Here is a 113,604-nt window from a genome sequence, read left to right on the forward strand (position 1 = left end):
TCGCGCCTGCGCGCCTGGACCGCCCGCGCCGCGGCGACCGCCGGGATTCTCGGCGGCGCCTGGCTGCTGGCCGCGGGTCCGGCCGAGGCCGCGCCGCAGCACGAACTGGTGCCCGCGGTGCAGGTCGAGGTGGCTGAACCCGACATCGCCCCGCTCTCGATCGAACGACCCGCGGCACCGAGCACCCCGGAACCGGTCCGCGTGGACCAGGCCTCGACCGCGGCCGAGCAGCTCGGCGTCGCCGACCTTGCCACCGACATCACGGCCGGGGTGCGCGAGGAGCTCGAACCCGTCACCGAATCCACCGAACCGCTACGCGCCGAACCGGAACCCGCTGAACCGGACGAGGTGCACCAGCTCGCAGCGGACCAGGACACCGGCACGACACCGGACACCGCACAGCCATCCGACGGCACCGCACTCCGCGACGCCGCCCCGGAGCCCGCCGCACCGGCACCGACCACCGCTCCGGACCGCACCGACTCCGAGCACGCCATGCCACCCGCTGCGGCGGATCCGGAGCCGCAGCCCACCCCGGCGCCCGCGCCGGTGGACCACGGCGGCACCGCACCGCACCAGGTCCCGCCGATCGCACCGCCCGTCGCGGTGACCGCGGCCGCGGCACCCGGTGGCTCGGGGCCCGGAGCGCGCTGGATGCACGCCGTGCTGCCGACCCGGCCGCAGCTGCCCGGCCCGGTGCGCGCCGTCGGCGGGCACGTCGAAACGGTCACTTCGCGCGGCATCGCGCTGATCGAACCGTCCACCTCCCCCGACTGAACCGGGCCGGCGGCACCCGGCTCCGGGGGCCGCCGCACCACCGAAGTCTCCGGTCCGGCCGACTGCGCCCGGCGGGACCGGTCGCGGGGCGCTTGCAGGCACGTGCACCAGGAACATTGACCCCTCCTGAGCTGCGTGCCGCGCCCCGGTCCCGGTGTCGCAGTGCCCCAGCGGCACCGGGACCGCACCCGAGATCGCCTTCCGGCACGACGAGGGGCCGTGCCGGAAGGCGATCCGGTCGCCCGTCCCGTGCGGCGCCTCAGCTGATCGGCTCGTCCAGGGGCCCGAGATCGGCGATCCCGTCGAACCGGCCCGCCGCCGCGGCCAGCCTGCGCACGACCTCGCGGTGCTGGTCGACCGGCAGCGCGTACGGGATCCGCAGGTAGCGCTCCAGGTGCCCGTGCACGGCGAACCGGGTGCCGGGCACCAGCCGCAGCCCGTGCTCCTCGGCGGCGATGGCGAACCTGCTGCTCACCGGCGCCCCCAGGTCGCACCAGAGGGACAATCCGCCGTCGGGGACCCGGAACCGCCAGCCGGGCAGCTGCTCGGCGAGCTCCGCGATCATCGAGTCGCGCATCCCGATCACCTCGTCCCGCCGTGCGCGCAGCGCAGGCCCCGGGTCGGCCAGCAGTTCGGCCAGCACCAGCTGTTCCAGCACCGGGCTGCCGAGGTCCATCGCCGCCCGTTCCAGCAGCAGCCGCTGCACCAGGTCCTCGGGCGCCCGCACCCAGCCGAGCCGCATCCCGCCCCAGAACGTCTTGCCCGCCGACCCGAGCGTGATCACCCGGCCCTCGCCGAACGCGGCCACCGGCGGCGGCGGGGTCCGCCCGGTCAGGTCCAGTTCCACCAGGGTCTCGTCGACGACGGCCGTGGTGCGGGTCCGGCGCAGCATCGCGACCAGCCGTTCCCGGTCCGCCGCGGTCATCTGGATGCCGGTGGGGTTCTGGAAGTCCGGGATCAAGTAGGCGAGCTTCGGGGTGGTCTGCTGCAGCGTGGCGGCCATCAGGTCCAGGTCCCAGCCCTGCCCGAGCATCGGCACCGCGACCGCTTCGGCACCGGCGCCGCGGATCGCCTGCAGCGGATTGGGGTAGGTGGGGTGCTCCACCAGCACCCGCTCGCCCGGGGAGACCAGGGTCCGCAGCACCAGCGCGAAGGCGTGCTGCGCGCCGTTGGTGACCAGCACCTGCCGCGGGTTGGTCGGCAGACCGCGGCGGGTGTGGTGCTCCGCGATGCGCTCGCGCAGTTCGGGCAGGCCGAGCGCCTGGTAGCCGTGGCCGCCGAGCTCCGCCGGGATGCGGCAGCGCGCGCGGTCCAGCGCGGCGGTGAACTCGGGTGGCGCGGGCAGCGTGGCCTGCGCCAGGTTGATCAGGTCGGGGGTGGTGGGCGGCCAGCCGCCGGGGTCGGTGTGCGCCCGGTCGCCGGGCAGCCGCACCCACGAGCCGGAGCCCTGCCTGCTGGCCGCGAACCCTTCGCCGCGCAGCAGGTCCAGCGCGCGCACCACGAGGGTGCGGCTGACGCCGAGGGCGTCGGCGAATTCGCGTTCCGCGGGCAGCCGGGTGCCGGGCGGCAACCTGCCGTCGAGCACGAGCTGCCGCACCGCCCGGTGCAGCCCTCCGGAGGTGGCGCGGCCGGAGTGCCAGGTGCCGAGCAGTTCCGCGATACCTCGGGCGCCGATCCGTCCTATCACGCGAGACATGAGTCCAATAGTTCCAGATTGGCTCTCGTGAACGAGACCAATACCGCCGTATCAACGAACCATGGCTTCAACCGCAACCAAAGTGGATCTCTCCCCGATGCCGGTCTCGGTGCGCCCGGCAGCCCGGCTGGCGCAGTTGTTCGGCGGCTTGGCGCTCTACGGCACGAGCATGGCGCTGATGGTGCGCGCCGAGATCGGCCTGTCGCCGTGGGACGTGCTGCACGACGGGCTGACCCGCCTGCTCGGCTGGAGCTTCGGGGAGATCACCGCGCTGACCAGCGTCGTGGTGCTGGCGCTGTGGATTCCGCTGCGGCAGCGACCGGGCATCGGGACGGTGGCGAACGTGGTGGTCATCGCGGTGTCGGTGGACCTCGTGCTGGGCCTGCTGCCGCCGGCGCACTGGTTGCCGGGGCAGGTGGCGCTGTTCGTGGCCGGGCTGGTGCTCAACGGGGTCGCGACCGCGGTGTACGTGGGCGCGCGGCTCGGACCGGGACCGCGCGACGGGCTGATGACCGGCCTGCACGCGCGGACCGGCTGGTCGGTGCGGCTGGTGCGGACCGGGATCGAGGTGGGCGTGCTGGTCGTCGGGTGGGCGCTCGGCGGGTCCGCGGGATTCGGGACGGTGCTGTACGCGGTGGCGATCGGGTGGATCACCCAGCTGTGCCTGCCGCTGGTGACGGTGCCCGGGCGTCGATGATGGGGGCATGGCGAACGTCGAGGTGGCCGAACGGCCGGGTGATCGGCTGACCCCGGGTTCCGGGGCGAGCGAGGACGTGGTGCTGGTGCTGCCGAACGCGGTGGCGGTGCTGGACGGCGCGACCTCGCTGCGCCCCGGCACCCGCTCCGGAGGCTGGTACGCGGAGCAGCTGGCCGGAGCGCTGGAGCCGCGGCTGGCGGATCCGAGCGCCGATCTGGCGGACCTCCTGGCCGGGTCGATCGCCGAGGTGGCGGCCCGCTTCGACCTGCGCCCCGGTGAGTCGCCGTCCAGCACGGCGGCCCTGCTGCGCTGGGACGAGGAGCAGGTGGAAGCCCTGGTGCTGGCCGACAGCCCGATCGTGCTGAACACCTCGGCCGGGGTTCGCGCGGTGACCGACGACAAGCTCGCCGCGCTGCGCGGCTGGAACCGGGGCGGCGGCTTCCGGGATCGGCTCCGGTCCGGCGGCGGGTTCGACGCCGGACACCGGGCGGCGCTGGGCTCGGCGATGGACCGGACGTCGCGCCTGCGCAACGTCGAAGGCGGCTTCTGGGTGGCGGAGGCCGTCCCGGAGGCCGCCGCGCACGCCACCCGAGCGCGCCTTCCCCGCCGAGAGGCGCGGGCGGCGCTGGTGATGACCGACGGCGTGTCCTGCGGCGTGCAGGACTACGGGATCTTCTCCGGTTGGTCCGCGCTGCTGGACGCGGTGGACCGCGGCGGTCCGGACGCCGTCCTCACCGAAGTGCGCGCCGCGGAGGAGGCCGATCCGCGGGGCGAGCGCTGGCCGCGCCCCAAGCGGCACGACGACCAGGCGTTGGCACTGGTCCGGTTCGCGGACGACACCCGCTCGGGTTGAATCCACCACGATCCGGCGAAAAAAGATCTCTGCACCTAGAGACAATCCGCATACCACCAAGTAACCTGGTGGTGTCCACCTGACCCCCAGGGGTGGACTTCACGCCCCCGCACTCCCGGTGACCCCCAGGCCGGTCGAGCGCGGGGGCGTCCTACGTTCGGGTGGAATTTGTTTTCCTGCGCAACGGAGTTCCGCTTCACTCGTTTGAGTGGGCAAGGGAACCTGCCGCCACCGTCGGCAGTCGTACCGGACGGCACGCAGCACGCAGTTGGGGAGGGATCGCCCGTGGACTTGCACACCCGGATCGAACTGTTCGGTGGCCCAGAAGACGGCCGGGAGATCACCCTGCCCGCGGGCGCGGCCGGCGGCCCGCTGTCCCCCATCCCCGTCCCCCGCGACGGCGAGGACCCGACCGCCGCGTACGTGAAGGACCACCAGCGGCCGCACGGGGTGTGGATCTACAAGTACACGCCGAGCCCGATCCGGCAGTTCCCGGTGCAGTGACCCGAGCGCGGTGACCCGGCCCCCTGCCCACCCCGCGAGCGGTGGCCACCGGGCCAGGGCCACCCAAGCCCGAAGTGATCCGAATCACTCCGAACAACCGGTCGCTTCCTGTCGCGTCTTCCGTATAGATCACGAAGCGAGCGACAATTTCGGAGGCAATCATGCGCAGCACCGCCATCGTGGGTTCCGTTCTCGCCGCGGGCCTTTCCCTCGTCGGAATCGCCGGCATCGCGGGGGTCGCGAATTCGGAGGCCACCACGAACTTCATGGGCGCCAAGTCCAGCTACCCCTCGGTCCCCGGCCCGCAGCCGATGGACGTGTCCCAGGGCGCCCTCCAAGCACCCGACGGCTCCTACTGGGACGTGTACTCCCGCGACGTGAGCGGCGGGCACGCCGGCGCCGAGGACGCGCACAACGTCATCGGCCGCTACCTCGACCTCGACCCGTCGCAGGTCACGGCACCCAACGGCTACGCCGAAGACGTCTTCGGCAACTACGACTGCTCGCTGGTCACCCAGCAAGGCACCCCGCGCACCGGCGTCAGCTGCGACGACGGCCAGCTCCCGGTCGTCGCCTTCCAGCAGGCCGGCTGACCGGCGACACCACCACGCCCGCGCAGCTCCACGAACGCACCACCGCCGATACGGCGATCGAATCCGCGCATCGCGCGACCATTCCACTCCAGCACGAATAACCCGATCGCCCCCGCACGCCCGGATGCGGCAGCAGCCAATTCGACAGCACCAGATTAAATCGGCAGCAATCCGGGACCACGCACCATTCCGCTGGCCACCCCGCGCACCCACGCGCGGGGTGGCCAGCGGCCTTCTCGCACCACCCTGATCTCACGGCCCTCGGCCCTCGGCCCTCGGCCCTCGGCCCTCGGCCCTCGGCCCTCGGCTCACAGCCCACGGCTCACAGCTCACAGCTCACAGCTCACAGCTCACAGCTCACAGCTCACAGACGAGCCTGTTGAACGTCCCCGGTCCGCAACCTGACCTACTACGCGCAAAGCCGACCTTCCACCGAACGGTCGTTGCACCGCATCATCGGCGTCGCCCCTGACCGCCCCACGCGCACCCGCACAGCGAGCCCCGTCGGGAATCCGGCGGGGCTCCTCCTGCGATGTCGCCACCTGGACCACCGCCTGCAGACGCGGCAACCCGCTCCGCTTCAGCTGACAGCTGCCGATCTTCCTGCGCGACCCTGCATTGCGCCGCCACACCATCTCAAGGTTCGGCATATTCATTTTGGCGTATTTCATCGACGAGGCCAGCCATTTCTCCGATCACCGCAGAGGACTCCTGGCACGAATTGAACGCTGCGACGCCTGCGCTTCGCCTGGAATGTGATTTCCTCTCGCGTTTCTCTGCGCGCCCCCAGGAGCTCGCCCGATGCCGAGACAGGATCACGAAGCCATTTCCGCCCCGGGCAAGACACGAGACAAACTCAACCTGATCGGCCTATCGGAACGAGATCCACGAGCCACCTGCAGCCTGACCAGCGCGAACGAAGCGACTCGAAAACGCACTCACGTTCACTCAAATGTATTAATTGAACGTGACGGTTCACAATAATTTTCACTCAACTGATCGCGAACCTCCCCCGATGGGGACCCGGGGGCTCGGATATGTTTGCCGGGAGTGACCAGCGCTCTGTACTGTTCTGCCGTCTGCTACAAAGAGCAGAACGTGCGGCTCAGCCTCCGGCTACCTCTCACCGCAGAACGGGGAACGGGAGTCTCGGCGGAGCTAAGAATCCGTCGCAGGTGAAGAGAAAGGAACGCTGTTGCCGCACTACCGCAAGAAGCGGCGCCTTCGGGCGTCGCGCGCGCAACGCGACCGGGAGGCAGAAGCACGACACCTTCTCGGTCAGCTGTTGCTGAACATCTGCCTGGGCGCCGTACGCCAAGCAGTAGCTGATCTCTGGCAGCGCTTGACGCACGGCGACGGTTGGCCCTGGTAAGGGTCACTCGGGATCGGCCCGGTTGCAGCCGGGCCGATCCCACCTTGCCACAGGCCAGCACTTCAGGGTCCAACCTCTGATACCAACGCCTGAACCTGAACGTCGATCAGGATGATCCTTTTCCCATCTTACGGCAAGTTCGTCCACTCTTCCGGCGTACTGGACCGCAGTCGTGCCGGGTCAATTCCCTCCCGGCCGACTGAACACGATGCTGAACCCCGCCGTTGTGAGAAAGGGACCATCACGGAGAAGCCGGGCTCGTCGAACATCGTCAGGAATCCTCGCCGTGCGACATCGCAGCGGTGGTGTCCTTTGTCCCCGCTGAACCCGTGACCTGGGCAGAAGTGTCGCCGCTATCATCGACCGGTGATCGACAACCTTGAGTCGTTCCAGGACGAGTTGGCCGCTAGCGGGTTTCCGCCGCTGGTCGACAAGGTCGCCGGGGACGGTTTCCGGGGCCGGATCGCCACCAGTTCCCTCGGGCCGCTGCGGCTGGTCGCCCTCGACACGCCCGAGAGTTCCTCCATCGGGCGGGAACGCGACGCCCTCGACGGTGAGAACCTGGCGGTCAAGGTGACGATTCGGGGTCGGACGCGAATCGAGCAAGGTCGGCACGGCGAGGCCGAACTCGGGCCGACCGACCTGGTACTGCTCGATCCCACCCGTGCGCTCCGGTTCGAGAGCACCGCCGCGGCGCACGTCACGCAGCGGCGGAACGAAGCTGATGACCGGCCGCTCCTTTCCCCGCGCGATGGGGCACGACTTCGCGGGAGTCGTCGAGGCGGTCGGTCGGCGCAGGCGTCACCCGCCTGAAGGCCGGCGACGCGGTACTCGGCCGGGCTCGGTCCCGGCAGGCGGGAGCGTTCGCCGAGATGGTGACGGCCCCGGAGAAGACGGTCGTCCTCAAACCGGTGCATCTCTCGTACGAGCAGGCGGCCGCCCTACTCTGCCTTGGCCGACCCGACCCCTCAGAACGAAACAAGCCCCACCGGTTCCGGTGGGGCTTGCTCATGCCAGCTCTTGAGCGTGGCCAGGGGCGGGGTCGAACCGCCGACCTTCCGCTTTTCAGGCGGACGCTCGTACCAACTGAGCTACCTGGCCATGGCGTCCGACTCTGCAGCCGTTCGCTCTGGCGACCCAGACGGGACTTGAACCCGCGACCTCCGCCGTGACAGGGCGGCGCGCTAACCAACTGCGCCACTGGGCCATGTTCTGTTGTTGCGTACCCCCAACGGGATTCGAACCCGCGCTACCGCCTTGAAAGGGCGGCGTCCTAGGCCGCTAGACGATGGGGGCTTGGCCGATTCGACACCGACCCGGCCTTACCTCCAACCGGCTTTTCCCTTTCGGGGCGCCCCGTTGGCAGTGATGAAAGCTTACGACACACGCTCAGCGGCCTTGCACAGGGGGGTCCCTTAAGCCGAATCGCGCGGCCCGGCGTCCGTCCGGGCGTCCGCGGCCGACCACCACCATAGCTTCCTGACCAGTATTTTTCACCCGAACGTTGGGGGACCGGCCGGACGCCCTCCGAGGGCATCGGGGGACCGGAACCGGCCGCCAGGGGTGCCGGGCGGGGCTTCGGGGCGGAAAACGGGTTCTTGTGACGGCGGTCTCAGATCGTGGGGCGGGGGGCCGCCGCCGGGACCGAGGGGTTGTCGCGGAGCCAGTCGGCCGTCGCGATGCCGCCGAGGACGACGCGCCAGATCTCGCCGGTCTGCTGGGCCGCGCCGATGCCGCGGCCGGTGCTGAGCACCCGGACGCCGACGAGCGTCGCGTACAGGACGCGGGTGGCGGCGGCCGGATCGATCTCGGGCCGCAGCAGGCCGTGCTCGGCGGAACGCCGCAGCAGGCCGGCGAGCAGCTGCTCCCAGCGGGCCGCGGTCTCCTGGTCGCGCATCGCCAGCTGCGCTCCCGCGCGGACCACCACGTCGCGCTCCAGGATGCGGACCACCTCGTCGACGAGTTCGACGGCGGTGGTCAGCGGATCCAGGCCGCGGCCCGTCCAGCGCTGCCAGATCTTCGACCAGACCTGCGCCTGGAAGCGGATCAGCGCGGACGCGACGGCGTCCTTCGACGGGAAGTGGAAGTAGAAGGCGCCCTTCGTGACACCGCTGCGCCGCAAGATCGCGCTGAGCGGGGTGGCGTCATAGCCGGCGCGGTCGAACTCCTCGGCAGCAGCGATGACGATGGCACGGCGGGTGACTTGCGCCCGACGCTGCTGGGGCATGGGACGGCTCCGGCGGCTGGGACGTCGACCATGTCTCAACGCTCACCAGATCCGGCGACACGGCCCACGAAAGGATGATCAACTACGCCACGCGAAGTTACCGCGCCACCCCCACGGGTGCCCATCCGCCGTTCCCGTGTCCCACTGGTGATCTTGCCGGAACCGACCGGTGACCTGGAGGGAACCCGAAAGAAACCGCACGGTATGTTTTGCGCGAGCCCCACGCCGGGCTCACGTCTTCCCGCGAGGTGAGCCACCGGGGGGTGCCCGACCTCGCGGGAAGACAACCCCGGCGCAGCCGTGCCCGATCCGCTCGCCACGACCCCGCGTTGATCCGCCGATCCGGCGTCGCCGACCCCGTGCCCAGCGACTTCCCCGTGTGCGGTGGCAGCACCCACCGCGCGCGATGATCCGGAACGAGCGGCTCGCCGCGACCTCGACCGCGCGATTCCGCCGAATCCGATCAGCGGGTCACCGGTGGCTCGCCCTCTTCGTCCGGGACGAGCCCGAGCATGTCCAGCAGGAGCCGGCAGTCCTCGGCGCCCTCGGAGCCGCGGGCCACCGCGACCCGCGCCCGGTGCACTTGTTCGTCGGTGATCCCGGCGGGCTCGCCGCTGCGCGGCGCGGGTACCACCGAGGTTGATCGGCCAACGGTTTCTTCCTGCTGCGACAGGAACTTCCGCACGTCCAACGACCCGTACATGACGCCTCCCCGGCTCGGGTTTCGGCCGCAGGTTATCCACAGCTTGTGCACAGTCGCAGCCCCCCACAGAGTGATTCAGGGGAGACGCTGAGTAATCACGGACCGTGGTTCTCTCCACTGGGGAGGGGCGGACCGTCCACGCCGAACCGCACGGTCGTCCACTGTGGAACGGACCGTGACCCGACCGCCGGGAACGGTCGGCAAGGCCCGTGGGTCCGGACGCCGGGACGACCGGGCGGGTCCGCGGGCACCGCGTCGGCGCGGTGGATCCGGGCGCTCCGGCTGCTCCGTCCGGATGTGTAGCCGGGGTAGTCGTGATCGCGGTGCACCGCTCACGCGATGCCGTCACCCGGCTGTGTCCGGGTGCCCGTCCACCGGGTGAAGCGAGCGGTCCGCGGGACGATCAGGTCGACGTCGAGTAGCTGACTTCGCGGCTGCTCCCTCCCGAAATCGGGGTCGCCGTGCCACAATCGTGAAGCTGACCCACCCCCGGTCAGCGACTGTGGAGATCCCCTCCGACCCCCGCGCTCCTCCCCCTGGCGTGGGGGTCCTCCGCTGCCCGGGTGCGACCGGCGATCGCCGACACGCCGCCGGCGAATCGGACACAGCCACTCCACGTTTCGCAACGGAACCGTTATCGTGTGCGCGTGGCTCTAGGACGAATGAAGACCGGACGCCGGCAGCAGGACGCGCGGGGCAAGTCCGCGAACCAGCAGCAGGCCAACGAACCGGATCACGAGCTCGACTCGTACCTCGCGGCCTTGGCCCCGAAGGAGGACCTCGAAACCACCGGTTCCGGCCGCGGTTTCGGCGGTGCCGAGGTCTACCAGCTGCGCCTGCCGCTGATGGCCAACGAGAAGCTCAAGGAGCTCGCCGCTCGCCAGGGCACCTCGCCCGGCGCGCTGGCGAGGGATTGGGTGATGCAGCACCTGTCGCAGTCGGAGGAACCGGCACCGGAACCGCCGCGGGCCGCGCCCCAGCAGGAGGCGACCCCGGCGTGGCCGCAGCAGGAGGCGGGTTACGAGCAGCAGGGTTACGAGCAGCAGGGCTACGGCCAGCAGGGCTACGGCCAGCAGCCCGAGTACGACCCGTACGCCTACGCCTACGGCGGCGAGACCGACACCGAGATCACCATCCCGCGCGGCGGCCGGCTGCGCTGACCCCGTCCCGGCCGCGGCCGGACCCCGACCCCCGACCACCCCGGAGCAGTCCCCGAACTCCGCCGGTGGAGGCGACCCCCGACCGCCTCCGCCGGCGGTTCCACGTCCGGACCGCGCTCACAGCCCCAGTTCGCGCGCGATGAGCATGCGCTGGACCTCGCTGGTGCCCTCGCCGATCTCCAGGATCTTCGCGTCCCGGTAGAAGCGGCCGACGGGCGTCTCGTTCATGAACCCGTAGCCGCCGAAGATCTGGGTGGCGTCCCGCGCGTTGTCCATCGCGGCGTCGGACGAGGTGAGCTTGGCCAGCGCCGCCTGCTTGCGGAACGGTTCGCCGCGCAGCATCCGGGACGCGGCGTCGTAGTAGGCGAGCCGGGCGTTGTTGGCCCGCAGCTCCATGTCCGCGATCTTGAACCGGATGGCCTGGTACTCGCCGATGCGGTGGCCGAACGCCTCCCGCTCGCCCGCGTACCGCAGGCATTCGTCGACGCAGCCCTGGGCGAGCCCGGTGCCGAGCGCGGCGATCGCGATGCGGCCTTCGCTGAGGATGGACAGGAACTGCGCGTACCCGCGCCCGCGCTCGCCGAGCAGGTTCGCGGCGGGCACCCGGCAGTCGTCGAAGGACAGCTCGTGGGTGTCGGAAGCGTTCCAGCCGACCTTCGAGTACTTCGGCGCGACGTGGAAGCCGGGGGTGCCGGACGGCACGATGATGGTGGAGATCTCCTTGCCGCCGTCGGGCTTGCTGCCGGTGACGGCGGTGGCGGTGACGAACCCGGTGATGTCGGTGCCGGAGTTGGTGATGAACGCCTTGGACCCGTTGAGCACCCACTGGTCGCCGTCGAGGACGGCGGTGGTGCGGGTGGCTCCGGCGTCGGAACCGCCGCCGGGTTCGGTGAGCCCGAACGCGCCGAGGACCTCGGCGGTGCACAGCTTCGGCAGCCAGGTGCGGCGCTGCTCGTCGTTCCCGAAGCGGGCGATGGGCATGGCGCCCAGCGACACCCCGGCTTCGAGGGTGATGGCCAGCGAGGAGTCGATCCTGGCGAGTTCTTCCAGCGCGAGGCACAGCGCGAAGTAGTCGCCGCCCATGCCGCCGTGCTCCTCGGCGATGGGCAGTCCGAACAGGCCCATCGCGCCCATGGTGCGCACCAGCGGGTACGGGAAGGCCTCGCGTTCGTAGTAGTCGCCGATGACGGGCGCGACCTCCTTGCGGGCGAAGGTCCGCACCGAGTCGCGCAGGGCTTCGTGCTCCTCGCCCAGGCGGTGGTCGATCATGTCAGCTCTCCTCGGGTCCGGAGGGTAGGGCGGCGAGCACGGCGAGCGGCTGGTCGAGCGCCACCGGCTGCCCGGGTCGGGCGGTGACCTCGGTGACGGTTCCGTCCAGCGGGGCGACGACGGTGTGCTCCATCTTCATCGCCTCCACCACGAACAATGTCTGTCCCTTGTGGACCTCCTGGCCCGCGGTGACCTCCGCGGCGAGCACCGTGCCCGGCATCGGGCTGGTGACGGCACCGCCGGAGCCGCCGCCACGTTCGGCGCGCTCGGCCAGCAGCCGGTGCTCGGTGACGGCCCAGGTGCGCCCGTCCGCGGCCAGCCAGGTGGTGTCGCCGTCGCGCGCCCAGCGGTACCGGCGGGTGCGCGACCGGTGGGTGACGGTGAGCAGGTCGCCGTGCAGGAACGCGCTCGCCCGGCTCGGTTCGCCGTCGACCAGCACTTCCGCGTCGGAGGCGCGGCCGCGCAACCGCACTTCGGCGTCCGCGAAGCGCCAAGTGCTCCACGCCGGTTCGCCGAGCCGCCAGCCACCGGGCACGTCCCACGGGTCGGCGGTGCGCGGGTCCGGTTCGGCGGCGGCGAGGTCGGCGAGCGCGGCGGCCACCGGCACCTCGGCAGGCACCGGGTCGGCGGTGAGCTCGGCCAGGTTCCGCTCGATGAGCCCGGTGTCGAGCTCCCCGGCGAGCACCTCGGGCCGCGCCAGCAGCGCCCGCAGGAACGCCACGTTGGTGATCACCCCGAGCACCGCGGTGTCGGCGAGCGCGGCGTCGAGCCTGCGCAGCGCGTCGGCGCGCGCCGGGCCCCAGGCGATCACCTTGGCGAGCATCGGGTCGTAGTCCGAGCCGACGACGGCGCCCGCGGCGATGCCCGAGTCGACCCGCACCCCGGCCGGTTCGTGCACGGCCAGCACCCGGCCACCGCTGGGCAGGAAGCCGCGCGCCGGGTCCTCCGCGTAGACGCGGGCCTCCACGGCGTGCCCGTCCATCCGCAGGTCCTGCTGGGCGAACGGCAGCGGTTCCCCGGCGGCGATCCGCACCTGCAACGCGACCAGGTCGAGGCCGCGGCGCTCGCCGACGGCGGTGACGAGTTCGGTGACGGGGTGCTCGACCTGGAGCCGGGTGTTCATCTCCATGAAGAAGAACTCGTCCGGCCGGTCGGCGGAGACGATGAACTCGACGGTGCCCGCACCGACGTAGCCGACGGAGCGCGCCACGGCGACGGCGGCCTGCCCGATCCGGTCCCGGGTGGGTTCGTCGAGCAGCGCCGACGGCGCCTCCTCGATGATCTTCTGGTGCCTGCGCTGCAGGCTGCACTCCCGCTCGCCGAGGTGCACGACGCCGCCGTGCGCGTCGGCGAGGACCTGCACCTCGATGTGCCGGGGCCGGGCGACGAACCGCTCCACGAACAGGGTGTCATCGCCGAACGCGGCGCCGGATTCGCGGCGGGCGGCGGCGATCTGCGCGGGCAGGTCGGCGGGGTCCTCGACGCGGCGCATGCCCTTGCCGCCGCCGCCCGCGGACGGTTTCAGCAGCACCGGGTAGCCGACGTCGCGGGCGGCGGCGATCAAGTCCTCGTCGGTCATGCCGGGTTCGCTGCGACCGGGGACCACGGGCACGCCGGCGGCGGTGACGGTGGCCTTGGCGCGGATCTTGTCGCCCATCGCCTCGATCGCGGCGGCGGGCGGGCCGATGAAGGTGAGCCCGGCTTCGGCGCAGGCGCGGGCGAACCCGGTGTTCTCGGACAGGAAGCCGTAGCCGGGGTGCACGGCCTGCGCGCCGGTGCGCAGCGCGGCTTCGACGACGCGCGGCACCGACAGGTAGCTCTCCGCGGCACTGCTCGGTCCGATGTGGACGGAGGTGTCGGCCTCGGCGACGTGCCGGGCGTCCCGGTCGGCGTCGCTGTGCACCGCGATCGACCGGATGCCCAGCTCGCGCAGGGTGCGGATCACCCGCACCGCGATCTCCCCCCGGTTGGCCACCAGCACCGCGTCGATCCGGGTACCGACCGCCTCGGCGGCCACCTCCGCGCCGACCTCGACCACCACCGCGCTCACCTCGTCCTCGTCGCCGCTGAGAAGCCGTTGGGAACCTGCTGGACTCCGCCGGGCTCCGTCGGGAATCCGCTGGAATCCGCTGGAATCCGTCACATCCGGAAGACGCCGTAGCCGACCGCTTCCAGCGGCGCGTTCGCCGCCGCCGACAGCGCCAGGCCCAGCACGGACCGGGTCTGCTTCGGGTCGATCACGCCGTCGTCCCACAACCGGGCCGTGGAGTAGTACGGGTGGCCCTGCGCCTCGTACTGGTCGCGGATCGGCTGCTTGAACTCGTCCTCGGCGTCGGCGGACCACTCCTCGCCGCGCGCGTCGAACTGGTCGCGGCGGACCGTGGCCAGCACCGAGGCGGCCTGCTCGCCGCCCATCACCGAGATCCGCGCGTTCGGCCACATCCACAGGAACCGCGGCGAGTACGCCCGCCCGCACATCGAGTAGTTGCCCGCGCCGAATGAGCCGCCGATGACCACGGTGAACTTGGGGACGCGCGCGCAGGCGACGGCGGTGACCATCTTGGCGCCGTGCTTGGCGATGCCGCTCGCCTCGTACTCCTGGCCGACCATGAACCCGGAGATGTTCTGCAGGAACACCAGCGGGATGGAGCGCTTGTCGCACAGCTCCACGAAGTGCGCGCCCTTGAGCGCGGATTCACCGAACAGGATGCCGTTGTTCGCGACGATCCCCACCGGATGCCCGTGCAACCGGGCGAAGCCGGTGACCAGCGTGGTGCCGTAGTCCCGCTTGAACTCCTGGAACCGGCTGCCGTCGACGATGCGGGCGATGACCTCGTGCACGTCGTAGGGGGTGCGGCTGTCGGTGGGCACGGCCGCGTAGAGGTCGTCCGGGGACACCAGCGGTTCCTCGACGGGCCGCACGTCCCAGGGCCGCGGTGCGCGCGGGCCGAGGGTGTCGACGATGGAGCGCACGATGCGCAACGCGTCCGCGTCGTCCTCGGCGAGGTGGTCGGTGACGCCGGAGGTGCGGGAGTGCAGGTCGCCGCCGCCGAGCTCCTCCGCGGTGACCTCGGCGCCGGTCGCGGCCTTCACCAGCGGCGGGCCGCCGAGGAAGATGGTGCCCTGCTCGCGCACGATCACCGCTTCGTCGCTCATCGCCGGGACGTAGGCGCCGCCCGCGGTGCAGGAGCCGAGCACGGCGGCGATCTGCGGGATGCCGCGGGCGGACATGGTGGCCTGGTTGTAGAAGATCCGGCCGAAGTGCTCGCGGTCCGGGAACACCTCGTCCTGCATGGGCAGGAACGCGCCGCCGGAGTCCACCAGGTACAGGCAGGGCAGCTCGTTGTGCAGCGCCACCTCCTGGGCGCGCAGGTGCTTCTTCACCGTCATCGGGTAGTAGGTGCCGCCCTTGACGGTGGCGTCGTTGGCGACGATCACGCATTCGCGGCCCGCGACGCGGCCGATGCCGGTGATGATCCCGGCGGACGGGGCGTCGCCGTCGTAGAGCTCGTGGGCGGCCAGCGGGGAGAGCTCCAGGAACGGGGAGCCGCGGTCGAGCAGCGCGTCCACCCGGTCCCTGGGCAGCAGCTTGCCGCGTTCGACGTGCCTGCGCCGCGACTTCTCCGGACCGCCGAGGCGGGCTTCGGCGAGGTGGGCGTCGAGGTCGGCGACGAGCGCGGCGTGCTCGGCGGCGAACCGCGCGGGGCGCTCGGCCGCGGGGTCGAGCGCGCTGGTCAGGACGGGGGCATCCACCGGCGTTCCTCCTGCTCCGGACTGCGTCGACCGCGAGTTAGTCATCGTTAACCAACGCCGATGTTAACGGCGGCTAACTTCGGCGTCTAGTATCTGCTCCGATGACCGGACCGGCCACCGAACGCCCGAACCGCCGCGCGCAGCTGCTCGACGCGGCGGCCGAGCTGTTCGCCCGCTACGGCTTCCACGGCGTCGGCATGGACGACATCGGACGCGCCGTCGGCATCTCCGGGCCCGCGCTGTACCGGCACTTCCGCGGCAAGGACGCGATGCTCGCCGAGATGCTCACCGGCATCAGCGACCGGCTGCTCGACGCCGGGCGCAGCCGCGCGAGCGCCACCGCCGACCCGCGGCTCGCGCTGGACGAGCTGGTGCGCAGGCACGTCGAGTTCGCGCTCACCAACCCCGCGCTGATCACCGTGCACCTGCGGGACCTGGACAGCCTCGCCGCCGAGGAGCGGAACCGGGTGCGCGAGGCGCAGCGCGGCTACGTCGAGGTGTGGGTGGACGTGCTGCGGCGGACCCGGCCGGAACTCGACCGGGCGACCGCACGGGCCTCGGTGCACGCGGTGCTCGGGCTGATCAACTCCACGCCGTACAGCACGCACCTGGGCACCGCCGCCATGGCGGAACTGCTGCACCGCATGGCCATCGCCGCCTTGAGCTGACCGTCTCCGCGTCATCCGTCCGGAGGACCGCACCGGATTGCAGGGCCTCCGACCAGCGCCAACACTGAACGCCGAGGTCGCGCCGGACGGGTTCCGGCCCGGGCCGCCCGGCCCGGCAGCGGCCCGCGGCGCCCCCGGAGGACACCCGCATGGCCACTTCGCCCGCACGGCCGGCACCGATCCCGGCGCGCCCTGTGGGCCCTCCGCGCACGCCCACCAGCTCGAAGTTCGCCGACTGGGCGCGGACCACCGACCCGAAGGCGATCGGCAAGCTGTACCTGGCGACCGCGTTCGCGTTCTTCCTGATCGGCGGCGCGATGGCGCTGCTCATCCGCGGCGAACTGGCCCAGCCCGGGCTGCAGTTCCTCTCCCAGGAGCAGTACAACCAGCTGTTCACCATGCACGGCACGATCATGCTGCTGCTGTTCGCGACCCCGATCGTGTTCGGCTTCTCCAACATCATCCTGCCGCTGCAGATCGGCGCGCCGGACGTGGCGTTCCCGCGGCTGAACGCGTTCTCCTACTGGTTGTTCCTGTTCGGCGGGCTGATGGTGCTCAGCGGGCTGCTGCTGCCGGGTGGCGCCGCCGACTTCGGGTGGACGGCGTACGCGCCGCTGTCCCGGTCCACCTACAGCGCGGGCCTCGGCGGGGACCTGTGGATCACGGGGCTGCTGGTCAGCGGGCTGGGCACCATCCTCGGCGGGGTCAACATGATCACCACGACGGTGTGCATGCGGGCGCCCGGCATGACGCTGTGGCGGATGCCGATCTTCACCTGGAACATCCTGGTGACCAGCCTGCTGATCCTGATGGCGTTCCCGGTGCTCACCGCCGCGCTGTTCGGGCTGCTGGCGGACCGGCACTTCGGGGCGCACGTGTTCGACCCGGCCACCGGCGGGGCCATCGCCTACCAGCACCTGTTCTGGTTCTTCGGGCATCCGGAGGTCTACATCGTGGCGCTGCCGTTCTTCGGCATCGTCACCGAGATCTTCCCGGTGTTCAGCCGGAAACCCCTGTTCGGCTACATCGGGCTGGTGCTCGCGACGCTGCTCATCGGCGGGCTGTCGGTGGTGGTGTGGGCGCACCACATGTTCGCGACCGGAGCGGTGCTGCTGCCGTTCTTCTCGTTCACCACGTTCCTGATCGCGGTGCCCACCGGGGTGAAGTTCTTCAACTGGATCGGGACGTTGTGGAAGGGGCAGCTGACCTTCGAGACGCCGATGCTGTTCTCGCTCGGGTTCCTGGCGACGTTCCTGCTCGGCGGGCTGACCGGGGTGCTGCTGGCGGCGCCGCCGCTGGACTTCCACGTGCACGACACGTACTTCGTGGTGGCGCACTTCCACTACGTGCTGTTCGGGACCATCGTGTTCGCGGTGTTCGGCGGGATGTACTTCTGGTTCCCGAAGATGACCGGGCGGATGATGGACGAGCGGCTCGGGAAGCTGCACTTCTGGCTGACGTTCATCGGCTTCCACACCACGTTCCTGGTGCAGCACTGGCTCGGCGGGGCCGGCATGCCGCGGCGCTACGCCGACTACCTGGCGACCGACGGGTTCACCGGGATGAACGTGGCCTCCACGGTGGGGTCGTTCATCCTGGGCGCCTCGATGCTGCCGTTCCTGTGGAACGTGTTCACCAGCTACCGGCACGGGACGGTGGCGAACGTGGACGACCCGTGGGGGCACGGCAACTCGCTGGAGTGGGCGACGTCCTGCCCACCGCCGCGGCACAACTTCACCGAGCTGCCGCGCATCCGCTCGCCCCGGCCCGCGTTCGAACTGCACTACCCGCACATGCTGGACCGGCTGGAAGCCGAGGCGTACGTCGGCGGGCCGCCGCCCAACCGGTCCATTGAGGACGACTGAGCTCGTTGGGCGGACTGCACAGCCGAGCCGCCGCACTCTGCTGACCTCGCACAAATCGTTTCAACCGCGTAACGCCACCACCGCGGGTGGCGATCTTCCCCGTGGCGCGTTCACGCTGAACCGAACGAGTGGAAACCGGCCCGCGCGGCAGTGGTCCGCTTCATAGTCCCGCCGGGAACACGGTCCCCGGGGCTTAGTGTTGAACGCGTCCGGGGAGCCGCCAGCGACAGCCGGTCTTCCTGAGAAAGAGCTCCGAACACCGACGACCGCCGAAAGCAGCGGGGACCCTCGACGTCCTCGGCAGGCGGGTTCGGGGCGCTGACCCGGTCCGGAACTTTCGATTCAGGAGACCTCCTTGCCCATTGCCCTGTTGGCCCTGGCCATCGCAGCTTTCGGCATTGGAACCACCGAGTTCGTGATGATGGGGCTGCTGCCCGAAGTGGCCTCCAACCTGCACGTGTCGCTGCCCGACGCCAGCGGCTACATCTCCCTGTACGCCCTGGGCGTCGTCGTCGGCGCGCCGCTGCTCACCGCGGGCGGCATGCGGGTGCGGCGCAAGACGATGCTGATCAGCATGATGGGCCTGTTCGTCGTCGGGAACCTGGCCTCCGCGTTCGCCCCCACCCACGGGACGCTGCTGGCCGCCCGGTTCATCGCGGGCCTGCCGCACGGCACCTTCTTCGGAGTCGGCGCCGTCGTCGCCGCCGGCCTCGTCGCGCGGGACAAGCGGGCCCAGGCCATCTCGATGATGTTCATCGGGCTCACCGTCGCCAACATCGTCGGCGTGCCGCTGGGCACCCTGCTCGGGCAGTCGCTCGGGTGGCGGTTCACCTTCGCCGTCGTCGCCGCCATCGGCGTCATCGCGCTGATCGCCGTCGCCCTGCTCGTCCCGCAGCAGCCGAAGCCGACCGACGTGAGCCTGCGCGGCGAGCTCGTCGCCTTCAAGCGGCCGCAGGTGTGGCTGGCGTTCGCCGTGGTCGTGTTCGGCTTCGCCGCCACGTTCTCCTTCTACAGCTACATCAAGCCGCTGCTCACCGACGTCACCGGCTTCAGCCCCACGATGGCGACGGCGCTGCTCGCGCTGTTCGGCGTGGGCATGACCGCGGGCACCATCATCGGCGGCCGGCTCGCGGACCGGGCGCCGATGAAGACGCTGTACGTCTTCCTGGCGCTGCTGGCGGTGACGCTGACGACGTTCCTGGTGACCTCGCACAGCATGGTGCTGACCGCGATCAACGTGTTCGCGGTCGGGCTGGCCGGGTTCGCCGCCATCCCGAGCATCCAGGCGCGCATCCTGGACAAGGCGAAGGAGGCCCCGGCGCTGGGGTCGGCGAGCATCCAGTCCACGTTCAACATCGCCAACTCGCTCGGCGCCTACCTCGGTGGCCTGGTCATCGCGGGCGGCTTCGGGCTCACCGCGCCCAGCTGGGTCGGGGCGATCCTGGCGCTGGTCGGGCTCGGCTTCGCGCTGCTGTCCGGCTGGCTGGACCGCAGCCCGCGCTCCGGCGAGGTCGTGGCCTCGCACCGCGCCGAGGTCGAGCAGGCCGCGGAGGTCCCGGCCCGCTGACGGCTCGACGACGAGGGCCGGTCACCCACGCGGTGGCCGGCCCTTCGCACGTCCGGGGCCGTTCCCGGTGCGGCGGGGGCAGGTGCGGCGGCTGTGCTGCGGCGGGGCGGAAAGCGCTGGTCGACGGATGGCTTCCCGCGGTGCCGCGTGCTGTGATGGAGGACGCCCTGGGCCGGGAATCCGCGACCGGATCAGCGGGTTGCACCGAGTGGGTGATCCGCTGGGTAGCGGGTCGCACCCGGCAACGTTCGACCCTTTCGGAGGAACGAGTAGATGACCCAGGTTCCGAACCTCACGCTCAACACCGGCGCGGAGATTCCGCAGCTCGGGTTCGGCGTCTTCCAGGTACCGCCGGACGAAGTGATCGAACCGGTGGCCACCGCGATCGAGGCCGGGTACCGCAGCATCGACACCGCGGCCGCCTACGGCAACGAGGAAGGCGTCGGCAAGGCCATCGCCGACTCGGGTGTGCGGCGCGAGGACCTGTTCGTCACCACCAAGCTGTGGAACGACCAGCAGGGCTACGACAGCACGCTCAAGGCGTTCGACGACAGCATCACCAAGCTCGGCCTCGACTACGTCGACCTGTACCTGATCCACTGGCCCGCGGCCGGGCAGGACAAGTACGTCGACACCTGGCGGGCGTTCGAGAAGCTGTACAACGAGGGCCGCGCCAAGGCCATCGGCGTGTCCAACTTCCAGATCCCGCACCTGCGTCGCCTGTTCGAGGAGACCGACGTGGTGCCCGCGCTGAACCAGATCGAGCTGCACCCGAACCTCCAGCAGGGCGACCTGCGCGCGTTCCACAGCGAGCACGGCATCCTCACCGAGGCGTGGAGCCCGCTCGGCCAGGGCAAGGGCCTGCTGGACGACCCGACGCTGGGTTCGCTGGCGGAGAAGTACGGCAAGAGCCCGGCGCAGATCGTGCTGCGCTGGCACGTCCAGCTGGGCAACGTGGTGATCCCGAAGTCGGCGACGCCGTCGCGCATCCGGAGCAACATCGAGGTGTTCGACTTCGAGCTCGCCGACGACGACCTGGCGGTCATCGCGGGCCTGCACACCGGCACCCGCGTCGGCCCGGACCCGGACGTCCTCGGCGCCTGATCCGGCCTCCGGAAGCCCGTCCGACCAGGCGTCGGGCGGGCTTCCGCGCGTCCGCGGCCGGTTGACCTGGAGCGCACTCGAAGGACGAGGATCGCTGCCGTGACCACGACACCCCAGGACGACGGCTCCGTCGACGCGTACCTGCACCGGGTCGGCCTGCCGCGGCGGGCGCCCTCGGCGGCGGCGCTGCGGGAACTGCACGAGGCGCACGTGCGCGCGATCCCGTTCGAGAACATCGACGTGCTGCGCGGACCGCACCCGGGGATCGGGCTCGACGTCATCGTCGACAAGCTGGTCCACCGGCGGCGCGGCGGCTACTGCTTCGAGCACGCGCTGCTGTTCGCGGCCGTGCTGGAGCGGCTCGGCTACCCGGTCCGGCGGCGGCTCGCCCGGGTGCGGCCGCACGAGCCGACCGGCTCGGAGACCCACCTGCTGCTGACGGTCCGGGCCGACGGGCAGGACTTCCAGGCCGACGTGGGGTTCGGGGCCTGGATCCGCACCCCGATGCCGCTGCGGGACGGGGTGGTCGTGGACCAGGCGGGGTGGGAGCACCGGCTGCGCCGCGACGGGGAGCCGTGGGTCCTGGAGAAGCGCTCCGCGGACGGCTGGACGCCGCTGCACGCGGCCGACGAGCGGGTCCGGCGGCCGGTGGACTTCGAGGTCGCGCACCACTACACCTCGACGCACCCGAACTCCCCGTTCACCGGGCGGCTCGTGGTGATGCGGCTGGGCGAGGGCGTGCTGCGCCGCCTGGTCGGGGACGAACTGGTGGTGGAACGCGCGGACGGTTCCCGGGAGACCACGCGGGTCGCACCGGAGGAGCTGGGCGCGGTCCTCGCCGACCTGGACGTCGAACCGCCGCCCGACGCGCTGGCCGACCTGGTCGAGCACCAGCGCCGGCGGTGAGCCCCGGGGTCAGGCCGGGACGGGTCGCAGGACCGTGCTGCCGGAGCGCAGGGACGCGACCTGGCTGCGGGTGGCGATCCACTTCGGCAGCCTGCCGACGCGCTGCAGCGGCGTGCTGCGCTGCGCCGAGGTGAACGCCGCGGTGCGCGACACCTTCAGCACCCGGGAGCGCCGCTCCTGCTCGTAGGCGCGCAGCGCGGGCCCGGGTTCGCCCGTGACGTCCGCGAGCCGGTGCGACAGCAGCCAGGCGTCCTCGAGGGTCTGGTTCGCCGCCTGCGCGACCGCGGGCGGCATCGCGTGCACGGCGTCGCCGAGCAGCGTGCTGCGCGGCCCGCCCCACACCCGCGGGACGACGTGCCGGATGTGCGGGAAGAAGCCCAGGTCGTCCGGACCGACCTCGGCGAGCAGCGGCCCCACCGGGTCCGGCCAGCCGGTGAACATGCGGCGCAGGTCGCGCAGCGACAGCGACTCGTCGCCCTGCCGCCACGGCAGGTCGAACCACCAGTGCAGCAGGCCGCCGCCCGCGGGGATGAACCCGCAGTGCGCGACGCGGCCGGCGATGTTCACGGTCTGGTGCCCGTGCGCCACCGGGACGTCGCTGCGGGTGAGGCCCTGCCAGCTGGCCCAGCCGGTGTGCCGCGCAGGCCCGCCGCCGAGGAGCTCGCGGCGCACCACGGAACGCTGGCCGTCGGCGCCGATCACCAGGTCGCCCTCGGCGCTGGTGCCGTCGTCGAAGTCCACGACGACGCGGTCGGCGGTCTCGGTGACGGCGATGCAGCGGCGGCCGAAGTGCAGGACGTGCTCGGGCAGGGCGGCGGCGATCTTGCCGGTGAGCAGGCGGCGCGGGGTTTCGATGGTCGGGGAGCCGAGGCGCTCCGTGACGTCGGCCAGGTCCGCTTCCCAGAGCAGCCGGCCCGAGTCGGTGATGGACTTCAGGCTGTGCAGCGGGCGCCCCACGTCCTCCAGGGTGACGCCGAGCTGGCCCAGCGCGGCCGTCCCGTTGCTCCACACCGTGACCGCCGCTCCGCCGTCGCGCAGCGCGTCCGCATGCTCGAAGACCGCAACGTCGTGACCGCCGTCGAGGAGACCTTTGGCCACGGCGAGGCCACCGATCCCGGCTCCGATGACGAGAACGCGCATCGTATCCATCCGTCCTGCGAAGCTGGCTGGCTCGCCGATTTTAGCCAACAGTCCTACAAATCCGAGTTGTCGGTCCTCACATACAGTGATGAACATCTCTCGAACGGAGTAATGCCGGAGGTTAATCCACTGGGCGGCAACCGGACCCCGCCACCCCGTCCGCGGGGGAAGTAGGTTGCGGGAGCATGAGTCCTCGCGTCGCACCACCGTTCCGCGCCGACCACGTCGGCAGCCTGCTCCGCCCACCCCACCTGCTGGCCGCCCGCGACGAGTTCGCGGCGGGCCGCATCGGCTCCGACGAGCTGCGCCGCGTCGAAGACGAGGCCATCACCGACGTGGTGGCCATGCAGGAGGAGATCGGCCTCTCCAGCGCCACCGACGGCGAGTTCCGCCGCGGCTCCTGGCACATGGACTTCCTGTACCAGCTGCGCGGCATCGACCGGGTCGACGACTCCGAGCTGACGGTGCGGTTCCACAACGCCGACGGCGACGTCGAGTTCGCCACCCCGGAGATGCGGATCGGCGAGAAGATCGCGCTGGACCACACGATCTTCGCGGACGCGTTCACCGCGCTGGCCGACCGCGCCCGCACCGCCACGCCGAAGCTCACCATCCCCTCGCCCGGCATGGTGCAGTACCGCGCGGGCCGGGCCTCGATCGACCGGGAGGTGTACCCGGACCTCGCCGAGTTCCGCGCCGACCTCGCCGCCGCCTACCGGGCCGAGGTGCACGCGCTCGCCGGGCTCGGCTGCCACTACCTGCAGCTCGACGACACCAGCCTGGCGTACCTGAACGACCCGCAGCAGCGCGCGAAGCTGCGGGAACGGGGCGAGGACGCCGAGCACGAGCACGAGCGCACCATCGAGATGATCAACGCGTCGATCGGGTCCCGCCCCGGATCGATGTCGGTGACCACCCACCTGTGCCGGGGCAACTACCGGTCCTCGTGGGTGGCGGAGGGCGGCTACGACTTCGTCGCCGAGGCGTTGTTCAACGAGCTCGACGTGGACGGGTTCTTCCTGGAGTTCGACGACGAGCGCTCCGGCGGCTTCGCGCCGCTGCGCTTCGTGCCGAAGGGCAAGCACGTGGTGCTCGGGCTGGTGACGACCAAGCGCGGTGAGCTGGAGTCCGCCGACGACCTGAAGCGGCGCATCGACGAGGCGTCCCGGTACATCGACCTGGACCAGCTGTGCCTGTCCCCGCAGTGCGGTTTCGCCTCCACCCAGGAGGGCAACGCCCTCGGCTACGACGAGCAGGTGGCCAAGCTCAGCCTGGTCGTGCGCACCGCCCAGGAGGTGTGGGGCTGACGTTCCGGCGTGCGGCGGCGGGACCGCGGTTCCGCCGCCCGCGCGCCCGGGATCAGGCGGCGGCTTCGAGGAAGCGGCCCGCGACCAGGCCCGGCTCCTCGTTCCCGTCGAACCGGACCCACAGCACTGGGCCGTCGAAGACCTCGGGAAGCCCCGAGGCGGTCTCCACCACCGTGCCGACCTGATCGCGGAACCGGCCGAACGAGGCACGCACCCGGGTGCCAGGCTCCAGCGGACTCGATGACTGCTCCATGGGGGTCGACGTTACGTGCCGTGGCCGCGGAACGGAAAACCGCGTCCGAGTGACGTGCGCATGAATACCGTGACCTGCGGTATCGACCTCCGGAACGGCCCCGGAAACGGGCGGAACGATCTTGTTCAGTGATTGACGTCACGATAACCGCAGGTAGAAGCGTTGCGAACGGGAAGGGGCGCGGGTGCGCACAATCCGGCGATCAGGGGAATTCGAGCTGGAGATCAAGCGGTCCCGGTTCCTGTGCGCGCTGTCCCGCGCCGATTCCGAAGAGCGAGCGCGGGAGTTCGTCGCGCAGCGCCGCAAGCTGCACCACGACGCCCGGCACCACTGCTCCGCCTACGTGCTGGACGTGGACGGCCGCACCCAGCGCTCCAGCGACGACGGCGAACCCGCGGGCACGGCCGGGGTGCCGATGCTGGAAGTGCTGCGGCACAACGAGATCACCCGGGTGGTGGCGGTCGTGTCGCGGTACTTCGGCGGAACGCTGCTCGGCGCTGGCGGGCTGGTGCGGGCGTACGGCGGCGCGGTGTCGGCGGCGCTGGAGCAGGTGGGGCTGGCGGAGCTGCGGCCGATGCGGCTGGTGTCCACCACGGTGGACTACCTGGTGGCGGGGAAGCTGGAGAACGACCTGCGCTCGCACGGGTTCTCGGTGTCCGATGTGGACTACTCGGAGCGGGTCCGGTTCGTGGTGCAGGTGCCCGCGGACGACGTCGAGGACTTCGGGCGCTGGCTCGCCGAAGCCACCGGTGGCGCCGCCGAACCCGACCTCGGCGAGCTGGTGCACGCCGAAGTTCCCGTTCAGCGCCCGTAGAACCGGTGCATCACGAGTTCGAGCGGGCCGCGCTCGAACCTGCGCAGCCACCACCCGGAGAGCCACAGCAGCAGTCCGCAGATCACCGCCCACAGCAGCACGACCCACCACGGCCGCAGCGGCTCGAACCGCACCGCGAGGCCGAATCCCCAGCCGTAGCACAGGATCGCCGCCAGCAGGTTCTGCAGCACGTAGCAGGACAGCGCGGTGCGCCCGACGGAACCGAGCCCGCGCCGCACCGGCCCCGGCTCGCCGCCGCGCAGCACGAGCGAGGTGATCGACCCGAGCAGGCCGAGCGCCACGAACGGCGGCAGCACGTACCGGTCGACGAGGAACCACTGCTGCCCGGCGAGCGTGGTGAGCAGGTTCAGCGGCAGCGCGATCCCCAGCCCGACCAGCGCGAACCGGTTCCGCAACCGCTGCCCGTCCGGCCCGCGCTCGAACGCGCCCGCCCGCCGCAGCCGCGAGCCGATCAGGAACATGGCGACCGACATCGGGATGATGAACAGCGCTTCGAGCCGGTAGGCGGCGAACCCGTCGATCCGGGCGGCGACCTGCGCCAGGTAGCCGCCGTGGCTGAACAGGTCGGTGCCGGCGCCCGCGATCGGGGCGCGCGAGCTCAGCAGCGCGGCGGTGCCCAGCGCCATGAGCAGCAGGTGCACCGCGCCGCACCCGGCGATCCACCAGCGCACCGCCCGATCGCCGCGGCCGATCAGGTGGGCGACGAGCAGCGAGGTCACGGCGTAGCTCATCAGCACGTCGAACTCGAAGATCAGCAGGTAGTGCAGCAGCCCTTCGGCGAACAGCAGCGCCGCCCGCACCGGGTACCGGCCGGGCCAGGACGCGCCGCGGCGCAGCGCGGAGCGGTGCTGGAGTTCGAGACCGACGCCGAACATCAGCGTGAGCAGGGCCAGGAACTTCCCGTTGGCGAGGAACAGCAGCAGCGACCCCGCGGTCCCGTCGGCGCCGAGCAGCCCGGTGGGTCCGGCGGGGTCGGTGAAGATCCAGACGTTGGCGCCGAAGGTGCCGAGGATGGCGACGCCGCGCACGACGTCGAGCGCCGCCATCCGGTTGCCCGCGGGCGCGGGGCTGGTGATCGTCATGCTGTCCCCCAGGACGTGCCACTCGTTATCATGCAGTTGCATGGTAAACAGCGGTGCGAACCGTTGGCAATGCAGTTGCATGAAGAAGAGGTGTTGCGGTGCCCAAGCAGGTGGACCACGAACAACGCCGCAGGCAGATCGCCGAAGCGCTGCTGCGGCTCGCGGGCAGGGGCGGCGTGGAAGCCGTCAACCTCCGCGACGTCGCCGCCGAAGCGGGCATCTCGATGGGCTCGGTGCAGCACTACTTCCGCAGCAAGGAACAGATGCTGCACCACGCCGTCGCGCACGTGAACGACCGCGCCGCCGCCCGCATCCGCGACCGGCTCGGCTCCACCGATGCGCCGCGCGCCGTCGTGCGGACCGTGCTGCTCGAAATGCTCGCGCTCTCCCCCGAGAGCCGGGAGGAATACCTGGTGTCCGTGTCGTTCTTCCTGCGCGCGCTCGCCGAACCGGAGCTCGCCGCGGTGTACCGGCGCTGGTGGCCGCAGCTGGAGCAGTGGATCACCGACCTGCTGCGGACCGCCCAGGACGCGGGCGAGCTCGCCGCCGAACTGGACCCGTCCACCGAAGCGCGCATCCTGCTCGCCGTCCCGGACGGGCTCTCCGTCGGCCTGCTGCTCGGCCACCACACCCCGGAAGCGGCGGTCGAACTGGTCGACCACGCGCTGGACCGGCTCTTCACCAGGTGAACCCGCGGCCGGCGAACCGGCCGCCCACCTCGGCCGGTCCGGATCACGCCGGTCCGGATCAGGCCGGTCCGGATCAAGCCGGTCCGGATCACGCCGGTCCGGATCACGCCGGTCCGGATCAGGCCGGTCCGGATCAGGCCGGTCCGGATCAAGCCGGTCCGGATCAGGCGACGAGCAGGTAACCGGCGGATCCGGCCAGCACGCCGACGACGGCACCGACCACCACCTGCGCGGGCGAGTGATCGCCCAACCGCACCCGGGACCAGCCGACGGCCGCCGCGAGCCCCCACAGCAGCAGCCACCACGCCGAGTACACCACCGCCAGCATCGCCACCGCCCCCGCCGCGACCGCCGTGTGCACCGACACCTTCCACCACACCGTGATCAGCCCGATCACCAGCAGCGCGGCCAGCATCGCCACGTCCAGCGCCACCACCAGCCGCGGCGCCCCGGCCAGCACCAGCACGCCGAGCCCCAGCGAGCTCAACGAGATCAGCAGCACGAACGGGATCAGCCGTCCTTCCCGGTCGCGCACGTGGTGCCCGTCCCACCAACCGGCGCGGGAACCGGCGATGATCCCGGCCATCGGCAGCACGCTGCTGGTCAGCGCGACGAACACGCCCCAGCCCAGCGCCGCTCCCGGCGCGTGCGTCGCCTGCCAGGCCACCGCGATCGGCAGCAGCAGCACGATCACCGCGGGCGAGCACACCTCGGTGAGCACCCGCGCCACCAGGTCCGCGCGGGACGCGGGTGCCGGGCCGTCGAAACCGGTGCTCCCGGTCGTGCCGGTGTCGATCTCCGCCATCGCGCCTCTCCCCGCTCACCCCGCGCCGGGTCCGGCGCACCGATCCCATGATCACCCACGGGAGTGCCGGGGCGGTGGCGGCGCGGCGTGCCGCGTTCGTTCGGCCTGACGGGGGGCGGGGGGCGCGGCGCCGGGGCGGCAGTGTGGTCCGCGCGCACGCGCGCCCGCGCGGGCCTGCCGGTCCGGCCGACCCGGGTTCGCCTCACCAGGCGGACGCGGGGGTTCACTTCGCCAGGCGGACACGGGGATCCGCCTCGCCAGGCGGATAGGCCGGTCGCCAGGCGGACGCGGGGATCCGCCGCGCCGGGCGGATCGGTCATCCGGCGGCGGCGTTCCCGGGACGGATCAGCGGACCGCCCGCAACCGGGGCGCGGACGCCAGGGACTCCAGCTTCGCGGCCGACGCCGTGCCCGGTTCCGCGGTCAGCAGCACCACCCGGTGGTCGTGCCCGGGCACCCGCAGCTCCTGAAGTTCCAGGTCGATGAGCCCCAGCCGCGGATGCCGGATCCGCTTCGGCACCGCGGTCGCGGTGCCCAGCTCCTGCTCCCGCCAGTGCGCGGCGAACTCCGGATCGTGCGCGGCGAACTCGCGCACCAGGTCGGCCAGCCGTCGGTCCGCGGGATAGCGGGCGACGGCCTGCCGCAGCTCGGAGGCGACGTGCCGGGTGAACCCGTCCCCGGCCGGCTCGCACCGCAGCGGCCCGCCGCGCATCGACAGCCGGAGCACGTTGCGCTCCCCCGGCGGCAGCGCCGCGAAGTCCACCAGCAGCGCCGCCGCGGGCGGGTTCCAGGCGAGCACGTCGTGCCGGGCGTTCAGCACGTACGCGGGCACCGGGCCGAGCCGGTCCAGCAGCCGGCGCACCTCGGCGGGCACCTCCGCACCCGGTTCGGGGCTCGCGGGGGCGTGCCCGGCCAGCCGCCCGAGGTGCTCCCGCTCGGCGCCGGAGAGCCCGAGGGCCTCCGCCAGCGCGGCCAGCACCTGCGGGGACGGGTGCGGGCCGCGGGCCTGCTCCAGCCGCTCGTAGTAGTTCGCCGACACCCCGGCCAGCGCCGCGACCTCCTCGCGCCGCAGCCCGGGGGTGCGCCGCCGCACTCCGGCGGGCAGCCCGGCCGCGACGGGCGAGCGCGCCTCGCGGCGGCTGCGCAGGAATGCACCGAGGTCTCGTTTGCCCACGCCACCAGCCTGGCACGGCCCGCACCCCGCATCCACGGATCGGCGGTCCGGGGTTCGGCCGGACGTGCCCGCGGCGCGCGGACCGGCCGACCGTGGACGGCGAGACCCCGGACGAAGGAGGGACCCGTGTCCACCCCGAACTCACCGGCCGACGTGATCGACCGGTTCACCGCGCTGCTGCTCGCCAAGGACATGGCGGGCGCGATCGACCTGCTCGCGCCGGACGTGGTCTTCGAGGCCCCGTTCGCGCACGGCACCCCCGCCCGCGTCGACGGGCGCGAGGGGATGCGCGCGTACCTGGCGGACTACCCGGACCGCGTCGACATCACCGGCTTCCCCGCCTACGAGCTGCACCGGACGACCGATCCGCGGCGGGTGATCGCCGAGTTCACGGCGCACGGCCGCACGGTGCGCACCGGCGAGCCGTACGTCATGCCCTACATCGCGGTGCTGACCGTGGTGGACGGGCTGATCACCCACTACCGGGACTACTGGAGCCCGGTGCTGGCGGCGAAGGCCGCCGGTGAGCTGCCCGCGCTGGTCGCGGCGCTGGAGGTGGCGGAATGAGCACGCTGCTGCTCGGCGGGACGGGCACCACCGGCCGCCCGCTGTCCCGGTTGCTTCCGGAGGCGGCGGTGGCCTCGCGGAACCCCGGTCCCGGCCAGGTGCGCTTCGACTGGACCGAGCCGAGCACGTTCGCGCCCGCGCTGGACGGGGTGCGGGCGGTGTACCTGGTGCCGCCGCTGGCCGAGCTGGAGCCGATGCGGTTCGCGGCCCCGTTCTTCGACGCGGCGCGGGCCGCCGGGGTCCGGCGGGTGGTGCTGCTGGGTTCGCTGATCGTGCTGCCGGGTGCGCCGGGGGTGGCCGAGCTGGTGGCGGCGGTGCGGTCGATGCCGGAGCCGGTGGTGCTGCGCCCCTCGGGCTTCATGCAGAACCTGCTCGGCGACCACCCGCTGGCGGTGGGGCTGCGGGAGCGGGACGAGCTGGTCAGCGCCGCCGGGAACGGCAGGCTGGGCTGGATCGACGCCGCGGACGTCTCCGCGGTGGCCGCGCGGGCGCTCACCGATCCGGCGGTGTCCGGCGAGCACCTGCTGACCGGTCCCGAGGCGTTGTCCTACGGGGAGGTCGCCGAGGTGCTCGCCGAGGTCACCGGCCGCCCGATCCGGCACCGGACGATGCGCACGGCCGAGCGCGCCGAGGTGTTCCGCGCGGGCGGCATCCCGGAGCCGTTCGCGACGTCCCTGGCCGGGGTGGACCGCGGTATCCGGAACGGGGAGGAGGACCTGGTGACCGGGGCGGTCGCGGAGCTCACCGGGCGGGCTCCGCGGTCGTTGCGGGAATTCGCCGCCGCGCATTCCGGCGAACTGGGTTGATCCGGCGGGCGGTTCCGGTCCTCCGCCGGGTCCGCCCGTTTCCCAGAACACCTTTTGCATATTCCAAAAAAGAACCTTCCATTGCTGCGAACGGGTGAGCATTGCGCGGATCAGCCCAATTCCACGACGGGATTGGTGAGGATCCCCGCTGAATCGAGAACCCGCGCGGGGAACGGGGCCGAACACCGGTCACCCGGTCAGCGGTGACCGCTCCCGTTCACCGGTTCCAGAATGAACGGGGACCGGCGCCCGTCGATGCACCGCAGGTCGGCCGAATTCGGGTTCGGCCGAAAAGGTCATCGCACCTCGCGCCCCGTTGGGAGGAGCGGTCATCACTGATCCACCACAGCCACGATGGACGGAGTTCAGCCTGCTCGCCCGGCTGCACCCGGGGACCCGGCAGTCCCTGCTCGCCCTCGGCTCGGAAGTGATCTTCGAGGCGGAGCAGAAGATCCTGCGGCAGGGCGACGACAGCACGCACGTGGTGCTGCTGCTGAGCGGATCGGCGAAGGTCCAGGCGTTGTCCGAGACCGGCGGCAGCACGCTGCTGGGCATCCGCTTCGGCGGCGACCTGGTCGGGGAGATGGCGGCGCTGGAGCGCCGGTCCAGGTCGGCGACGGTAATCGCGGGTTCGCACGCCCGCACCCGGCTGATCAAGTCGGCGGACTTCCGCCGGTTCCTGCACGAGCACTCGGACGCGGCGATCGCGATGGTGCTCATGGTCAACTCCCGGCTGCGGTGGGCGAACCGCCGCCGGATCGACAACGCGAACCTGTCGGCGACGCAGCGGGTGCCGCGGCTGCTGGTGGAGGCGGTCGACACCTACGGCGAGCAGGACCCGGAGGGCGGCTGGCGCATCGGGCCGCCGCTGACGCACGACGAGCTGGCCACGCTGGCGGGGGTGCGGCTGCGGACGGTGCAGAAAGCGCTGCGCGATCTCGCCGAGGAGGGCGTCATCGAACGGCGCTACCGGCGGATCATCGTCACCGATCTCACCGAACTCCGAAAAATCGCCGATTATTCCAACTGAACCCGCAGTTGTGCGTGTTCTTTTCGGCCTTCACACGGCAGTGTCTTCACCAGTGACCGCGGGTGCTCGAACCATCGGGGAAAAGGTCCGAACAGGGCAGTGACGACCTCCTCCCGCGCACCTCATCGTCGAGGGGGCGAAGGGGCGCACGGGAACACCGCGCGGCACGGCTGGAAATGCGTCGCCGCGAGAACGGGGCCGCGGTGGCACGCGTTGCCCGAGTCGCATCGGGGTCGGCTCGGGCAACGCACCCTCCATTCACGCGAAGACGTCGGCGACGTACCGGGCCCGGTCCCGCTCCATCTCGGTCATCCACTCCGCGGCCCGCTGCTCGTCCGCACCGGTGACCTCCGCGTAGATCCGGGCGCAGGTGCGGTGCACCGCGGGCGCCATCCGCTGCCCGTCGCCGCACACGAACACGGTCGCGCCGCGTTCGACGAGTTCGGCCACCTCGGCCCGGTCCGCCCACAGCCGGTCCTGCACGTAGCGGACCTCGCCCTCCGGCTCCGCCGAGTACGCGGGCCGCACGTCGACCACGCCGGCCGCCGCCCACTCGGCCAGTTCGTCCCGGTACAGCAGGTCGGATTCCGGGCCGTGGCAGCCGAAGAACAGCAGCGCGGGCGCGGGCCGCACGCCCTGCTCGGCCGCGGCCAGCGCGCGGTCCTGCAGGAATCCGCGGAACGGGGCGATGCCGCTGCCCGCGCACACCAGCACCAGCGGCACGTCGAGCTCCGGCGGGTGGAACGCCACGTTCGACGGGCGCACGCTGACGGCGACCTTCGAGCCGGGCAGCGCCTGCGCGAGGTGGTTCGACGCGGCGCCCTCGTACCGGCCGGCACCGGACCGGGCGGGCTCGTTGAGCACGGCGACGGTGAGCGTGGCGCGCTCCGGGTTCCACCGCGGTGAGCTGGAGATCGAGTACTGCCGAGGCGTCAGCGGGCTCAGCAGCCCCAGGAAGGCGCCGAAGTCGAGCCCGCAGGCGGGGTAGCGCTCCAGCAGTTCCAGCACGGTCACCCCGGGCCGCAGCACCTGTTCGGCGTGCACCTCCGGGTCGGCGGCCAGCGCGCGCAACGCCTGGGCGTCGGGCGGGCAGGGCGTCGCCTCGGCGAGCTCCGCCAGCTGCTTGCGGGTGGCGGGCCTGCCGAGCTCGACGTAGCTGCCGAGCAGTTCACCGGCGGCGACGTGGGCGCCGGTGGGCAGGAACGTGCCCTCCCCGCGCAGCACCACCTGGTCGTCGTGGGCGAGTTCGAAGCGGCTGAGCGCCCGCGCCACCACGGCGGGCGGGTTCACCGGCAGCACCGCGAGGTAGTCCCCGGCGCGGTACCGGGCGCCCTCGGGCAGCGCGATCTCCACGTGGTGCTTGGCACCGACGTCCGGGGAGCTGAGCAGCCGGTTCGCGACGACGGTCCCCCAGCTCAGGTCGTTGGCCCGCACGATGGGGTCGCGGACGGCTCCGACGTGTTCGGCGGTGAGCCGCGGCCCGGCGGCGGGGACCGCGTCGTCGAGCCCGAACTCGGCGGCGACCGGTCCCCAGAACTCGCCGTACCAGTCGTCGAAGTCGCCGAAGAAGTCGCCGCGCGCGTCGGCCCGCCCGCGCGGCAGCAGCCGCTTCGCGCCCGCCCTGGCGAGGTGTTCGTCCACTTCGGACGGAACGGCCTGGTAGGTGCGGGCCCAGTCGGTGTTGCCGCAGCCGAACACCGCGTACCGCACCCCGTCGAGCGAACCGTCGGGCTGATCGCGCAGCCAGCGCACGAATTCGCGCGCGTTGTCCGGCGGCTGCCCCTCGTAGGAGGAGGTGACGATGACGGCGACGCCGTCCGGCCCCAGGTCGCCCGCCGCGGCGTCGAGTTCGGCGAGCTCGCCGGTGCAGCCGCGCGCGGTGGCGTCGTTCGCGATGCGCTGCGCGAAGGCCTGCGCGGTTCCCGAGTTGGAGCCGTAGAACACCCGCACCGGCACGCCGTTCGGTTCGGCCCGCACCCCCGCCTCGGGCGCGGACCGCTCGGCCGGGGTGCCACCGCGCACGATCCGGCGGTCCCGCCGGTGGACGTGCATGAACAGGCCCTCGGGCTTGATCGTCAACGTCTGCTTGATCTTGAGCCGGTAGTCGGGGTCGGCGGCGGTGACGTCGAAGCGCTGCAGCAGCATCGCCAGGAACAGCGTCGCCTCCTGCAACGCGAAGCCGCGGCCGATGCAGGAGCGCTGCCCGTTCCCGAACGGCTTCCACGCGTTCGGCGGCAGCGCCTCCGCCCGGTCGAAGGTGAACCGGTCCGGGTCGAAGGTCTCCGCGTCCGCGCCCCACACCGCCGGGTCCCGGTGCAGCCCGGGCACCACGACGAGCAGGTCGTCGTCCCGGTTCACCTCGTAGCGGCCGCCCAGCACGGTGCCGTCGGCGCGCGGCGACACCCCGAACGCGGGCGCGGTCGGCCACAGCCGCAGCGATTCCTTGAAGATCTGGTCGAGGTAGCCGAGCTTGCTCAGGTGCTCGAACCGCGGCACCTCGTCGCCCAGCACCCGGTCCACTTCGGATCGCGCGGTGGCCAGCACGTCGGGGTGGCGCAGCAGTTCGTGCAGGGTGAAGGTGAGCAGCCCGCTGGTGGTCTCGTGCCCGGCGATGAGGAAGGTGACCAGCTGGTGGCGCACGTTCTCGTCCGGCAGCCGCCGCCCGGTCTTCGGGTCGGCCGCGGTGAGCATCGTGTCGAGGATGTCGTGCTGCCCCTCCGGCAGCGGGTTGCGCCTGCGGTCGGCGATGAGCTCGTCGGCGACCTGGTGCATCAGCTCGACGTCGGCGGCGTACTGCTTGCGGGTACCGCGCATCAGCAGTTCCTGGCCGGGCAGCCGCCGCGGCCGCGCCCCGGCTTCGACGAGTCCGCGCACCATGGCTTCGACGAACGGGTTGAGCCGCTCCGCGTAGAAGCTGTTGAAGCGGTGGCTGAACGAGCACAGCGCGATCGTGTCGAGGGTGAGCCGGGTGGTGTCGTCGGCGATGTCGATGCGGTGCTCCGGGCCCTGGCGCTCCCACTTGAGCAGCAGCTGCTCGGCGATGTCGGCCATGCCGTCGAACATGGTGCGCAGGGCGGCGGGGCCGAATGCGGGCATCAGGATGCGGTGCGCGGACTGCCAGTTCGGTTCCTCGGTCCACGAGGTGAACAGCCCGTCGCCCGCGAAGTCGCGGACGTTGACCAGGGCGGCGCTGAGGGACTTGTCGAACCGCTCCTCGTCGCAGAGCTCGTCGACGAGCTCCTGGGACTGCACGATGATCACGTTCCGGCCGGGTAGCCGGAGCCGGAAGATCGGGCCGTGCTCGGCGGCCATCTCCACGAAGCGCAGCACGCCCTTCTCCGCGTCCAGCTCGGGCAGGTTGCCCACGAGCGGCTTCGGCTTGGGTTGCGGGATCGGGACGAGGTCCTGGGTGGTGGTCATCGGCATCTCCTGCGGGAGCGGGTGGGTTCAGAGCCGGGTGCGGGGCCGGGCTTGCAGTCCGGCGAGCGCGTTGTCGACGACGGCGGCCGCGTAGGCCTCGGGCGAGTCGGCGGGCCGGTGACCGAACGTGACGAGCACCGAGGCGGCGCCGTGCGCGGTCGTCCACAGCACGGTGCTGATCGCGAGCACGTCCCCGGTGAGCACGCCCTGTTCGAGGCAGCCCGCGACGCGCTCGGCGACGAGCCGGTACGCCGGGTTCACCGCGTCCGAGCAGTCGGCCTCGCCCTGGCAGTCGGCCTCGTCCGGGCGGCCGGCCTTGTCCGCCGGGCTGCCGCTCATGAACAGCGCCCGGTAGTGCACCGGGTCGTCCTGCGCGTAGCGCACGAACGCGAGCATCAGCTCGCGGAGCCCGTCGATGCCGCCCTGCCCGCCCGCCTCGGCGAGGTCGGCGGCGACGCGCGCGAAGCCGTGGGTGGCGAGCGCGCGCAGGATCGCCTGCTTGTCCGCGAAGTACGAGTACAGCGACATCGGCGCGCAGCCGAGGCGGCCGGCGAGCTTGCGCATGGTGAACCCGGGGAGGCCCTCGTCCCGGATGAGCTGCTCGGCGGCGGCGAGGATCTCCTGCCGCGTTTCGCCGCGGACCCGCTCGCGCGCGGTCTTGGTCACCACGTCGCACCTCCCGTGCCGACCGGCCCGACGACCGGTTTCGTACATGTACGAACCACTGTACATGTACGGACCACGAGTGCCGCGGACCGCGCGCCACCGATCCGCCGCTACGCTCCGATCATGGATGTTCACCGCAGGGTGAGCCGACCGGGGACGACCGGGCGGATCGCCGCGCTGCTGGAGGAGGTCGATGACCTGCTCGACCTGGGCCGCACGGCACAAGGCGCGGACGAGAGCAGCGCGACCACCGCGGTGCGAGCGCTCCAGGACCGCTACCCGGTCTGGTACTCGCAAGCGCTCGCCGCGCTCCCGGACGACCTCCGCCACCGGTTCACCGGGCAGTACGAGTCCCAGCGGCCGCTGCTCGCGCCGAAGATCGACCGGTTCCTCGCCGAACCCCGCCGCCCGTGGGCCGCCTACGACTCCGCCCCCCGATTCCTCCGGAGCCACGGCCGGTGGCAGTACGCGCTGCGGCCGAGCTTCGAGGAGCCGCTGCGCGAGCAGCGCCGGGTGCTGCTGGAAGCGCAGGGCAGGATCGGCATCGATCCCGACGTCGAACGCACCACCGGACGGCTGGTCGAGATCTTCCGCAGGCTGCCCGCCGCGCTGAACATCCTCGGCCGGGAGCATCGGCAGCGGCAGGGCCTGCCAGTCGACGACGAGTACGACCTCCAGCGCGTCGTGCACGCCCTGCTGCGGCTGCACTTCGACGACGTGGAACCGGAGGAGACGACGCCGCGGCGAGCAGGCGGCTCCTACCGGATGGACTTCCTGCTGCGCCGGGAGCGGGTCGTGGTCGAGGTCAAGATGACCCGTCCTTCGCTCGGCGCCAGGGAACTCCGCCACCAGCTCGTCGACGACCTCTTCGGCTACCGGCGGCAACCCGGCGTGGCCGCGCTGCTGTTCGTCGTGCTCGACCGCGACCGGCACGTCGACAACCCGGCCGGGTTCGAGCAGGACATCGCGGACGACGACCCGGAGCTGTTGGTCCGAGCCGTCATCGCGCAAGGATGACGACCACCGCGATCACCGCAGCGGGAACGGCACCCCGCGCTGCTCGGCCGGGCGGGGACCGAAGATCCGCCGCTGCGACTCGTCGATCGCGAGGTCGTTGATGCTGGCCTCGCGGCGGCGCATCAGCCCGTCCGGCGCGAACTCCCACAGCTCGTTGCCGTACGAGCGCCACCAGCGGCCGTCCGCGTCCCGGCACTCGTACTGGAACCGCACCGCGATGCGGTCCGCGGTGAACGCCCACAGCTCCTTGCGCAGCGCGTAGTCCAGCTCGCGGCGCCACTTCTCCCGCAGGAACTCGACGATCTCCGCGCGGCCGGTGACGAACCGGTCCCGGTTCCGCCACACCGAGTCCGCGGTGTAGGCGAGCGCGACCGCCTCCGGATCGGTGGTGTTCCACGCGTCCTCGGCGGCCTGGACCTTCTGCGCCGCGGTGTCGGCGCCGAACGGCGGGTACGGGGGACGTCCGGTCATGGTGCTCTCCTCTCGCGCGTCGGAGAACGTGCGTTCTCCGCGCTGCTAACCTAGAGAACGCACGTTCTCCACGCCAGGGAGCAGACCGATGGACCAGCGCACCGCCACCACCCGGCTGCTCGACGCCGCCGAGGAGCTGTTCTACGCGCGCGGCGTGCAGGCCGTCGGCATGGACGAGATCCGCGCCGCCTCCGGCGTCTCGCTCAAGCGCCTCTACCAGTGCTTCCCCTCGAAGGAGCAGCTCGTCGTCGGCTACCTGCGGCGCCGCGACGAGCGGTGGCGCGACTCCTTGGCCCGCTCCGTCACCACCCGCGCCCGAGGCGCCGAGCAGGTGCTCGCCGTCTTCGACTGGCTGCACGAGTGGTTCTCCGAACCGGGTTTCCACGGCTGCGCGTTCCTGAACTCCTTCGGTGAGCTCGGCGCCACCAGTCCCGCCGTCGCCGCCGCGGTCCGCGACCACAAGGCCGAGGTGCAGCGCTACCTCACCACGCTGCTCACCGACACCGACGAGCCGCGAACCGACCGGAAGGCATCCGAGCGGGAGGCGTTGGCCGAGCAGCTCAACGTCCTCGTAGAGGGCGCCATCACCACCGCCGCGATCACCGGCACCCCCGCCCCGGCCCGCCACGCCCGGGCAGCGGCCGAAGCCCTCCTCGCCCACCGCTGATCCCCCGGAACACCGCCCACCGCGCCCGATCACCGGGTACGGTCCGACGGCTTGAGCGGGCGCGCCCGCAGCTGCACTGCGCACCTACGATCACCGGCCGCTGCCGCTGGTGCTCGCGGTAGGGCGCCGGCTCTTCCGCCCGCCGCCCGCGGTGCTGCGGAAGCACTCGGCTACTGGGCGCCGAGGTCCGGAACGGTGAGGGAACCGTCGGCGGCGAGCGGGAAGCCCGGGTTGTGCGCGATCTCCCACGGATGCCCGTCCGGGTCGGTGAACACGCCCGCGTAGCCGCCGTAGAACGTCTCCGCCGGGCGCCTGGTCACCACCGCGCCCGCCGCCTCGGCCGCCGCGACGATCTCGTCGACCTCGGCCGCGGACCGGGCGTTGTGCGCGAGGCAGACACCGCCGAACCCGCGATCCACCGGCAGCCCGCAGTCCCGCGCGAGCTCCTCCCGCCCCCACAGCACGAACGCGCTGCCCCCGGTCTGGAAGAACACGGTTTCGCTGAGCTCCTGCCCGCGCCAGCCGAGCCGCTCGTAGAACGCCTTCGCCCGCGCCAGATCATCCACGCCGAGCGTGACCAGACTCACCCGCTGCTCCATTCCCGCAGCATAACGACGGCCGACGACCGTCCGTCCGTTCCAGGACCCTCCGGGACACCGGCTGCGGAACGTTGGAGATCGGCCCGGCGAACCACCCGACGCCGGCCGCCCTGACCGACTGGTCGTCCGGCCCGATGATCGACATCGGACCGGACGCTCGGAATTCCGCTCAGCCGCTGGCCGCGCTGGTGTTGATCTCACCGTTGACCCCGCGTGGGAAGAATCCACCCGAGGTCGCCTCTTGAGCGGTGAGGTACACGATGTTGAGGACTTGCCCGGCGCTGCGGCTGTAGGTGACGCCGAACTGATCGGTGGGCACGATGTTCGCCTTCCCGTTCTCGTCCACGACGCCCTGATCGAGGTCGTCGGCGCCGTCCAGGGAGTCCCGCGCATCGGAGAGCTTGACCGAAGCCTCCTTGAGGTCGCGGCCGAGCAGACCCGTCCCGAGCAAGCCGGTGTCCTTCGAGTACAGCGCACTGCGGATGTTCGCCGCGTGATAAGCCTCGGCAGCGAGAATGCCGGCGGCCGCCTCCAGGTAGGTCTTGTTCGACACCAGCGGCGCTGCACCCTTGTACGCGCTCACCCCGACGTCTTCGAACAGGTAAGCAGCCAGCAGGAAGTTGTCCTCGTTGGCGAACGGGTCGAAAGCCTCCCCGCGCCGTACGAGACCGGCGGCCTGCGCCGCGGCGGTGAAGCTGTTCTGCAGGTCGATCTCCGGTTGCGCCACCGCGGCCGACCCGAGGGCACTGCGCAGGAATTCCACGTGAGCGCGCTCGTCCGACGCGATCTCCTGTGCGTACTGGCGGACCATCTTGCTCTCGAACCGCACGGAACGACCTCCGGTGACGCCACCGCGGGCACCCGTGCCGCCAGTGAGCTTGTCCGGAATTCCCGCGCCGGTCACCGCATACGAGTAGAACTGCGCTTCGAGGTACTCCAGGTTGAGAGCGAAGTTCAGGATCGCTCCATCGCTCGGCGCCTCCGCGGCAGCAGCGACCGGCGCGAATGCCGTGGACGACATGGTCGCCGCGCCGATCACACCCAGACCGCCCAACCCGGCACTGCGCAGGAAGCGGCGGCGATCAGTCTGCCCCTCCGCGCTCCGGTTGATCATTTTCACGACTTGGTTCCGACCGAACACGTGGTTCCTTCCCCCACTCCGGCGGTTTCGACCGTGATCACCTGGTCACCACCCGAATGGTCATCTCGACGGACGTCCGAGGTTCGTCGCCGATCAGGCGGCCGCTTGGTCCACCGTGAAGATCTAGCCGTGCGAGGCCGAAGGTGCCGGTGGGCCGCGTCGGTTGCGGGACTTCCGCGGGAGGTTCCGGCGACCCGTCGCTGCCCGTTCGACGGCTCGTCGCCGCATTCGTCGATCAGGCCGGTGGCGCGGGCTGCTCGGGCGCTCCACGGTGGGCCGGCCGGGCGCAGCCCCCGCTTCACCGCCCACGGGCTCGTCCTGCCCGAGCTGCTCGCCGATTCGGATGTCAGACCACACGACCGGCGCGACTCCGGCTGCCTGCGGTGAAATGTCAGCCGAACCTCTTGTTCGCCGCAGCCCGCCACCTGCTCGCCGCGCCCGCCCAGATCCACGCCCCTCGGCGGCCGCGGGCAGCACGACGCGCCAGCGTTCGTGGACTCCGACGGGCGCACCGGCGAAGTTGGCAATCAGTCGGCAACTCGGCTCGGCAGCGGGATTCCTCAAGCCTGTGACCAGGCGGGATGGTGGGGCGCCTGGGGATCGAACCCAGAACCCACGGATTAAAAGTCCGTTGCTCTGCCAGTTGAGCTAACGCCCCGCAGGGGCAGCCTACAAGGGCGTGGTCATCTCGTGTGGTGGCGGGCCGGAGTGCACCGGGGCCGCGCGGGGCCACGAAGGTCGGGTTCGGCGTCAGGGACAATGGCGGGCGTGACCGTGCTCGATTCGATGGTGCCGACCGCCGAGAACCCGCCCGCGCACTCGCTGCGGATCGGGCCGCACGCGGTGGATCCGCCGGTGGTCCTCGCGCCGATGGCGGGGATCACGAACGTGGCGTTCCGCAGGTTGTGCCGGGAGTACGGCGCGGGGCTCTACGTCTGCGAGATGATCACCAGCCGGGCGCTGGTCGAGCGGCATCCGCAGACCATGCAGATGATCACGTTCGACGCCGACGAGCACCCGCGGTCGATGCAGCTGTACGGCGTCGACCCGGCGACCATGGGCGACGCGGTGCGGATGATCGTCGCCGAGGACCTCGCCGATCACGTGGACATGAACTTCGGCTGCCCCGTCCCGAAGGTCACCCGCAAGGGCGGCGGGTCGGCGCTGCCGTACAAGCGGCGGCTGTTCGAGGACATCGTCACCGCTGCGGTGCGCGCCGCCGAGCCCGCGGGCATCCCGGTCACCGTCAAGTTCCGCATCGGGATCGACGACGACCACCTCACCTACCTGGACGCGGGCCACATCGCCGAGGAGTCCGGCGCGGCCGCCGTGGCGCTGCACGCGCGCACCGCCGCGCAGCGCTACTCGGGCACCGCCGACTGGAGCACGATCGCCCGCCTGAAGGAGGCCGTGCGCGGCATCCCGGTGCTCGGCAACGGCGACATCTTCAGCGCCGACGACGCGCTGCGGATGATGGCCGAGACCGGCTGCGACGGGGTCGTCGTCGGGCGCGGCTGCCTCGGGCGCCCCTGGCTGTTCCGCGACCTCCAGGCCGCGTTCACCGGACGCGAGATCCCGCCGGGGCCGAACCTCGGCGAGGTGCGGCGGGTGCTGCGCAGGCACGGCGAGCTGCTCAGCGAGCACATGGGCGAGCAGAAGGGCGTGCGGGACCTGCGCAAGCACATGGCGCAGTACCTGCGCGGGTTCCCCGTCGGTTCCGACCTGCGGCACCGGTTCGGCCTGGTGTCCAGCCTCGCCGAGCTCGACGACCTGCTCGCCGACCTCGACCCGGACGTGCCGTTCCCCGCCGACGCGGAGGGCCCCCGCGGCCGCCAGGGCTCCGCGGGGAAGGTCGTGCTGCCCGAGGGCTGGCTGGACGACCCCGAGGACCGGTGCGTGCCCGCCGGTGCCGAGATCGACCACAGCGGCGGCTGACGGCGACGATGCGGATCGCTCTCCTGTGCCTCGCGGCGTGCGCGCTCGCGGGCTGCTCGACCACGCCGCAGGAACCGCCGCCGGAGCAGCGGATCAGCGACTACTTCGCCGCGAACGACGCCGCCGCCCGCGCGGGGGCGCAGGCGCAGCAGGACTTCTTCACCCGCACCCAGCACCCGGACTACGCCGACCGCACCTGCGAGCTGGACGGGCTCACCGTGCAGCTCGACCCGGCGATGAGCACGTTGCGCCCGGACCCCGGCTACCAGCCGGACGACACCGGGCCTCCCCGCGGGGACGTGCGGGTGGTGGGCGTGGAGGTAACGGTGCGCCGCGACGGCACGATCATCGGCAGGCAGATCGGCTCGCAGCACGTCGTGCTGCTCGACGGGCAGGTCCACGGATTCGCCCCCTGCCCGACCGGGAACGCCTCATGACGCGAACGGAGCACGTCCGCATGCGCGCACGTGACGTAGAACACGGCGCGTCCGATTCCTCCGTGCGGGTGGGGAGATCCCGTTTCACTTCCACCCGCTGTCCAGGGCCGGTACACACCAAGGCAGTCCGGCGACGTGAGACTCACTCACCAATTCGGAGCAAAGGCTGGTAAGCCGGATGAGCGAATTCCGCAGTACACGCGTCCCGGCGCCTCAAGCGACCCGCCGGAGCCGACGACACCACGGACGGGAGGTGACAGCGATGACCGGATTGCGCGACGGCTTCGCCGGACCCGAACCTCTGCGCGAGGACGTCGCGCGTTCGTTGTGCCCCGCACCGGCCCCACCGCCGGACCTCGGGCCGCGACGCACGCGTCACGAGCTCGCCAACGAGGGCGGCATGGTGGAACTGCACGAGTCGATCGCTGCGCTGCTCGCGTCCCGCGGGCAGTGGCGACAGGCCTACCACCACCTGCGCTCCGCGCTGGACCTGCTGTCCACCCAGGACACCCCGCGGGTGCCCGAACAGCTCCGGCACGAGGTGAACCGGCTGCGGCGCGAACACGCCGAAGCCCGCGAGCAGAGCCTCCGGGACAGCCTCACCGCCAGCTACAACCGCCGGTACCTCGACGAACGCCTCGCCGACCTGCTGGCCGTGGACGGGCCCGGCGGGCTGGCCGTCGGCCTCGTCGACCTGGACTGGTTCAAGCAGGTCAACGACACCTACGGGCACCTGCTGGGGGATCGGGTGCTGCAGCGCGTCGTGGACCTGCTGCAGGAGGCGCTGCCGTCGGGCTCGTTCTGCGCGCGCTACGGCGGCGAGGAGTTCGTGCTCGTGCTGCCGTCCATCGACGCGGCCCGCGCGGTCGCCGTGTGCGAGGCGGCCCGCATCCGCATCGAGCGGTTCCCCTGGACGCAGCTGGCGCCGGGGCTGCGCGTCACCGTGAGCATCGGGATGGCGCACGAACCGGACACCGGCCAGCACGCCTCGCCGTCCGCGACCGCCGAGCAGCAGCTCATCGGCGCGGACGCCCTGCTGTACGCGGCCAAGCAATCAGGCCGAAACGCGGTGGCCTACCGTTCGGCGAGCGAGGTCCACATCGCGGGCCTGGGCGCGGAGCGGCGCACCGGGGCTCGGCTGCTCGGCTACTGAGAGCGATCTCGCCGGAACCGATGGTACCTACTCAGGGTGTATGCGCCGGTCAAGCGGCGTAACACAGTTGGGCGATCTGGCGCACGATCTCAGCGAATCGTGCACTGATTGTGAAGAAATTGTCGCCCACTATCGTCAGTTCGGGCGATCAGCCGTACTATCTCGGGAGCGTTAAGCGATAGGACTTCGGGGAGTCGACCGCTGACGCCCATACCGAACGACGACACCATCGATTGCGACGGTGGGGAGGGAACACGGGTGCCGCAGGACCCCCGGCATGGCCAGCACGGGCACCACAGTCCCCACCAAGACGGGGGCCCGGACGAGGACAAAGCCCCCGAACAGCAGTCCGGGCGGCGCCGACGCGCGTTAGGCGACGACGGCACCGGTGGCACGCGGGTGTTCGACCTGCTGTCCAAGCACGGCAAGGCCCCCGGCGCGGGCACCGGCTCGCACCGCCGCGCCGCCGAACCCGAGAACCCCGACAGCGGCGGCGGACGCCGGTCGCGCGCGGCGCAGCCGCAGCAGCCCGCGCAGCCGCCCGCGGCGCAACCTCCCGCCGTGCAGCAGAGCGGTTCGCACCAGACCCCCCAGTCCGCGCAGGCACCGTCCCGCGGCCGCCCCACCCGCGGCGGCCCGCCGCCCGAACGGCGCTCCGACTGGACGCCGCCCGAATCGGCCTCGCGGCCGCCCACCGGGCGCACCCGTCCCGCCGCGCCGAGCCGTCCCGCCGGGGACGGCAGGCACTCCGAGCCGCACGGCCAGCAACCCGCCGCCCCGCCGAACCGGCAGGCGCCGCAGCGCCCGCAGCCGCAGCAGCCCCCGGCCGCGCAACAGCCGCCCGCGACCCAGCAACCCCCGGCCAACCAGCAGCCCGCCGCGCAGCAGCCGCCCGCCTCGGACGCGCAAGCCGCCGAGTGGTCGGCACCCCCGCGCCCGCCGCAGGGCCCCGCCGCCCGGCGCGGCCGCGGCCAGCAGCCGCCCGCGCCGCAGGAACCGCGCACCGGCGGCCACCGCTCCGCCGAACCGCCCGCCGACGCGCAGCCCCCGGCCCGCCCCGGGCATCCGCAGACCGGCAGGCAGCCCGCCCCCGGGCGCCCGCGGCCGCAGGACGCGCCGCGACGTCGCCGCCCCGACCCGCAGCAGGCCGCTGCCGGTGCGCTGGGCGCCACCCCGGACGCGGAAGCCACCCACATCGCCAAGGCGCTCTCCGGCGAGCCCACCGCCGAACCCGAGGCGCCGCGCAGGCGACGCGAAGCCCCGCCCGCCGACGCGCAGCCACCGGCTCGCCCCGGCCGACCGGGACGGCCTGGCCGCCCCGCACCCGCGGCCACACCTGCCGCCGAGGACCCCGAGGCGACCGCCGTAGTGCCCGCGGTGCCCGCCGAACCGGCGAACCCGCCCGCCGAGGCCACCAAGGTCACCCGCGTCCCGGAGCGCCCGGCGCGCAGCGACGCCGCCGCCGACGAGACCGCGATCGTCGCGCCCGTCCCGGCCGCCGACACCGGCTCGGACGACGCGGACGAGGACCAGGACGACGCGGACTCCGCCGACGGCGGCGACAGCGACGAGATCCGCCAGATCGACGCGACGCTGGCCCGGTTCTCCGCGGTGCACGACGAGATCGCCATCGAAGAGGACGCGCGGCGCAAGAAGTACTCGTGGCTGTTCGGCATGCGCAAGGAGCCCGAGCTGGGCCGCGACATGCCGTTCGACTTCGTCGAGGGCCGCGACGCCGGTTCGTCCCGGATGGACTGGAAGAAGGAGCAGCGCAAGCGCCGCACCATCCGCATCCTCAAGGCCCTCGCGGTCGCCGCCGCGCTGACGATCTTCGTCGCGACCGGCATCGGCTGGAGCGCGAAGGCGTGGGTGGACGCGAAGTTCAAGGACGTCGCCGCGCTCGACCCGGGCTCCTCGTCGATCAAGGACATCTCGAAGCAGTCCGGCGACCGGAACTTCCTGCTGCTGGGTTCGGACACCCGCGCCGGGGCGACCGAGGCGGACGGCGTCGGCGACACCACCGACGAGCCGGGCGCCCGCGCCGACACGACGATGGTCGCGCACATCCCGGCGGACCGGAGCCGCGTGCTCGTCGTGTCCTTCCCGCGCGACCTGCAGGTGGACATCCCCGCCTGCGAGCGCTGGAACCCGGACACCGGCCAGTACACCGGTGAAGAGGCCGGTCCGCGCACGGCGACCAAGCTGAACGAGGCCTACGCGGTCGGCGGGCCGAAGTGCACCACCAAGGTCGTGCAGCAGCTGTCAGGCCTGTCGATCACGAACTTCCTGGGCATCGACTTCCAGGGCTTCCGGTCGATGGTGGACGCGATGCACGGCGTGGACATCTGCTCCACGATCCCGATCGTGGACGACAAGATCGGCGTGGTGCTGCCGAACGCCGGCCCGCAGACGCTGGACGGCACGCAGGCGCTGAACTACGTGCGCGCGCGGCACGTGCAGGGCGACCCGACCTCGGACTACGGGCGGATGCAGCGCCAGCAGCTGTTCCTGTCCTCGCTGCTGCGCAAGGCGATGTCCGGGCAGGTGCTGATGGACCCGCAGAAGCTCGGCGGTTTCGTGGACGCGGTCGCGGCGAACACCTTCGGCGAGAACGTCGGCACCGACCAGCTGCTGGAGCTGGGGCGTTCGATGCAGGGCATGGACGCCGGGAAGATCACGTTCATCACGGTGCCGACCACCGGCTACGCGAACGACGAGGGTCGCGAGGAGCTGGATCCGGAGGAGGCCGCCGCGCTGTTCCGGGCGATCATCGAGGACGCTCCGGTGTCGCCGCGGCAGGCGGGCGTGCCCGGCGCCGCGGGTGGCGCGGGTCCGGCGTCGACGAGCCCGGTGTCGTTCGGCGGCGCCGCCACGGCGAAGCCGTCCGACGTGCCGGTGCGGGTGATCAACGCCGCCGGCCGGGACGGGCTGGCGGGGCGCACCGCCGACGAGCTGGGCGCGGCGGGCTATCCGGTGGCCGGGTCGGAGACGGTGTCCGAGGAGAGCGAGCGGACCGTGGTCCGGCACAGCGCGGCGAACGCGGCGGCGGCACGGCTGCTGGCGTCCGCGGTGCCGGGGGCGACGGCCGTGCAGGACGACGCGGCCGGTGGTGAGCTGCGGCTGGAGCTGGGCACCTCGTACACCGGTCCGGTGCAGGCGGCGGGCGGGCAGCAGGCCCAGCTGCCGACGGATCTGAGCACGGTGAACGCCGGCTCGGACGTGTGCGGCTGAGAACACCGGACTATTTGTCCGCTTTGACCCGTTCACCGCTTGTTGTGCCCGGAAGTGCTCTGATCGAATGGTGACGTCTGCAATACCACTCGAACGGGCCCATCATGGTCCGTTCACCGGCGATTCACCAGCGTGCGTCTTGTCCGATTCTTCCCGGAAGTAAGGTGACCGGCATGCGTGAGGTCTACCAGGAACAGCTCGGCGATCTCGCCGAGGAGCTCGCCTCGATGTCGACCATGGTCGGAACGGCGATGGAGCGCGCCACGAAGGCGCTACTGGAGGCCGATCTGACTCTGGCCGAACAGGTCATCGAGGAGGACGTGCACGTCGACGAGGCCCGCGCCCGCGCCGAGGAGCAGGCGTTCGGCCTGCTCGCCCTGCAGGCGCCCGTGGCAGGCGACCTGCGCACCGTCATCTCCACCATCCACGCCGCCGAGGACCTGGAGCGGATGGGCGACCTGGCGCTGCACGTCGCGAAGGCGGCCCGCCGCAGGCACCCGCAGCCGGTGCTGCCGGAGCCGGTCCAGGAGTACTTCGCCGAGATGGGCCGGGTCGCGGTGGACCTGTGCGGCCGCGCCGCCGCGGTGATCCGCTCCCGCGACATCGACGCCGCCCGCGACCTGGAGGCCGCCGACGACGCCGTGGACGACCTGCACCGCCACCTGTTCACCGTGATGATGAGCTCCGAGTGGTCGCACGGGGTGGCCGCGGCGGTGGACGTGACGCTGCTGGGCCGGTTCTACGAGCGGTTCGCCGACCACGCGGTCGCCGTCGGCCGCCGCGTCGTGTTCACCGTGACCGGGAGCATGCCGACCAGCTGAGCCGGGCTCGTTCCGCAGGCCCGCCGTGTCCCTCGTTCGAGGGGACTTCGGCGGGCCTTTTCACGCCATCAGGTCACGCGGCGTGTCCACTGCTGTTCGTAGGGCCGCTGAACTGGGGGAACAGGACCCGAAACGGCAAACGACGTATTAATACTCGGTCTCACCAGTCGTTGGGGCCGAATGCCGTATGCGAAGGTTCGTGCCGTGACCAGCACCGACGCCTCGCCCCTCGCCGCCGTCCCACCGGAGGCCGAGGGTGCATAACAGTCCGACCGTGCACCGCCGGCGCCTCGGCGGTGAACTGCGCAAGCTGCGCGAGTCCGCGGGCCGCACGCACCGCGAGGTCGCGGCCCACCTGGACTGCTCGCAGGGGAAGATCAGCCAGATCGAGCTGGGCCGGGTCCCGGTCCGCACCTCCGACGTGCGGTTGATGGCCGAGTTCTACGGCATCACCGGCGACCGGATCGACGAGCTGATCGAACTCGCCCAGGGTTCCAAGGAGCGCGGCTGGTGGCAGCGGTACCCGACGACGGCGCAGCGCCCCGGCTTCGAGACGCACCTCGGGCTGGAGACGGCGGCGAAGGCGGTCAGCTGCTTCGGCGCCGACCCCATCCCCGAGCTGCTGCACACCGCCGAGTACTCCACCGCGCTGTTCGGCGCCGAACTGCGCCCGCCCGCCGAATCGGACCGGCAGGAACGGCTCACCGTCACCACCACCCGGCAGCAGCGGCTGCTCGGCGCCGAACCGCTGGAGCTGTGGGCGGTGCTGGACGAGGCCGCGCTGCGCCGCAGCGTCGGCGGGCCGGTGGTGATGCGCCAGCAGCTGGAGCACCTGGTGCTGATGGGCTACCGGCGGAACGTGACCATCCAGGTGCTGCCGTTCGCGCACGGCGGGCACCCGCTGATGGGCGAGCGGATCTCGGTGTTCTCGTTCCCCTCGGACGCCGACCCGCAGGTGGTGCACGTCGGGGACTCCGCGAGTTCGCGGTTCCTGGACAAGCCCGCCGACACCGGCGACTACCTGACCGCGTTCGAGAAGGTCTGCGGCATCGCGCTGCCCCCGAAGGAGTCCAGCGCCTACATCTCCGCGGTCGCCGACGACTGGAAGGCCTGAGGACGAGCGGAGCCCGCCCCGGCGGTGCGGGACGGGCTCCGGTCGTCGCGCTCGATCAGCCGAAGCGGCCCGAGATGTAGTCCTCGGTGGCCTTCTGGCTGGGGTTGGAGAAGATCCGCCCGGTCTCGTCGATCTCCACGAGCTGGCCGGGTTCGCCCACCGCGCGCAGGTTGAAGAACGCGGTCTGGTCGCTGACCCGCGCCGCCTGCTGCATGTTGTGCGTGACGATGACGATCGTGTACTCCTGCTTCAGCGTGGAGATCAGGTCCTCGATCGCCAGCGTGGAGATCGGGTCCAGCGCCGAGCACGGCTCGTCCATCAGCAGCACGTCCGGCTGCACGGCGATGGCCCGCGCGATGCAGAGCCGCTGCTGCTGACCGCCGGAGAGGCCGCCGCCGGGCTTGCCCAGCCGGTCCTTGACCTCTTCCCACAGGTTCGCGCCGCGCAGCGCCCGCTCGGCGACCTCGTCGAGGTGCTTCTTGTTCTTCTCCCCGGCGAGCTTCAGCCCGGCCACCACGTTGTCCCGGATGGACATGGTGGGGAACGGGTTGGGCCGCTGGAAGACCATGCCGATGGTGCGGCGCACCTGCACCGGGTCGACGTGGGCGCCGTAGATGTCCTCGCCGTCGAGCAGCACCTTGCCGTCGACGCGGGCTCCCGGCACGACCTCGTGCATGCGGTTCAGCGACCGCAGCACGGTCGACTTGCCGCAGCCGGAGGGACCGATGAACGCGGTGACGCTGCGGGCCGGAACCTGCAAGGTCACGTCCTGCACGGCGTGGAACTTGCCGTAGTACAGGTTGAGGTCCTTGATGTCGAGACGCTTGGCCATGGGATCCGCCCTACTTGGTCTTGACGGCGAACAGCCTCGACAGCAGCGACGCCACGAGGTTGATCAGCATGATGACGAGAACGAGGGTGAGCGCGGCGCCCCACATGCGGGCGTCGCCGGCGGGGGTGCCGGTCCCGCGCTCCATGAAGATCGTGAGCGGCAGGGACGCGAGCTCGCCGCCGAACATGTCGTAGCTGATCGAGCTCGAGTAGCCGACGAGGATCAGCAGCGGCGCCGTCTCACCGAGCACCCGGGCGAGGCCGAGCATGACGCCGGTGAGGATGCCGGACAGCGCGGTGGGCAGCACGACCTTCACGATCGTCTTCCACTTGGGCACGCCCAGCGCGTACGAGGCCTCGCGCAGCTCGTCCGGGACGATCAGCAGCATCGTCTCGGTGACGCGCACGACCACCGGCACCATGAGCAGCACCAGCGACAGCGCCACCGCGAACCCGCTCCGGCTGAAGCCGAAGGTGGTGATCCACAGCGCGTAGATGAACAGGCCGGCCACGATCGACGGCAGGCCGCTGAGGATGTCCACCATGAAGGTGGCGACCTTCGCGAACCGCGAGTTCTGCCCGTACTCGATCAGGTAGATCGCGACGAGCACGCCCAGCGGCACCGAGATGACCGCGCAGATGAGCCCTTCGAGCAGGGTGCCCGCGAGCGCGTGGTTGATGCCGCCGCCGAAGTCGGTGGGCAGCAGGCCGTTGAACGAGTGCGTCCACCAGGTGCTGCTCAGCACCGGGGCGAGCCCGCGCTGCAGCAGGGTGATCAGCACCCACAGCAGCGGGACGACGGCGATCAGGAACGCCGCGGTGAACACGGTCGTCGCGAGGTGGTTCTTGAACTTCCGGGCGAACCCGAGGTGCTGGAACGCCGGGGGTGCGGCGGGGCGCTCGACGTCAGCGGCGTTCGTTGTCATGACTTCCCCTTACCGCTGGCGCTCTCGATCCACCGGGCGAGCGCGTTCACCGCGAAGGTGATGACGAACAGCACCAGACCGGCGGAGATGTAGGCGCCGACCTGCATGTTGTTGTTGAACTCGCCGGAGCCGAGCGCGATCTTGGAGGCGAACGTCGCGCCCACGTCGAAGAGGCTGAAGTTCGGCCCGCTGTTGACCGTGCTGAGGATGACCGTCAGCGCCACGGTCTCGCCGAGCGCGCGGCCGAGGCCGAGCATCGAACCGCCGATGAAACCGTTGCGGCCGAACGGCCACACCGTCGTCCGCACGACCTCCCAGCGGGTGGCGCCGAGCGCCTGGGCGCCTTCGATGTGCGCCTTCGGCGTCCGCTGGAACACCTCGCGGGTGACGCCGGTGATGGTCGGCAGGATCATCACGGCGAGCACGATGCCCGCGGTGAAGATGTTCATGCCGCTGTCGGCGGGCGCGTTGCCACCCGCGAAGATCGGGATCCAGCCGAGGTTCTGGTTCAGCCAGAGCGCGACCGGCTTGAGCACCGGCCCCAGCACCAGCACGCCCCACAGGCCGTAGATCACCGAGGGCACCGCGGCCAGCAGGTCGACGATGTAGGCGAACGGGCGGGCCAGCGACGGCGGCGCGTACTGGGTGAGGAACAGCGCGATCCCGCACGCGATGGGCATCGCGAAGACCAGCGCGACCAGGGAGCTCGCCACCGTCACCCACGCGAGGTCGGCGATGCCGAAGCTCAGCTCGTTCGGGTCGGAGGTGTCCCACACCCGGCTGAACAGGAAGTTGACCTGGTTCGCCTGCAACGAGGGCACGGCCCGGATCAGCAGGAAGATCCCGATCGCCGCGATCAGCGCGACGACGAAGATCCCGGACCCGGTCGCGAGGGACTGGAATGCGCGGTCCCCGGCGCGGACGACCTTCTTCGGTTCGTCCGCCGGGGGCGCTTCGGGAGCGGAAATGACGGCCTCCGGTCCGGAAGTGGATGCCGAAACGCCCGTGCGGGCACCGGAGGTTCCGGTGCCCGCCGGGCGCTGGTCGGCTCTTGTCGAGTCGTTCACTGCTTCGTGCAGCCTCTCACTGGTGGAGGGGATTCCGGGGCGTCACGCGATCGCGCCGACGGCGCCCAGCACCTTCTGCTTGAACGCTTCGGGCAGCGCGACGTACCCGGCCTGCTCCAGCTGCGCGGCGTCCGCGTTGGCGGCGACGGTCAGCACGGCCTTCACGGCCTTGGCGGTCTCCGGGTCGTAGCCCTTCGAGCAGACGATCTCGTAGGTGTTGAGCACGATCGGGTAGACGCCCGGCTGCTTGTTGCCGTAGATCGAGTCGAGGTCGACCCGCAGGTCGTGGCCTTCGCCTTCGACCTTGGCGCCGTCGATGGCCTTGCCGACGTTCTCGGTGGTCAGGTCGACCGGGCCGGCACCGCTGTCGATCTTGGCGATGCCGAGGCCGAGGTTCTTCGGGAAGGACCACTCGACGTAGGTGATGGCGCCCGGGGTGGCCTTGACGGACTGGGCGACCTGGTCGCTGCCCTCGCGTCCCTGGCCGATGCCCGGCCCGGACTCGAACTGCTTGCCCTCGCCCTTCCAGGCGCCGCCGGTGGCGGTGCTCAGGTATTTCTGGAAGTTGTCCGAGGTGCCGGACTCGTCGGAGCGGAAGAACGGGACGACCGCGAGGTCCGGCAGCTGCTTGCCCGGGTTCAGCGCGGCGACCGCCGGGTCGTTCCAGTTCTTGATCTGGCCCTGGTACATCTTCGCGATCACGTCGGCGTTGAGCACCAGGTCGTCGACGCCCGCGACGTTGTAGGACACCGCGATCGGGCCGAAGACCATCGGGATGTTCCACGCCGGGTTGCCCGCGCAGCGCTCGGCGGCCTTGGCGACCTCGCCGTCGGCCTCGTCCAGCGGCGAGTCGGACCCGCCGAAGTCGATCTGCCCGGCGGTGAAGGCGGCGACGCCCTTGCCGGAGCCGGACTTGGTGTAGTTCAGCTGCTGGCCTTCGCAGGCCATGCCGTAGTCGCGGGCGAACACGTCCATGGCGTTCTTCTGCGCCGAGGAGCCTTCGGCGGAGATCGGCTTGGTGCCGCACTCGACGTTCAGCCCGGCCAGGGCGGGGTTGGCGCCGCCCTGCGGAACGTTCTGGTCGGTGCCGCAGGCCGACAGCACGAGCGTGCCGGCCGCGAAGAATCCGAGCGCAGCGCTGTGCCGCTTGATCTTCACTTCGTTCCTCCAGATCAGGGAAACACCGTGGGCGCGGCACGCTGCCGCTCGTCCCCGAACGCTAAGCAGTAGGAGTGGATTCGCGCCATGCAGCGGGTGAACGTGAAGTGAACAAGGCACGCTAAGTAAGCAGCGCCACGTTCCAACGGGTGATCGGCCACCATCTCGTGATCCAGGCGTTCGCAATCAGTGATCCGGACGAACGTCACGGATCACCGCCCGAACTGCACGTCCAGATCGGTGCGCTCGAAGCCGAGCCGCTGGTAGACCTTGATGGCGGGCGCGTTGTCGCCCTCGACGTAGAGCAGCACCTCCGCGCAGCCGATTTCACGCAGGTGGTGCAGTCCGGCCGCCGTCAGCAGCTTCCCCAAACCGCTACCCTGCGTGTCCGGATCCACTCCGACGACGTACACCTCGCCTTCGCCGCCCGGGTGCACCTTCGTCCAGTGGAAGCCCAGCAGGCGGTCCTGCGCGTCCACTGCGAGGAAGAAGCCGGTCGCGTCGAACCAGTCCTCCGCCTCCTTCTCGCGCAGATCCGCCTCGCTCATCGCGCCCTGCTCCGGGTGCCACCGGAACGCTCGGTGATTGACCGCGACGACGGCGGCCTCGTCGGAGCCGGGCCGGAACGCGCGGATCGACACGCCCTCGGGAGCCTCGGCCGCGGGCAGCTCGGCGTCGGCGAGCCGCAGGCCCATCCGCCACAGCTCGCGCGGGCGGGCGAAGCCGAACCGCTCCGCCAGCCGCAGCGCGCCCGGGTGCTCGCCGTGCGACCAGATCCGCAGCCGGCCGGTGTCCTCGCCCGCACCCTCCAGCGGCAGGTCGGCGCGCTCCAGCAGCGCCCGCACCAGCCGGGTGCCGACACCTCCGCGGCGTTGCGCCGGGTGCACGGCGAGCTCGGCCACCAGCAGGCCGTCCGCCTCGTCCGCGGTGTCCAGGTGCGCGTAGCCGAGCAGCTCACCCGCCGCCGAGCGCACCACGAAGTGCTCGGACCGCACGTCCGCCTGCACCGGCTCGATCTGCTGCGCCACGTCGCGGTGCGCCCGCAACCGCATGAGCACGTGCTCTCCCGCGGGCGCCACCCCGTCGGCCTCCGCGGCCGCGTCGAGCAGTGCCACCACCTCGGCCACCTCGGCCTGGTCCAGTCCGTTCCGCCACGTCAGCTGCACGGGCCCGACGTTACCCACCCGACCCCGCCCAGCACACGTGACGAACCCGGCACGGCACCCCGGACGACGCCGAAGCCCGCGCCCGCCCGGATCTCCTCCGTACCCTGCGAAGTGCACGACGGCTGGTGAGAACCTGGGAGGAACCGGTGGCCAGGACGAGGATCGGCACGACGATGCTGGTCGTCGCCGCGGGAGCGGTGCTGTCCTCCTGCGCGGGCGGTTCCGGACCGTCGAACCCCGCGTCGGCCGAGCCCGCCGCCCCTGCGCCCGGGAGGAGGGCGGACCAGTCCGTCCTGGGCGTGGCGGATGCTCGGGAATGCCCGGAATCCGTGGTCCAGCGGGCCTCGGACGCCCCGGTCGCCGAGTTCACCGTCCACGGCCTTCCCGGCGATGCGTTCTCGTACCGGATCGAGAAGGTCGACGGCTCGGTGCTCACCGGCACCAGCGGGGAATTCGCCCCGGTGCAGCGGGAAGCGGTGTTCACCACCGGGGTCCCGAACGCCGAGATCCGAAGCGTGACGATCTCCGCGCACGGGCGAACGGGGATCGCAGGCACCTGCCGGATCACGTCGATCAGCTGACAGGCCGAACCGCCCCCGCCGCTCGGAGCGGCGGGGGCGGTTCGGCGGTATCGGCTCAGGAGTGGGCGGCGATGATGGCTTCGGCCGCTTCGACCGCGCCGGAGGTGGCGGGCTGCTGCGGCGGGGCGGAACGGGCGGGGCGGACGAACTTGTAGCCCACGTTGCGCACCGTCCCGATCATCGAGTCGTACTCGGCGCCGAGCTTCGCCCGCAGCCGCCGCACGTGCACGTCGACCGTGCGGGTGCCGCCGAAGAAGTCGTAGCCCCACACCTCCTGCAGCAGCTGCGCGCGGGTGAACACCCGGCCCGCGTGCTGCGCCAGGTACTTGAGCAGCTCGAACTCCTTGTAGGTGAGCTCCAGCGCCCGGCCCTTCAGCCGCGCCGTGTAGGTGGCCTCCTCGATCACGAGGTCGCCGACCGACAGCGAACCGTCCGCGGCGGCGCTCTCCCCGGCGCGGCGGGTGGTGAGCAGCCGCATCCGGGCGTCCACCTCGGCGGGGCCGCTGGTCGGCAGCAGGATCTCGTCCACGCCCCACTCGGCGCTGATCGTGACCAGACCGCCCTCGTTGACGATCGCGATCACCGGGGCGTCCCCGGCGGCGAGGACGCGGCACAGGTCCCTGGCCCCGGCCAGGTCGGTGCGGGCGTCGACGAGCACCACGTCGTGGGCGCCTGCGGAGAGGATCGCTCCGGGGTCGGGGGGCAGGACGCGCACCCGGTGCGGCAGCAGTGCCAGTGCGGGCAGTGCTGCTTCGCCGTTCAGATCGCTGGTCAGCAGCAGCAGTTCGGAACTCATGTGGGGTGCCTCCCGTCCCAGGGCCATCACCGAAGCGGCGGCTCGCGGAGGCCGCCCGGACGGCGCGACAGGCCGGACGACCCGGCTTCGTTGCCTGTGGATGCCGAGCACAATACCCCTCATGAGTACGAAAACCCCAGGTGAACCGGACGGCATCACATTTGTGAAGGCGCTGCGAACCCGTGTTGCGCCGATGTTTCGTCCCACGCCGATCACGCTCACGACCGCGGACGGAGTGCGGTTGCGCGGGCAGTACCTGACCGGTGCGGGCGGCGGCGGCACCGCGTTCGCCGTCGGGCACGGCTTCACCAACCACGTCCGGAAACCGGCGGTGCGGGCGGTGCTGCGGCGGCTCGCCGAGCACGGGCCGGTGCTCGCGGTGGACTTCCGCGGGCACGGCCGCTCGGGCGGGACCAGTTCGGTCGGGCCTGCCGAGGTCGCGGACATGGCGGCGGCGCTGGCGCGGCTCCGCGAGCTCGGGCACCGGCGGGTGGTGAGCATCGGGTTCTCGCTCGGCGGCGCGGTCGCGCTGCGCCAGGCCGCGCTGGCCGCACCGGCGGAGCGGCCGGACGCGATGATCTCGGTGAGCGGTCCCGCGCGCTGGTGGGTGCGGGACACCCCGGCGATGCGGCGGGTGCACTGGTTGCTGGAACAACCGCACGGGCGGTGGGCGGCGCGGCTGCTGGGCGTGCGGCTGGGCGACGAGTGGGCGGAGATCCCGGCGTCGCCGATCGAACTGGCCCCGCTGCTCGCGCCGACCCCGGCGCTGCTGGTGCACGGCACCGACGACCACTACTTCCCGGTGGCCGACGCGGAGGCGCTGCACGCGGCCGCGGGCGGCGAGCTGTGGCTGGAGCAGGGCATGCGGCACGCGGAGAGCGCGACCACCCCGGAGCTGGTGGACCGGATGGCCCGCTGGGCCTGCGCAGCGGGCGACCGCTGCTGACCGGCCGCTCCGCTGCTGCCGGGGGGCGGGGCGGACGGGCGTTCCGGTGGTTGTTGTCCAGCACACCTGTCGGCGCCGACCGGTCGGGTGCGAAGGTGAACCGCGGCGGATCACCCCGACCACGCCCGATCCCGACCCCGCCCCCGACAGAACGGACCGCCTGCGGTGAAGAAGCTCGTCGTCACGCTGCTCCTCGTCCTCGGCCTGCTGGTCGTCGCCGACTACGGCGCGGCGTCGGTAGCCGAGTACCAGGTGTCGCAGCAGGTCCGCGACCAGCTGAAGCTCGACGAGGACCCGTCGGTGCGGGTGCACGGCTTCCCGTTCCTCACCCAGGCCGTCGCCGGGGACTACCGGGACGTGGAGCTCGCCGCGAAGGCGGTGCGCGTGGGCCAGCTCAGCGAGCTCGGCGTGGAGGCGAACCTGCACCACGCGCGGGTCCCGCTGAGCGACGTCGTCGGCGGCACCGCGAACGAGATCCAGGTGGACGAGCTGGTCGGGCGGGTGAAGCTGAAGGCCTCCGACGTGGGGCGCTTCATCGGCATCACGGACCTGACGATCAACCCGGCGCCGAAGGACGCGCTGGACGAGCCGGCGGACGAGGCGAACGAGGGCTCCAGCGGCACCACCGGCACCGGGGCGAGCGATCCGAGCCGCGCGACGGTCGCGCTGGACGGATCGCTCGACATCGCGGGCAACGACGTGCGGGTCAAGGTGATCGCGGTGCTGTCGCTGCTCAACGGCCAGCTCAAGATCGAACCGAAGAAGCTGGACATCGCCGACCAGGCGCTGTCGGACATCCCGCTCGGCGACGTGTTCGAGAAGTCGATCCTGCAGCAGTTCACCACCACCATCGACCCCGGCGTGCTGCCCTTCGAGGTGCGGCCCACCGCGGTGCGGGTGGAGCGGGGCGCGCTGGTCATGGAGGGCACCGCCGAGGACGTGACGATCGGCCAGGGCGGGGTGACCACCGGATGACCGGGTGGGCGGTGCTGCTGGTCGTGGTCGCCGCGACGCTCGCGTTCGGCTTCTGGTGGCGCTCCCGCGAAGGACGGGTGCGGCCCGCGGCGACGAGCGGTCGGCTCGGGACCGCGGGCGCGCAGCGGGACGGCGCGGCCGGGACCGGGACTGGGACCGGAAACGCGGCGACGCCGGCGGGCATGGGGAAGCCGGCAGACCCGGAGAACTCGGAGCGCCTGGAGTCCGTGGAGCACGCCGCGGGCACCGGTGAGACCGAGAGCACCGACGAAACCGCGGGCTCCGCGACAGCCGTGGGCTCGGCGGACGGCACGCCGCAGGACCGCCCGACCGGCGCCGAACCGGCCGGGGGAGCCGCGACCGCGGACGGCCCGGTCGAGGACGACCCGGTCGAGGACGGCTCCGGAACCGGGAAGACCGGCGCCCCCGCCCGCGTTGCACCCGACGTGTCCGATCACCTGCCCGACGGCCTGCGCACCCGGCTCGGCGACCTCACCGGCGCCGGGGTGACGCTGCTGCAGCTGTCCACCACGTTCTGCGCGCCGTGCAGGCACACCCGCATCCTGCTGGCCGACCTGGCGCAGCGCACCGAGGGGATGCGGCACGTCGAAGTGGACCTCACCGACCACCCCGAGTGGTCGACGCCGCTGCGGGTGCACCGGACGCCGACGACGCTGGCGCTGGACTCCACCGGGCGCGAGCTGTTCCGGGTCGGCGGCGTGCCCCGCCGCGACGAGCTCACCGCCGCGCTGCGGCCGCACCTGCCATGATCGCCCGGATGCTGGGAAACCCGCCGGGGCCGATGTCCCGAGCTCTGCGCGACCCGGCCACCACCTCCCGCGACACCACCGGTGAACTGCGGTTTTCCACACGCGGGACGGCGCATCGGAGCACGAGGTGCGTCTCACCCAGTGAACGTTCTTCCCGCCGATCGGCCGAGGCGGGTAGCCTCCGAGCCGTGCGCGTACTGCTGACCCGACGGCGCGCGGTGGACTTCTGCCGCGTGGGCAGCAGCCTGTGTCCGGAGTGCTGACCGGGCGGTGAACGATGCGCGCGGCGCTCGCAGGGGAGATCGTCCCCGCGCAGCAGCCCGCATCCCGCACCGCCGGCCGGACCGGGCTTTCAGCCGGTTCCCGAGCTCCGGTCCACCCTGTCGGTCCAGCTACGGAGGATGCCCATGCCCGCCACCCTCGACCCGCGCGGAGTCCGCTTCACCGCCGCCATCACCTGCGTGATCCTGGCCATCGGCCTGGTCACCGGGAGCTGGCGGGTGCTCGCGGTCCAGACGGTGCTGTTCGCGCTGTGCGCCTTCGTCGGCATGGGCCTGAACCCGTGGGGCGCGGTGTACCGCTCAGCGGTGGCGCCGCGGCTGCCGGCCATCCCGCAATCGGAGCGGGAGGACCCGGCGCCGGTGCGCTTCTCGCAGGGGGTCGGGTTCGTGTTCGCGGTGGTCGCCACCGCCGGATACGCCCTGGAGTGGACCGTGCTCGGCACGGTCGCCAACGCGCTGGCCCTGGTGGCGGCGCTGCTGAACGCGGCGTTCGGCTACTGCCTGGGCTGCCAGCTGTACCTGGTGCTGCGCCGGTTCGCCCCGGCGAAGCAGGAAGCCCGCTGACGGGCCCGCAACACACGTGCAAGGAACGGAAACGAGAAGGAGTCGCTCGATGAGCCGTGCAGAGGTCCTGGTCTCCACCGATTGGGCCGAACAGAACCTGAACACCGACAAGGTCGTGTTCGCCGAGGTGGACGAGGACACGACCGCCTACGACGGCGGCCACATCCCGGGCGCCATCAAGCTGGACTGGCGCAACGACCTGCAGGATCACGTGCGCCGCGACTTCGTCAGCCGGGAGGGCTTCGAGAAGCTGCTCTCCGCCAAGGGCATCTCGAACGACGACACCGTGATCCTCTACGGCGGCAACAACAACTGGTTCGCCGCCTACGCGTACTGGTACTTCAAGCTCTACGGCCACTCGGACGTGAAGCTGCTCGACGGCGGGCGCAAGAAGTGGGAGCTCGACGGCCGCCAGCTGGTCAAGGACGAGCCGAACCGCGGCGCCACCAGCTACCAGGCGCAGGAGCCCGACACCTCGATCCGCGCGTTCCGCGACGAGGTCGTCGACGCGATCGGCACCAAGAACCTGGTGGACGTGCGCTCCCCCGACGAGTTCGCGGGCAAGCTGGTCGCGCCCGCGCACCTGCCGCAGGAGTCGGCGCAGCGCGCCGGGCACATCCCGCAGGCGGTGAACGTCCCGTGGAGCAAGACCGCCAACGAGGACGGCACCTTCAAGGCCGACGAGGACCTCAAGAAGATCTACGCCGAGGCCGGGCTGGACGACTCGAAGGACACCATCGCCTACTGCCGCATCGGCGAGCGCTCCTCGCACAGCTGGTTCGTGCTCCGCGAGCTGCTGGGGCACGCGAACGTGAAGAACTACGACGGTTCCTGGACCGAGTACGGCTCGCTGGTGGGCGTGCCGGTCGAGAACCCGAGCCAACAGGAGGCGTGACATGAGCCTGGACGGATGCGGTGCGCCGCAGCAGGGGGCGACGGCCGTCGCCGAGGACACCGATCAGGTCGTGGTGACCGGCAAGGTGCGCTCCGGCGCGGCTCCGGTCGGCGGCGCGTTCGTGCGGCTGCTGGACGCGAGCGGGGAGTTCACCGCCGAGGTCGTGTCCTCGGTGGACGGTGACTTCCGGTTCTACGCGGCTCCCGGGTCGTGGACGGTGCGCGCGCTGCACCGCGACGGCAAGGGCCAGTCGGACGTGTCCGCGTCCGGTCCCGGCGTGCACCCGGTGGACATCGCGGTCGCCTGATCCCGACCGCTCTCCCGGAGGGCCGGTACCCCGCGCGGGTGCCGGCCCTCCGGTGCGTTCGGGTCAGACCTTCGTGGAGCGCAGCAGCGCGAACGCCCGCTCGTCGCGGTCGGCGCGGCCCGGTTCGGAGCCTTCCGCGCAGCCCACGGTGGTGAACTCGACGACCTCCCAGCCGGTGCGCGCGAACAGCCGCTTCAGCCCGGTCTCCGAGAAGATCCAGAAGTTGGTGGCGTCGCCGTTCGCCTCCGCCGGGTCCAGCAGGTACGCCACCGGCTGCTCCTGCAGCGGCGTGCCGTCCGGCGCCTGCCGCGCGACCCGGGTGGACAGGAAGCACAGCTCGGCCCGCCGGGCCAGCGCCTCCAGCACGTAGAACGGGTTCTTCAGGTGGTACAGCAGCCCCAGGAAGAACACCGCCCCGTAGTGCTCCGCGGGCAGCGCGAACTGCGAGTCCAGGTCGATCTCGTGCACCTGCACCTCGGAGGACAGCTCCTCGACGAGCCGCCGCGCCCCGCGCAGGCCGTTGAAGTTCGTCGGCGGGTTGTCCACCACGTCCACCGAGCAACCCAGCTCGTGCTCCAGGAAGAACCCGAAGTCGCCGTCGGCGGCCCCGATGTCGGCGATCCGGCTGCCCGCGATCCGGTCGAACACCTGCCGCTGCGGGCCGGTGATCAGCCGGTCCAGGTGGAAGATGTTCGCCATCGTGTCGTACGGGTACCAGTCGAACTCGGCGGGAGCGATCTTCTCCTTGCGCGCGAGCAGGTCCTCGCGGAAGGCCAGCGCGCGCTCGCGCAGCGTGTCGAAATCGGTCATGTCGGCCCGGATCCCCCCAGTTCTGGCGGTCAGCTGCCTGCGAATCATGCCCGACGCCACACCCCACGCGGTGCGCGCGGTGGTTATCCTTTGCGCGTGGAACTCATACCTTTCCTGCACTACGGCCTCGTCACGCTGCTCGGCATCGCCACGGTGATGGTCCTGTGGTTCGCCGGGTACGTGCTGTACCGGCTGTACAACGACTGACCCGCTCCGGTTCGCGAGCCGGTGGCGCGGGTAATCTCCGCACGATGAGCACGACGTCCAACCAGCCGGAGCCCGGCAGCGGTGACGCGGCGGTGCAGGCCGCAGCGGAGCGCGCCGAGAAGACCCGGTCCCGCAACGTTCCGTCCTTCGACGACCTGCCCGGCGTCGGTGACACCGCGAACCTCCGCGAGGGTCCCGACCTGAACAGCGCGTGCCTGATGCTGCTGCCGCTGGTCGGGGTGTGGCGCGGCGAGGGCGAGGCGTCGCACCCGTCGCTGGACGAGAGCTACCGGTTCCTGCAGCAGGTCACCTTCGCCCACGACGGGCGCCCGTTCCTGTACTACGAGAGCAGGGCCTGGCGGCTCGACGGCGAGGGCGGTTCCGTGGTGGAGCCCGCGTTCCGCGAGGTCGGCTGGTGGCGGCCGCAGCCGGACGACTCGATCGAACTGCTGCTGGTGCACAGCTCCGGCGTCTCGGAGATGTTCTTCGGCCAGCCGCGCGGCAAGACGACGTGGGAGCTGTCCACGGACGCGGTGATCCGCACCCCCACCGGCGAGGACGCGACGGCGGCGAGCCGGCTCTACGGCGTCGTCGACGGGTCGCTGGCCTACGTCGAGGAGCGCGCCACCTCCGAGCACGAGCTGCAGCCGCGGCTGTCGGCGAAGCTGGAGCGCATCGTCGGCTGACGCCCCCTGATCACGCACGTGCCCCGCGGTCGCGCACCGCGGGGCACGTCGCGTTTCAGTACAGCGATTCGTAGAGGTCGACGAGCTCCCGGTTCAGCTCCGCGTCCACCGGTAGCGGAGCCTCGTCGAGGGAACGCACCGGGGTGACGAGCCGGACGCTGGAGGTCATCCACACGCCGTCCGCGGCGCGCAGCTCCGCCAGGTCGAACGGTTCGACCCGCGTCTCCCAGCCGGCCTTCTCGGCGGCGCGGAACAGCGCGCCCTGCGTGGTGCCGGGCAGGATGCCGCTGCTCGGCGGCGGGGTGCGCAGGGTCCGGCCCTGGGCGATGACGACCGCCGAGGTGGGGCCTTCGAGCACCGATCCGTCGGTGGCGGTGAAGATGACCTCGTCGGCGCCGCGGCGTTCCGCTTCGCGCAGCGCGGCCATGTTCGTCGCGTACGACAGCGTCTTCGCGGACAGCAGCAGCCAGGGCGCGCGTTCCTTGAGGTCCGGCGCGATCCCGCGGTCGAGGGCGACGGCGGAGACCCCGTCACGGCGCTTGCGCAGCGTGTCGGCGCCGACCGGGGAACCGGTGGCGAAGCCGGTGGGAGTGCCGTCGCCGCCGTCGATGCCGCGGCTGCACACGAGCTTCAGCGCCATCTCGCGGTCGGTGTCCCAGGGCCACGCGTCGATCACGGCCTGGGTGGCGCGCTCCCACACCTCGCGCGGCGGGGTCGGCAGGTCCAGCAGCGCGCCGGAGCGCTCCAGCCGGTCCAGGTGCGGGCCCAGCTCGCGGGGTTCGCGCGCCACCACCAAGATCGTTTCGAAGATTCCGTCGCCGCGGGTGACCGACAGGTCGTCGGCGCGCATCAGCGGCGCCTCCGGGTCGGCCAACGTCCCGTCCAGCAGTGCCAGTACACGCATACCCGCAGCCTAGGCGCCCTGCCGCGGTCCCGTCCCGCGCAGGGGTGGCGGTGCCGGCCGGCCGCGCCGAGGGGGAGTTCGGCCACGGCCGCCCCGGACGCGGGGCATACGATCGGAGGTGAGCCGCCGCCTTCGAGCACAGGAGCCAGCAGTGGGTGAGAAGGGATCGCTGCGCACCACACTGCACCGGCACGGCCTGCGGGTCACCCCGCAGCGCCAGCTGGTGCTCGACGCCGTGCGCGAACTGGGGCACGCCACGCCCGAGCAGGTGTGCCGCCAAGTGCGGGACACCGCGCACGCGGTGAACATCACGACGATCTACCGTGCCCTGGACGTGCTGGAGGAGATCGGGTTGGTGCGCCACACCCACCTCGGGCACGGCGCTCCCACGTACTCGGCGGATGAGCACGAGCACGTGCACCTGGTGTGCCACCGGTGCGGGGAGATCGACGAGGTGCCGTGCGACCTGCTCGACGACCTCGCGGAGCTGTTGCGGCGGCGGCGCGGGTTCGAGCTGGACGCCACGCACCTGGCGCTGTCGGGGACGTGCCGCGCGTGCCGCGGCCCCGAGGGCGCCGACCATCCGGAGCGCGCGGTCGAGGAGACACGATGAACTCACCCCTGCTGGAGCTGCCCGGAGCCGTAGCGGCTCCTGAGGAGGCCTCGCTGGACACCTCGCTCGACGTGGGGGTCGCGTGGCACTTCGGCGACCCGTTCGCCGAGCAGCGGTCGGCGACGCGTTCGGCGGTGGTGGTGGACCGCTCGCACCGCCGGATCATCGCGGTGCCCGGCGAGGAGCGGTTGAGCTGGCTGCACCTGGTGCTCTCGCAGCACCTCACCGAACTGCCCGAAGGCCGGGGCACCGAGGCGCTGGTGCTGGACAGCCAGGGCCGGGTCGACTGCCACCTGCTGCTCGCGCACCACGACGGCGTCGTCTACCTGGACACCGAGGCGGACGCGCAGGCGTCCAGCGCGCTGCCGTCGATGGGCGTGGACGGCAAGCAGCCGCTGCTGGAGTACCTGGAGGCCATGCGGTTCTGGTCGAAGGTCGAACCGCGCGACGCCTCGGACGAGTTCGCGCTGCTGAGCGTGCTGGGCCCGGACGCGGTGGACCTGCTCGGCAAGGCGGGCGTCACCGGGGTGCCGACGAAGCCGTACGAGGTGGCCGGGCTGCCCGGCGGCGGGTTCGCGCGGGCGGTGCCGTTCCGCGGGCTGTACACGGTGGACCTGGTGGTGCCGCGCGAGTCGCTGGTGGACTGGTGGACCCGGTTGACCGATGCGGGGGTGCGCCCGGCGGGCACGATGGCCTACGAGTCGCTGCGCGTGGAGGCGCTGCGGCCGCGGGTCGGCGTGGACACCGACGAGCGGGCGATCCCGCACGAGCTGGGCTGGATCCACACGGCCGCGCACGTCGCGAAGGGCTGCTACCGGGGCCAGGAGACGGTGGCGAAGGTGCACAACGTGGGCAAGCCGCCGCGGCGCATGGTGCTGCTGCACCTGGACGGTTCGGTGGAGATCCGCCCGGAGACCGGTGATCCGGTGTGGCACGGCGAGCGCAAGGTGGGCCGGGTCGGTTCGGTGGTGCTGCACCACGAGCTGGGGCCGGTGGCGCTGGCGCTGCTGAAGCGGACCGCGCCGGTGGACGTGGAGCTGGTCGCGGGCGAGGCCGCGGAGGGCCGGGCGGTGGCCGCCGCGGTCGATCCGGATTCGGTGCCGCCGGACACCGGTGAGCCGCCGGGGCGGATCGCGGCGCAGGGGCTCCGCGGGCGCTGACCCGGCGTTCCCCCGACCGGCGACCACACTGGGTGATGCTGATGGATTTCGCCACCCGGTCGGGGGACATTTGACGGATCGGAACAACTGCGCGGCGCCGCGGATGTGCCAAGATCACCCCATGACACGGTCGCCGGAACCGACGGGCGCGGTCCTCGCCGTCGCCCCGGCCCGACCGGACCGCGACGAGTCCGGTGCCGACGCCGTCGCGCGGTTCGCCCGCACCGCGGCGGACTGCGCCCGCGTCGGCGCCGCGGTGCTGGACCTGGTGCCCGGCCCGGGGATTCCGCTCGCCGATGCGGTGCTCGCGGTGCGCGGGGCCGGGCTGCTGGCCCGCGTGGCCGCCACTCCGGACACCGCGTCCGCCGAGTTGCTCTCCTGCGGCGCGGACGCGCTCTGCGCCCCGCTGAACGCTCCTGCCGAGTTCCTCCGCGAGCTGCGGGCGGGCGCGGCGGAGCGCGGAACGGCGCTGCACTTCCTGGCCCGCGGCGCGGCCGAGGTGGCGCTGCTGCGGGAGGTCCCGGAGCCCGCGCACGTGGTGGTCGTCCTCACCGACGACGGGCCCGGCGCGGTCGCCGCGTTCGCATCAGCAATGGATCAGGTGCCCGCGGGAACCGGCCGCACCGCCGCGGGCGTCGGACCCGCCGGGTTGCCCGTGCTGCTGACCGCGCTGGCCGGTGGTGCGCACGTCCGTATCGGACGCGGCGACACCCCGGACTACGCGCCGGGGACGCCGGCCCGGGACGACGCGCAACTGGTCGCCAGGGCCGCGGGCGTCGCGAAGATCGCGCAGCGGCCGCCGCAAGCACCGGGACGAGCCGCCGAGCTGCTCGGGATCAAGACGTGATGCGGGGGCACTTGCAGGACATGCACACTGGACGCACCAGCCGCACCGGCCGTCACGATGCCGCCAGGGCATCGGGTGCCGGTGGGCACGATCGACGGAGGATGGGCACGTGATCGAAGTCCGCCCCGGTGGGCGCCGCCGGATCGACCGGGTCCTGGACCCGGCCTACGCCGACGGGATCGAGCAGCTCGAGCTGGGCGAGGTCCGCGAACTGCGCGATGAGGCCGCCCAGGAGGAGACCGACCTGTCGTACCTGCGGCGGATGCTGCACGCGCGGATCGACATCGTGCGGGCCGAGCAGCGCAGGCGTGCCGAGGACGGCTCCGCGTCGGTGGTGGAGCAGCTGGTGAACATCCTCTCCGACAACGCGGTCGGCCCGGCCACCGGTTCCGGGCGCTACCAGACCACCGAGCCGTCGCGGGCCGAAGCGCACCGCAGGCACGTGGAGGCGCTGGTGTCGGACGTGGACCTGTCGAACGTGACCTCGTTGACGGACGCCAAGCTGGACACCGCGCTGGCGGCCTACACCGGCGAGGAGGACTCGGTCTCGCAGCGCCGCCGCGAGGTGCAGGCGGTGGTCGACCGGTTCAACGGCGAGATCGCCCGCCGCTACCGCGAGGGCGCCGCCTCGGTGGACGACCTGCTGGCCGCCGAGCGGGACCGTCGTTGACCGCTCCCGTCCCGCTCGTCGAGCTGGTGCGCGGCGGGCTGCGCGAAGGCGTCCACTTCGGATCGGTGGTGCTGCTGGACGCCGATGGTTCGGTGCTGCGCTCCGCCGGTGACGTGCGCTCGCCGATGTTCCCGCGGTCCACGGTGAAGCCCGCGCAGGCGCTGGCGATGCTGCGCGCCGGGCTGGACCTGCCGGACGACGCCGACCTGGCGCTGGGCGCCTCCTCCCACAACGGGGAACCCGGGCACGTCGAGCGGGCGCTGGCGGTGCTGCGGCGGCACGGCCTGGACGAGGACGCGCTGCGCTGCCCGCCGGACCTGCCCGGGCACGAGCCGACCCGCGAGCGGTGGCTGGCGGCGGGCGCGGCGCCCAGCAGGCTCGCGATGAACTGCTCCGGCAAGCACGCGGCGATGCTGGCGACCTGCGTGCAGCGGGGCTGGCCGGTGGAGGGCTACCTGGATCCGGCGCACCCGCTGCAGCGGGGCGCGCGGGACGTGCTCGCCGAGCTGTCCGGCGACTCGATCGAACTGACCACTGTGGACGGTTGTGGCGCACCGCTGTTCGCGATCTCGCTGCTCGGGCTGGCCAGGACGTTCCGCGGCGTGGTCACCGCGGGCGGCGACGCGGGCCGGGTGGCGGACGCCATGCGCGCGCACCCGTGGCTGGTCGCGGGCACGGACCGGGACGACACCGCGCTGATGACCGCGATCCCGGGGCTGCTGTCGAAGATCGGCGCGGAGGGCGTGCTCGCGCTGGCGCTGCCGGACGGCCGCGCGGCCGCGGTGAAGATCAGCGATGGCGCCGCGCGGGCCCGCGGCCCGGTGGCGGTGGCGGCGCTGCGCGCGTTCGGCGTGCAGGTCGCCGGGGACGAGCTGGACCGCATCGCCGAGCAGCCGGTGCTCGGCGGCGGCGAGCAGGTCGGCGTGCTGCGGTTCGTCGCGGGCGCTCTGGACTGAGCAGGAACCTCCCGTCCGCCCGGTACCCCCGCGGGGCGCCGGGCGGACTTGTCGTGCGCGCAGACCCGGACGTAGGCTCATATTCTGGAACTCATTTCCCAATATGTGGGAGCTTACGATGGCTCAGGACGTCTACACGCACGGGCACCACGAGAGCGTGCTGCGCTCGCACCGCTGGCGGACCGCGGAGAACTCCGCCGCCTACCTGCTCGCCGACCTGACCCCCGGCGCCGCGGTGCTCGACGTCGGCTGCGGGCCCGGCACGATCACCCACGACTTCGCCGAACGCGTCGCCCCCGGCCACGTCACCGGCGTCGACAACGCCGCCGAGATCGTCGAGCAGGCGAGCGCGAACGCCCCCGCGAACACCGCGTTCCAGGTCGCCGACGTGTACGCGCTGCCGTTCGCGGACGGCGCCTTCGACGTGGTGCACGCCCACCAGGTGCTGCAGCACCTCACCGACCCGGTCGCGGCGCTGCGCGAGATGCGGCGGGTGTGCAAGACCGGCGGGATCGTCGCCGCCCGGGACGCCGACTACGCGGCGATGACCTGGTACCCGGAGGTGCCCGCGCTCTCCGACTGGCTCGACCTGTACCAACGGGTGGCGCGCGGCAACGACGCCGAACCGGACGCCGGGCGGCGGCTGCTCGCCTGGGCGCGCGAAGCCGGGTTCGACGAGGTCGACGCCACCGCCTCCGCCTGGTGCTTCGCCACCGACGAGGAACGCGCCTGGTGGGGCGGCCTGTGGGCGGACCGCGTGCGGGACTCGGCCTTCGCCGCGCAAGCCGTCGACCGCGGCCTGGCCACCGGCGCCGAACTGGACCGGCTGAGCGCGGCGTGGCGCGAGTGGATCGACGCCGACGGGTCCTGGTTCGCGGTCCTCAACGGCGAAATCCGCTGCCACCGCTGACGATCGGCATCCGGTCGGCGGCGCGGCGGCTGAGCGGCGATCCCGGCCGCGGGTTGCTCGGCGGGCGAGGACGGCGCCGTCGCCTGTGGAGCCCCCGGCGCCGACGACCCGCGGAGCCCCCGAACCGGACCGGGACCGGGACCGGTCAGTTGTAGCGTTCGCGGGCCGCGAATTCGGACCAGAAGTCCCGCAGCGCCTCGTACCGCTCCCCGACCTCCACCGTGTCGCCGGCTTCCATCGCGTCGACGATCGCGTGCACGTCCTCCGCCGAGGTGTCGGCGTCCAGGTCGCTGTCGCTCATCATCTGCACCAGGCCGCCGTAGTCCAGCTCCACGGCGGAGTGCGGGTGGAACCGCTCCAGCCAGCGACCGGTCTCCCGCAGGATCTTGGTGGGCCCGCCGTCGCCGATGGAATCCCGCGCGACCGAGTGCGCCCGCGCCACCCGGCGCCGCGCGTCGGCCATCGCGACCCGCCAGCACACCCGGCGGGTGCCGTCGGAGTTCGACGCCTCCCGCTCGACGGGGTCGACCAGCACGAACCACGGCAGCGGGACGGTCCAGGTGGAGGAGAGCACGTGCACCGCGTTCTCGGCGAGCTCGCTGACGACCGCGCTGGCCTGGCTCTTCGCCTTCTCCACCGGCAGCGACAGCACCGCGGAGCGCAGCGGCGGCTCGGCCGCGCCGAGGAAGCCGACGAGCGCCGCCGCGGACCTGCCGCGCAGGTCCAGGGGGCACACCAGCGGTCCGGGTCCGACGGTCGCGGCGGGACCGCTCGGCACGGACTCGGGGTCGAGCGTCAGGACGTCGCCGGAGCGCGCGTCGGTGCTCTCGTCGGGCAGCAGCTTCGGCGGCGCCGACACCTGGGTGCGCAGCCACTGGTCCTGCTCCCTGGTGGCCGCGACGGTCGGTTCCAGCGCTCCCCGCTCCAGGGTGGCGGCCAGCTGCTCGCGCAGCGGGGACTCGATCGACGACAAGGGTTCGTACACCCTCAGGTAGGCGACGAACGGTTCAGGCACGCGAGTATCGTGCCATGCGCCCCGATGGTGCCTTCGGCTGCCCGCGTTGGACGGCGAGCCGCGGGCCCCCGACGATCGCGGACCGCCGAGCCACGATCTGGGGGGAAGGTCACGCGCGACACGGACACTCTCCAGGAGACCACGTCGCGTAGAACCGCATCGGCACGGTACGGTAGTTACAGGAAAAGTTGTCGAGATCATGCGGGGTCGCCGTTCCCCTGGCCACCCCGCACACCCTGCGCGAGGGGGTCGAGCCATGGGGCGCGGCCGGGCTAAGGCCAAGCAGACGAAGGTGGCCCGCGAGCTGAAGTACAGCTCGCCCACCATGGACGTCGATGCATTGCAGCGGGAGCTGTCCACGGAACCGCCTGGCGAATGGTCCGAGGAGGACCGCGACGACACATACGACGACGGGTACGACGACTACCGGCGTTGACGGCACGTGCACACCGGGTGGACGGCTTTCGCTTCGTCCACTCGGTGTTCTGTGTCGCAGGTAGCGTCGTTGCACCCCCGGAGTCGTGCCGTGGGCGAGAGGTACCCGCTGGTCGGTCCTGTCGAGATCGCCCGGTCGGGGGGGCGCCCCCGGCGGCGGGCCCGGCGGGCGGGGCCCCTCGGGGGGGGGTGGGGGGGGGGGGGGGGCGGGCGGGGGGGGGCGGGGGGTGGGGGGGGGGGCGCGGGGGGGCGGGGCCCCCCGCGGGGGGCCCCCCGCCGTCCGGGCGGAACAGGTCGTGCGGATTTCGGCGAGGAGTGCCGACGGCCTGAGGTGAGCGTGTGATCGCCGGACACGCCATCGCGAACACGAGATCGAGTGCGCCGGTACGCCGGCGCACTTCTTTTCGTTCCGGTTCGGACTTCCGGATCTTCGGCGCCGTCTCGAACGGGCTCGTCCCGGATCTTCGGCGCCGGTACGGACACCGGAGCGCGTCCGCCCCGGATGGGGGTCCGCGCGTGTCGAGGTCTTCCCGGATCGTCTTTTTCGGAGCGACCGGACGAGCGGGGGCCGGTGTGCGGGCCGCCTCTCGGCGGATGGCGCTGCAAGGCTCCAGCCGAACGGTATTCCCTGCAGGCTCGTGATGGAGCCCGGGGGCACGCGCACACCGGCCACCCCGTACAACGGGCGGGTCCACTGCGGAATTCCCGGCTCCGCGAACTTCTTCCGGGGATGTCGGACGAGGTCGGAGCAGGTCCCCGGACGCACCGCGGGCCGCGACCGTGGTGTCCGGTCGCGGCCCGCGGGTCACGTGCTCAGAAGCGGGGGTGGTTGCCCCGGACGACGACGCGCTGGTCCTCGGCGGCGTCCTCCACCGTGGGCTGCTTGGCGACCTCGCCGAGCACCCAGGCGGGCACGTGGCGCGCGGTCAGCACGGCCAGCGCCCGGTCCACGTCCTCCGCGGTGACGACGGCGACCATGCCGACGCCCATGTTGAAGGTCCGCTCCATCTCCTCGGTCTCCACCCGGCCGCGCTGGGCGATGAGGCCGAACACCGGGTCCGGGGTCCAGCTGCCGCGGTCCAGCACCGCGGTGAGACCGGTCGGCACCACCCGCGCCAGGTTCGCGGCCAGGCCACCGCCGGTGACGTGCGCGAAGGTGCGCACCTCGGTCTCGGCGGCCAGCGCCAGGCAGTCCTTCGCGTAGATCCGGGTCGGCTCCAGCAGCTCCTCGCCGAGGGTGCGGCCGAACTCCTCCACGTGGCCGGTCAGCGGCATCCGGGCCAGCTCCAGCAGCACGTGCCGGGCCAGCGAGTAGCCGTTGGAGTGCAGCCCGGACGAGCCCATGCCGATCACCACGTCGCCGGGCCGGACCTTGTCCGGGCCGAGCATCCCGCTCGCCTCGACGACGCCGACGCCGGTCGCGGAGATGTCGTACTCGCCCGGCGCCATCATGCCCGGGTGCTCTGCGGTCTCGCCGCCGAGCAGCGCGCACCCGGCCTGCAGGCAGCCTTCGGAGACGCCCTTGACCAGGTCGGCGATGCGTTCCGGCACGACCTTGCCGACCGCGATGTAGTCCTGCAGGAACAGCGGCTCCGCCCCGCACACCACCAGGTCGTCGACGACCATCGCGACCAGGTCGACGCCGACCGTGTCGTGCTTGTCCATCGCCTGGGCCACGGCGAGCTTGGTGCCGACGCCGTCGGTGGAGGAGGCCAGCACCGGTTCGGTCCACCGGTCCAGCTTCAGCTGGAAGAGGCCGGCGAAGCCGCCGAGCGAGCCCAGCACTTCCGGCCTGCTCGCCCGCTTCGCCCAGGGCAGCATCTGCTGCACGGCTTCGTCGCCCGCCTCGATGCTCACCCCCGCGTTCGCGTAGGTGGCCTTCTCGGCGGCGGCGGATGAGCCTGCGAGCAGGTCTTCGGACACGACTGACTCCACATCTGGTGTGCGTTCAACGTTGGTGGGCGCGCGGTCGGCGGCGCGGGCGGCTGTGGGCCATCCCACACCTCTTGCCTACCACAGGCGTACCCGCCGGTTCCCGTCCCGTCGCGCGGATTTCCGCTGCCACCCGGCTGCGAGCCACGGACGGACCAGCCCGGCGGTGGGCGGCACCACGCTACGCGGCGCGCAGCGGCCGGTGCCGCCACGGCCGGTCAGGGCCTGCGCAGCGCGTCGGCTCCGCCGTAACCGCTGGACAGGACCGGTTCGGCCGGTCCGGAGACGCCCTTCTCGGTTCCGCCCGCTACGCCTTCGAGCAGGTACTTGCCGAGCTGCGCCTCTTCCGGCAGCGGGATCGGGTAGTTCCCGTCGAAGCAGGCCGCGCACAACCGGGTGCGCGGCTGCTCGGTGGCGGTGACCAGCCCGTCCAGCGAGACGTAGCCGAGCGAGTCGGCGCCGATGGACCGGCGGATGCCGTCGGTGTCGGTGCCGTTGGCGATGAGCTCCGCGCGGGAGGCGAAGTCGATGCCGTAGAAGCACGGCCACTTCACCGGCGGGGAGGCGATCCGGACGTGCACCTCGATCGCCCCGGCCTCGCGCAGCATCCGCACCAGCGCCCGCTGGGTGTTGCCGCGGACGATCGAGTCGTCCACGACCACCAGGCGCTTGCCGCGGATGACCTCGCGCAGCGGGTTCAGCTTCAACCGGATGCCGAGCTGCCGGATGGTCTGCGACGGCTGGATGAAGGTGCGCCCCACGTAGGAGTTCTTCACCAGCCCGTTGCCGTAGTCGATGCCGGAGGCCTGCGCGTAGCCGATCGCCGCGGGCGTGCCGGACTCCGGCACCGGGATGACCAGGTCGGCGTCGACGGGGTGCTCGCGGGCCAGCTTGCGGCCGATCTCCACCCGGGTGCTGTTCACCGAGCGACCGGAGATCGTGGTGTCCGGGCGGGCCAGGTAGACGTACTCGAAGATGCAGCCCTTCGGCTTGGGGTGCGCGAAGTGCTGCGAGCGGAGGCCGTCGGCGTCGATGGCGAGCAGCTCGCCCGGCTCGACCTCGCGGACGAAGGACGCGCCGACGATGTCCAGCGCCGCGGTCTCGCTGGCCACGACCCAGCCGCGCTCCAGCCTGCCCAGCACCAGCGGGCGCACGCCCTGCGGGTCGCGGGCCGCGTACAGCGTCGACTCGTCGGAGAAGACCATGGAGAACGCGCCGGACACGGTGGGGAACAGGTCCATCGCGGCCTGCTCGATGCCCTTGTCCGCGGCGTGCGCGGCGAGCAGCCCGCACACCAGGTCCGAGTCGGTGGTGGCGCGGTCGCAGGCGGAGGCCGGCGAGGAGCTGTTCGCGGACACGGTGTCGACGCCCTCGGCGACGATCCGCTCCCGCAGCTCCGCGGTGTTCACCAGGTTCCCGTTGTGCCCCAGCGCGAGCCCGCTGCCGGAGGCGGTGGTGCGGAAGGTCGGCTGGGCGTTCTCCCAGCTCGCGCCGCCCGTCGTGGAGTAGCGGTTGTGGCCGACGGCGACGTGGCCGCGCAGCGAGGCCAGCACCTGCTCGTCGAACACCTGGCTGACCAGGCCCAAGTCCTTGTAGACCAGCACCTGCGAACCGTCGCCGACGGCGATGCCCGCGGCTTCCTGGCCGCGGTGCTGGAGGGCGAACAACCCGTAGAAGGTCAGCTTGGCGACCTCCTCACCGGGAGCCCACACGCCGAAAACCCCGCACTCCTCGTGCGGCACGTCCTGCTCGAACGGATCGGCGACCGGTTCGGGGGCGCCCGAACCGGGTGCGCTGCGGGCGCTGGAGGTAGTGGGGGCACTGCCGTCTGGCCGGTCGAAGACCACCGAGAACTCCCTGGAGGACGGAGTCGGAGTTACGCCTCAGTGTAAACGGGCGCCGAAGACCGGATGACCGGCCGCCTCCGCGAAGCCCGAACAGCACCCCCGCTGAGCTGGAGTTTCGACGAACGCGCGGCGGTGGTGTGAACCCGGTCATCGCAGCGCTCGCGCCGGTGCGCGCCCGGGCGAGCACCCGAGGTGACCGCCCGGGCGCCCGCCGCAGCCGAGATTGCGCCGTCCGGACCTCGGCCGATGTCCGATCGGCGCAGCGCCGCGCGGCCGCTTGCCCCGCGGCGCGGGCACCCGGAACGGGCGGCTAGAAACATCGCCATGACGTCACCCGCCGACAGCGCCCGGGCCGAGCACATCGCCTCCGTGCTGCGCGAACGGATCTACGGCTCCATCGCCTGCCTGAGCACCCTGCTGGTGCTCGCGCGGCACCCCGGCGAGGCCGTCGAGCCGTGGACGGCGGTGCTGGACGTCGTGGTCGCCACCGGCGGGTTGTGGGCGGCGAGCCTGCTCTCCGAGTACGTCGCGCACCTCGCGGTGCGGGAGGTGGTGGCGGAACCGCTGCACCCGGTGCACATGCTGCGCACCTCCGGTCAGATCCTGCAGGCCGCGGTGCTGCCGGTGCTGCTGCTCGTCGGTTCGGCGCTGGGCCTGGTGCCGTTCGCGGTCGCGACCTGGACGAGCATCTGGTTCCTGGTGGCCACGATGGGCGTGTTCGCGGTGCTGGCGGTGCGGCGCACGCGGCTGCCGTGGTGGAAGCGCACGGTGCTGGTGCTGGTGCTCATCGGGCTCGGCCTGCTGGTCGTGCTGCTGAAGTCGGCGCACTGACCGGGCGGGTCAGGACGCGCGGACCAGCGGGAGCCACGCGGTCAGGTCGGCCCGCGAACCGGAGGCGCTGACCCGGCCGTCCTCGACCGCGGTGGCGAAGTCCAGCTCACCGGTGGCGAGCAGCAGCCAGGTGCGCGGATCGGTCTCGATCACGTTCGGCGGGGTGCCGCGGGTGTGCTCCGGACCGGCGACGCACTGCACGGCGGCGTACGGCGGCACCCGCACCTCGACGGTGCGGCCGGGCGCGATCTCCTCCAGGGTGCGCAGGCTCGACCGGACCGCGGCCGCGGTCTCCGCGCGCGCCGGGCGCCGGGCCTCGTCGGCCAGCCACGGCGCGACCGCGTCGATCGCCGCGCGCAGTTCGTGCGGGTCGACCCGCCGACGTGGAGGCATGCGGCCAGCTTAGGACGCCGCCGGGGACGACCTCTGCGCCGCGGGGCGTCCGCGGCGCCGGGGGCCGGGCCGTCCGAGGAACCGGGCCGTCCGGGGCGTTGGCCGTCCGAGGAACCGGGGCATCGGGGCATCCGGGGCGTGCGCTGACCGGCCCGTTCGACCTGCGCGGCGAACGGCCCGTTCCGCCCGGGGTCAGAGCCAGCCGAGCTTGACGGCCTGCATCCCCGCCTGGAAGCGGGTTTCGACGCCGAGCCGGGCGATGAGCTCGCGGACGCGCCGGTGCGCGGTGCGGGCGCTGAAGCCCATCAGCCTGCCGATCGTGTCGTCGGTGGCGCCGGAGGCCAGCAGCGACAGGATCCACCGCTCCTCCTCGGAGGGCTGGTCGTCGCCGGCGAGCCGCTCCTGCTCGCAGGTGAACGGGGCGGCGAACCGCCACATGTCCTCGAAGATCCGCATCACCGCGACGAGCATGGCGGAGCTGCGGATCACCACCGCGCTCTCCACCGTGTGCTCCGTGGTGGTCAGCGGCAGCAGCGCCACCTCGTTGTCCACCACGATCATCTTCGTCGGCGCCACGTGCACCACGCGGGCCTGTTCGCCGAGCGCCACCAGCCGGGACGTCAGCTCCAGCTGCGGGGAGCGGGCGAGCGCCGAGCGGTCGTAGAGCACCTGGTAGCCGACGCCTTCGGCGAGCTTGCGGGATTCCAGCGAATCGAGCGATCCGGTGGCTGCGTACGGCGGTTTCGCGACGCCCTGCACGAGTTCGGTGGCGCTGCGCTGGAGTTCGTAGGCGGCCCAACCGACGCGGCGGGCTCCGTGCACGACCTGGAGCACTCCGCCGGAGCTGCCGGCTTGGGCCTTGGCGGCGCGGGCGACGGAGACGACGGCGTCCCGGGCCTCGACCTGGGAACGCACCGCGCGTTCCGTCTCGGTCGCGGTGGTCCTGACCTGGCCGGGCAGTTCCGACGAGGTCGGCTGTGCGCGCTCAGGCGCCTCGGTGTATCCGGATAACACGGCACACCCTTTCGTGACGTGCCTTCGCAGGCTCGGTCCAGCAAACGATCTTGGTCTGGACCAGTTCCGCGACAGGCAGCGAGCGGCCCCCTCGATCGATACCGTAACCAGCTTGAGATCGTCCCGGGAACCCACTTTTGCAGTAGGGCACCGCTCAACCTTTGTCGAACACCATTCGGCGGTCGCGACTTCTCCGCCGAACGTGCCGATCAGCGGAACGCACCGGTCCCCGCCTCCGAACGGGTGAGGCGGGGACCGGTTCGCTCAACTCAGAGCTCGCCCGTCTGCAGCAGATCGGCGATCGTGCCGGACGGCGCGCCGTTGATCACGTCCGCCGCCGCGGACCCCTGCAGCCCGCTGATCACGTCCGCGGGCGCGGCACCCTCGTTCGCCGCGAGGTACAGCGCCCCGACCCCGGCCACGTGCGGGCTGGCCATCGAGGTGCCGCTGAACGTCGCGGTCCCGCCGCCGGGTGCGAGCGACACGATGTCCACGCCGGGGGCGTAGCCCTCGACGGTGGCGCCGAAGTTGGTGAACTCGGCCGAGGCGTCGGTCGTGTCGGAGGCCGCCGTGGTGAACACGCCCTCCGCGCTGGCCGGGGACACGTTCTCCGCGTCCTGCGACTCGTTGCCCGCCGCGACGGCGAGGAACACGCCCGCGTCGACCAGGCCGGTCGCGGCCTCGTCGAGCGTCGGGTCCTTGCTGCCGCCCAGCGACATGTTCGCCACCGACGGGCCGTCCGCGTTCTGGGCGACCCAGTCCAGCCCGGCGATGATGTCCGCCGAGGTGCCGCTGCCGTTGTCGTCGAGCACCTTCACCCCGACCAGCTCGGCGCCCTTCGCCACGCCGTAGGTCGCGGAGCCGATGGTGCCCGCCACGTGGGTGCCGTGGCCGTGCCCGTCGGCGCCGTCGCCGCCGGTCGCGTCGAAGCCGATCGACGCGCGCCCCTCGAAATCGGGGTGCGTCGGGTCGATGCCGGTGTCGACGATGTAGGCCGTCACGCCCTCGCCGGTGCCGTTCGGCGCGTAGTTCCCATCCAGCGGCAGGTCCGGCTGGTCGAGCCGGTCCAGGCCCCACGAGCCGACCTCGGCGGGCCGCTGCGGCTGCTCGACCTGGATGCGGAAGTTCTGCGACACCCCCGCCACCTCGCGGTTCGCCCGCACCGCCTGCAGCTGCTCGGGCGTCAGCTCCGCCGAGAAGCCGTGCAGGCTGTGCGTGTAGACGTGGTCGGTGCGCACGCCCAGCGCGGCGGCGACCGCGGCCGGGTTCGACCCGTCCCGCAGGTCGACCACGTAGGAATCGGCGGTGCCGTCCGCGGACAGCACCCCCGTCTCGGGGTGCAGGGTCAGCGGGGCCAGGGATGGCGCCGCGAACGCGGGAGCACCGGAGAGCACCAGTGCGGCGGCGGCGATTCCCGCACCGACCGCCCTGCTTCGGGAGAACATTTTCGTCATGATCCCTCTTCCTTCAGCGCCGCCCGGGTGAGGCCGGACGGAGATCTGATGGTGCGAAACCGAACGTAAACCACGAAAACAAGCGGATCGGAGGATTTGGCGATGAGTGGCCAAACCCTTGCGCGGACGTGGGATCACCATTCAACGACTCCGGAAGAATGCCGTCAACACCCTTCCCACCTGCGCATTCATTGAGCATCCGAGATGGAGCGCACTGCGATCGCATTTCTCCGAACTTGGTTCGTCCGCCTGGCACCGCACCGGCCAAGCGGATGAGAGGGCGAGCACGCAGCGCGCAGAAACGGGCCGTTCCGCGCAGTGGTATCACCCCGATGGCGGCACGGCGAGACGGCCGAGAAAGGCAGCGGAATGCCGGGAGCGCGCCGCGTTCGGCCATTCGGGGATGAATTCGATGAATTCCGCGCGCGGTCTCGGGAACGGGCCGCATTTCCCAACGGGTGGACGCGTCACACCCGGGATTCGCGGTGCGGGGGTCAGGTCGCGGCGACCCAGCGGCGCAGCTTCAGCCGCACCGCCTCCACGTACTCCGGGGGCAGCTCGCCCTCCTGGACGACCGGCTCCGCTCCCGGTGCGGCCGGTTCGGCGGGGGCCACGCCGTACTCCAGGCCGTAGTACAGGTACAGCGCGTGCTCCTGCTCCAGCAGCAGGTCGCCGTCGTCGAGCCGCACGTGCGGCGCGTGGCGCACCGTCTCCTTGAGCACCGAGACGGTCAGCGTGTCCCCGTCGAACGCGGCGCCCTCCAGCGGGACGAAGCTCTCGTTGGTGCCGAACAGGCCGGTCTGCACGGTGATCCAGGCAGGTTGCTCGGTGGTCTCGTCGAGGAACAGCTGGCCGACGATGCCGATCCGGTGCCCCGCCGGGTCGAAGACCTCGCACCCGAACAGGTGCAGTGCTTCCCGCTGACCGATCATGCCGACCGCCTCCCCGAACTCGCCGCCCGCCCAGTCTGCCCCGCCCACGACCGGACCGGCACCTCGGAAAGGTGGATGCATGACCAGCGATACCGGTCCCGGAACATTCCCGGAACCCCTTGCGGTGGCGGTGAATCCGTGATCGCCCCGCACCGTCCTGCCGGGATGGACGGACCCGCCGGGTGATCCATCCGGCACCGGCCGGTAGAACTGGGAGGCTCGATGGGTACACCTCGCACGGGCGGGGAACCCGCGGGATCGGCGACGATCGCGCCGGCCGCGTCCGGTCGAGCCCACCACCCAGCCGACGAAGGACGCCAGCGCCATGTCAGAGCAACCCGACCGCCCCGGACCGCCGCCGATCACCGACGAGATGCGGGAGCAGGCCAGGCAGACTCCGAACAGCTGGCTCTACATCGTCGACCCGGGCTACCAGGAGTCCGGCGACGACGTGCCGCCGGAAGGCGTCGTGGGCGCCTTCCACATCGACGCGGACGGCGAGATCGACCCGGAGTTCCAGTACAACGACGAGTACGAGCCCTCGGAGCTCACCTTCGCGCTGCCGGACCCGGTGAACGAGCTGGAGCGGGTGCTGCACCGCATCGCCACCGGCGAATCCCCGGACACCGAGCTGGCGCCCGCGGTGCTCGCCGCCGAAGTGCTGCTCTACGACCCGGAGGACGGCGCGGGCGAACCGGCCGTGTACGTCGCCGAGCTGGACGACGGCAGCCAGCTGGTACCCGCCTGCACCTCGGCGGAGCGGGTGCCGGAGAGCTGGCCCGGTTCGCGCCGGGTCGCAGGCGGCGACCTGCCCGCGCTGCTGGACGGCCTGGACCTGGGGCTGAACCTGGACGACGCGGTGCGCGCGGTCATCCCGCACCACGTCCTGGTGGACACCGCGGCCCCGAACTGATCGGCCCGCTCCGCGACGGCCGCCTCCGCGGAGGTGGTCGTCCGGGGCATCGGTGCCTAGCCTCGGCCGGGTGAGCGATCAACCCGCCGGCCCGCCCGGCCCCATCGAGCACTACGCCCTGCTGTCCGATCTGCGCACCGCGGCGCTCGTGGACACCAGCGGTTCGGTGGACTGGCTGTGCCTGCCGCGCTTCGATTCACCGTCCTGCTTCAGCCGGCTGCTCGGCGACGGCCGCGACGGGCACTGGCAGCTCGTCCCCGACGAGCCGGTGCGCGAGGTGCGCCGCCGCTACCGGGACAACTCGCTGGTGCTGGAGACCGAGTTCCACACCGACGGCGGCGTCGTCCGGCTGGTGGACAGCATGCCGCCGCACGAGAAGAACCAGCACGACCCGCCGTGCCTGGTGCGCATGGTCGAGGGCGTCTCCGGCGAGGTCCCGATGCGGCTGCGCTGGATCGTGCGCTTCGCCTACGGCGATTCGGTGCCGTGGGTGCGCCACGTGCGGCAGACCGATCCCGAGCCCGACGAGTACATCCTGGCGATCGCGGGCCCGCACACCGCGGTGCTGCGCGGCGACCTGCTGCCGCAGCGGGTGCCGAACGAGCGCGCCCACGAGCTGGTGTTCGCGGTGCGCGCGGGGCAGCGCCGCTCCTGGGTGATGCAGTGGTCCAGCGATCACGAGACGATCCCGCCACCGATGGACCCGGTGCAGGAGACGCAGGACAGCGCGGACTTCTGGCGCGAGTGGACCGAGCGGATCGACTACTCGGGCCCGCACGCGGCCGCGGTGTACCGGTCGCTGGCCACGCTCAAGGCGCTCACCTACGCGCCCACCGGCGGCATCGTCGCCGCCCCCACCACGTCGCTGCCGGAGGCGTTCGGCGGGAACCGGAACTGGGACTACCGCTACTGCTGGCTGCGGGACGCGACGCTGGTGCTGCTGGCGCTGGACAACTTCGGCTGTTCCGCGGAGGCCGCGGCGTGGCGGCGCTGGCTGGTGCGCGCCGTCGCGGGCGACCCGGCGGGCGTGCAGATCATGTACGGCGTGGACGGGGAGCGGCACCTGCTGGAGTGGGAGGTGGACTGGCTCGCCGGCTACCAGGGCGCGCAGCCGGTGCGCGTCGGCAACGGCGCGTTCCGCCAGCAGCAGCTCGACGTGTACGGCGAGGTGATGGACGCGCTGCACCTGGCGCGGGAGCGCGGGGTCGCGGAGAACGCCGACACCTGGGCGCTGCAGCGCGGCATGCTCAAGCACCTGGCGACGATCTGGCAGCAGCCGGACAAGGGCCTGTGGGAGGTGCGCGGCCCGGACCGCCACTTCACCCACTCGCGGGTGATGGTCTGGGTGGCGTTCGACCGCGCCGTGCGCGCAGCCGAGGAGGACGGGCTGCCGGGCCCCGTGGAGCGCTGGCGGGAGCTGCGCGACGAGGTGCACGCGGAGGTGCTGGCGAAGGGCTGGAACCCGGAGCTGGGCGCGTTCACCCAGTACTACGGCGGCACCACGGTGGACGCGGCGACGCTGCTCATCCCGTCGGTGGGTTTCCTGCCCGGCGACGACGAGCGGGTGCGCAGCACGATCCGGGTGGTGGAGCGGGAGCTGCGCCGCGGCGTGCTGGTGGACCGCTACACGACGGGCGAGGACACCAACGAGGTCGACGGGCTCAGCGGCCGCGAGGGCTCGTTCCTGGCGTGCTCGTTCTGGCTGGTGGACGCGCTGGCGCTGAGCGGGCGGCGGGACGAGGCGGTGGCCATGTTCGACGAGCTCGTCGCGCTCGCCAACGACGTCGGGCTGTACGCCGAGGAGTTCGACGTCCACTCCGGACGGTTCACCGGCAACTTCCCGCAGGCGTTCAGCCACTTGGCGCTGGTCAATTCGGCCGCGGTGCTCTACGGCGGGCACACTCGGGGCGAGTCGAGCAGGCGCAACGGGAGGGGTCCGCGGTGAAGGCGGCGACGGTGGTGCCGGGCGAGCCGGATTCGGCCGCGGTCTCCGAACTCCCGGAGCCCACGCCCGGGCCGGGCGAACTGCTGGTGGACGGCCTGCTGGTCGGGTCGTGCGCGACGGACCACGACGTGACGCACGCGTCGCACGGGGTGCTGCCGCCGGGCCGGGACCGGATGGTGCTGTTCCACGAGTCGCTGGGCCGGGTGCGGTACGCGCCCGCGATCAGCGGGTTCAGCGAGGGCGACCTGGTGGTGGGCGTGGTGCGGCGCCCCGATCCGCACCCGTGCCCGGCGTGCTCGGCGGGGCAGTGGGACTTCTGCCTGAACGGCGAGTTCACCGAGTGCGGCATCAAGGAGCTGGACGGTTTCGGCGCGCAGCGCTGGACCATCGAACCCCGCTTCGCGATCAAGGTGCCCGGCTCGCTGGGCGACCGCGGGGTGCTGACCGAACCGGCGTCGGTGGTGGCGAAGGCGTGGGAGCAGGCCGAGCTGATCGGCCGCCGCGCCTACTACGCGCCGCGGCACGCGCTGGTCACCGGCGCGGGCGCGATCGGCCTGCTGGGGGCGCTGCTGGGCGTGCAGCGCGGGCTCGACGTGCACGTGCTGGACCGGATGACCGACGGGCCGAAGCCGGAGCTGGTGCGGCGGCTGGGCGCGACCTACCACACCTCGATGGACGACCTGGGCTGCGAACCGGACGTGGTGATCGAGGCGACCGGTGCCGGTGAGGTGGTGTTCGACGTGCTGCGCCGCACCGCCCGGAACGCGATCACGGTGCTCACCGGCATCGCCGGGCACGATCGGACGCTGCCGGTCCCGGCGGGCGCGATCAACGACGAGCTGGTGCTGGACAACGACGTGGTGGTGGGCAGCGTGAACGCGAACCTGCGGCACTACCAGCAGGCGGTGCGGTCGCTGTCCGACGCGGACCAGGGCTGGCTGGCGGACCTGATCACCCGCCGCGTCCCGCTGGACGACTGGACGCAGGCCTTGGAGCGGACGCCGGACGACGTGAAACCGGTCGTCGACCTGCAGGCCTGACCCGGCACGCGACGAGCCCGCGCCGACTTGCGGCGCGGGCTCGTTCCGTGCGTGCGTGGATCAGAACGCGACGACGCCCTGGGGCGACGGCTGCAGGGTGCCGATCTGCATGCTCTTGACCGTGATCTCCACCGGGCTGCTTCCGCCGTTGAGGTCCTTGACCTCGGCGTTGACCTCGCCGTTCATGTCCGACGGGGTCGCGGTGAAGCCGGAGGCGACCTTGGCGTCCGAGTCGGACTTCTCGGCGGTCTCGATCTTCACACCGGCGAAGGCGCTCTTGCCGGGCTCCAGGGTCAGGTCGGCGTCCGGGCCGGGCAGGTTGACGTTCTCGGTGGGCACGTCGAACGCCTCGCCCGCCATGTTGGTGGGGGTGAGGTTCACCCAGCCGCCGAGCTCGCAGGACTTGTCCGAGGTGTTCTCCATCTGGACCAGGAACCTGGTGCTGGCACTGGCGTCGGAGGGCTGCGCCTGCATGGTGACCTTGAAGTCCTCCGCCGAGCAGTTGGAGGCGGAGATGTCGTCGTGCGTGCCGCTGGCGTGGTCGTCGGACGGGGCGAGGTCGGACCCCATGCCCTCCGTGGCGGGCGCGGTGTCGGAGCCCATGCCTTCCTGCCCCGCCGCGGAGTTCGTCGCGGCCTGGCCGCCGCAGCCCGCGAGCAGCATCGTGCCGCCGATGAGCGCCGCTGCCATGGTCGCCGTACGAGTCCGCTTCAACATCACTTCAGCCTTCCCTCGGATGTGCGCCGGTGTCCCCCCCGCGCTTCTCTCACCTCGTAGGACGTCCACCCGCACGGCGAGTTGCGCCGGATGCAGAAATTTCCGCATCCGATTCGATCTGCGCAGGTGAGCGCTTCGCGCGGCCGAGCGGACCAGTCGACCTGGTCGTTCGTCGGACCGGACGCGGGGCCGTTCACCGGGCCGGACGCCGGGCCGGACGCCGGACCGGACGCCGGGCCGGACGCCGGGCCAGGCCCCAGGCGTTCGCCGAACCGGACGCCGGACCGGGCCCCGGCCGTTCGTCGCACCGGACGCCGGACCGGGCCCCCGGGCCGTTCGCGGTCCGGCCCCCGGGCCGTTCGCGGGGCGGGACCCCGGACCGTTCGCGGGACCGTTCGCCCGGCCCGACGCGTCAGACGTGGTCGGCGATGAACGCCCGGATGCGCTCCGGGGAGCAGGGGCGGGCGAAGAAGAAGCCCTGCCCGGTCTCGCAGCCGATCTCCGCCATCCGCCGCGCCTGCGCGTGCGTCTCGACGCCTTCGGCGGTGACGGTGAGCCCGAGGGTGTGCGCCAGGTCCACCAGGGTCCCGACGATGCGGGCGTCCACCGGGTCGGCCTTCTCCGGGTCGCGCAGCCCGGACATGAACGAGCCGGCGATCTTCAGCTCGTGCACCGGCAGGTGCCGCAGGTAGGCGAGGTTCGAGTAGCCGGTGCCGAAGTCGTCGATGGCGATCCGCACGCCCATCTTCGTCAGCGCCCACAGCGTTTCGATGGGTTCGTCGGCGGTGCCCATCACCGCGCTCTCGGTGAGCTCCAGCTGCAGCCGGGTCGGGTCGAGGTCGGTCTCGCGCAGGATCGTCTCCACGTCGGAGGCGAGGTTGGGGTCGCGGGACTGCCGGACGGCGAGGTTGACGCTGACGAACGGGGCGGCGTCGCCGAACTCGTCCTGCCACTCCTTGGCCTGCTTGCACGCCTGCCGCAGCACCCAGCGGCCCAGCGGCACGATCAGCCCGGTCTCCTCGGCGAGCGCGATGAACCGGTCCGGGCCGAGCCTGCCGAGGTCGGGGTGCCACCAGCGGGCGAGGGCTTCGACGCCGACGACGCCGTACTCGCGCAGCCCCACCAGCGGCTGGTACTCGACGAAGAACTCCTCGCGCTCCAGCGCGGCGGGCATGGTGGCCGACAGCCGGTACTGGGCGACCTCGGTGGCGTTGCGCTCCGGGTCGAACAGCGCCCACTGCCCCTTGCCCTCGGCCTTCGCCCAGTACAGCGTGACGTCGGCGTCGCGCATGAGCTCGGCGGCGCTCTGGCCGTGCACGGGGCGTTCGACGATGCCGATGCTGGCGGAGACGGACAGCTCGTGGCCGCCGATGCGGATGGGTTCGACGAGGGCGTCGAGGATCTCGTCGGCGATCTCGATGGCCTGCTCGGTGCTGGCGGAGTCCTCGATGAGGATGACGAACTCGTCGCCGCCCATCCGGGCCACCAGCCGGTCCTCGCCGTGCACGGACAGCGCGAGCCGCTCGGACACGGCGACGAGCAGGTCGTCGCCGACGTGGTGGCCGAGGCTGTCGTTGATGACCTTGAACCCGTCCAGGTCCATGTAGCAGAGCGCGACCCGCTCGCCGTCCTGCCTGGTGCGCATCGCGGAGGTGAGCCGCTCCATGAACAGCGCCCGGTTCGGCAGCCCGGTCAGCGGGTCGTGCATGGCCTGGTGGCGCAGCCGGTCCTGCAGCAGCTTGCGGTCGGTGACGTCCTCGACCATGGCCACCTGGTACAGCGGCATCCCGTCCTCGCCGCGCACCAGCGAGACGATCACTTCGGTCCAGGCGCGGCCGCCGTCGGGGCGGGTGAACTGCTTCTCCACGCGGTACTGGTCGCGCTCGCCGCGGACGAGCTCCTCGTAGAGCCGCCAGAAGCCTTCCGAGTCGGCGGGGTGCAGCAGGTCGTGCGTGGTCATCCGCTTCAGCTCCTCGGTGGGGCGCCCGAGGATGCGCCGCAGCGAGGAGTTGACCTCCAGGACCTGACCGGCCATGTCGGCGATGCAGATGCCGATGGCGGCCTCGGCGAAGATCGCTCGAAACCGGGCCTCGCTGGTGCGCAGGGCTTGTTCGACGGCGTCGCGCGCGTCGAGCACGGCCTGCCGGATCGCTTCCTGCTCGTCGAGGGTGCGCTTGCGGGCCGCCTGGACGAAACCGGTGCACAGCGCGCCCTGCAGCGCGGCGATGCGCCGCCGCCAGCCGGGCCCGTCGTCGAGGTGCAGCACGTCGAGGAACTGGTCGCCGATGAGGTCGATGGTCCGGGCCAGCGAGTCGGCGCTGGTGAAGTGCACGGCCACCAGGTCGTCGCCGACGTCTTGCGCGGCGGCCGGATCGAACGGATCGGAGAGCAGCGATTCGACCAGCCGCTCGGTGTAGCCGAGCAAGCGCCCTTCGACTTCGGCGCTGGTCATGGGCACGTAGCTGGTGCCCATCAAGGTCTGGGCCCAGACCGCCGCGAACCGCCTGCGGTCCGTTCTGCTCACCGCCGGCTCCGTTTCCCGGGTGTTCGGGACCGGCGTGGTCCACCCCGTCATGCCCGTGGCGCCCCTCCACTCGTCCGTCGTCGGTTCGCCCCCTCGGCCGTGGCCCGCCGGTCGTGGTGCCCCGATTGCGCCCGGTGCCCGGTTCGTCGTTCGGTGGCCCGGTTGTGCCTGGTGAAGCGGGTCTCCGGAGCATACGACCGGTGGCGCTGAGCGGTCGAACCCGCATTCCCGCCCACCCAGGGTAGCCATTCGTGTCGATCCGGCAGACCAGCAGGCCCGGCGGCGGTCCCGGGCCCGGCGCCGTTCACCCGACCGTCGGGTCGCGAGCGGTCACAACGTGCGGATTCCCCTCACTCCGGCTGAGATGTCGCTCGATGTGCACGTGCCGTCCGGATTGCGCCATTCCGGTCATTCGTCCACGTTCGCGCTGCAAAAGATGAAAACCGTTCGCCACACTTTCGGGCTAGGCGAACGTTCGCCACAGCCACCGGCTTCGACTCTCCGAGAGGGCCAACCTTCGATGACGCATTCGAGTGGACGCGCTCGCCGCCGCGGCACGATCTCCCTACTCTCGATCACCTGGGCGTGCGTGCTGCTCGCGGCCCCCGCGCACGCAGGCCCCTCCCCTCTCCGATCGGAGGCAGCGATGAGCTCCCAGACCGACGAGCCGGCGACCGACCACGCGATGGGTTCGCAGATCCGCAAGCACGAAGGCGGCGACCAGGTCCGCGGCCTGCCCGAACTGTCCCCGCTGGCCACCGTCGAAGGCATCGACGTCAGCGGCCACCAGGGCAACGTGGACTGGCCCGGGTACTGGAACCAGGGCAAGCGGTTCACCTTCGTCAAGGCCACCGAGGGCACCACCTACCGGAACCCGTACTTCGCCCAGCAGTACAACGGGTCCTACGACGTGGGCATGATCCGCGGCGCCTACCACTTCGCGCTGCCGGACGTCTCCAGCGGCGCGGCGCAGGCGAACTTCTTCGTGGACCACGGCGGCGGCTGGTCGGCGGACGGCAGGACGCTGCCCGGCGCGCTCGACATGGAGTACAACCCGTACGGCGACACCTGCTACGGGCAGTCGCAGGCCTCGATGACGGCGTGGGTCAAGGACTTCTCCGACACGTACTTCCACCGCACCGGCCGCTACCCGGTGATCTACACCAGCACGAACTGGTGGAACCAGTGCGTGCGCGGGGACTTCGGCTCGACCAGCCCGCTGTGGGTCGCGCGCTACGCGGGCAGCGTGGGCGCGCTGCCGTACGGCTGGGGCTTCCACACGTTCTGGCAGTACAGCTCGACGCCGATCGACCAGAACGCCTTCAACGGCGCCTACTCCCAGCTCGAAGCCATCGCCTTGGGCTGATCGGCCCCGCGCCGGACGCACCGGCTGCGATGATCGAACCCGTGGACGAGCAGGAGCCGCGGCGGGCACGGCGAGCCGGACTGGCCGGGACGATCGTGCTGGCCGTGGTCGCCCTGTGCGGGGTGAGCACCGGGCTGCTGATCTTCGATCCGCGCAGCACCGGTGCCGACGCCCTGCGCACCGGCGGGCTCGCCGCGGGCTCCGTCGTCGCCCTCTACGCCCTCTGGCTCAACGACCGCCGACGCCGCGTCGAGGAACACCGCCAGGCGCTCGACCAGCAGCGTCAAGAGCTCGACCGGGAGCGCTACGCCCTGGAGCGCAGGCGGCAGGAGCTGGAGGACCGCCGCACGGGGCACGACCGGGACCGCGCCGACGACGAGCGCTTCGCCCGCGCCGTGGAGCTGCTCGGCCACGACGCGGACCAGGTCCGGGTCGGCGCGATGCACTCGCTGGCCGGCCTCGCCCGCACCCGGCCGCAGTACGCGCAGACCGTGCTGGACGTGCTGTGCTCCTACCTGCGCAGGCCGTTCGACCATCCGAAGTGGACACTCCCGGAGCTGCTGCCGGACGGCGAACTCCCCGAGATCGCGCCGGAGCTGGAGCGGGAGCGGCACGCGCGGCAGACCGCGCAGCGCCTCGTCGTCGACCTGCTGCCGCACCGGGACGACCCGGACCCGCCGATCCACGACCTGGACCTCACCCGCGCCTGGCTGGAGCGGTTCTCCCTCGAAGACCGCGTCGTCGGCCGCATCGCCGCTTACCGCTGCCGCTTCCGGCACACCACGAGCTTCGGCGGCGCGGTGTTCCGCGGCGGCGTGCACCTGCGGGACTCGGTGTTCCTCGGCCGGATCCGGGCCACCGACGTCGACTTCGCGGGGCCCGTGGAACTGCGCGGCGCGCGGACCGCCGCGCCCTGCGACTTCGCCCGCTCCGTGTTCCGCACGTCGGTGGACCTCAAGCGGATCACGGGCGAGCAGCGGTGGTACGTGCGGGACGCCCGCTTCGACGGGGCGGTGGACCTGCGGTCGGCGCGGCTGACCGGCGGCCTGGACCTCTGCGGGACCGAGCCCGCGCCGGAGGTGCGCACCGAGGACGCCCGGTTCGGCGCCGGATCGCACTTCGGCGGATGGGACCTGGAGGCGGTGCGCGGGTGACCGCCGGGCCCTGGCCGTGGTGGTGCGGTGGGATGTGCGCGCGGCTGCCGCGGGCGGGAGCGGCGGGGTGCGCGCCGTCGCGGGCGGGTGCGGTGGGATGTGCGCGCTTCCGCCGCGGGCGGGACCTGCGCGCCTCCTCCTCGATCCGGGCCTCGACGGACCGGGACCGAGGGGGAGGCTGAGCGGCGAAGGCCCGCACCCCTCGTTCGGGTCTTCGCCGCGTCAACGGCGAGCGCTCGTCACTCGGCGGCGCTCTGGCTGATGGTGGAAGCGATCAGCACCTCGCCCTTGATCGGCTCGTCGGCCGGCCACGCGGCGGACTCGTGGGCGGCGGGCCCGTCCGGGACGCCCGGCAGGTTGAACTCGACATCGGTGGGCACGACCGGGCCGACCGGATCGTCGACCCGCTGCGAGATCCGGGAGATCCCGAACATGCTGCCCTCGACCAGCACCGGCTCCCGCGGGGCGTGGTCGACCTGGACCTCGACGCCCGGGACCTGGTCCGCACCGTCGAAGAAGGCGAAATCGGCGGCGCCGCCTTCGAGCGTGCAGCTGACGTCGGGGCTCGCGGCGGTGTACTTGACCAGGAACGCCTCGTACTCGCCCGGGTCGGCCAGATCCCTGGTCACCTCGATGTTCACCTCGTCGCCGGTGCACGGCGCGTCGCTCGGGTCCGCCAGTGCGGAACCGGCGGTCAGCGTGGACACCCCGAGGGCGACACCTGCGACGGCCGTGGCGGCGATGGCGCGGCGGAGCTTCATGGTCTGCCTCCCTGCTCGATCTGCTTCTTGATCGACAAGACGCTCGGCGGCACGACGGGATGCCCGGCGGTGCGATGAACCACAGCAAGGCAACCCCGCCCGCGCGCAGACGTCTCGCGCGCGCAGGCGAGGTGAGTGGCCCATTCGCCCACTCTCGTTGGGCTGATGGGCCATTCACCTCTGGTGGTGAGCGGGGGCGCGCCGATGTTTCCGCTTACCGCACGCTGCGGGATACCGTTCTCACCTGCGCGCTCAGCGTCCCGTCGAGTTCTTGAGCAGCTACGGCCGCAAGTGGGACAAGGAGAGAGCGTGACCTCCACCGAGATCAGGGGATGGCGCACCAGCTCCCGCACCACCGCGACGCAGACCTGCGTCGAAGTCGGCGGGGCACCGGGCATCGCGGGGGGCCGCGACACGAAGGACCGCGACGGAGGCACCCTCCGCATCACCTCCGCCCGCTGGACGGCGTTCCTCGCCGCGATCGCGTCCGGCCGCTGAGCACCCCAGGTGAATGGCCCATTCGACCCGCCAGACCGGGCCGGTGGGCCATTCACCTGACGCGAAACGGCCCGCCACCCCGGGTCGGGGTGGCGGCCCGTCCGGAGTGGAACGTCAGCCGAAGAGCGCCGGGAGGGTGCCCTCCCAGGCCTCGCGGAGCTCCGCGAGGGGGATCTCGGCGATGTCCTGGATGTCCAGGCTCGACGTGCCCGCATCGGCGACGCCGACCTTCGCGCACGGCAGCTCGCGCGCCGCGCACATCTCGGTGAACCGCAGCTCCTCGCTGCGCGGCACCGCCACCAGCACGCGGCCCGCGGACTCGGAGAACAGGGCGACGAACGGGTCCGCGCCCTCCGGCAGCACCACCCGGGCACCGCACTCGCCGATCAGCGCCGTCTCGACCAGCGCCTGCGCCAGCCCGCCCTCGGACAGGTCGTGCGCGGCGGAGATCATGCCGTCGCGGGAACCGGCCAGCAGCACCTCGGCCAGCAGCTTCTCCCGGGCCAGGTCCACCTTCGGCGGAGTACCGCCCAGGTGGCCGTGGGCGACGCGCGCCCACTCCGAGCCGCCGAACTCCTCGCGGGTGTCCCCGAGCAGCAGCAGCGTCTCGCCTTCCTCGCCACCGATGCCGGTGGGGATGCGGCGGGTGACGTCGTCGATCGTGCCGAGCACGCCGACCACCGGCGTCGGCAGGATCGCCTGGCTGCCGGTCTGGTTGTAGAAGCTGACGTTGCCGCCCGTCACCGGGATGCCCAGCTCCACGCAGCCGTCCGCCAGCCCCTGCACCGCCTGCTGGAACTGCCACATCACGCCCGGGTCCTCCGGCGAACCGAAGTTCAGGCAGTTCGTCACCGCCATCGGGGTCGCACCCGTGGTCGCCACGTTCCGGTACGCCTCGGCCAGCGCCAGCTGCGCACCCGCGTACGGGTCCAGCCGCGTGTAGCGGGCGTTGCAGTCGGTGGCGACCGCGATGCCGCGGCCCGTCTCCTCGTCGATGCGCAGCACGCCGCCGTCCGAGGGCTGCGCCAGCACCGTGTTGCCCCGCACGTAGCGGTCGTACTGGCTGGTCACCCACTCGCGGGAGCACAGGTTCGGCGACGCCGCCATCGTCAGCAGCGTCTCCCGCAGCTCGTCCGGAGTGGACGGGCGGGCGAGGGTGCTCGCGTTGTCCGCGGCGATCAGATCCTGCTCACCGGGGCGCTGCACCGGGCGCTCATACACCGGGCCCTGGTGGGCGACGGTGCGCGGCGGCACGTCCACGACCAGCTCGTCGTGCCAGTAGATCTCCAGGTTCTCGCCGTCGGTGACCTCGCCGATCACCGTCGCGAGCACGTCCCACTTCGCGCACACCTTCATGAACTCGTCCACGTGGGACGGTTCGACGACGGCGCACATGCGTTCCTGGGACTCGCTGGAGAGCACCTCCGCCGGGTTCATGCCCGACGCGCGCAGCGGCACCTGGTCCAGGTCCACGCGCATCCCGCCGTCACCGGCCGAAGCCAGCTCCGAGGTCGCGCAGGACAGGCCCGCGCCGCCCAGGTCCTGGATGCCCACGACCAGACCCGAGTGGTACAGGTCCAGGCAGCACTCGATCAGCACCTTCTCGGTGAACGGGTCGCCGACCTGCACGCTCGGCAGCTTCTTGCGGCCCGTGCCGCCCTCGGCGTCGTCGAAGGTCTCCGACGCCAGCACCGAGACACCACCGATGCCGTCCAAGCCGGTGCGGGCGCCGAACAGGATCACCTTGTTGCCGGTGCCGGAAGCGTGCGCGAGGTGCAGGTCCTCGGTCTTCATCACGCCGACGCACATCGCGTTCACCAGCGGGTTGCCCGCGTACGACTCGTCGAACACGACCTCGCCGCCGATGTTCGGCAGGCCCAGGCAGTTCCCGTAGCCGCCGACCCCGGCCACCACGCCCGGCAGCACCCGGCGGGTGTCCGGCGCGTCCGCCGGGCCGAACCGCAGCGGGTCCGCCACCGCGACCGGGCGGGCGCCCATCGCCATGATGTCGCGGACGATGCCGCCGACACCGGTGGCCGCGCCCTGGTACGGCTCCACGTACGACGGGTGGTTGTGCGACTCCAGCTTGAACGTGACCGCCCAGCCGTCGCCGATGTCGACCACACCGGCGTTCTCGCCGATGCCGGCCAGCATCTTCTCCCGCATCTCCGGCGTCGTGGTCTCGCCGAAGTACTTCAGGTGCACCTTCGACGACTTGTACGAGCAGTGCTCGCTCCACATCACCGAGTACATCGCCAGTTCGGCGTCGGTGGGGCGGCGGCCCAGGATCTCCTTGATCCGCTCGTACTCGTCGTCCTTCAGCCCCAGCTCGCGGTACGGCTGCGCCAGGTCCGGCGAGGACTTCGCGACGCCCACCGTGTCCAGTTCCGGCCGCTGCTCCGCGGGAGCCGTCTCCGGGCCGTCGGCGACCGCGGCCACCGCGGCGGCCGTCGCGTCGTGCTCGTTGTTGCTCACGCTGCCACCAGTACGTCGAGAGCGGACAGGAACATGCCGAGCCCGTCATCGGTGGGCCCGGTCAGCGGGTCGATCGCGTGCTCCGGGTGCGGCATCAGCCCGGCGACCCGGCCGCGCGCGTCGGTGATGCCCGCGATGCCGCGCAGCGAACCGTTCGGGTCGTCCTCCAGGTACCGGAACAGCACCCGGCCCTCGCCCTCCAGCTCGTCCAGCACGGCCTGGTCCGCCATGTAGGCGCCCTCACCGGACTTCAGCGGGATCAGCAGCTCGGCGCCCGCGTCGTAGCGCGACGTCCACGCGGAGGAGTTGTTCTCCACCTTCAGCCACTGGTCGCGGCACACGAAGTGCAGGCCCGAGTTGCGGGTCAGCGCACCCGGCAGCAGCCCGGCCTCGCACAGGATCTGGAAGCCGTTGCAGATGCCCAGCACCGGCATCCCCTGCCCGGCCGCGCGGATCACCTCGCCCATCACCGGGGCGAACTTCGCGATCGCGCCGCAGCGCAGGTAGTCCCCGTAGGAGAAGCCGCCCGGCACGACCACCGCGTCCACGCCGCGCAGGTCGGCGTCGGCGTGCCACAGCGGGACCGCCTCGGCACCCGCCTTGCGGACCGCGCGCTGCGCGTCGACGTCGTCGAGGGTGCCGGGGAAGGTGATGACGCCGATCTTCGGGCTCATGCCGGTACCGCCTCTCCGCGATTCACAGTGATGGTTGCGCCCGGCTGAACCTCGCGTTCCGCGGTTCCTCGTGACCGGCTTGCGTCACGTTCCCCTGAGGTGCGGTTACGCAGGACTGAAGTGGGCCCGACATCGCTCATGCTTCCACCCTGCGGACGACGAAGTTCTCGATCACGGGGTTGGCCAGCAGCGTTTCGGCGATCTGGGCGAGCGTGGCGTCGTCGACGTCGTCGGCGACCTCCAGCTCGAACCGCTTCCCTTGGCGGACTTCGGAGATGCCCTCGAAGCCGAGCCGGGGCAGCGCAGCGGCCACCGCCTGACCCTGCGGGTCGAGAATCTCCTGCTTGGGCATGACGTCGACGACGACTCGGGCCACGGGCGATGCTCCCGGATTCGTGCAGATCCTCCTGCCCCGTGCAGGACAGGGATGGATGTCCAGCAGTACCTGCAAAGGGTAACTGAGCTGCGGGTTCGCCCTCGCACACAGGTGCACCGGGAGCGCTGCAGGACACATCCCGGCACGCTCCGCGATCGACCCGCCCACCTTCCCCCGTCCGGGGGAAGGTGCTGCGAAATACGACATCACCCCTTCTGCGCAGAGCTACTCAGCCGAATTCAGCAGCATTGTCCAGAACGCTTTTCCGCGCTGTGTCCTCCGACACTTTCCGCCGATTTCACGGAACGTTCACGGGACTTCCGACGTCTTACTACCGGGAACACCGGAAAACAGGTTCCCGGCACCACCACACCGCCCCCTCGACGTCGAGAAACCCCAGCTCCCCGGCCGCAGATCCCGAACAGGCCGGGTGGAACCGCCACCGCAGGCGCGCGAAACCCCCTTCCGCGCGACGCGGGGCGGCGGGGATTCCGCCACCCCCCAGCGGAATCCCCGGAACGCTTCCCGCTGCGCCGCACACCCCCCGATCAGCGGCGCAGCGGGAAGCCCCGAACATTCCCATTAACCGCTATCGCACCGGTCTCACCCGAATGAGAAATCGAATCGCCGAACACCGTTTTCGGCGATCTCCCGGGGCGAACCGGACCGAACGCCCGGCCGCGCCGAAAACGACCTCCCGCGGCGCTCTGCGAAGCTGGAGGGCGCACAACCGTTGCGTCCTGGGAGGGCGAGCCGATGAAGATCACACACTTCGGACACGCATGCGTGCTGGTGGACACCGGGCAGGCGCGGCTGCTCATCGACCCCGGCGCGTTCTCCCCGGGGTTCGAGGAGCTGCGCGACCTCGACGCGGTGCTCATCACCCACCAGCACTTCGACCACCTCGACGCCGACCGGCTGCCCGGGCTGCTCGAAGCCAACCCCGGCGCGCGGCTCGTCGCCGACCCCTCCACCGCGGAGATCGTCGCGGGCCAGGGCTTCCAGGCCGAAGCGGCCCGGCCCGGCGACGCCTTCGAGCTCGGCGGGGCGGCGGTGCACGTCGTCGGCGGGCAGCACGCCGTCATCCACCCGGACATCCCGGTCATCGACAACGTCGGCCTCGTCGTCGACCACGGCGCCTTCTACCACCCGGGCGACTCGTTCCACGTGCCCGAACAGCGGATCGACGTGCTGGGCGTGCCCACCGGGGCGCCGTGGCTGAAGCTCTCCGAGGCCGTGGACTTCCTGCGCGCCGTCGCGCCGCGGGTCGCGGTGCCGATCCACGAGGCCGTGCTGGCCTCGCCCGCGATGCACTACCGGATGTTCGAGCAGCTCGGGCCGCAGGGCACCGACGTGGCCGTGCTGGAGCGGGAGGCGGCGCCCGCCGTGTAGGAGGTCGCCGCGGCGGCGGTCAGTCGTCGTCGAAGCGGTCGTCGTCGAAGCGGTCATCGCGGTCGAACCGGTCGTCGTCGAACCGGTCGTCGTCGAAGCGGTCATCGTCGAAGCGGTCGTCCCGGTCATCGTGCCGCTCGACCGCTCCCGGCGGCAGCGGTGCCGGGGCTCCGGCCCGCAGCCGCGCCTCGGCCTCGGCCTCCGCCCGGTCGTCCGCGTCGTCCCACGGCCCGTCGTCGAAGCGGTCGTCGCGGTCGTCCCGTTCCCAGCGGTCGTCGTCCCACGGCCCGTCGTCGTCCCACCTGGCGGGTGCTCCGGCGGCCGGGTTCTCCGGCACCGCGCCGGTGCCCGCGCCCGCGCCCGCGAGCGCGACGCCCGCGCCGCCGATCCCCAGCACTCCCACGATGGCCGCGGTGGCCAGCACCGCCCTGCTCGGCTTCCTGATCCGCATGTTCCTCGTCCTCTCCGTCGCGTTCTCCCGGACGAGATCGAGCTTCGCGGTCGCGGATGAGCCCACCCTGAGCCCGAGGTGAAAGCCCCTTCACCTGACCGCGGCCGACCGGCGCGGGCGGGCCGGTCACCCGCGATCGCTCAGCTGGAGAGCGGGTCGAGGTTGCGCATCGCGGTGGGCAGCGGGGTGCGCTGCCGCGGAACCGCGGCACCCGCGAACGCGGCGTAGGTCGCCGGTTCGGCACCGTGGTGCAGCGCCAGGTCGACCGCGTCCAGCACCGCCTGCCGCGAACCGGAGCGCGCCAGGTCGGCGGCGTCCACCGCGAGCCGCACCGGTCTGCCGCGGCGGGCCGTCCGGCCCACGCCCAGCACCAGCGCCCGGCACCACCAGTGCTCCACGCGGGCGCCCGGGCCCAGCGCGTGCACCCGCGCGCGGTGCACCCGTCCGGTGCGCAGCTCGTGCACGCCCAGCGCATCCGCGCACACCGCGAAGTCCCGCTCGCGCAGCGCCGTCACCGTGCCCGGCGAGGACAGCCAGCGCGGCGGCACGAACAGCTCGGCGCGCAGTCCCAGCCGGTCCAGCGCGGCGGCCGCGGCGCGCAGCCGCAACCCGGCCTCGTGCGCGGGGAGCGCGGCGAACTCGGCGCCGCGGACCACGGCCGCCGGACCGGACGACGCCACCCGCGGCAGCAGCCGCTGCGCGTGCGGGGCGTGGTCGAAGCCGTGCAGCGCCACCGCGTCCCCGAGCCCGCGGCGCTCCCGCACCCAGCTCACCGCGGGCCGGTCCGGCAGCGGCGGCGCGGAGCCGTTCGGTCGCGGTGCGACCAGCAGCGTCAGCGGGACGCGGCGCAGATCCAGCTCGGCGGCGAACCAGGCGCAGTGCTCCAGCGCCCGATCTCCGAGCCCCGACAGGGAGACGACCAGCGGAAAGCCCACGGCAGACCATTGGGCCGCACCCGGGTGTCCCGGCCCTGACCGGCGGGTGACCGAACGGCGCAGATCGGGCGAACGCCGCGCCCGCGCGCGCCGGGGACCGGGCGGTCGGTGATCAGGCCGCCGAGACGCCGGGCGATCAGCAGACCCGGCGGTCCAGCAGCCCGGCGGTCGACCGAGCGACCCCGCGGTCGAGCCAGCCGCGCGGCCGAGCCGGTCGAACAGCCGAGCCGGTCGAACAACCCAGGGGTCGAGCCGGCCGAACAACCGAGCCGGACGAGCCGCCGGACGGTCAGGCGGGGGTCGGCCAGTCCGCGAGGTCGCGCCCGGTGATGCGCTCGTACGCCTCCACGTAGCGGTCGCGGGTCGCGGCCACCACCTCGTCCGGCAGCGAGGGCGGCGGCGCGTCGGCGGCCCGGTCCCAGCCGGACTCCGGCGAGGTCAGCCAGTTCCGCACGTACTGCTTGTCGAAGGACGGCTGCACCCGGCCCGCCTCGTAGCCGTCGGCGGGCCAGAACCGGGAGGAGTCGGGGGTGAGCACCTCGTCACCCAGCACGATGCCGTCCGCGCCGAGGCCGAACTCGAACTTGGTGTCGGCGAGGATCACGCCGCGGCTCTCCGCGTGCTCGGCGGCCCGCGCGTACACCCGCAGCGTCAGCTCGCGGAGCTGCTCGGCGCGCTCCCGGCCCACGTCGGCGGCGACGGCGTCGAAGCTGACGTTCTCGTCGTGCGCGCCGAGCTCGGCCTTCGTGGCCGGGGTGAAGATCGGTTCCGGCAGCCGGGAGGCCTCGGTCAGCCCGGCCGGCAGCGCGACGCCGCACACCGCGCCGGTCGCCCGGTAGTCGATCAGCCCGGATCCGGTGAGGTAGCCGCGGGCCACGCACTCCACCGGCAGCATCTCCAGCCTGCGCACCAGCAGCGCGCGGCCGCGCACCTCGGCGGGGATGCGCGGGTCGTCGTGCGCGACGACGTGGTTCGGCACCAGCTCGGCGAGCAGGTCGAACCAGAACACGCTCATCGCCGTCAGCACCCGGCCCTTGTCCGGGATGGGGGTGTCGAGCACGTGGTCGTAGGCCGAGATCCGGTCCGACGCGACCATCAGCAGGTGCTCGTCGTCCACGGCGTGCAGCTGGCGAACCTTGCCCGCGGCGATCAGCGGGTATGCCGAGAGTGCGACCACGCGGGGATTCTCCCCCACGCCCGTCACCACCCGACCGGGCGACCCTCGGTAGAACCCAGGTGAATGGCCCATTCGCCTTGCGCGGATGGTCGGGTGGGCCATTCACCTGGAGGGGATCAGAGGATGGGGGACGGGGTGTAGCGGGCCGCTTCGGGGTGGCGGGCGACGACCTCGTCGACCGCGGCGACGATGGCCTCGACCTGGGCGGATGCCGCGCCGGTGAAGGACAGCCGGTCGGCGAGGAGGTCCTCCAGCGCCGCCTTGTCCAGCGGCAGCCGCTCGTCGGCGGCGAGCCGGTCCAGCAGGTCGTTGCGCTCGATGCCCTGCTCCCGCATGGCCAGCGCGACGGCGACCGCGTTCTCCTTGATCGCCTCGTGCGCGGTCTCCCGGCCGACGCCGGCGCGCACCGCCGCCATCAGCACCTTCGTCGTCGCCAGGAACGGCAGGTAGCGGTCCAGCTCGCGGGCCACCACGGCCGGGTAGGCGCCGAACTCGTCGAGCACCGTCAGGAACGTCTCCAGCAGCCCGTCGAACGCGAAGAACGCGTCCGGCAGCGCGATGCGGCGCACCACCGAGCAGGACACGTCGCCCTCGTTCCACTGGTCCCCGGCCAGCTCCCCGCCCATCGACACGTAGCCGCGCAGCAGCACGGACAGGCCGTTGACGCGCTCGCAGGAACGGGTGTTCATCTTGTGCGGCATGGCGCTGGAGCCGACCTGGCCGGGCTGGAAGCCCTCGGTGACCAGCTCGTGGCCCGCCATCAGCCGGATCGTCTTCGCCACCGAGGACGGCGCCGCGGCCAGCTGGGACAGCGCGGTGAGCACCTCGAAGTCGAGCGACCGCGGGTAGACCTGGCCGACGCTGGTGAGCACCTTCCCGAACCCGAGGTGCTCGGCGATGCGGCCTTCGAGGTCGGCGAGCTTCCCGGCGTCGCCGAGCAGGTCCAGCATGTCCTGCGAGGTGCCGACCGGACCCTTGATGCCGCGCAGCGGGTAGCGGGCCAGCAGCTCCTCGACGCGGCCGAACGCGACGAGCAGTTCGTCGGCGGCCGTCGCGAAGCGCTTGCCGAGGGTGGTGGCCTGCGCCGCCACGTTGTGCGACCGGCCCGCCAGCACCAGCTCGCCGTGCTCGGCGGCGAGTCGCGCCAGCCGGGCCAGCACGGCGACCACGCGGTCGCGCACGTGCTCCAGGCTGCGGCGGACCTGCAGCTGCTCCACGTTCTCGGTGAGGTCGCGGGAGGTCATGCCCTTGTGCACGTGCTCGTGCCCGGCGAGGGCGTTGAACTCCTCGATGCGGGCCTTCACGTCGTGCCGGGTCTGGCGCTCGCGCTCGGCGATGGAGTCCAGGTCGACCTGGTCGACGACCCGCTCGTAGTCGGCGACCGCGCCCGCGGGCACGTCGACGCCGAGGTCGGCCTGGGCGCGCAGCACGGCCAGCCACAGCTGCCGTTCCAGCACGATCTTGTGCTGCGGGGACCACAGCTCGACCAGCTCCGGCGAGGCGTAGCGGTGGGCGAGCACGTTCGGGAGGTGGGGCTTGACCGTCACGGCTGACCAGGATACTTCCCGGCCGCGGACCCCAGGACCGGGCAGTGGGCGGCGCGGAAATTCGGTCGAGGCGGCGAGCCGTCGCGAGCTAGGTTCGGCTCGTCATGACTCCTGATCCGCGCGGCCCGCTGCGCCTGCTGTGGTCGCTGCTGCGCGACCGTCCCGCGCTGGTGGCCGCGGCACCCGTCACCGGTTCGCTGTGGCTGCTGCCGACCGCGGTGCTGCCGCTGGTCATCGGGCGCGCGCTGGACGCGGGCGTGGCCGCCCGGGACGGGTCGGCGCTGCTGCGGTGGGTGCTGGTGGTGCTGGTGCTCGGGATCGTGCAGGCGTTGGGCGCGGCGGCGCTGAGCTGGACCTCGCACACCCTGTGGCTGCACGGCGCGAGCTCCGCCGAGAAGGTCGTGCTGCACCACGTGGCGGGCCTCGGCGGCGCGCTCACCAGGCGCGTCCGCACCGGCGAGGTGGTGTCCGCAGGCTCCGCCGACATCTACCAGGTGGGGCAGGCGTTCGAGGTGTCCGCCCGGCTCAGCGGGGCGGTCGTCGCGTTCCTCGCCGCCGCGGGCGCGCTGCTGACGATCTCGCCGCTGATGGCGGCGGTGGCGCTGGTCGGGGTACCGCTGGCGACGCTGGGCATCGGGCCGCTGCTGGGCCCGCTGCGGCGCCGCGAGGAGGCGCAGCGGGAGAACCTGACCGGGCTGAACACGCTCGCCGCGGACATCGTGTCCGGGCTGCGCGTGCTGCGCGGCATCGGCGGCGAGTCCCGGTTCCACGACCGGTTCGTCGCGGCCAACCGCCGCGTCCAGGACTCCGGGGTCGCCGCCGGGCGGATCACCGCGTGGCTGGCCGGGGCGGAAGTGCTGCTGCCCGGGCTGGTGACGGTGCTGGTCACCTGGCTGGGCGCGCGGATGGCGCTGGCCGGGACGATCAGCGCCGGTGAGCTCGTCGCGTTCTACGGGGTGTCCAGCTTCCTGGTCATCCCGGTGCGCACCGCGACCGAGGCCGCGAGCACCTTCGCCTCGGCCGTCGTGGCCGCCGACCGCGCCTGCGCGCTGCTGCGGCTGCGACCGGAACCCGCCGACCCGGACGTGCCGCGGACGCTGCCCGCCGGGCCGCTCGCGCTCGCCGACGAGCGCACCGGGGCCCGCGCCGACGCGGGCGAGCTCACCGCCGTCGACGCCGCCGGGCACGGCGAAGCGCTCGCCGAACGCCTCGCCCGGCACGTCGACGACGGGCCGGTGCTGGCCGGAGGCGTGCCGCTCGCGGAGGTCGCGGTCGCCGAGCTGCGGGAGCGGATCGTGCTCGCGCACAACCAGGACCTGCTGTTCGCCGGGCCGGTCCGCGCCGGGATCGACCTGGGCTCGCCGGTGCCGGTGGAGGCCGCGCTGCACGCCGCCGACGCCGCGGACGTGCTCGCCGCGCTGCCCGCGGACGGCGAGCTCACCGAGCAGGGCCGCGCGCTCTCCGGCGGCCAGCGCCAGCGGCTGCTGCTGGCACGGGCGCTGTGCAGCGACGCCGACGTGCTGGTGCTGGACGAACCGACCTCCGCGGTGGACGCGCACACCGAGGCGCGCATCGTGCGCCGCGTCCGCGACCTGCGGAAAGGACGCACCACGATCGTGCTCACGCAGAGCCCGCTGTGGCACGCGGTCGCCGACCGGGTGGTGCACGTGACGGAGGACCGCGCATGACGCTGCCCCTGGCCGAGCGGACCGAGGTGCTGCGGTGGCTGCGGCGCACCGCCACCGCCCACCGGAAGCGGTTCGCGCTGCTCGTGCTGCTGTTCGCGCTGTCCACCGCGGTCGGCCTGATCGGCCCGCAGCTGCTGGGCCACCTGGTCGACGCGGTGGTCGCCGGAGCACCGGTGCGGCAGGTCGACCTGCTGGCGGCCGGGTTCCTCGCGGTGCTGGTGGTGCACGCGCTGCTGGCCCGCGCGGCCCGGCTGCGCGCCGCCGTGTTCGGCGAAGCCGTCCTCGCCGAGGCCAGGGAGCGGGTGGTGGGCCGCGCCCTGCGGCTGCCGCTGAGCACCGTGGAGGAAGCGGGCACCGGGGACCTGCTCAGCCGCGCCACCTCCGACGTGGACCGGCTCGACTCCACCGTCCGCGACGCGGCACCCGAGCTGACCGGGGCGGCGCTGGCGCTCGTGTTCACCGCGGCCGCGATGGTCGCCACCGCACCGCTGCTCGCCTGCGGCCTGCTGGTGGCGGTCCCGCTGCTGGTGGCGGTGAGCCGCTGGTACTTCCCGCGCGCCCGGCGGACGCTGACCAGGCTGCTCGCGGACTGGGCCGGGGTGCAGTCCGGCATCCACGAGACCGTGCGGGGCGCGCGCACCATCGACTCGCTGCGGCTCGCCGCGCGGCGCCGCGAGCACAACGACCGGGTGCTCGCGCAGGCCGTCGCCGACGAGCAGCGGCACCGCGGGCTGCTGTCGGTGTTCCTGCCCGCGCTGGAGCTGTCCTACGTGCTGCCGCTCGCGGCGATCCTGCTCATCGGCGGCTGGAGCTACCACGCGGGGCTGGCGGAGCTGGGCACGGTGACGACGGTGGTGCTGTACGCGGCGGCGCTGGCCGAACCGCTGGCCGAGCTGTTCTCGTGGCTGGAGGAACTCCAGCTGGGGGACGCGGCGCTGCGGCGGATCCTCGGGGTGCCGGGGAGCGGGGCGGGGGAGTCCGATCGACCGGAGCCCGAGCGTTCTGAGCACGAGCGTTCCGAGCCCCATCGCCCGGAGCCCCGCCGCGCTGAGCCCGATCGCCCAGAACTCGATCACGCTGCGCCCGAACGCCCAGAGCCGGAACGCGCCGAACCCGATCGCGCTGAATCCGATCGCGCTGCGATCAGGGACGCCGCGCTCGGCGACACCGCACCCGGCGACACCGGACCCGAGCGCACCGAGCGCCGCCCCGCGGCCGACCGCGGCACGCCCGAGCCGGCCGGTCCCGGCGCGCACGACCTGGTGCTGCGCGACGTCCGGTTCTCCTACCGCGCGGGCCGCGAGGTCCTGCACGGCGTCGACCTGCGCGTTCCCGCCGGGGAGCGGCTCGTCGTGGTCGGTCCGTCCGGGGCGGGCAAGTCCACGCTGGGGCGGCTCATCGCGGGCGTCAGCGCACCCGACTCCGGTTCGGTCGCCTTCGGCGACGTGGAGATCACCGCGCTGCCGCCCGCCCGCGTCCGCCGGGAGGTCCTGCTGCTCACCCAGGAGCAGCACGTGTTCACCGCGAGCCTGCGGGACAACCTGTCGCTGCCCGAAGCGCGGGAGTGGACCGACCGCGAACTCCACGACGCGCTGGCCGTGGTCGGCGCCGCCGAGTGGGCCGCGCGGCTGCCGGGCGGGCTGGACGCGGTGGTCGGCTCCGGCGGCGCAGCGGTGCCCGCCGCGGTCGCGCAGCAGCTCGCGCTGGCCCGGGTGGTGCTCGCCGACCCGCACACCCTGGTGCTCGACGAGGCGACCTCGCTGCTGGACGGGGACGGTTCGCGGGAGCTGGAGCGCTCGCTGTCCCGGTTGCTGGCCGGGCGCACCGTCATCGCCATCGCGCACCGGCTGCACACCGCGCGCACCGCGGACCGGGTGGCGGTGGTGGACGGCGGGCGGATCGTGGAGCTCGGCGCGCACCGCGAGCTGCTCGCCGCGGGCGGTTCCTACGCCGCGCTGCACCGCGCCGCCGCGGGCGAGAGCTGACCGCCCGTCTCTCGGGCTCCCCGCCGCGGGGTCGGGCGGGTGGCAACCTCGGCAGCCCACTGCGGAATTCGTTCGCGCCGGTGGGGCAGATCGCGGTCCGCGCGGCGAACCGCGGAGAACCCGCTGGGGTCTGCGGGCGCGGTCGGCGACTCGGGGACTGCACCGCCCGGCGGGGAGCGGACGCGCCGCGCGTGATCACGGACGGCGGTGCGCGCCCCCGTGGGAACCGCGCCGGAGCACCCGATGCTGCCGGGCCAGGTCTCGGTGGGCACCTCCTCGCGCGGGAACCGCCGGACCTCGTACTCCCGAATTTCTGGTACGGTCGTGCAGGAATCGGGAGGTAGTGATGGCTTGGATCGTGCTGATGATCTCCGGCGTGCTCGAGGCGGGCTGGGCGATCTCGCTGAAGCTCTCCGACGGCTTCAGCAAGCTGTGGCCCAGCGTGTCGTTCCTGGTGCTGGCCGCCGTCAGCTTCAGCGGCCTCGCCTGGGCGATGCGCACGCTGCCCGCCGGGCCCGCCTACGCGGTGTGGACCGGCATCGGCGCCGCGCTCACCGCGGTGATCGGCATGCTGTGGCTCGGCGACGCCGTGTCCGTGCTCAAGATCGTGTCGCTGGTGCTCATCGTCGCCGGGGTGATCGGGCTCAACCTCGCCGGATCGCACTGACTCCTAGGATCGGGCGTCATGACAGCGGCCACCCCCAAGGGCGAACGCCGCCGCCACGCACTCGTCGAGGCGGCGGTGGCACTGCTCGCCGAAGGCGGGCTCGAAGCGGTGCGGCACCGAGCCGTGGCGGACCGCGCGGGGCTGCCGCTCGCGTCCACCACCTACTACTTCACCTCGTTGGACGACCTCGTCGCCGCGGCCGTGGAGCACGAAGGCCGCACCGAGATCGCCGCGGGCCGCGCCCGGCTCGACGAGCTCGCCGACGAGCGGCGCACCGTCGAGGACGTCGTGGAGCTCCTGCTCGACCTGCTGCTCGGCGTCGATTCGCGGGACGGCGGGACCGAACCGGTGCTGCTGCGCTACGAGCGGCTCGTCGGCTCACCGCGGCGGCCCTACCTGGCACCGCTGATGCGGGAGCTGACCGGCGAGCTGAAGGACCTGCTCGACGAGATCCTCGCCCGCAGCGGCATGCCCGTCGACCGCGAACAGCTGGACGAGCTCATCGCCCTCGTCGACGGGACCGTGGTGAACGCCCTCATCGAGAGCGGACCCGATCCGCGCAGCGCGGCCCGCCGGACCCTCCGCCGCAGGCTCGGCTGACGTCCCGCGCGGTGCCCGCTCCCGCCACGAGCCGGCGGGAGGGTCCCGCGCGAGCGGTCAGAAGCGGGGCGCCAGGTCCGCCGCGATGCCGTCCAGGCGATCGGCGAAGGGAGCCGTCGGCGCACCCATCGGCTCGCTGAGCACCGTCAGCGTGCGGCCGCTGCGCGTCGGCACCTCCACCACCTCGGTGTGCGGGGCACGGCCTTCCGCGGCGGCGGGCCGCGCGCCGGACGGGCTCAGCAGCAACGCCACCTTCCCGGACACCGCGCCCTCCCGGACCGGGACCGCGGCGGTCCGCGACCCGATCGGGCAGGAGCCGTCGGCGCTCGTCGGCTGCGTGCTCCGCGCCTCCGGGAGCTGCTCGGTCAGCGCCGCGGCCAACGCCGAATCCGGGGTACCGCACGCGGCACCCGCCTTCGGATCGCCCAGGGTGATCGGGCCGGATCGCGGCGTGGCGGGTTCCTGCGGTAGCGCCATCGGCGCCTGCGTCGGCGCTGCCGGGGCCTGCGCCACCGGTTCGCCCGGGCTGCCGAAGAACCCGGTCCCCGCACCGATCCCGCCGACCAGCACGGCCGCCGCGACCAGCGAGCCACCGGCGAGCGCGGTGCGGCGGCGCGCCGTCACCCGGCGGGACCCGCGCAGCACGTCCTGCTCGTCGAACGACGCATCGGGAGCGTCGCGGGCCGCGTTCCGGAAAAGCTGTTCCAGCTCGGTCTCGTTCACTTGCCGCACCTCCTCACGACGTCGAGCGAAGATCGTCGAGTTGGCCGCCCAAGGCCTCCCGCAGCGCCTCCAGCCCACGGGCCGACTGGCTCTTCACGGTGCCTTCGCTGCACTTCATCACCTCGGCGACCCCGGCGACGTCGAGCCCCTCCAGGAATCGCAGCACCAGCACGGCCCGCTGCTTCGGCGGAACCTCGCGCAGACCGGCGACCAGTGTCTGCCTGGTCGCGATGCCGTCTTCGACCGAACCGCCCGCGGGCCGGTCCGGGAGCACGTCGGTGAACTTCTCCCGGCGCCACGGACGCCGCGACTCGTCGATCACCGCACGGCTGAGCGTGCGGCGGACGTACGCGTCCAGCGCGCCCTTGTCCCGCACCTTGCGCCAATGCCGGTGCAAGGAGATGAACGCGGTCTGGGCCAGGTCGTCCGCGCGGTGCCAATCGCCGCACATCATGTACGCCATCCGACGAACCGCCTCCCGCCGAGCCGCGAAATACTCCGCGAACTCCTGCTCCTCGCGCTGGTCCACGCGGACTCTCCGCTCGTCCGTGCTTGCACTGCTGGGACGGTGCGCCCGGCACCTGTGGTTGCACGCCGCCGCGAAAAACGAACGACGCGCGTGCAGAACTGTAGTGAAGCCGGACCACGTGGCCGAGCCGCCACCGGTGGTGTCCGGGGCCGCGCAGGTCAGCAGTGCGAGCACGCTCGGCGACCACCCGGATGCGCGGCGGCACGGCCGCGGGCGGGGCAACCGGTATCCCCCGACCAGTTGCCTCCACCCCCCGCCGATGTGGTGTGATCGGTTCGTGACCAAAACGGCCTCCATCGACCTCCGTTCCGACACGGTCACGCGCCCCGACAAGCGGATGGCCGCGGCGATGGCCGAAGCCGAAGTCGGCGACGACGTGCTCGACCACGACCCCACGATGCGCGCGCTGGAGGAACGGGCCGCCCAGCTGCTCGGCACCGCCGCCGCGCTGTGGGTGCCCAGCGGCACGATGGGCAACCTGATCGCGCTGTCGGTGCACCTGCGCCGCGGCGACCGGTTCCTCGCGCCGCGGGGCGCGCACGTGCTGCACCACGAACTGGGTTCCGCCGCGTGGCTCGCCGGAGGCATGCCGGAACCGCTGGAGTGGGACGCCGGTCCGGGGCGCCCCACCGCCGACGCGGTACGTGCGCACGCAAGCGGCGACCGGCACTACGACGCGCTGCACACCACGCTGCTGTGCCTGGAGAACACGCACAACGCGGCGGGCGGCGCGGTCATCCCGCCGCACGAGCACGCCCAGCTCGCCGCCGCCGCCCGCGACCGCGGGCTGCACGTGCACCTGGACGGGGCGCGGATCTGGAACGCCGCCACCGCGCTCGGGCTGCCGCCCGCCGCGCTGACCGTCGGGGTCGACACGGTGCAGGCCTGCCTGAGCAAGGGGCTCGGCGCGCCCGTCGGCTCGGTGGTGGCGGGCACCAGCGACTTCGTCGCCGAAGCGCGGCGGGTGCGCAAGATGCTCGGCGGCGGCGTCCGGCAGGGCGGGGTGCTCGCGGCGGCCGGGCTCGTCGCGCTGGACCGGGTCGCGGCGCTGGAGAAGGACCACCGGCACGCGACGCTGCTCGCCGACGGGCTCACCGAGCTCGGCTGGGACATCACGGACCCGCAGACCAACATCGTGCTGGCCGCGGTGCCGGACGTGCGGCTCACCCTGGACTGGTTGCGGGAGATCGGGGTGCTCGCGGTGCCGATGGACGGGAACGTGCGGTTCGTGACGCACCGGGACGTGGGCGAGCGGGACATCAAGGAGGTGCTGCGGCGCATCTCGCGCAGCAGCAAGGCCGACCGGCCCGCGGGCATCCCGCAGGCCGGCTGAGCACCGGGATCAGGCGCCGGAGCTCGCCAGGCGGCGCCTGCGGTGCGCGGCCATCCGCACCGGTGCGTTGAGCTCGCCGCGGCCGCGGTAGCCGCCGACCCGCTGCACCACCTCGAAGAACACCCGCGATCCCGGGACCGCCACCGAGAAGTGCAGGTACTCGCCGCGCGCATCCCGGTCGTAGAGCACCGAATGCTCCCGCAGCCGCGCCGCGAGCCCCGCGTCGAGCTCCAGCCGGGCGTCCAGGTCGTCGTAGTAGTTGTCCGGGATCGCCACCACCGGCGCGCCCAGCTCCCGCACCGCCCGCGCCGCGGCGAACACGTCGTCGGTGCTCAGCGCCACGTGCTGCGGATTCGGCACGGCGGGCGCCCAGGAGCCGCGGCGCAGCACCGCCGAGTCCAGCGCCAGCCGCACCGTGCCGCCCGGGTCCAGCACCAGCCTGCTGCGGACCAGCCCGAACGGGGCGGCGAACTCCACCGGCGGCTCCGGGGCCAGGCCGAGCACCGAGCGGTAGAACAGGATCGCCTCGTCGAAGTGGTCGAACGGCTGGGTCATCGCGACGTGGTCGATGCCGGTGATGCCCGCGGCCGGCGGCTCGCCGCTCCCTGGTGCCTCGCCGCTCCCTGGATCCTCGCCGCTCCCGGGCGCGAAGTCGCTCTCGGGCGCGAAGTCGCCGAGCCAGCCCGCGTCCCGGTCCGCGCCGGTGCGGCAGAAGAACAGCGCGGTGCCGTCCGGAGCGGCCACCGAGGACAGGTCGGCCTCGTCCGGCCGGGCGGTGCGCGGCAGCACCGGTGCGAGCAGCCCTTCGGCGCGGCGGGTCGCGGCGAGCGGATCGGCGCTGTGCACGCCGAGCGCGGCGAGCGCCCCGCCACCGCGGTGCTCCGGCCGGTCCGGTTCGGTGTTCACCAGGATGCGCGCGGCGCCCTGCTCCCACAGCCGCACCGGTTTGGAGCGGTGCCGCCCGGCCCGGCGGAAGCCGAGCGCGGCCAGCGTCGCGCCCAGCCGCTCGCCGGCCTCCGGGTCGGCGCCGAGCTCGACGAACGCGGGTCCGGCCAGCTCGGCCGGTGCGGGCAGGCTGCGCCCGGCGACGACGGGTCCGGCGGGGACGGCCGCTTCCTCCAGCGCCAGCAGCGAGCGCATCGCGTCCACCGCGGCCGGGCCCGGATCGGCCTGCCGGAACACGTCGTTGAACACCTCCAGCGACAGCGGCCCCGCGTACCCGGCGGCGAGCACGGTGCCGAGGAAGCCGGCGAGGTCGAACTCGCCCTGGCCGGGGAACAGCCGGTGGTGCCTGCTCCACTGCAACAGGTCCATGTTCATCCGCGGCGCGTCGGCGAGCTGCAGGAAGAACAGCTTCTCGGCGGGGATGGTGCGGATGGTGGTGAGGTCGCTGCCCCGGGACAGGATGTGGAAGCTGTCCAGGCACACGCCCAGCGCCGGGTGGTCGGCGCGGCGCACGATCCGCCACGCCCGCTCGTAGGTGTGCACGAACCGGCCCCAGGCCAGCGCCTCGTAGCAGATCCGGATGCCGCGCCCGGCCGCGAGCTCGGCGAGTTCGTGCAGCTGCTCGGCGGCCAGGTCGTCGTCGTCCACGGCCTCCGCGGACACCGAGGAGCACACCAGCGCGGTGTCCGCGCCGAGCCGCGCCATCAGGTCGAACTTGTGCTCGGCGCGGCGCAGGTTGGCGCGCAGCACGTCCCGCGGGACCGCTTCGAAGTCGCGGAACGGCTGGTAGAGGTCGATGCCCAGGCCGAGGTCCGCGCACTGCGCGCGGATCCGCTCCGGGGTGGCGGCGGAGGCGATCAGGTCGTTCTCGAAGATCTCCACCCCGTCGAAGCCCGCGGCGGCCGCGGCGGTGAGCTTGTCCTCCAGCGAGCCGGACAGGCAGACCGTGGCGATGGAGCGGGCGCGTTCAGCGGGCGGCGTGCACACGGGGGCCTCCGGGTTCGGTCACGAGCGTCTCGAAGTGGCGCAGCATCCGTTCCGCGTCGGGTTCCCGCCCGGTGAACAGGCGGAACGCGTCGGCGGCCTGGAACACCGCCATGCCGCCGCCGTCGAGGACGCGGCAGCCGCGGTCGCGGGCGGTGCGGACGAGTTCGGTGTGCAGCGGCCGGTACACCACGTCGGCGACCCACAGCCCGGGGTGCAGCGCGTCGGCGGGCACCGGCAGCCCGGGGTGTGCGGCCATCCCGACGGGCGTGGCGTGCACCAGGCCGTCGGCGCCGGTGAGCGCGGCGGCCGGGTCGAAGTCGCCGGAGGTCGCGCGGTCGGGGCCGAACCGGCGGCGCAGCGCGGCGGCGAGCTCCGCGGCCCGCCCCGCGTCCAGGTCGAGCACGTGCAGCTCGCCGGTGCCGAGGGTGAGCAGCCCGTGCGCGACGGCGGCGCCCGCCCCGCCCGCGCCGAGCAGCACGACCCGGTCCACCGGCACGTCCGGCAGCCCGCGGCCGAAGCTGCGGGCGAACCCGGACCAGTCGGTGTTGTGCCCGATGGCGCCCTTCGGGGTGAACACGACGGTGTTCACCGCACCGAGCGCGGCGGCGTCCGGGGACAGCTCGTCGAGGTGCTCCAGGACCAGCTGCTTCGCCGGGTGGGTGATGTTGAGCCCGGTGAACCCGGTGAGCCGGGCGGCGCGCAGCACGTCGCCGACGGCGGTGGCGGGCGGCCCGATCCGGTCCAGGTCGAGCCGCCGGTAGAGGCAGCGCAGCCCGAGCTCGGCGGCTTCGCGTTCGTGCAGCGCCGGGCTGAGCGACGGGCCGATGCCCGCGCCGACCAACCCGGTGAGGTACCCGACGTCGCTGATGGCGGCCTCCCCCGGTGCCGCGGGCCGCAGCCCGCGCAACAATGAACGAACCAGCTAGTACACAGTAGCCCGGCAGTGGACCGCGGCCAAGGACCGCGACCGCGGACGGCCGCCGAGGACCTCGGACCGGACCGGGACCGGCCGGATTAGGCTGGGAGCTGATCGACCGGGCCGGACCGGCCGCCGACCAGCCGGAACCCCGGCCGGCACCCACGAGACGAGGGAGCCCCCGTGGTGGCACCACCGCCCCCCGCCGGTGACCGGCAGGCGGACGAACCGCGCCAGCGCGACGCCGAGCGCACCCGCGCGGAACTGCTCGACGTGGCGCTCGCCGAGTTCGCCGACAAGGGCTACGCCGGAGCGCGGGTCGACGAGATCGCCGCCCGCACCAGCACCACCAAGCGGATGATCTACTACTACTTCGGCGGCAAGGAGCAGCTCTACATCGCCGCCCTGGAGCGCGCCTACGCCGCGATCCGCGGCGTGGAGCAGGGCCTGGACGTCGCCGACCTCGACCCGGTGGCCGCGATCCGGCGGGTCGCCGAATCCACCTTCGACCACCACGAATCGCACCCGGCGTTCATCCGGCTGGTCTCCATCGAGAACATCGACCACGGCAGGCACCTGGCGAAGTCCGCGGAGCTGCCCGGCCTGGGCACGCCCGCGCTGGAGGTGCTCACCGGAATCCTGGAGCGCGGCCGCGGAGCGGGGCTGTTCCGGGCCGACGTCGACGCGCTGGACGTGCACCTGGCGATCAGCTCGTTCTGCGTGTTCCGCACCGCCAACCGGCACACCTTCCAGGCGATCTTCGGCCGGGACATGCTGGCCGCCGACCGCCGCGAGCACTACCGCCGAATGGTCGGCGACCTGGTGGTCAGCTACCTGACCGCAGCCCCCTAGGCGGGTCGAGCCGAGTCCTGATCGGACCTTGACACCGGTGTGCCGCCACCGCACAGTTACGGACTAACCAGGTGGTACATCACCGCTTCTCGCTGTTCCGCGCAACGGAGCCAGGACCGTCAGGAGCTACTCGGTGACCGAGACCCGCACGCCCGCGACGCCGGGCGAACACCGCAAAGCCGCGTGGGCGGCGTGGATCGGCAGCGCGCTGGAGTACTACGACTTCTTCATCTACGGCACCGCCGCGGCGCTGGTGTTCAACAAGATCTTCTTCCCGGCGTCCTCGCCCGCCACCGGCACGCTGCTCGCGCTGGCCTCGTTCGGCGTCGGCTACCTGGCGCGGCCCGTCGGCGCGTTCGTGCTCGGCCACGTCGGCGACCGGTTCGGGCGCAAGCGGGTGCTGGTGCTCACGGTGCTGCTGATGGGGTTGGCCACGGTCGGCGTCGGCTGCCTGCCCACCTACGAGCAGATCGGCGTCGCCGCACCGATCACGCTGGTCGCGCTGCGGCTGCTGCAGGGCTTCTCGGCCGCCGGGGAGCAGTCCGGCGCCAGCTCCATGACCCTCGAGCACGCGCCGGAGCACCGCCGCGGCTACTTCACCAGCTTCACCCTCAGCGGCACCCAGGCCGGGCAGATCCTCGCCACCGCCGTCTTCCTGCCGATCGCCGCGATGCCGCAGGAACAGCTGCTCGCCTGGGGCTGGCGGGTGCCGTTCTGGCTCAGCGGGATCGTCGTCATCGTCGCCCTCGTCATCCGGCGCACCCTCGATGAAACCCCCGTGTTCCAGCGGGAATCCGCCAAGGACGACCGCGAGCCGCCGATCGCCGCGCTGTTCCGCGAGCACTGGGCCGACGTGCTGCGCGTGGTGGTGGCGTCCACCGTCGCCGCCGTGAGCACCATCTTCACCGTGCACGCCCTCAGCTACGCGGTGAACACCGTCGGGCTGGACCGCACCCCGATGCTGTGGGTGGGAGTGCTGGCGAACGTGGTCGCGCTGGCGGCGATCCCGCTGTGCGCGCTGCTGTCCGACCGGATCGGGCGGCGGCCCGTGTTCATCGGCGGGACCGCGGCCTGCGCGGTGCTCATGTTCGGGTACCTGTGGTCGATCTCCACCGGCCGGTACTCGCTGATCTTCCTGACCGGCATCCTGCTGTTCGGCATCGCCTACAGCGCCCCGAACGGGGTGTGGCCCGCGTTCTACGCGGAGATGTTCCCGCCGAAGGTGCGGCTGTCCGGGATGGCCGTCGGCACCCAGATCGGGTTCGCCGTCGCCGGGTTCTCGCCCAGCATCGCCGAAGCCATCGGGCCCGGGCGGGACGGCTGGTTCGCGGTCTCCGCGTTCATCGCCGCGCTCTGCGCCTGCAACATCGTCGCGGTGCTCACCGCGCGGGAAACGCACCGCGTGCCCACCGACGAGCTCGGCAGGCGCGACGGTCGGGCGCCGGACCCGATCGCGGCCGGCTGACCGCGGCGGGGCCCGGCCCCGCGGCTCACCTGGAGCCGAGCCGCTTCGTCTCGCCGAGCTTCTTCCGGTCCGACGCGTAGCCGATCAGCGCGGTCGCGACGAACAGCACGCCACCGACCACGGCCAGCCAGAACAGCCCCTTCAGCACGACCCCCACGACGCCCACCACCAGCCAGAGCAGCAGCAGACCGCCGATCACCTTCCACACCATCAGGACCACCCCGTTCAGCAGGACTCCACCCCAGCTTGCCAGAACGGCGGGCGCCGCAACCCCGCTCCAGCAGCGGAATCCGGGAGAACTCCGGGACCACCCCGAGGCCGGAGAGGTCACCGGCGCGGCCGGGTGGCGTCGCGGACCACGGCGCCCAGCACCCGGCGGCGCTCGGCGGAATCGTCGGCGTCCGCTCCGCCGAGCACGAGCGCGACCGTCGACGGGACGGCCAGCCACCAGGCCGCCAGCGCGCGGGCGACGTAGAGCAGGTGACCGGGGGCCAGGTCGTCGCGCAGCTCGCCGGCCCGCTGCGCGCGGACGACGGCGGCCACGTCGTCGGCGTAGTGCGCCGCCCGCTCCGCGGCGGCCGCGCGGCGCGGGCCGACCGGATCGGGTCGAGCAGCACCAGCGGGCTGAGCGGATCGGGTCGGGCGGCACCGCGGGTCGGGCGGCGGATCGGGTGCGGGCGGGGCGGGCCGCCCGCTCCGGTCGGATCAGCGCAGCCAGGTGGCGAGGCGGGCGACGGCCTCCGCGATGTCCTCGGTCGCGCCCGCGTACGACAGGCGCACGAACCGGCCGCCGAGCTCCGGGTCGAAGTCCGCGCCCGGCACCACCGCCACGCCGGTCTCCTCCAGCAACCGGTGGCACCAGGCCGAGGAGTCGTCGGTGAGCTCGCCGATGTCGGCGTACGCGTAGAACGCGCCGTCGGCGGGCGCGACCCGCTGGATGCCGAGTTCCGCGAGCCCGGTCAGCAGCAGCTCCCGGTTCGTCTCGTACCGGCGGACGTGCTCGCCGACCTCCGCGTACACGTCCGCGCCGAACGCGGCGACCGCGCCGTGCTGCGACATCGCGGGCGGGCACAGGGTGAAGTTGCCGGTCAGCGAGTCCACCGCGCGCCGCAGCCGCGGCGGCACCAGCATCCAGCCGAGCCGCCAGCCCGTCATGCACCACAGCTTCGAGAACGAGTTCACCACGATCGCCTCGTCCGAGAACTCGCGCGCCGAGCGCAGCCGCTCGCCGTACTCGATGCCGTGGTAGATCTCGTCGCTGATCAGCTGCACGCCCCGCCGGTCGCACCAGGACGCCAGCTCCGCCAGCTCGTCCGCGCCGAGCACGGTGCCCGTCGGGTTCGCCGGGGACGCCACGATCAGGCCGCGCACCGGCTCGTCCAGCTCCTCCAGCATCGCGACCGTCGGCTGGAACCGGGTGCTCGCGTCGCACGGCAGCTCCACCACCTCGCAGCCCAGCGCGGACAGGATGTTCCGGTAGGCCGGGTAGCCGGGCCGCGCCAGCGCCACCCGGTCACCCGGGTCGAAGGCGCTGAGGAACGCCAGCAGGAACGCGCCGGACGCGCCGGTCGTCACCACCACCTCCGCCGGATCGGCGGGCAGCCCGTAGGTGCGGGCGCCGTGCCCGGCGATGGCCTCCCGCAGCTGCGGCAGGCCGAGCTGCTCGGTGTAGCCCATCGGATGCCGCCGCACCGCCTCGGCCGCCGCCTCCCGGACCGCGGCGGGCGCCGGGCTCGACGGCTGGCCCGCGGCGAGCGACACCACGTCCCCGCGCACCCGCTGGCGGGCGTTGGCGGCGGAGAGCACTTCCATGACCTGGAACGGCGGCACGTTCGCCCGCTGGGCGACGGACAGGGCGCTGGGCTCGAGCATGCCCACACCCTGTCACGCGACCAGGTGATCAGTAGCCCTGGTAGCCGCCGCCTCCGGCCATCGACTTGAGGCCCGGGTGTCCTTCGAAACCGCCGTAGCGGTCGAAGGTGTAGCGGACCCCGGCGATGATGTTGTCCACCGGGTCGTAGATGTCGTCGTGACCGGGGAGCTTGTGCGCCTGGAACGTCGGGTCGATGCACTGCATCAGGCCCTTCGACGGGGTGCCCTTGGCGGCGTTCGAGTCCCAGTCGTTGATGGCGTGCGGGTCGCCGCCGGACTCCTTCTGGATGATCGTCCAGATCTTGTCGATGTCCGCTTCGGTCACCGGGATGCCGTTGGCCCGCAGGATCTCGATGGCCTCCCGGATCCACTGGTCCACGTTCCCGGGCGGTGGACCACCACTGGGCGGGCCACCGCTGGAGCCGAGGTCACCGGAACCACCCGAGCCGCCGGAACCTCCGGAACCGCTGGAGCCGCCGGAACCGCTCGCCCCGTCCGAACCTCCGCCGGAACTCCCGGAACTCCCGGAACCGCCGGACCCGCTCGACGCGCCCGATCCGCCGGGACCGCCCGGCCCGCCCGGGGAATCCCCGCCCGGCCCGGTCGCGCCCGCCTGCTCGGTGCTCGCCGGGCCCGCGGGCTCCTGGAACTCCCACCGGGTCTCCCGTCCCGGCGCGGGCGTGAAGCCCTGCTCGCCCGCTTTCGGGATCGTCGTGAACACGTCCGCCATGCCCTCGGCCGCACCGGTGAGCTCGGTCAGCGCGCCGTGCAGCGCCTCGTTCGCCGCGGTGACCTCGCCGCGGGCGTCCGCGGCGTGCGAGTCCATCGCCCGGGTGATCGCGTCGTCGCGCACCCGGCGGGCCTGTTCCAGGGCGGCCGGGTCGTCCGGGTGCGCCCGTTCCGCCTCGCGGTAGGTGTCCTCGGCCTGCTTCGCGTCGGCCAGGGCGCGTTCGCCGATGCCGTTGAGCGCGTCCTTCGCGGTGCGCACGGCCTCGGCCGCCCGGTCCAGCGCGTCCGCCGAGCTCTCCAGCACCGACTTCGCCCGGTCGAACCCGCCGCGGACCTGGCCCATGTAGCCGACGAAGGCGTCCGCGGAGGCGCCCTGCCACGCGTCGTCGAGGCCGGTGACGGCGTTGGTCACGTCCCCCGAGGTGTTCCCGGTGGTGCCCGCCGCGTCGCGCCAGCGGCGCGCGATGTCGGTGATCGACTCGGGTCGGCTGCGCTCCAGCTTCCGCACCTGCTCGGCGAGCGCCGCGCCACCGGGCTTGCCGGCGATCTCCTCTGCAATGCCCATCTCGTCCCCCAGCTCGCGAGGCGGCTCAGACCCGCATCGAGTCTTCGTTGTGCTGCTCGATGTCCTCGACGCTGGTGCGGACCGCGTCGAGCGCGCCGCTGACGCTGCGGAGCAGCTGCTCGGCGGCGTCGAACTGCTGCTTCGCGGTCTCGTCGAGCTTCGTGACCGCGTCGGCGAGCCCGGCGGCGGCGTCCAGCTCGCCGAACAGGCCGGCCTCGGCGGGCCCGCCCTCGAAACCGTCGCCGATGGCGCCGACCGGGCCCGCCTTGCCCTCCAGCGCGGAGCGGCAGTCCTCCAAGGCCCCCATGTTGTAACCGGCGTCTGGCACGACCTCTCCTCGCTGCGGCCCGGATGTCCGACGGGGTCGACGCGCCACACCGGCGCACCGTTCCACCCGATCTCATGATTACCCCGGACGGGGGCGCGCGGCGGTGTTTTCGCCGAAGAGCAGTCGAACGGTCCCGGACGCGGCGAACCGCGCGCGGCCGTGGCTCGCGCGCGGTTCGCGGTCGTTCGTCGCAGGCGGTCCGGTCAGGCGGGCGGGGTGATCTCGCCGCGGGCGGCGCGCAGCGCGATGTCCACGCGGTGGTGCGAGCCGGGCAGGCGCACCGCGGCGACGCGGCGGTACACCTCGTCGCGAGCGGCGTCGAGGTCCGCGCCGGTGGCGACCACGGACAGCACCCGGCCACCCGCGGACAGCACCGCGCCGTCCTCGCGGCGCCGGGTCCCGGAGTGCAGCACGCCGATCGCGTCGCCACCGGTGATCACGTCGTCCACCCGGGGCCGGCCCGGGTAGCCCTCGGCGGCCACGACGACGGTCACCGCGGCGCCGTCCTCCCACTCCAGGGCGG

The 113,604-nt window shown here is 72.5% G+C and carries 105 protein-coding genes, 4 tRNA genes and 2 pseudogenes (2 of these 111 running past the window's edge); 56 read left to right on the forward strand and 55 right to left on the reverse strand.

The features are described from left to right. On the forward strand, positions 1-777 hold the 3' portion of the coding sequence (locus tag AC29IT_RS05510) for a hypothetical protein (RefSeq protein WP_488218039.1). Its footprint begins 33 nt before the window's first position; the window shows 777 of its 810 coding nt (coding positions 34-810); the start codon falls outside the window, past its left edge; the stop codon is at positions 775-777. Positions 778-1,036: 259 nt separating this feature from the next. Here AC29IT_RS05510 and yczR read toward each other — a convergent pair whose 3' ends face one another. Continuing rightward, a complete protein-coding gene (gene yczR, locus AC29IT_RS05515) occupies positions 1,037-2,473 on the reverse strand; it encodes a MocR-like transcription factor YczR (protein ID WP_488218040.1) in 1,437 nt (478 codons plus the stop codon). A 61-nt stretch (positions 2,474-2,534) separates the two neighbouring features. On the opposite strand from yczR, the gene yczE reads away from it, so the two are divergent. The 5 genes from yczE (at position 2,535) to AC29IT_RS05540 (ending at position 7,305) form a co-directional block, all read left to right on the forward strand. Next, positions 2,535-3,170: a membrane protein YczE gene (gene yczE, locus AC29IT_RS05520; RefSeq protein WP_488218041.1), complete on the forward strand. Its 636-nt coding sequence runs from the start codon at positions 2,535-2,537 to the stop codon at positions 3,168-3,170. 7 nt (positions 3,171-3,177) lie between these two features. Then, positions 3,178-4,023 carry a hypothetical protein gene (locus AC29IT_RS05525; RefSeq protein WP_488218042.1) on the forward strand — a complete coding sequence of 282 codons (846 nt, stop codon included), beginning with the start codon at positions 3,178-3,180 and terminating at the stop codon, positions 4,021-4,023. 285 nt (positions 4,024-4,308) lie between these two features. Continuing rightward, positions 4,309-4,527: a hypothetical protein gene (locus AC29IT_RS05530; protein WP_488218043.1), complete on the forward strand. Its 219-nt coding sequence runs from the start codon at positions 4,309-4,311 to the stop codon at positions 4,525-4,527. 161 nt (positions 4,528-4,688) lie between these two features. After that, positions 4,689-5,120: a hypothetical protein gene (locus AC29IT_RS05535; RefSeq protein ID WP_488218044.1), complete on the forward strand. Its 432-nt coding sequence runs from the start codon at positions 4,689-4,691 to the stop codon at positions 5,118-5,120. Between the two features lie 1,738 nt (positions 5,121-6,858). Then, a complete protein-coding gene (locus tag AC29IT_RS05540; RefSeq protein WP_488218045.1) occupies positions 6,859-7,305 on the forward strand; it encodes an AraC-like ligand-binding domain-containing protein in 447 nt (148 codons plus the stop codon). A gap of 214 nt (positions 7,306-7,519) precedes the next feature. On the opposite strand, the gene AC29IT_RS05545 is transcribed toward AC29IT_RS05540, so the two are convergent. From AC29IT_RS05545 to AC29IT_RS05565, 5 genes are all read right to left on the reverse strand, one after another. Next, a tRNA-Phe gene (locus AC29IT_RS05545) sits at positions 7,520-7,593 on the reverse strand. Positions 7,594-7,622: 29 nt separating this feature from the next. Continuing rightward, positions 7,623-7,699: transfer RNA gene (locus AC29IT_RS05550), tRNA-Asp, on the reverse strand. A 16-nt stretch (positions 7,700-7,715) separates the two neighbouring features. Continuing rightward, a tRNA-Glu gene (locus tag AC29IT_RS05555) sits at positions 7,716-7,788 on the reverse strand. Positions 7,789-8,104: 316 nt separating this feature from the next. After that, positions 8,105-8,719 carry a ScbR family autoregulator-binding transcription factor gene (locus AC29IT_RS05560; protein ID WP_358432312.1) on the reverse strand — a complete coding sequence of 205 codons (615 nt, stop codon included), beginning with the start codon at positions 8,717-8,719 and terminating at the stop codon, positions 8,105-8,107. 463 nt (positions 8,720-9,182) lie between these two features. Continuing rightward, the gene (locus AC29IT_RS05565; RefSeq protein ID WP_358432310.1) at positions 9,183-9,422 is read right to left on the reverse strand and encodes a hypothetical protein; all 240 of its coding nucleotides are present in this window, start codon (positions 9,420-9,422) and stop codon (positions 9,183-9,185) included. 647 nt (positions 9,423-10,069) lie between these two features. Between AC29IT_RS05565 and AC29IT_RS05570 the strand changes: the two genes are divergently transcribed. Beyond that, entirely contained in the window at positions 10,070-10,582 is a 513-nt protein-coding gene (locus tag AC29IT_RS05570) for a hypothetical protein (RefSeq protein ID WP_488218046.1), read from the forward strand. 117 nt (positions 10,583-10,699) lie between these two features. Here AC29IT_RS05570 and AC29IT_RS05575 read toward each other — a convergent pair whose 3' ends face one another. From AC29IT_RS05575 to AC29IT_RS05585, 3 genes are all read right to left on the reverse strand, one after another. Then, positions 10,700-11,851, reverse strand: a complete 1,152-nt coding sequence (locus AC29IT_RS05575; protein WP_358432306.1) for an acyl-CoA dehydrogenase family protein — start codon at positions 11,849-11,851, stop codon at positions 10,700-10,702. Position 11,852: 1 nt separating this feature from the next. Beyond that, positions 11,853-13,892 carry an acetyl/propionyl/methylcrotonyl-CoA carboxylase subunit alpha gene (locus AC29IT_RS05580; RefSeq protein WP_488218250.1) on the reverse strand — a complete coding sequence of 680 codons (2,040 nt, stop codon included), beginning with the start codon at positions 13,890-13,892 and terminating at the stop codon, positions 11,853-11,855. Positions 13,893-13,990: 98 nt separating this feature from the next. After that, a complete protein-coding gene (locus AC29IT_RS05585) occupies positions 13,991-15,604 on the reverse strand; it encodes a carboxyl transferase domain-containing protein (RefSeq protein WP_488218047.1) in 1,614 nt (537 codons plus the stop codon). 101 nt (positions 15,605-15,705) lie between these two features. On the opposite strand from AC29IT_RS05585, the gene AC29IT_RS05590 reads away from it, so the two are divergent. The 5 genes from AC29IT_RS05590 (at position 15,706) to AC29IT_RS05610 (ending at position 21,714) form a co-directional block, all read left to right on the forward strand. Beyond that, positions 15,706-16,272 carry an SACE_7040 family transcriptional regulator gene (locus tag AC29IT_RS05590; protein WP_488218048.1) on the forward strand — a complete coding sequence of 189 codons (567 nt, stop codon included), beginning with the start codon at positions 15,706-15,708 and terminating at the stop codon, positions 16,270-16,272. A gap of 149 nt (positions 16,273-16,421) precedes the next feature. Continuing rightward, positions 16,422-18,137, forward strand: a complete 1,716-nt coding sequence (ctaD, locus tag AC29IT_RS05595) for an aa3-type cytochrome oxidase subunit I (protein WP_358432300.1) — start codon at positions 16,422-16,424, stop codon at positions 18,135-18,137. Positions 18,138-18,492: 355 nt separating this feature from the next. Beyond that, positions 18,493-19,704: an MFS transporter gene (locus tag AC29IT_RS05600; RefSeq protein WP_358432298.1), complete on the forward strand. Its 1,212-nt coding sequence runs from the start codon at positions 18,493-18,495 to the stop codon at positions 19,702-19,704. A 273-nt stretch (positions 19,705-19,977) separates the two neighbouring features. Next, on the forward strand, positions 19,978-20,808 hold the full coding sequence (locus tag AC29IT_RS05605; RefSeq protein WP_358432296.1) for an aldo/keto reductase: 831 nt from the start codon (positions 19,978-19,980) through the stop codon (positions 20,806-20,808). Between the two features lie 99 nt (positions 20,809-20,907). Then, complete coding sequence (locus AC29IT_RS05610; protein ID WP_488218049.1) at positions 20,908-21,714, forward strand: arylamine N-acetyltransferase family protein; 807 nt, start codon at positions 20,908-20,910, stop codon at positions 21,712-21,714. Positions 21,715-21,723: 9 nt separating this feature from the next. Here AC29IT_RS05610 and AC29IT_RS05615 read toward each other — a convergent pair whose 3' ends face one another. Continuing rightward, positions 21,724-22,854 carry an FAD-dependent monooxygenase gene (locus tag AC29IT_RS05615; RefSeq protein WP_358432292.1) on the reverse strand — a complete coding sequence of 377 codons (1,131 nt, stop codon included), beginning with the start codon at positions 22,852-22,854 and terminating at the stop codon, positions 21,724-21,726. 185 nt (positions 22,855-23,039) lie between these two features. On the opposite strand from AC29IT_RS05615, the gene AC29IT_RS05620 reads away from it, so the two are divergent. Beyond that, on the forward strand, positions 23,040-24,161 hold the full coding sequence (locus tag AC29IT_RS05620) for a 5-methyltetrahydropteroyltriglutamate--homocysteine S-methyltransferase (RefSeq protein ID WP_488218050.1): 1,122 nt from the start codon (positions 23,040-23,042) through the stop codon (positions 24,159-24,161). Positions 24,162-24,213: 52 nt separating this feature from the next. Here the strand turns inward: AC29IT_RS05620 and AC29IT_RS05625 are convergent, their stop codons facing one another. Continuing rightward, complete coding sequence (locus tag AC29IT_RS05625; RefSeq protein ID WP_224958540.1) at positions 24,214-24,414, reverse strand: hypothetical protein; 201 nt, start codon at positions 24,412-24,414, stop codon at positions 24,214-24,216. A 184-nt stretch (positions 24,415-24,598) separates the two neighbouring features. On the opposite strand from AC29IT_RS05625, the gene AC29IT_RS05630 reads away from it, so the two are divergent. Next, positions 24,599-25,228: a YigZ family protein gene (locus tag AC29IT_RS05630; protein ID WP_488218051.1), complete on the forward strand. Its 630-nt coding sequence runs from the start codon at positions 24,599-24,601 to the stop codon at positions 25,226-25,228. Here AC29IT_RS05630 and AC29IT_RS05635 read toward each other — a convergent pair. Next, positions 25,216-26,373, reverse strand: a complete 1,158-nt coding sequence (locus AC29IT_RS05635; protein ID WP_488218052.1) for a DUF418 domain-containing protein — start codon at positions 26,371-26,373, stop codon at positions 25,216-25,218. The two genes, AC29IT_RS05630 and AC29IT_RS05635, sit on opposite strands and share 13 nt — an antisense overlap. 56 nt (positions 26,374-26,429) lie before the next feature. On the opposite strand from AC29IT_RS05635, the gene AC29IT_RS05640 reads away from it, so the two are divergent. Then, positions 26,430-27,020 (forward strand): TetR/AcrR family transcriptional regulator, encoded by a 591-nt coding sequence (locus AC29IT_RS05640; protein WP_488218053.1) that lies wholly within the window; start codon positions 26,430-26,432, stop codon positions 27,018-27,020. Positions 27,021-27,183: 163 nt separating this feature from the next. On the opposite strand, the gene AC29IT_RS05645 is transcribed toward AC29IT_RS05640, so the two are convergent. Together AC29IT_RS05645 and AC29IT_RS05650 are read right to left on the reverse strand one after the other, a co-directional pair. After that, positions 27,184-27,825 carry a hypothetical protein gene (locus AC29IT_RS05645; protein ID WP_358432282.1) on the reverse strand — a complete coding sequence of 214 codons (642 nt, stop codon included), beginning with the start codon at positions 27,823-27,825 and terminating at the stop codon, positions 27,184-27,186. Between the two features lie 345 nt (positions 27,826-28,170). After that, a complete protein-coding gene (locus AC29IT_RS05650; RefSeq protein WP_488218054.1) occupies positions 28,171-28,998 on the reverse strand; it encodes a helix-turn-helix transcriptional regulator in 828 nt (275 codons plus the stop codon). A 126-nt stretch (positions 28,999-29,124) separates the two neighbouring features. Here AC29IT_RS05650 and AC29IT_RS05655 point away from each other — a divergent pair, with 126 nt between their 5' ends. From AC29IT_RS05655 to AC29IT_RS05665, 3 genes are all read left to right on the forward strand, one after another. Then, a complete protein-coding gene (locus tag AC29IT_RS05655; RefSeq protein WP_358432278.1) occupies positions 29,125-29,565 on the forward strand; it encodes a nuclear transport factor 2 family protein in 441 nt (146 codons plus the stop codon). Continuing rightward, positions 29,562-30,371, forward strand: a complete 810-nt coding sequence (locus AC29IT_RS05660) for a Rossmann-fold NAD(P)-binding domain-containing protein (protein ID WP_488218055.1) — start codon at positions 29,562-29,564, stop codon at positions 30,369-30,371. Before AC29IT_RS05655 ends, AC29IT_RS05660 begins: the two co-directional genes overlap by 4 nt. Before the next feature lie 316 nt (positions 30,372-30,687). Beyond that, positions 30,688-31,401, forward strand: a complete 714-nt coding sequence (locus AC29IT_RS05665; RefSeq protein ID WP_488218056.1) for a Crp/Fnr family transcriptional regulator — start codon at positions 30,688-30,690, stop codon at positions 31,399-31,401. Between the two features lie 258 nt (positions 31,402-31,659). Here the strand turns inward: AC29IT_RS05665 and AC29IT_RS05670 are convergent, their stop codons facing one another. Both AC29IT_RS05670 and AC29IT_RS05675 read right to left on the reverse strand, forming a co-directional pair. Then, positions 31,660-34,821 carry a bifunctional cytochrome P450/NADPH--P450 reductase gene (locus AC29IT_RS05670; RefSeq protein WP_488218057.1) on the reverse strand — a complete coding sequence of 1,054 codons (3,162 nt, stop codon included), beginning with the start codon at positions 34,819-34,821 and terminating at the stop codon, positions 31,660-31,662. A 27-nt stretch (positions 34,822-34,848) separates the two neighbouring features. Beyond that, entirely contained in the window at positions 34,849-35,487 is a 639-nt protein-coding gene (locus tag AC29IT_RS05675) for a TetR/AcrR family transcriptional regulator (RefSeq protein WP_488218058.1), read from the reverse strand. A 123-nt stretch (positions 35,488-35,610) separates the two neighbouring features. Between AC29IT_RS05675 and AC29IT_RS05680 the strand changes: the two genes are divergently transcribed. Then, entirely contained in the window at positions 35,611-36,504 is an 894-nt protein-coding gene (locus AC29IT_RS05680) for a PD-(D/E)XK nuclease domain-containing protein (RefSeq protein WP_488218059.1), read from the forward strand. Positions 36,505-36,516: 12 nt separating this feature from the next. Here AC29IT_RS05680 and AC29IT_RS05685 read toward each other — a convergent pair whose 3' ends face one another. Beyond that, the gene (locus AC29IT_RS05685) at positions 36,517-36,975 is read right to left on the reverse strand and encodes a nuclear transport factor 2 family protein (protein ID WP_358432266.1); all 459 of its coding nucleotides are present in this window, start codon (positions 36,973-36,975) and stop codon (positions 36,517-36,519) included. An 88-nt stretch (positions 36,976-37,063) separates the two neighbouring features. Between AC29IT_RS05685 and AC29IT_RS05690 the strand changes: the two genes are divergently transcribed. After that, positions 37,064-37,642, forward strand: coding sequence for a TetR/AcrR family transcriptional regulator (locus AC29IT_RS05690; protein WP_488218060.1), 579 nt, complete (start codon positions 37,064-37,066; stop codon positions 37,640-37,642). Between the two features lie 170 nt (positions 37,643-37,812). On the opposite strand, the gene AC29IT_RS05695 is transcribed toward AC29IT_RS05690, so the two are convergent. The 3 genes from AC29IT_RS05695 to AC29IT_RS05705 all read right to left on the reverse strand — a co-directional run bounded on the left by AC29IT_RS05695 (position 37,813) and on the right by AC29IT_RS05705 (position 40,040). Then, positions 37,813-38,229 (reverse strand): VOC family protein, encoded by a 417-nt coding sequence (locus AC29IT_RS05695; RefSeq protein WP_488218061.1) that lies wholly within the window; start codon positions 38,227-38,229, stop codon positions 37,813-37,815. 181 nt (positions 38,230-38,410) lie between these two features. Beyond that, positions 38,411-39,382, reverse strand: coding sequence for a ferritin-like domain-containing protein (locus AC29IT_RS05700; protein WP_488218062.1), 972 nt, complete (start codon positions 39,380-39,382; stop codon positions 38,411-38,413). 582 nt (positions 39,383-39,964) lie between these two features. Further along, positions 39,965-40,040: transfer RNA gene (locus tag AC29IT_RS05705), tRNA-Lys, on the reverse strand. Positions 40,041-40,141: 101 nt separating this feature from the next. On the opposite strand from AC29IT_RS05705, the gene dusB reads away from it, so the two are divergent. The 6 genes from dusB to AC29IT_RS05735 all read left to right on the forward strand — a co-directional run bounded on the left by dusB (position 40,142) and on the right by AC29IT_RS05735 (position 48,073). Further along, the gene (dusB, locus tag AC29IT_RS05710) at positions 40,142-41,317 is read left to right on the forward strand and encodes a tRNA dihydrouridine synthase DusB (protein WP_488218063.1); all 1,176 of its coding nucleotides are present in this window, start codon (positions 40,142-40,144) and stop codon (positions 41,315-41,317) included. 8 nt (positions 41,318-41,325) lie between these two features. After that, positions 41,326-41,754 carry a hypothetical protein gene (locus AC29IT_RS05715; protein ID WP_488218064.1) on the forward strand — a complete coding sequence of 143 codons (429 nt, stop codon included), beginning with the start codon at positions 41,326-41,328 and terminating at the stop codon, positions 41,752-41,754. A gap of 262 nt (positions 41,755-42,016) precedes the next feature. Further along, positions 42,017-42,907, forward strand: coding sequence for a GGDEF domain-containing protein (locus AC29IT_RS05720; RefSeq protein ID WP_488218065.1), 891 nt, complete (start codon positions 42,017-42,019; stop codon positions 42,905-42,907). Positions 42,908-43,165: 258 nt separating this feature from the next. Beyond that, a complete protein-coding gene (locus AC29IT_RS05725) occupies positions 43,166-46,138 on the forward strand; it encodes an LCP family protein (protein WP_488218066.1) in 2,973 nt (990 codons plus the stop codon). A 173-nt stretch (positions 46,139-46,311) separates the two neighbouring features. Next, positions 46,312-46,959 (forward strand): phosphate signaling complex protein PhoU, encoded by a 648-nt coding sequence (gene phoU, locus AC29IT_RS05730; RefSeq protein ID WP_358445188.1) that lies wholly within the window; start codon positions 46,312-46,314, stop codon positions 46,957-46,959. A 274-nt stretch (positions 46,960-47,233) separates the two neighbouring features. Then, entirely contained in the window at positions 47,234-48,073 is an 840-nt protein-coding gene (locus tag AC29IT_RS05735) for a helix-turn-helix domain-containing protein (RefSeq protein WP_488218067.1), read from the forward strand. Between the two features lie 55 nt (positions 48,074-48,128). Here AC29IT_RS05735 and pstB read toward each other — a convergent pair whose 3' ends face one another. The 5 genes from pstB to mshD all read right to left on the reverse strand — a co-directional run bounded on the left by pstB (position 48,129) and on the right by mshD (position 53,221). Next, positions 48,129-48,905 carry a phosphate ABC transporter ATP-binding protein PstB gene (pstB, locus tag AC29IT_RS05740; RefSeq protein WP_358445182.1) on the reverse strand — a complete coding sequence of 259 codons (777 nt, stop codon included), beginning with the start codon at positions 48,903-48,905 and terminating at the stop codon, positions 48,129-48,131. A gap of 10 nt (positions 48,906-48,915) precedes the next feature. Next, complete coding sequence (gene pstA / locus AC29IT_RS05745) at positions 48,916-49,830, reverse strand: phosphate ABC transporter permease PstA (RefSeq protein WP_358445179.1); 915 nt, start codon at positions 49,828-49,830, stop codon at positions 48,916-48,918. Next, positions 49,827-50,798, reverse strand: coding sequence for a phosphate ABC transporter permease subunit PstC (gene pstC / locus AC29IT_RS05750; protein ID WP_358445197.1), 972 nt, complete (start codon positions 50,796-50,798; stop codon positions 49,827-49,829). Before pstC ends, pstA begins: the two co-directional genes overlap by 4 nt. 141 nt (positions 50,799-50,939) lie before the next feature. After that, positions 50,940-52,055: a phosphate ABC transporter substrate-binding protein PstS gene (gene pstS / locus AC29IT_RS05755; RefSeq protein ID WP_358445176.1), complete on the reverse strand. Its 1,116-nt coding sequence runs from the start codon at positions 52,053-52,055 to the stop codon at positions 50,940-50,942. A gap of 212 nt (positions 52,056-52,267) precedes the next feature. After that, complete coding sequence (gene mshD / locus AC29IT_RS05760; RefSeq protein WP_488218068.1) at positions 52,268-53,221, reverse strand: mycothiol synthase; 954 nt, start codon at positions 53,219-53,221, stop codon at positions 52,268-52,270. Between the two features lie 146 nt (positions 53,222-53,367). Here mshD and AC29IT_RS05765 point away from each other — a divergent pair, with 146 nt between their 5' ends. Beyond that, positions 53,368-53,802 (forward strand): hypothetical protein, encoded by a 435-nt coding sequence (locus AC29IT_RS05765; RefSeq protein ID WP_488218069.1) that lies wholly within the window; start codon positions 53,368-53,370, stop codon positions 53,800-53,802. 55 nt (positions 53,803-53,857) lie between these two features. Here AC29IT_RS05765 and AC29IT_RS05770 read toward each other — a convergent pair whose 3' ends face one another. Further along, positions 53,858-54,598 (reverse strand): winged helix-turn-helix transcriptional regulator, encoded by a 741-nt coding sequence (locus tag AC29IT_RS05770; protein ID WP_358445167.1) that lies wholly within the window; start codon positions 54,596-54,598, stop codon positions 53,858-53,860. Positions 54,599-54,791: 193 nt separating this feature from the next. Between AC29IT_RS05770 and AC29IT_RS05775 the strand changes: the two genes are divergently transcribed. The 6 genes and pseudogenes from AC29IT_RS05775 to AC29IT_RS05800 all read left to right on the forward strand — a co-directional run bounded on the left by AC29IT_RS05775 (position 54,792) and on the right by AC29IT_RS05800 (position 59,336). Next, positions 54,792-55,544, forward strand: coding sequence for an alpha/beta hydrolase (locus tag AC29IT_RS05775; RefSeq protein ID WP_358445164.1), 753 nt, complete (start codon positions 54,792-54,794; stop codon positions 55,542-55,544). A gap of 165 nt (positions 55,545-55,709) precedes the next feature. Then, positions 55,710-56,519 (forward strand): LmeA family phospholipid-binding protein, encoded by an 810-nt coding sequence (locus tag AC29IT_RS05780; RefSeq protein ID WP_358445161.1) that lies wholly within the window; start codon positions 55,710-55,712, stop codon positions 56,517-56,519. A 485-nt stretch (positions 56,520-57,004) separates the two neighbouring features. After that, positions 57,005-57,289 (forward strand): annotated as a pseudogene (locus AC29IT_RS05785) (TlpA family protein disulfide reductase); the annotation flags it as partial. Positions 57,290-57,690: 401 nt separating this feature from the next. Continuing rightward, complete coding sequence (locus AC29IT_RS05790; RefSeq protein WP_488218070.1) at positions 57,691-58,134, forward strand: DUF4395 domain-containing protein; 444 nt, start codon at positions 57,691-57,693, stop codon at positions 58,132-58,134. Between the two features lie 49 nt (positions 58,135-58,183). Further along, positions 58,184-59,029, forward strand: coding sequence for a sulfurtransferase (locus AC29IT_RS05795; RefSeq protein WP_488218071.1), 846 nt, complete (start codon positions 58,184-58,186; stop codon positions 59,027-59,029). 1 nt (position 59,030) lies between these two features. Then, entirely contained in the window at positions 59,031-59,336 is a 306-nt protein-coding gene (locus AC29IT_RS05800) for a DUF1416 domain-containing protein (protein WP_358445152.1), read from the forward strand. Positions 59,337-59,399: 63 nt separating this feature from the next. Here AC29IT_RS05800 and AC29IT_RS05805 read toward each other — a convergent pair whose 3' ends face one another. Continuing rightward, positions 59,400-60,146, reverse strand: coding sequence for a methyltransferase domain-containing protein (locus AC29IT_RS05805; protein WP_488218072.1), 747 nt, complete (start codon positions 60,144-60,146; stop codon positions 59,400-59,402). 251 nt (positions 60,147-60,397) lie between these two features. Here AC29IT_RS05805 and AC29IT_RS05810 point away from each other — a divergent pair, with 251 nt between their 5' ends. After that, complete coding sequence (locus tag AC29IT_RS05810) at positions 60,398-61,039, forward strand: heme-binding beta-barrel domain-containing protein (protein ID WP_358445146.1); 642 nt, start codon at positions 60,398-60,400, stop codon at positions 61,037-61,039. A gap of 55 nt (positions 61,040-61,094) precedes the next feature. Here the strand turns inward: AC29IT_RS05810 and AC29IT_RS05815 are convergent, their stop codons facing one another. Then, positions 61,095-61,943: an aminodeoxychorismate lyase gene (locus AC29IT_RS05815; RefSeq protein ID WP_488218073.1), complete on the reverse strand. Its 849-nt coding sequence runs from the start codon at positions 61,941-61,943 to the stop codon at positions 61,095-61,097. Positions 61,944-62,094: 151 nt separating this feature from the next. On the opposite strand from AC29IT_RS05815, the gene AC29IT_RS05820 reads away from it, so the two are divergent. From AC29IT_RS05820 to AC29IT_RS05845, 6 genes are all read left to right on the forward strand, one after another. Beyond that, positions 62,095-62,556 carry a Fur family transcriptional regulator gene (locus AC29IT_RS05820; RefSeq protein WP_224958001.1) on the forward strand — a complete coding sequence of 154 codons (462 nt, stop codon included), beginning with the start codon at positions 62,095-62,097 and terminating at the stop codon, positions 62,554-62,556. After that, on the forward strand, positions 62,553-63,716 hold the full coding sequence (gene ygfZ, locus AC29IT_RS05825) for a CAF17-like 4Fe-4S cluster assembly/insertion protein YgfZ (RefSeq protein WP_358445140.1): 1,164 nt from the start codon (positions 62,553-62,555) through the stop codon (positions 63,714-63,716). Before AC29IT_RS05820 ends, ygfZ begins: the two co-directional genes overlap by 4 nt. Before the next feature lie 121 nt (positions 63,717-63,837). After that, a complete protein-coding gene (locus AC29IT_RS05830) occupies positions 63,838-64,563 on the forward strand; it encodes a 3-keto-5-aminohexanoate cleavage protein (protein ID WP_358445137.1) in 726 nt (241 codons plus the stop codon). 109 nt (positions 64,564-64,672) lie between these two features. Then, entirely contained in the window at positions 64,673-65,233 is a 561-nt protein-coding gene (locus AC29IT_RS05835) for an RsiG family protein (protein WP_358445134.1), read from the forward strand. Continuing rightward, a complete protein-coding gene (locus tag AC29IT_RS05840; protein ID WP_358445131.1) occupies positions 65,230-66,189 on the forward strand; it encodes an asparaginase in 960 nt (319 codons plus the stop codon). The genes AC29IT_RS05835 and AC29IT_RS05840 overlap by 4 nt, the downstream gene beginning before the upstream one ends. Positions 66,190-66,307: 118 nt before the next feature. Then, positions 66,308-67,099 (forward strand): methyltransferase domain-containing protein, encoded by a 792-nt coding sequence (locus AC29IT_RS05845; protein WP_488218074.1) that lies wholly within the window; start codon positions 66,308-66,310, stop codon positions 67,097-67,099. Between the two features lie 145 nt (positions 67,100-67,244). On the opposite strand, the gene AC29IT_RS05850 is transcribed toward AC29IT_RS05845, so the two are convergent. Continuing rightward, positions 67,245-68,114, reverse strand: coding sequence for a DUF8083 family protein (locus AC29IT_RS05850; RefSeq protein WP_358445125.1), 870 nt, complete (start codon positions 68,112-68,114; stop codon positions 67,245-67,247). Positions 68,115-68,370: 256 nt separating this feature from the next. Here AC29IT_RS05850 and AC29IT_RS05855 point away from each other — a divergent pair, with 256 nt between their 5' ends. Next, the gene (locus AC29IT_RS05855; protein WP_184484381.1) at positions 68,371-68,550 is read left to right on the forward strand and encodes a DUF3073 domain-containing protein; all 180 of its coding nucleotides are present in this window, start codon (positions 68,371-68,373) and stop codon (positions 68,548-68,550) included. An 812-nt stretch (positions 68,551-69,362) separates the two neighbouring features. Here the strand turns inward: AC29IT_RS05855 and purM are convergent. Beyond that, a complete protein-coding gene (gene purM, locus AC29IT_RS05860) occupies positions 69,363-70,472 on the reverse strand; it encodes a phosphoribosylformylglycinamidine cyclo-ligase (protein WP_358443805.1) in 1,110 nt (369 codons plus the stop codon). 227 nt (positions 70,473-70,699) lie between these two features. Next, on the reverse strand, positions 70,700-72,223 hold the full coding sequence (gene purF, locus AC29IT_RS05865; RefSeq protein ID WP_488218251.1) for an amidophosphoribosyltransferase: 1,524 nt from the start codon (positions 72,221-72,223) through the stop codon (positions 70,700-70,702). A gap of 429 nt (positions 72,224-72,652) precedes the next feature. Between purF and AC29IT_RS05870 the strand changes: the two genes are divergently transcribed. Then, entirely contained in the window at positions 72,653-73,159 is a 507-nt protein-coding gene (locus tag AC29IT_RS05870; protein WP_488218075.1) for a hypothetical protein, read from the forward strand. A 9-nt stretch (positions 73,160-73,168) separates the two neighbouring features. On the opposite strand, the gene AC29IT_RS05875 is transcribed toward AC29IT_RS05870, so the two are convergent. From AC29IT_RS05875 to AC29IT_RS05890, 4 genes are all read right to left on the reverse strand, one after another. Beyond that, the gene (locus AC29IT_RS05875; protein WP_224958013.1) at positions 73,169-73,552 is read right to left on the reverse strand and encodes a sterol carrier family protein; all 384 of its coding nucleotides are present in this window, start codon (positions 73,550-73,552) and stop codon (positions 73,169-73,171) included. 192 nt (positions 73,553-73,744) lie between these two features. Then, the gene (locus AC29IT_RS05880) at positions 73,745-74,467 is read right to left on the reverse strand and encodes a DNA-binding response regulator (protein WP_358443814.1); all 723 of its coding nucleotides are present in this window, start codon (positions 74,465-74,467) and stop codon (positions 73,745-73,747) included. 368 nt (positions 74,468-74,835) lie between these two features. After that, positions 74,836-76,020 carry a S8 family peptidase gene (locus AC29IT_RS05885; RefSeq protein WP_358443816.1) on the reverse strand — a complete coding sequence of 395 codons (1,185 nt, stop codon included), beginning with the start codon at positions 76,018-76,020 and terminating at the stop codon, positions 74,836-74,838. A gap of 494 nt (positions 76,021-76,514) precedes the next feature. After that, a complete protein-coding gene (locus tag AC29IT_RS05890) occupies positions 76,515-77,000 on the reverse strand; it encodes a PRC-barrel domain-containing protein (protein WP_358443819.1) in 486 nt (161 codons plus the stop codon). A gap of 277 nt (positions 77,001-77,277) precedes the next feature. On the opposite strand from AC29IT_RS05890, the gene AC29IT_RS05895 reads away from it, so the two are divergent. The 3 genes from AC29IT_RS05895 to AC29IT_RS05905 all read left to right on the forward strand — a co-directional run bounded on the left by AC29IT_RS05895 (position 77,278) and on the right by AC29IT_RS05905 (position 80,850). Further along, positions 77,278-77,865, forward strand: coding sequence for a type VII secretion system-associated protein (locus AC29IT_RS05895; protein ID WP_358443821.1), 588 nt, complete (start codon positions 77,278-77,280; stop codon positions 77,863-77,865). Positions 77,866-77,935: 70 nt separating this feature from the next. Then, positions 77,936-79,810 carry a glycoside hydrolase family 15 protein gene (locus tag AC29IT_RS05900; protein WP_488218076.1) on the forward strand — a complete coding sequence of 625 codons (1,875 nt, stop codon included), beginning with the start codon at positions 77,936-77,938 and terminating at the stop codon, positions 79,808-79,810. Then, positions 79,807-80,850 (forward strand): glucose 1-dehydrogenase, encoded by a 1,044-nt coding sequence (locus AC29IT_RS05905; RefSeq protein ID WP_358443827.1) that lies wholly within the window; start codon positions 79,807-79,809, stop codon positions 80,848-80,850. Before AC29IT_RS05900 ends, AC29IT_RS05905 begins: the two co-directional genes overlap by 4 nt. A 60-nt stretch (positions 80,851-80,910) precedes the next feature. Here AC29IT_RS05905 and AC29IT_RS05910 read toward each other — a convergent pair whose 3' ends face one another. Together AC29IT_RS05910 and AC29IT_RS05915 are read right to left on the reverse strand one after the other, a co-directional pair. Next, complete coding sequence (locus AC29IT_RS05910; RefSeq protein ID WP_358443830.1) at positions 80,911-81,567, reverse strand: DUF4232 domain-containing protein; 657 nt, start codon at positions 81,565-81,567, stop codon at positions 80,911-80,913. A 412-nt stretch (positions 81,568-81,979) separates the two neighbouring features. After that, positions 81,980-84,091 carry a putative bifunctional diguanylate cyclase/phosphodiesterase gene (locus AC29IT_RS05915; RefSeq protein WP_358443832.1) on the reverse strand — a complete coding sequence of 704 codons (2,112 nt, stop codon included), beginning with the start codon at positions 84,089-84,091 and terminating at the stop codon, positions 81,980-81,982. 646 nt (positions 84,092-84,737) lie between these two features. Here AC29IT_RS05915 and AC29IT_RS05920 point away from each other — a divergent pair. Together AC29IT_RS05920 and AC29IT_RS05925 are read left to right on the forward strand one after the other, a co-directional pair. Beyond that, positions 84,738-85,457: a lysozyme gene (locus AC29IT_RS05920; protein ID WP_358443834.1), complete on the forward strand. Its 720-nt coding sequence runs from the start codon at positions 84,738-84,740 to the stop codon at positions 85,455-85,457. Positions 85,458-85,498: 41 nt separating this feature from the next. After that, positions 85,499-86,611: a pentapeptide repeat-containing protein gene (locus tag AC29IT_RS05925; RefSeq protein ID WP_488218077.1), complete on the forward strand. Its 1,113-nt coding sequence runs from the start codon at positions 85,499-85,501 to the stop codon at positions 86,609-86,611. 239 nt (positions 86,612-86,850) lie between these two features. Here the strand turns inward: AC29IT_RS05925 and AC29IT_RS05930 are convergent, their stop codons facing one another. Then, on the reverse strand, positions 86,851-87,372 hold the full coding sequence (locus AC29IT_RS05930) for a DUF4232 domain-containing protein (protein ID WP_488218078.1): 522 nt from the start codon (positions 87,370-87,372) through the stop codon (positions 86,851-86,853). Between the two features lie 309 nt (positions 87,373-87,681). Between AC29IT_RS05930 and AC29IT_RS05935 the strand changes: the two genes are divergently transcribed. Continuing rightward, positions 87,682-87,870: a DUF397 domain-containing protein gene (locus tag AC29IT_RS05935; protein ID WP_488218079.1), complete on the forward strand. Its 189-nt coding sequence runs from the start codon at positions 87,682-87,684 to the stop codon at positions 87,868-87,870. 114 nt (positions 87,871-87,984) lie between these two features. Here the strand turns inward: AC29IT_RS05935 and purL are convergent, their stop codons facing one another. The 3 genes from purL to purS form a co-directional block, all read right to left on the reverse strand. Further along, entirely contained in the window at positions 87,985-90,255 is a 2,271-nt protein-coding gene (gene purL, locus AC29IT_RS05940; RefSeq protein ID WP_488218252.1) for a phosphoribosylformylglycinamidine synthase subunit PurL, read from the reverse strand. Between the two features lie 86 nt (positions 90,256-90,341). Then, entirely contained in the window at positions 90,342-91,019 is a 678-nt protein-coding gene (gene purQ / locus AC29IT_RS05945) for a phosphoribosylformylglycinamidine synthase subunit PurQ (protein ID WP_358443844.1), read from the reverse strand. 136 nt (positions 91,020-91,155) lie between these two features. Continuing rightward, complete coding sequence (purS, locus tag AC29IT_RS05950) at positions 91,156-91,395, reverse strand: phosphoribosylformylglycinamidine synthase subunit PurS (protein WP_488218080.1); 240 nt, start codon at positions 91,393-91,395, stop codon at positions 91,156-91,158. A gap of 756 nt (positions 91,396-92,151) precedes the next feature. Here purS and AC29IT_RS05955 point away from each other — a divergent pair. Then, entirely contained in the window at positions 92,152-92,787 is a 636-nt protein-coding gene (locus AC29IT_RS05955; protein ID WP_488218081.1) for an MBL fold metallo-hydrolase, read from the forward strand. Positions 92,788-92,806: 19 nt separating this feature from the next. Here AC29IT_RS05955 and AC29IT_RS05960 read toward each other — a convergent pair whose 3' ends face one another. From AC29IT_RS05960 to purB, 4 genes are all read right to left on the reverse strand, one after another. Further along, on the reverse strand, positions 92,807-93,238 hold the full coding sequence (locus AC29IT_RS05960; protein WP_488218082.1) for an ATPase: 432 nt from the start codon (positions 93,236-93,238) through the stop codon (positions 92,807-92,809). Positions 93,239-93,378: 140 nt separating this feature from the next. Then, positions 93,379-94,173 carry a DUF2334 domain-containing protein gene (locus tag AC29IT_RS05965; protein ID WP_358443855.1) on the reverse strand — a complete coding sequence of 265 codons (795 nt, stop codon included), beginning with the start codon at positions 94,171-94,173 and terminating at the stop codon, positions 93,379-93,381. Between the two features lie 289 nt (positions 94,174-94,462). Beyond that, positions 94,463-95,350 carry a phosphoribosylaminoimidazolesuccinocarboxamide synthase gene (locus AC29IT_RS05970; RefSeq protein WP_358443861.1) on the reverse strand — a complete coding sequence of 296 codons (888 nt, stop codon included), beginning with the start codon at positions 95,348-95,350 and terminating at the stop codon, positions 94,463-94,465. Positions 95,351-95,466: 116 nt separating this feature from the next. Continuing rightward, positions 95,467-96,897 (reverse strand): adenylosuccinate lyase, encoded by a 1,431-nt coding sequence (gene purB, locus AC29IT_RS05975; protein WP_488218083.1) that lies wholly within the window; start codon positions 96,895-96,897, stop codon positions 95,467-95,469. A gap of 104 nt (positions 96,898-97,001) precedes the next feature. Here purB and AC29IT_RS05980 point away from each other — a divergent pair, with 104 nt between their 5' ends. The 4 genes from AC29IT_RS05980 to AC29IT_RS05995 all read left to right on the forward strand — a co-directional run bounded on the left by AC29IT_RS05980 (position 97,002) and on the right by AC29IT_RS05995 (position 101,837). Then, the gene (locus tag AC29IT_RS05980; RefSeq protein ID WP_488218084.1) at positions 97,002-98,585 is read left to right on the forward strand and encodes an ABC transporter transmembrane domain-containing protein; all 1,584 of its coding nucleotides are present in this window, start codon (positions 97,002-97,004) and stop codon (positions 98,583-98,585) included. Continuing rightward, entirely contained in the window at positions 98,582-100,570 is a 1,989-nt protein-coding gene (locus AC29IT_RS05985) for an ABC transporter ATP-binding protein (RefSeq protein ID WP_488218085.1), read from the forward strand. The genes AC29IT_RS05980 and AC29IT_RS05985 overlap by 4 nt, the downstream gene beginning before the upstream one ends. Positions 100,571-100,916: 346 nt before the next feature. Then, the gene (locus tag AC29IT_RS05990; RefSeq protein ID WP_358443873.1) at positions 100,917-101,237 is read left to right on the forward strand and encodes a DMT family transporter; all 321 of its coding nucleotides are present in this window, start codon (positions 100,917-100,919) and stop codon (positions 101,235-101,237) included. Positions 101,238-101,255: 18 nt separating this feature from the next. Further along, on the forward strand, positions 101,256-101,837 hold the full coding sequence (locus tag AC29IT_RS05995) for a TetR/AcrR family transcriptional regulator (protein WP_358443875.1): 582 nt from the start codon (positions 101,256-101,258) through the stop codon (positions 101,835-101,837). Positions 101,838-101,894: 57 nt separating this feature from the next. On the opposite strand, the gene AC29IT_RS06000 is transcribed toward AC29IT_RS05995, so the two are convergent. Further along, on the reverse strand, positions 101,895-102,560 hold the full coding sequence (locus AC29IT_RS06000; RefSeq protein ID WP_488218086.1) for a hypothetical protein: 666 nt from the start codon (positions 102,558-102,560) through the stop codon (positions 101,895-101,897). 13 nt (positions 102,561-102,573) lie between these two features. Beyond that, entirely contained in the window at positions 102,574-103,089 is a 516-nt protein-coding gene (locus AC29IT_RS06005) for a SigE family RNA polymerase sigma factor (protein ID WP_358443881.1), read from the reverse strand. 277 nt (positions 103,090-103,366) lie between these two features. Between AC29IT_RS06005 and AC29IT_RS06010 the strand changes: the two genes are divergently transcribed. Next, on the forward strand, positions 103,367-104,422 hold the full coding sequence (locus AC29IT_RS06010) for a threonine aldolase family protein (protein WP_358443884.1): 1,056 nt from the start codon (positions 103,367-103,369) through the stop codon (positions 104,420-104,422). Positions 104,423-104,431: 9 nt separating this feature from the next. Here the strand turns inward: AC29IT_RS06010 and AC29IT_RS06015 are convergent, their stop codons facing one another. Then, entirely contained in the window at positions 104,432-106,354 is a 1,923-nt protein-coding gene (locus AC29IT_RS06015; RefSeq protein ID WP_488218087.1) for a bifunctional sugar phosphate isomerase/epimerase/4-hydroxyphenylpyruvate dioxygenase family protein, read from the reverse strand. Further along, positions 106,335-107,261 (reverse strand): shikimate dehydrogenase, encoded by a 927-nt coding sequence (locus AC29IT_RS06020; protein ID WP_488218088.1) that lies wholly within the window; start codon positions 107,259-107,261, stop codon positions 106,335-106,337. Before AC29IT_RS06020 ends, AC29IT_RS06015 begins: the two co-directional genes overlap by 20 nt. A 195-nt stretch (positions 107,262-107,456) precedes the next feature. Between AC29IT_RS06020 and AC29IT_RS06025 the strand changes: the two genes are divergently transcribed. Further along, the gene (locus AC29IT_RS06025) at positions 107,457-108,122 is read left to right on the forward strand and encodes a TetR/AcrR family transcriptional regulator (RefSeq protein WP_488218089.1); all 666 of its coding nucleotides are present in this window, start codon (positions 107,457-107,459) and stop codon (positions 108,120-108,122) included. A gap of 133 nt (positions 108,123-108,255) precedes the next feature. Next, complete coding sequence (locus AC29IT_RS06030) at positions 108,256-109,587, forward strand: MFS transporter (RefSeq protein ID WP_358437524.1); 1,332 nt, start codon at positions 108,256-108,258, stop codon at positions 109,585-109,587. Positions 109,588-109,612: 25 nt separating this feature from the next. On the opposite strand, the gene AC29IT_RS06035 is transcribed toward AC29IT_RS06030, so the two are convergent. The 6 genes and pseudogenes from AC29IT_RS06035 to purD all read right to left on the reverse strand — a co-directional run. Beyond that, positions 109,613-109,798, reverse strand: a complete 186-nt coding sequence (locus AC29IT_RS06035; RefSeq protein ID WP_358437521.1) for a hypothetical protein — start codon at positions 109,796-109,798, stop codon at positions 109,613-109,615. Positions 109,799-109,914: 116 nt separating this feature from the next. Then, positions 109,915-110,154 (reverse strand): annotated as a pseudogene (locus tag AC29IT_RS06040) (hypothetical protein); the annotation flags it as partial. A gap of 138 nt (positions 110,155-110,292) precedes the next feature. After that, positions 110,293-111,459 carry a pyridoxal phosphate-dependent aminotransferase gene (locus tag AC29IT_RS06045; protein WP_488218090.1) on the reverse strand — a complete coding sequence of 389 codons (1,167 nt, stop codon included), beginning with the start codon at positions 111,457-111,459 and terminating at the stop codon, positions 110,293-110,295. Positions 111,460-111,487: 28 nt separating this feature from the next. Continuing rightward, complete coding sequence (locus AC29IT_RS06050) at positions 111,488-112,753, reverse strand: transglycosylase SLT domain-containing protein (protein ID WP_488218091.1); 1,266 nt, start codon at positions 112,751-112,753, stop codon at positions 111,488-111,490. A 25-nt stretch (positions 112,754-112,778) separates the two neighbouring features. Further along, positions 112,779-113,081: a hypothetical protein gene (locus AC29IT_RS06055; protein ID WP_358437513.1), complete on the reverse strand. Its 303-nt coding sequence runs from the start codon at positions 113,079-113,081 to the stop codon at positions 112,779-112,781. Positions 113,082-113,284: 203 nt separating this feature from the next. Then, positions 113,285-113,604, reverse strand: partial view of a phosphoribosylamine--glycine ligase gene (purD, locus tag AC29IT_RS06060; protein ID WP_488218092.1) — the 3' end only. 940 nt of this gene lie beyond the right edge of the window; the window shows 320 of its 1,260 coding nt (coding positions 941-1,260); its start codon lies off the right edge, out of view — the gene reads right to left on this strand; its stop codon occupies positions 113,285-113,287.

It is taken from the genome of Saccharopolyspora sp. MMCC62 (assembly GCF_057736575.1).

What these genes read in the sequence shown, in the direction of transcription:
- yczR (WP_488218040.1), bottom strand. Translation starts at nt 2,473, where the DNA reads ATGTCTCGCGTGATAGGACGGATCGGCGCCCGAGGTATCGCGGAACTG.
- yczE (WP_488218041.1), top strand. Translation starts at nt 2,535, where the DNA reads ATGGCTTCAACCGCAACCAAAGTGGATCTCTCCCCGATGCCGGTCTCG.
- AC29IT_RS05525 (WP_488218042.1), top strand. Translation starts at nt 3,178, where the DNA reads ATGGCGAACGTCGAGGTGGCCGAACGGCCGGGTGATCGGCTGACCCCG.
- AC29IT_RS05535 (WP_488218044.1), top strand. Translation starts at nt 4,689, where the DNA reads ATGCGCAGCACCGCCATCGTGGGTTCCGTTCTCGCCGCGGGCCTTTCC.
- AC29IT_RS05560 (WP_358432312.1), bottom strand. Translation starts at nt 8,719, where the DNA reads ATGCCCCAGCAGCGTCGGGCGCAAGTCACCCGCCGTGCCATCGTCATC.
- AC29IT_RS05565 (WP_358432310.1), bottom strand. Translation starts at nt 9,422, where the DNA reads ATGTACGGGTCGTTGGACGTGCGGAAGTTCCTGTCGCAGCAGGAAGAA.
- AC29IT_RS05575 (WP_358432306.1), bottom strand. Translation starts at nt 11,851, where the DNA reads ATGATCGACCACCGCCTGGGCGAGGAGCACGAAGCCCTGCGCGACTCG.
- AC29IT_RS05590 (WP_488218048.1), top strand. Translation starts at nt 15,706, where the DNA reads ATGACCGGACCGGCCACCGAACGCCCGAACCGCCGCGCGCAGCTGCTC.
- ctaD (WP_358432300.1), top strand. Translation starts at nt 16,422, where the DNA reads ATGGCCACTTCGCCCGCACGGCCGGCACCGATCCCGGCGCGCCCTGTG.
- AC29IT_RS05605 (WP_358432296.1), top strand. Translation starts at nt 19,978, where the DNA reads ATGACCCAGGTTCCGAACCTCACGCTCAACACCGGCGCGGAGATTCCG.
- AC29IT_RS05615 (WP_358432292.1), bottom strand. Translation starts at nt 22,854, where the DNA reads ATGCGCGTTCTCGTCATCGGAGCCGGGATCGGTGGCCTCGCCGTGGCC.
- AC29IT_RS05620 (WP_488218050.1), top strand. Translation starts at nt 23,040, where the DNA reads ATGAGTCCTCGCGTCGCACCACCGTTCCGCGCCGACCACGTCGGCAGC.
- AC29IT_RS05625 (WP_224958540.1), bottom strand. Translation starts at nt 24,414, where the DNA reads ATGGAGCAGTCATCGAGTCCGCTGGAGCCTGGCACCCGGGTGCGTGCC.
- AC29IT_RS05635 (WP_488218052.1), bottom strand. Translation starts at nt 26,373, where the DNA reads ATGCAACTGCATGATAACGAGTGGCACGTCCTGGGGGACAGCATGACG.
- AC29IT_RS05645 (WP_358432282.1), bottom strand. Translation starts at nt 27,825, where the DNA reads ATGGCGGAGATCGACACCGGCACGACCGGGAGCACCGGTTTCGACGGC.
- AC29IT_RS05660 (WP_488218055.1), top strand. Translation starts at nt 29,562, where the DNA reads ATGAGCACGCTGCTGCTCGGCGGGACGGGCACCACCGGCCGCCCGCTG.
- AC29IT_RS05670 (WP_488218057.1), bottom strand. Translation starts at nt 34,821, where the DNA reads ATGACCACCACCCAGGACCTCGTCCCGATCCCGCAACCCAAGCCGAAG.
- AC29IT_RS05680 (WP_488218059.1), top strand. Translation starts at nt 35,611, where the DNA reads ATGGATGTTCACCGCAGGGTGAGCCGACCGGGGACGACCGGGCGGATC.
- AC29IT_RS05685 (WP_358432266.1), bottom strand. Translation starts at nt 36,975, where the DNA reads ATGACCGGACGTCCCCCGTACCCGCCGTTCGGCGCCGACACCGCGGCG.
- AC29IT_RS05690 (WP_488218060.1), top strand. Translation starts at nt 37,064, where the DNA reads ATGGACCAGCGCACCGCCACCACCCGGCTGCTCGACGCCGCCGAGGAG.
- dusB (WP_488218063.1), top strand. Translation starts at nt 40,142, where the DNA reads ATGGCGGGCGTGACCGTGCTCGATTCGATGGTGCCGACCGCCGAGAAC.
- AC29IT_RS05715 (WP_488218064.1), top strand. Translation starts at nt 41,326, where the DNA reads ATGCGGATCGCTCTCCTGTGCCTCGCGGCGTGCGCGCTCGCGGGCTGC.
- AC29IT_RS05720 (WP_488218065.1), top strand. Translation starts at nt 42,017, where the DNA reads ATGACCGGATTGCGCGACGGCTTCGCCGGACCCGAACCTCTGCGCGAG.
- phoU (WP_358445188.1), top strand. Translation starts at nt 46,312, where the DNA reads ATGCGTGAGGTCTACCAGGAACAGCTCGGCGATCTCGCCGAGGAGCTC.
- pstB (WP_358445182.1), bottom strand. Translation starts at nt 48,905, where the DNA reads ATGGCCAAGCGTCTCGACATCAAGGACCTCAACCTGTACTACGGCAAG.
- pstA (WP_358445179.1), bottom strand. Translation starts at nt 49,830, where the DNA reads ATGACAACGAACGCCGCTGACGTCGAGCGCCCCGCCGCACCCCCGGCG.
- AC29IT_RS05770 (WP_358445167.1), bottom strand. Translation starts at nt 54,598, where the DNA reads ATGAGTTCCGAACTGCTGCTGCTGACCAGCGATCTGAACGGCGAAGCA.
- AC29IT_RS05775 (WP_358445164.1), top strand. Translation starts at nt 54,792, where the DNA reads ATGTTTCGTCCCACGCCGATCACGCTCACGACCGCGGACGGAGTGCGG.
- AC29IT_RS05790 (WP_488218070.1), top strand. Translation starts at nt 57,691, where the DNA reads ATGCCCATGCCCGCCACCCTCGACCCGCGCGGAGTCCGCTTCACCGCC.
- AC29IT_RS05795 (WP_488218071.1), top strand. Translation starts at nt 58,184, where the DNA reads ATGAGCCGTGCAGAGGTCCTGGTCTCCACCGATTGGGCCGAACAGAAC.
- AC29IT_RS05800 (WP_358445152.1), top strand. Translation starts at nt 59,031, where the DNA reads ATGAGCCTGGACGGATGCGGTGCGCCGCAGCAGGGGGCGACGGCCGTC.
- AC29IT_RS05805 (WP_488218072.1), bottom strand. Translation starts at nt 60,146, where the DNA reads ATGACCGATTTCGACACGCTGCGCGAGCGCGCGCTGGCCTTCCGCGAG.
- AC29IT_RS05810 (WP_358445146.1), top strand. Translation starts at nt 60,398, where the DNA reads ATGAGCACGACGTCCAACCAGCCGGAGCCCGGCAGCGGTGACGCGGCG.
- AC29IT_RS05815 (WP_488218073.1), bottom strand. Translation starts at nt 61,943, where the DNA reads ATGCGTGTACTGGCACTGCTGGACGGGACGTTGGCCGACCCGGAGGCG.
- ygfZ (WP_358445140.1), top strand. Translation starts at nt 62,553, where the DNA reads ATGAACTCACCCCTGCTGGAGCTGCCCGGAGCCGTAGCGGCTCCTGAG.
- AC29IT_RS05830 (WP_358445137.1), top strand. Translation starts at nt 63,838, where the DNA reads ATGACACGGTCGCCGGAACCGACGGGCGCGGTCCTCGCCGTCGCCCCG.
- AC29IT_RS05845 (WP_488218074.1), top strand. Translation starts at nt 66,308, where the DNA reads ATGGCTCAGGACGTCTACACGCACGGGCACCACGAGAGCGTGCTGCGC.
- AC29IT_RS05855 (WP_184484381.1), top strand. Translation starts at nt 68,371, where the DNA reads ATGGGGCGCGGCCGGGCTAAGGCCAAGCAGACGAAGGTGGCCCGCGAG.
- AC29IT_RS05870 (WP_488218075.1), top strand. Translation starts at nt 72,653, where the DNA reads ATGACGTCACCCGCCGACAGCGCCCGGGCCGAGCACATCGCCTCCGTG.
- AC29IT_RS05875 (WP_224958013.1), bottom strand. Translation starts at nt 73,552, where the DNA reads ATGCCTCCACGTCGGCGGGTCGACCCGCACGAACTGCGCGCGGCGATC.
- AC29IT_RS05885 (WP_358443816.1), bottom strand. Translation starts at nt 76,020, where the DNA reads ATGACGAAAATGTTCTCCCGAAGCAGGGCGGTCGGTGCGGGAATCGCC.
- AC29IT_RS05895 (WP_358443821.1), top strand. Translation starts at nt 77,278, where the DNA reads ATGTCAGAGCAACCCGACCGCCCCGGACCGCCGCCGATCACCGACGAG.
- AC29IT_RS05910 (WP_358443830.1), bottom strand. Translation starts at nt 81,567, where the DNA reads ATGTTGAAGCGGACTCGTACGGCGACCATGGCAGCGGCGCTCATCGGC.
- AC29IT_RS05920 (WP_358443834.1), top strand. Translation starts at nt 84,738, where the DNA reads ATGAGCTCCCAGACCGACGAGCCGGCGACCGACCACGCGATGGGTTCG.
- AC29IT_RS05930 (WP_488218078.1), bottom strand. Translation starts at nt 87,372, where the DNA reads ATGAAGCTCCGCCGCGCCATCGCCGCCACGGCCGTCGCAGGTGTCGCC.
- purQ (WP_358443844.1), bottom strand. Translation starts at nt 91,019, where the DNA reads ATGAGCCCGAAGATCGGCGTCATCACCTTCCCCGGCACCCTCGACGAC.
- AC29IT_RS05955 (WP_488218081.1), top strand. Translation starts at nt 92,152, where the DNA reads ATGAAGATCACACACTTCGGACACGCATGCGTGCTGGTGGACACCGGG.
- AC29IT_RS05960 (WP_488218082.1), bottom strand. Translation starts at nt 93,238, where the DNA reads ATGCGGATCAGGAAGCCGAGCAGGGCGGTGCTGGCCACCGCGGCCATC.
- AC29IT_RS05980 (WP_488218084.1), top strand. Translation starts at nt 97,002, where the DNA reads ATGACTCCTGATCCGCGCGGCCCGCTGCGCCTGCTGTGGTCGCTGCTG.
- AC29IT_RS05985 (WP_488218085.1), top strand. Translation starts at nt 98,582, where the DNA reads ATGACGCTGCCCCTGGCCGAGCGGACCGAGGTGCTGCGGTGGCTGCGG.
- AC29IT_RS05990 (WP_358443873.1), top strand. Translation starts at nt 100,917, where the DNA reads ATGGCTTGGATCGTGCTGATGATCTCCGGCGTGCTCGAGGCGGGCTGG.
- AC29IT_RS05995 (WP_358443875.1), top strand. Translation starts at nt 101,256, where the DNA reads ATGACAGCGGCCACCCCCAAGGGCGAACGCCGCCGCCACGCACTCGTC.
- AC29IT_RS06035 (WP_358437521.1), bottom strand. Translation starts at nt 109,798, where the DNA reads ATGGTGTGGAAGGTGATCGGCGGTCTGCTGCTGCTCTGGCTGGTGGTG.
- AC29IT_RS06045 (WP_488218090.1), bottom strand. Translation starts at nt 111,459, where the DNA reads ATGCTCGAGCCCAGCGCCCTGTCCGTCGCCCAGCGGGCGAACGTGCCG.
- AC29IT_RS06050 (WP_488218091.1), bottom strand. Translation starts at nt 112,753, where the DNA reads ATGGGCATTGCAGAGGAGATCGCCGGCAAGCCCGGTGGCGCGGCGCTC.